The sequence below is a fragment of the Thermanaeromonas toyohensis ToBE genome, assembly GCF_900176005.1.
Lineage (GTDB): Bacteria > Bacillota > DSM-521 > Neomoorellales > Neomoorellaceae > Thermanaeromonas > Thermanaeromonas toyohensis.
Genome location: NZ_LT838272.1, coordinates 1,310,426 through 1,423,364 on the forward strand (window position 1 = coordinate 1,310,426; position 112,939 = coordinate 1,423,364).

Genomic DNA, 112,939 nt, shown 5'->3' on the forward strand with positions numbered 1-112,939 from the left:
CATAGCCAGAACGGGGCTATAATTCAGCTTCATCCGACAGCCGCCACTACCCAGGCTTTACCAGGTATTATTAATGGATTAAAAAAGCGTGGATACGCCCTGGTTACGGTATCCGAGATCTTATAAAGTGGACGTTATTAATACTAAAGTTCCTCCTCGAACATAATAGAAGGTGATAAAATTGTTCGAGGAGGAAAAGGAATGAATTTCTGGGGGAAGATTTTAACCGTCTTTTTTTTGTGTATAAGTTTTACCTTAGTAGGAGAGGCAGCAGAAGCACCTTGGGTTAGTGCTCCGGGAGCTATTCTTTTAGAAGCTAGTACAGGTCAAGTCCTTTATGCTAAGAATGCTCACCAGGAGCGCCCCCCAGCCAGCACCACCAAGATATTGACAGCTGTTTTGGGCTTGGAATTGGGGCGCCTGGATGACTATGTTAAAGTGAGTAAATATGCAGCTAGTACTCCAGGAGCTAGTATTGATCTAGTACCAGGGGTGGTACTACGTCTGGAAGATCTTATTAAAGGGGCCCTGTTAAATTCTGGCAATGATGCGACAGTAGCTATAGCCGAACATCTGGCGGGTTCAGAAGAAATCTTCGCCTGGCTTATGAACCGAAAGGCTGTTTTACTCGGAGCCTTCCAGAGCCATTTCGTAAATCCCAACGGCCTGCCTGCCGAAGGCCACTATAGTACAGCTTACGATTTAGCGGTTATTACTCGCTATGCCCTAACCATTCCCCTCTTCCGCCAAATGGTAAAGACCCGCCAGGCTAAGATTATGACTTCTGATGGGCCCCGCTATCTATACAATACCAATCGCCTTCTGGAGAGTTATAAAGGAGCTGATGGTGTAAAGACAGGTACTACCAATGCAGCAGGGCAATGCTTGGTGGCCTCAGCTACAAGGGAGGGTCGGCAGCTCATAGCCGTGGTCTTGAGGAGCGAGGATAGATATGAAGATGCTAGGGTTTTATTGGATTACGGATTTAGTAATTTTTACTTGGAGAAGGTACCAGGTGGACAAAGGGTTGCCATGATTTACGTACCTTGTGGCCAGAAAAAGGAAATAGGGGTTGTAACTGCCCAGGAGGTAGCCTGGGCGGTTCCCACGGAAAAGATGGATCAATTGGAAAAGCGGGTGATTCTTTTCCCCCAAGTAAAAGCACCGGTCCAGAAGGGACAAGTTCTAGGTCGGATTGTCCTCTTATATCAGGGGAAGGAAGTTTCTTCCGCTGACTTGGTGGCTGAAGAGGGGGTGCCCGCAGAGAGAGGATTAATTCCCTTCTGGAAGTGGTGAAAGGATGTATCGAAAAATAACTTTAGACAATGGCATAAGGGTGGTAAGTGAAGAGATCCCTTTTGTTCATTCTGTAGCCTTAGGAGTTTGGGTACGGGCGGGTTCGCGAAATGAGACCGAGGAAAATCACGGGGTTTCCCACTTTATAGAGCATCTGCTTTTTAAAGGAACTGAAAAAAGGAGCGCTAGGGAAATTGCCGAGGCCCTAGAATCCGTTGGCGGAGTGCTTAATGCCTTTACTACCAAAGAATACACCTGTTTTTATACCCGAGTGCTAGCAGAACATCTGGACTTAGCCATCGATGTCTTAAGCGATATGCTTTTTAATCCCCGCTTCAACTTAGAGGACATTGAAAAAGAAAAGAAGGTTATCCTAGAGGAAATAAAAATGTATGAGGATTCTCCAGATGAATTAGTTCACGACTTGTTTGCCCAAACTGTCTGGCCCGGTCATCCCTTAGGAAGGGCCATCTTAGGCACCTTCCAATCCATAGAAGGGCTGAATAGAGAACGCATTTGTAATTATTATCATGAGCATTATAATGCCCGCAACATCGTCCTAGCTGCAGCCGGCAATTTTAAGACCCAGGAGCTGGAAGAGAAACTGGCCAAGGCTTTTGGACAGCGGGAACTCCCCGGGGAGCCGGCTGTTTATTATCCACCCCATGACAGACCCGGGATAAGTATAAATATTAAAGATACCGAGCAAGTTCAGATCTGCCTGGGTACCCCTGGCCTTGCCCAAGATGATGAAGATATTTATGCTTTGCAGGCTTTAAACAATATTTTGGGCGGGGGTATAAGTTCACGTTTATTCCAGCTTATACGCGAGGATAATGCCCTAGCTTATTCGGTTTATTCTTATCATGCAGGGTATGTTGATAGTGGGCTGTTTACTGTATATGCTGGTACTAGCCCTTCTAACTTTCGGCAAGTAGTGGAACTTATTTTAAAGCAACTTGCTATCTTAAAAAACGAGGGAGTTACGGAGAAGGAGCTTAAGCGCACTAAGGACCAGATTCGTGGCAACTTGCTCCTTAATCAAGAGAACGTAAGCCATCGGATGAGCCGCTTGGGAAAAACTGAGCTTTCCTTTGGAAGGGTAATCACAACAGAAGAGGTGATAGAAAATCTCACTAAAGTAACAGTGGAAGATGTACAAAGGGTAGCCAAGAACTTGTTTTCTGCCCAAAGCCTGTCCTTGACCACTTTAGGACCGCCCCTGGAGGAATTAGATCTTAAGATGCTAGCTAGGCAAGTAGGATTATAAAGTCTTTAAAGGAGGATAAGGCTAGTGGACCGCCTCCAACATATTTTCGAACTTCAAGCAAAGCTAGATGCTGAGATTGAAAAGAACCATCAGCTTCCCGAACAGGACTTGTCTACTTGGGTACAAAAGGAAACTATGGCTATAATAGTAGAGTTAGCCGAACTTCTTGAAGAGGTTAATTTCAAATGGTGGAAGATCCCGCATCCCTTAAACCGGGAGGCTCTCAAGGAAGAGCTAGCGGATATTTTACACTTCTTTGTTAGCATGTGCCTAAAAATTGGGGTAAGCGCTGAGGAGTTATACCAGACTTATGTAGCCAAAAATGCAGAAAATTTCCGAAGGCAAAGGGGGCTATCTTCGCGAAAAGGTTATGTCCGGCTGGAGGGAGAAGCCAAGTGAATAAGGCTAATATCCTAGCCCAAGAGATAGAAAAGTTACGCCGTCAGCTAGAGGATGTTTTAAGCCGAGGGAGCCGTGTAGATAGCCAGGAAGTAGCTAATTTAAGCCGGCAAATAGATGCCATGGTAGTGGAATACACTAGGCTCCAAAGGAAATATTCCAAGTAATAGAAATGCTGGTGTTACCATATCTTTTAGCAGGAGGTGGCATTAATGTGGGGATCTATAAGTATGCTCAGCCTCCTGCTCTTACTTTTTTATGGGGCACTAAAGGTTAAAATGCGGACATACCAGATTTCTGGTAGTGGAGAGAATCTGCCTAGTCCAGCTTCCCGAGCACTGGCTGAACTAGTAGGTATCGCTGGAGGGATATACCTCTCCCTGGTCATGATGGTTAGCTTTCTTAAACTTACAGTACCAGAGAGCATCTCCTTTGGGGGATGGTCCCTAGATCCCTTGGCTCTAGTAGCCATTTTAGTAGCCCTTATCCAGCCGTTAATTCTAGCCTGGTGGCCACGCCATAGAAAACGGTAGGTGATGCAATAGATGCGCCTTATGGAGTTGAAGGGGAAAGAAATTATTAACATATATGATGGTTCCCGGCTGGGGACCTTAGGAGAAGGTGATCTTATAATTAATGTAGAAACAGGCGAAATAGAGGCCCTGGTTTTGCCGGGCTCTAGAGGCCTCCTATCCATATGGGGAAGAAGGCAAGAACTGGTGATACCTTGGGAGGCCGTGCATAAAGTAGGGAGCGAAGTGATCACTATAGATTTGGGACCACCTTGAAAGGGGAGCTCGAGGGCAAGAAGTTGCGGCCAGCTAAAGTAGAAGCCTAGTCGGGCTTAAAGCAAAACAACTAAACCCAAGCGGCAGCAGCCGAGCAAAGCTCTATCCGCGAAAGACTTTGGGGCAAGCGAAGACCAAGCAGGCCAGGAACTGAAACTGGGGATTAATCCAGGGTCGGAGGCGTTGACAGGGTTATCTTCTTATGTTAGCATAATTAACGAAATAGGAAAAGGAGAAACTTAACCTCATCTCGTGCGGAGCGGGGTAGAGGCGCGGCGTAGCAAGAGTACTGTACCGGAGTTGGGAAGCGAGGAGGGTACGGGAAAGGGCTAGCCGCCGAAGTAGGTAGGCTACCCAGGCTTACCTGCTGGGCTGGTGCTGAATAAGCACTAGACTGTCACTATCCCGGGGATAGTGGAGCGCTCCTCGCACGATGGCCTCGAGATGAGTATTCTTTGTTTATCCGGGGGAAGCCGGAGCAAGAATGCTCATGGTTTCCCCTGTTTTTTTAAATGAAGAAGAGAGGTGGAACAAATTTGACAGAAAAGATTAAGGTTGTAATTACTGGTGCGGCTGGGAAGATGGGGCGAGAAATGACTAAAGGGTTGCTAAAGTCCCCTAAGACAGAGGTGGTAGGAGCTGTTGATCTGGTCCAGGTGGGTACTGATATAGGTGTCCTGAATGGTTTTCCCCCCGTAGGAGTTACTATAAGTAAAGATTTAGCAGGAGTTTTAGACCGGACTAGACCACAGGTCCTCGTTGATTTTACTGTGGCATCGGCAGCTTTAGAAAACGCTAAGCAGGCGGTCCTCCGTGGTGTATGCCCGGTAATTGGGACTACTGGCCTAGCCGGGGGGGATTTAGAGGAGTTACATATCCTATGTGAAGAAAGAGGTATCGGTGCAGTAGTAGCTCCTAATTTTTCCCTTGGCGCTGTATTAATGATGCATTTTGCACGTCAGGCGGCGCGCTATTTTCCCCATGTAGAAATAATTGAAATACACCATGAACAGAAGTTGGATGCCCCTTCAGGGACAGCTCTAAAAACTGCTGAACTTATGGCGGAGGTGAGGGCCGAGCTCGAATCTACCTTCGCTAAAGATACAAGGCCGGATCACGGGCAAGGGAAAAAAGAAGAAAAAATTAAGGGGGTACGAGGGGGTGAATACCAGGGCTTTCCCATCCATAGCCTTAGGTTACCGGGGGCGATAGCCCACCAGGAAGTCATTTTTGGGGGACAGGGCCAGCTGTTAACCATCCGACATGATACCACTAGCCGGGAGGCTTTCCTCCCTGGTCTGTTACTAGCTATCGAGAAGGTCTTAAAGTTAAGGGGGGTGGTCTATGGCTTAGACAAACTTCTGGAGCTGTAAGTATCTTCAAGCACCTCCGATCCCGCCAGCACATATATTACAGTAGCGAGAAGGCAATTAGAGCAGGAGGTCGTTCCAGCGTGGACCAAAAGCTGGCGGGGGTCCGGGTAGGACTTATCGGTGGGGATGCCCGGGAGCTAGTGCTCATCAGGGAGCTAGTCCGCTTAGGTGCGGAAGTCAAGGTAGCGGGTTTCCCGCCATCCCCAGAGACGCACGGCTGTATTTTGACTAAGGATCCTGCTGAGGTTGTCCGGGGAACGCACGTTCTTATACTTCCTGTACCAGGGGCTGATACCCAAGGGAATATACACGCTGTTTTAACGGGCCAGACCTTCCATTTAGAAGAGAAATGGGTGAAGGAGGTGGCCGCCGGTACCCCGGTATTGGTGGGAGTAGCCCGGCCAATCCTTAAGCAAGTGGCCACACGATACGGCTGGCGGTTAATAGAAACAGCCGAAATGGACGAAATGGCCATTTTGAACTCAGTTCCTACGGCCGAGGGCGCTATTATGCTGGCTATGCAGGAGATGCCTATTACCTTACATGGGAGCCAGGCCTTTGTCCTCGGTTTAGGGCGTACCGGTTTGACCCTAGCTTATATGTTAGCCGGGATAGGGGCCAGGGTAACGGTGGTAGACCGGGGGGCGGCCGACCGGGCTCGAGCTATGGCCCTGGGCTGGCGAGCCATTTCGTTTGAAGAGCTAGCTCATTATATAAGCCAGGCTCAGGTCATTTTCAATACAGTGCCCGCCTTAGTCCTTACAGCTACAGTTTTAAGCCATACCTCACCGGAATGCTTAATTATAGATCTCGCTGCTGCACCTGGTGGTACTGACTTCGTAGCAGCACAGAAACTAGGCAGGAAAGCCATGCTAGCCCCGGGACTACCAGGTAAAGTAGCCCCTAGAACAGCCGGTGAAATCCTTGCCCGCTTATATCCCCGCCTGATATTGGAGAGCCTGGAACGACCGTAAACCCTATCCGGAGGTGCTTAAAACATGAGGCTTAAAGATAAAAAGATAGGGTTTGCTGTGACAGGCTCCCATTGTACTATATCTAAGGTTTTGCCCCAGATTAAAAAACTTATGGATGAGGGGGCTGAAGTTTATCCCATTCTCTCACCGGCGGTTAAGGACACCGATACACGTTTCGGCCCTGGAGCTTCTTGGCAGGCCCAGTTAGAAACCCTCACCGGTCACCAAGCGATAACTACCATCGTGGAGGCCGAACCCATCGGTCCCCAGAAGCTTTTAGATGCCCTAATTATTGCACCTTGTAGCGGGAACACCTTGGCTAAATTGGCCAACGGGATAACTGATACGCCGGTTCTTATGGCTGCTAAAGCTGTGTTACGTAACCAGCGGCCTGTAATCATTGCCATCTCTACCAATGACGGCTTAGGAGCGAATGCTAAAAACTTAGGATTACTTTTAAACGCTAAAAATATATATTTGGTTCCCTTCGGGCAGGATGACCCTTATAACAAAGCTAATTCTTTAATAGCTGATATGAATCTTATTTTAGAGACCACCTTAGCTGCCCTGGGTGGGAGGCAACTCCAGCCAGTTCTTCTGGGCCCGGGGGGAGGTAGTGGATAGATATAGGAGGGATACCTAAAAAATATGCGCCAGTTAAATGTGGCTGTAGTGGGGACAGGAGCAGTAGGCCAAACAATGTTACAGGTGCTAGCAGAAAGGAATTTCCCTGTAGGCAAACTCAAGGTATTGGCCACCAGCCGTTCAGCTGGTAAAACAGTGAAGTTTAAAGGAGAGGATCATGTTATTGAGGAAACTACCCCGGAATCCTTTAAAGATATTCATTTAGCCCTTTTTGCCGGAGGTGAAGCGAGCAAACTTTTCGCCCGGGAGGCGGTAGCCCGGGGCGCAGTAGTCATCGATAACAGTAGCACCTTCCGTATGGATCCCGATGTTCCCTTGGTAGTCCCGGAAGTCAACCCCCAGGATGTGCGCTGGCATAAGGGCATCATAGCTAATCCCAATTGTTCCACCATCCAGATGGTGGTTGCTTTAAAACCTTTACATGATGTAGCCCGTATCAAGAGGGTGGTAGTAGCTACCTACCAGGCAGTATCGGGGGCCGGACAAGAAGCTATCGAGGAGTTACGGGAACAATCAATACGAATACTTAGCGGAGAAGAAGCAGGGGAGGGGAAGGTCTTCCCCCACCAGATCGCCTTTAACTGCTTGCCTCATATAGACGTTTTTTTAGATAATGGGTATACCAAGGAAGAAATGAAGATGGTTAACGAGACTAAGAAAATAATGGGTGATGAGACTATACGAGTTACGGCTACTACAGTGCGGGTCCCGGTCTTTAATGGCCATTCGGAAGCAGTGAACATCGAAACGGAAAGAAAATTAACAGCCGATGAAGCACGGGAGATCTTGCGTCGGGCGCCCGGAGTGATAGTAGTAGATGATCCCCAAGAAAAAGTTTACCCTCTACCTATTATGGCTTCGGGGCGGGATGAAGTTTTTGTGGGCCGCATCCGGGAAGACATTTCCTTGGAGCATGGGTTGAACTTATGGATTGTGGCTGATAATCTCCGAAAAGGGGCAGCCACCAACGCGGTACAGATTGCTGAACTGTTGCTCAAGGAAGGATTGCTATAGGAGAGACGACCAGCCGGTCGACCGGAGACCATTAGATCCTCCCAAGGAGACATTGTGGAAAACTAAAGAGAGCTAGGACATGGGGAGGAAAAGGAGGTGAGCCTCCTTGAAGGTTCTGGTCCAGAAATTTGGCGGGTCTTCAGTGGCTCGGGCCGAAGACCGCCGTCTGGTAGTACGGCATATTCTTAAGGCCCGGGAGGGGGGCTATCGGGTAGTGGTAGTGGTTTCGGCTATGGGGAGACGTGGAGCCCCTTATGCCACGGATACCCTTCTGGACCTGGTGGCCGGTCAAGATATAAGTCCCAGGGATAAAGATCTCCTCCTTTCCTGCGGGGAGATTATAGCTACAGTGGTACTAGCTGGTGCCTTACGGGAGGCTGGTGTACCAGTTGTCTGCTTAACAGGTGCCCAAGCGGGTATCATAACTGATGATAACTTTGGAGACGCCAGAATCATACGGGTGGAGCCCCGGCGGATACGTCAGGAGTTAGAGCGGGACCAGGTAGTTGTGGTAGCTGGGTTTCAAGGGGTGACAGAAAGCGGGGAAATAACCACTTTAGGCCGAGGAGGGAGCGACACTACCGCTGCTGCCCTTGGAGTAGCCTTGGAAGCTGAGGCAGTAGAGATTTTTACAGATGTAGATGGGCTGAAGACAGCGGATCCCCGGATTGTATCTGAAGCTCGGACTTTAGAAACGGTTACTTACAACGAATTATGCCAGCTCGCCTACGAGGGGGCCAAAGTAATCCACCCCCGGGCGGTAGAGATAGCCCGGGAAAAGAATATACCACTTAAGATCCGCTCGACCTTCAGTGATGGCCCCGGAACCCTGGTGGTACCCTGGCAGCCGGGAGCAACCGGTATAACTATTAGCCGCGACCGTATTATCACGGGCATAACTAATGTAGCAGGGCTCACTCAATTGCGCGTTAAACTAGACGGCGAAAGGGAGGCCCGGGAAGTTTTTTCTACCCTAGCCGAAGCCAACATCAGTGTAGACTTTATCAACCTTTTCCCCGAGGAAGCTATTTTTACAGTGAATAACGGTGTAGCCGAACGGGCCGTTTCTTTGCTGCAGAAGAAAGGGTTTAAAGTACACGCGCGGCCAGGGTGCGCTAAGGTAGCGGCTGTGGGTGCCGGGATGCGTGGTGTTCCTGGCGTAATGGCTAGCATCGTTAATGCCTTAACTCAAGAAAATATTACCATATTACAATCGGCAGATTCTTATACCTCTATTTGGTGCTTAGTAGAGGAAGAGAATATGGAAAAGGCCGTACGGGCCCTGCATCGACAGTTTAAATTGAGCGCTTAAATACTTTTTAAAGGGTTAGAAACTTAACGGGGGTGATAGCCTTGGCAGTAAAATGGGGACGGATTTTAACAGCTATGGTGACACCTTTTACTCCTTCGGGAGAACTGGACCTAGAAGGAGCAAAGAAGCTGGCCAGATACCTGGTAGAACACGGGAGCGACGGCTTGGTGGTGGCAGGGACCACCGGGGAATCACCGACTTTGACCCATGATGAGAAATTAGCCCTTTTTGCTGCAGTAAAGGAGGCGGTGGGGGAACAGGCTCAGGTAATCGCAGGTACAGGAGGAAATTCTACAGCAGCCAGCGTTGAGCTTTCTAAGGAAGCGGAGAGGTTAGGAGTGGATGGGCTCCTCCTGGTAGTACCTTACTATAACCGTCCCTCCCAAGAAGGCCTATACCAGCACTTTAAGGCGATAGCCCAAGCTACTTCCCTGCCCATAATGCTTTATAACATACCTTCCCGGACTGGTCGCAATATGGAAGCAGATACCACCCTTAAGCTAGCGCAAATTGATAACATTGTGGCTGTAAAAGAGTCGAGTGGGGATCTAGATCAGGTTACTGCTATCCTACGCGGGGCACCAGAGGGTTTCCTTGTGTATAGCGGGGACGATTCTGCCACCTTGCCTATACTGGCTGTAGGAGGTTATGGTGTGGTTAGTGTGGCTGCCCATGTGGTAGGGGAGAAAATGCAAACCATGGTTCAGGCTTATGTCCAGGGGGATACAGCTCGGGCCGCGGCTATTCATCAGGAACTATTCCCTGTTTTTAAGGCCTTATTTTTAACCACCAACCCCGTGCCGGTTAAGGCAGCCCTGAACATGATGAACCTGCCTGCAGGGCCAGTACGGCTTCCTTTGGTAGAAGCTACAGAAGCTGAAAAGGAAAAAATTGCGGCTGCATTAAGGGCAGTAGGTGTGTTATAACTTGACGGGAAGCCCTCTACAGGGGTGGCCGTTGCTGACTGACGTTAAATAAGCTATAATACTAATGGCTGGTTGTAAACGGTGAATACAAAACCGGGCCGGCGGTAGACGCCCGGTTTTTTATTGATATTTAGGGACCAGGGGTAGGGGCGTTGGTTTTACTAGGTCGGCTTTTTTATCTAGCTTAGTTTTTCTAAGTTACTGACCAAGTGGAGGTGGATTAATGGTAGAAAACGGGCAAAGGGTATCTATTATTCCATTAGGTGGCTTGGGAGAAATAGGCCGTAACATGATGCTTATACGGTACGGTGCTCATATCTTAGTAATCGACTGTGGCCTAATTTTCCCGGAAGACGAAATGTTCGGCGTGGATGTTGTGATTCCTGATGTTAGTTACCTTTTAGAAAACCGGCATATGGTTAAGGGTATTATCGTTACCCATGGGCATGAAGACCATATCGGGGCTTTACCATACGTTTTGAAGGATCTCAATGTCCCGGTTTACGGAACGAAACTCACCTTGGCTTTGCTCCAGGCCAAACTTAAGGAGTACGGTGTGAACGGATTTAGGTTACAACAGGTCAAACCTAGAGATATTTTAAAATTGGGCCCTTTCAAGGTGGAATTCATCCGGGTCAGCCACTCAATAGCAGATTCTGTGGGTCTGGCTATTCATACGCCGGTGGGAACTATTGTTCATACGGGTGATTTTAAAATTGATCATACTCCTATAGACGGCGAGGTTTTTGATTTTTATAAGTTTGCCCAGCTCGGCGAGGAAGGAGTATTGGTACTTCTATCAGATAGTACAAATGTGGAACGTCCGGGTTTTACCATGTCCGAACGTGCGGTGGGCCAGACCTTTGATGAGGTATTCAGGAAGGCGAAAGAACGGATCATTGTTGCCAGTTTTGCTTCCAATATTCATCGTATTCAACAGGTGATCTCCATTGCGCACAAGTATAATCGTAAGGTGGCTATCGCTGGACGGAGTATGTTGAATGTGGTAAATATCGCCTGCGAGCTAGGTTATTTAACTATACCCCCAGGCATCCTGGTGGAACTAGATGAAATAGTACACCTCCCCAAAAACAAAACCGTGATTATTTCCACCGGCAGCCAGGGAGAACCCATGTCGGCCTTAACGCGTATGGCCATGGCTGAGCATCGTCAGGTAGAGATTATGCCAGGGGATACGGTGATCATTTCTGCCCTCCCCATTCCCGGTAATGAAAAGCTAGTGGCGCGGATAGTAGACCAGCTCTTTAAACAAGGAGCTGATGTTTATCATGAAGCAGTAGATGGAGTCCATGTTTCTGGACATGCTAGCCAGGAAGAGCTAAAGCTTATGATAAGCTTAGTGAAACCTAAATTTTTCGTACCCATCCATGGCGAGTATAGGATGCTCATTAAGCACGCTAACCTGGCCCAGGAACTCGGTATCCCTCCAGAAAATATTTTTGTTATCGAGAACGGGCAGGTGTTGGAGTTTACGCGGGAAAGGGGCTATATTGCTGGACGCGTACCGGCTGGCCGGGTATTGGTGGATGGCCTAGGTGTAGGGGATGTAGGTAACATTGTCCTTAGGGACCGAAAACAGCTGGCCCAGGATGGCATTTTAATCGTTGTTCTTACCTTAAATAAAGACACAGGTGCCATTATGGCGGGTCCGGATATTGTTTCCCGTGGTTTTGTCTACGTCCGGGAGGCGGAGGAGCTTATAGAGGAAGCTAAAGCTAAAGTCCGGCAGGCTTTGGATAAGTGCGAGGAGAGGAAAATTACTGATTGGTCTACGATAAAGGCTAATGTGCGGGATACTTTGAGCAAATTCCTTTATGAGAAAACCCGCAGGCGGCCTATGATTTTACCGATAATAATGGAGGTGTAAGAAGTTTTTACTTTAAGGAGGAGGGTTATGAGCAACTAGGCCCTATGGAGGGGGGAAACTTATGGAGATAGAGAGTCTTTGGACCGCCTCTTCTACGTGGATGGAGTTTCCAGTCCGGCAACGGGCCAGCAAGGGGTGCAGTAGGCTGCTATTTAATCTGCTTTTTTTACGGGTATTAGCTAGGCTAATATCTTCCCAGGGTAAGGGCCAATCTGTTTCACTCCTACCTGAGGGGAACCCCTCTCTTTCACCTTTTCACTCTAAAAGAGGAGCCTCAACTTCTTCCATGAGGACTGAGGTACCCGGAGAGCTCCGTAAACTCCTTGAGGAGGTGGCCCGCCAATACCAGCTACCCTTAAACCTGTTGCAAGGTGTAGTTAAGGCCGAGTCTAATTTTAATCCACAGGCCGTATCACCCAGCGGGGCCTTAGGCTTAATGCAGCTTATGCCGGAAACTGCTCGTGCTTTGGGAGTTAAAAACCCCTTTGATCCCCGGGAAAACCTGGAGGCCGGAGCACGTTATCTAAGGCAAATGTTAGATCTTTTCCAGGGAAATATAGACCTGGCCTTGGCCGCTTATAACGCAGGTCCGGGCACAGTCCAGCGTTACGGAGGTATCCCACCCTACCGGGAGACGCAAGAATATATTAAAAAAGTTAAGGGAATAGCCCAGGGGTTTGAGACCTGGAGCTAAAATTCTAGCCCCCACAAAGTTGTTCCCGGATTTACTAAACCGATGGAATAGCTTGGCTGTAATTGGACGCTAAAACAGAGTAAGTTGCTCAACTTTATCCCCGTTCGCACTTTCCACTCCCGTGTTACAGGATTCCCAGGGTAAGTCGGGATTTTTGCAACCACAGATATGACAGGCGAGCCCGTAGCGGGCGGATATTTCCTTTATCATCTGGTAGCGGACTATACGTGCTGAAGCTGGAAGCAGCTTGGTCCTAGCCGAGGTGATAACTTTTTGCCAAGGCTGGCCTTGGTAATACTTTAAGATGCTCCTGGACAAGGAAAGAGGGAGCTCTTCAGCGAGTTGCATGGCCACGGAAGGCCTTAGGATTAGTGCACTTATAGACAACTCTTTAACCTTTAATACCTTGAGACGTTTGACTAGGCTTTCTATCTCTCCCTCTGAATCAGCTACCCCTGGGATGAGGGGGTCCATCCTAACGCTAACTTTGACCCCGGCGGCTGTCAGGTTGCGGATGTTAGCTAGCCTTAGGAAGGGAGGTGCGGCAAAAGGTTCGAAAAGCTTTTGATACTCATCATTCAGGGAAACCAAGCCCACCCGTGCCCGGACCAGCTCACAGTGTCTGGCAAAGAGCTCCACGAAATCGGGGGGTATCACTCCCTTGGTGAGAAAGGAGATGCCGATGCCCCGCCTTAGGAGGAATTCCATTACTTGGTAGCTTACCTTTAGTACTTCGTCAATGGGCGGGAAAGGATCGGAGGCTGTACTAAAGGAGACCCACCGGGGTAATCTCTTCCTCCTCCCAAGTTCCTTCTCCAGGAGTTCAGGAAGGTTCACATACAGGTGTATTTCCCCCCGGAGCGGCGCTTCGGGGAATCCTCGGGCATAGCAGTACACGCAGGAATGGGGGCATCCCCTTGTTACGTTTATGACCGGGATTCCTTTAAGGCACCCGAAGGATGGCGCCTTAAGTACAGGCGTCTTGCGCTGTTGTCTAATTAAGCGGAGTACCATGGAGAAGCCCTCGCTTGTTGTTTTTGGTTGATTTCGACCAAGCAGCTTAAACCTCCTGCTTGCCCAGCTACCATGTCTCGGATGGTCCTGCACACTCCACTTTTTTTCTTCTAACTGGTCCCCCTTTTGATAATTTATACGTGCCTCAAATCCCCCGCCGCCTTAATCCTTATGCGCGTCGCGTTACCGGGAAGGTAAGCTAGCGGCACATCCTCTACTTCCACAATTTGCACTGTAGAGGGCTCGGCCCCGGCCTTTACCGCTTCTTCATAGGCCATGGCTTTGGCTTGTTTTAGAGCCTCTTCGCGGCTTATTTCACTTAAGGCAAATATCCGCTCCACCTGACCGCTCACCTGGGCGATGGCCGCTCCCAGGGCATTGGCTACCTCGTAGTGGGCGGGACGAATTATCTCCGATACTCCCTCTACTTCATCTGTAACCAGGATGCTCCCGCCCCCAACAAGTATGAGGGGTAAGGGCTCGGCTGAAAGTTTCATTTTATCGATTGCCTCATTGACAAGCTGCATCATCTTGTGCAGGCAACGCCGGGCAAAGTTTTTGTCTATATGGCTTACCAGGGAAGGGTCGCCAATCTCTGCCAGGCCCAATCTCACGGCGATGTCCGTAGCTGTCAGTACGTTACCACCAAAAACGAGGGCTTCCTCCGTTAACCGGTAACCCACGCTCTGGGGACCGACCTGTATCTCTCCATTTACTTCTTGTATAATCGTTCCCCCGCCTAGCCCAATGGAAATCAAATCAGGCATGCGGAAGTTGGTGCGCACACCTCCTATCTCTACGGCTACTGAGGATTCCCTGGGGAAACCGTTGACGATTACCCCAATATCGCTGGTGGTGCCTCCCACGTCTAAAACAATGGCTGTCTTTTGCCCGCTCAAAAAGGAGGCTCCACGGATGCTGTTGGTAGGCCCGCAGGCAATAGTAAGAATGGGGTAACGCATAGCGTAGTCGATGGACATGAGCGTGCCGTCATTTTGACACAGGTAAACGCGAGCGTTTTTAACTCCCTCCTGCTCCAGAGCGGTCTTAAAACCGCGGGCTGTAGTCCGGGCCACCTCCGCTAGCGCTGCATTCAGAATTGTGGCGTTTTCCCTTTCGAGAAGCCCAATGGAACCTATTTCATGGGACAAAGAAATAGGTATGTCGCCCAGTTCGTTCCTTATAATCTCGGCTGCCCGTTTTTCATGGTCGGCGGATATGGGGGAAAAGACCGAGGTTATGGCTACAGCATCAACCTTACCCTTGAAGGCGCGGGCCGCGGATCTTACTTCCTCCGGGTCAAAGGCCGCGATTTCGCGGCCATCAAACTCATGGCCGCCGCTTACCAGGTAATACTCTTCGCCAATAGCTTTAACTAAATCAGGTGGCCAGGCAGCCATGGGAGCTATAGCCCTAGTAGCTGGTTTCCCAATGCGCAAGATTCCCACGCGGCAGAGGCGTTTGCGCTCGACTATCGCATTGGTGCAGTGGGTTGTTCCCAGCATGGCGTAAGCGATTTCATCTTTATTGATACCTGCTTCGCTTAAAACTCTGCTCAATGCTGTATAAATTCCTGTAGTTACGTCTTTAGTGGTGGGGGTTTTAACTTTGGCTATGAGGTTAAGCTTCTCATCGATAATTACCGCGTCCGTGTTGGTACCGCCTACGTCTATACCAAGCCGGTAACTCATCGGTTTTCTCCTCCTTGCGCCAGCACTTCCACGGGCACATAATCTAGGTCATACCCGAAATAGCGGGGCCCTACTGTTTCCAGGCCTTTAGGTGTGCGCCATTTTTCATCGCAGGGTATGCCCAGGACAAAAACGCGATGGCCATATTTCAGCCCTTCCGTAGTGATGGGTATGGCCGTTTCCAGGTTGACAATACATATCAGGTCGGGCACGCTGGCCACAATCCTGTCTCCCCTTATGGCGACCAGGTTTTCATTTTGAAACTTTACCTTAAGCACCTCGCCTTTATATTCCTCTAGTCCCTCTATTTTAGCTTCGCCCCGGACAAAGCCCCCTTCCGTGCGCCGCAAAACATCAACTACTTTACCTTTGAACAGCTCGAAACCGCCGGTGGCTTCAAGGAGGGCTTTAACAGGGCTTTCCCCGCGCTGGCGGGCCTCTCTAATCACCCTGCCTATTTTCGCAGAATAAGACACAATGTTCTTTATGCCGGCCTCTTTAAGGATTTTTCCCGTCATGGGATAAATGCTTAACATTACCGAGCCGCCCATAACCACGGTGGCGTTCCTGGCCAGGCTTTCGGTCCAGAAATTGTTGATGGTTTCCAGAATAATGGTATTTCCTTTTTCGTCGGCCATTACCATGGGAGTAGCCGGTACCCCGTAGAGGTGAAAGGTAACCATCTGCAGTTCGGGGAAGGCACGTCCCATACCGTCGCAATCTACCAGGGGTATTCCCAAACGGGCGGCCACAGCAATAGGGATCATGGAATTTACCCCGCCTGCTTCGATGGGCATGGTGGCAAAAATATCTTTGCCCAGGTAGCTTTTCAGCCCATTAAAGGCCCGGATAATCTCTTCACCGTTGGGTATTTTTTCAATCAAAACAGTAGGGGCCCCCATCATAGCGGTGGGCACTACTACTGTCTCATCCGGCACCTCGTCGGGGCTTATAAGGCTCACCGGGCCGCATTCCTTTACGGCCTGCAGGGCCATAAGTTTTCCCAGGTAGGGGTCGCCGCCCCCACCCGTCCCCAGGAGGGCGGCGCCTATGGCGATGTCTTCAATGGTCTGGGCGTCGATCTTAGTCATTTGGAGCTCCCCCTTACGCTTTCGAATCTATGAAACGAACAGTTTCCCGGCCGCTGAACGCAGCATATAATTTCATCCCTATCCAGTACACTATTCCAGCACCGATTAAGGAATTTAGAGACGGAATACCGCTTTTTATGAAATAGCCTACCAAGAAGCCTATCAGCCAGGCCAGTAACGCTACAGGATTCAAACGTTCGGAAACTGCTGGCAAACTGTTTTCCAGGCGGCTTTCCTCCAATTCTTTCCTGAATCGCTTAAGAATAAAATAGTCCACTACCATAATTCCCCCCACGGGGGGCACGGCCACTCCTAATAAAACCAGAAAGCTCATAAACCTGTCTAGAATTCCTAAGATAGAAAGGACTGTGCCTAAAGCTCCGATCACCAGAGTTGCTGTTCCGCGGTTGACTTTTAAACCGAAGGCGGCATCGAGGAAGTTAGTTATCCCAAGGGAGGCGGCATAAAGGTTAAGGTCGTTGATTTTAATCGTGGAAAAAATGACCAGAATGGCGGCCAGCCATCCCCCTAGATCATACATGATAGTAACTATATCGCTGCTTTTTACCGCGTGGGACATGGCGGCGCCTAAGAAGTTTATTAAAACTTCACCTAATAGCAGGCTGAGTAAAGTCATCCAGAAAACATCTTTGGTGTTCCGGTTATACCTGCTGAGATCGGGTGTTACTATCGCACCGACCATGAAGCCGCCCGCTACTATGGTGGCCGCGACGCCTATGCTTAAAGGCGGTCCCGGCGGGCTGGAAGACAGAATTTCTGCCATGTTAAAATTCCCTATCATTTTATAAGTAGCGTACAATAGGGCCAGCAAAAAGGCCGGGACAGCGATGTTGGCAGTGTAGCTAAGCATACGGTAGCCATAAACTACAATAATAGTAATGCCCAGGCCGGTTATGAGCGCCATTAGCTGGAAATTGATTTTACTGCCCAGGGCTGCAATGAGTCCCTTGGCGAAGATGGAATTTTGAATACCAAACCATCCTATACAAGAAATGGCGATAATAAAGCCGATGAGGCTGGATCCAAGCTGCCCAAAGCCTGTCCACCTCGCAAGAAAGCTAGTGGACATTCCCTCCAGGGCCCCGGCTACACCCACTAGGAAACTTACAATTTCCAATATTACAACACCTAGTATGGTGGCCAGAATGGCGTCCCTTACCGTCATGCCGTAACCCAGAACGGCTCCGGTCATGAGGAGGGGTAAGCAGACCACTCCGCCGAAACGAATCATAAAAACTTCCCACATGGGGCGCCGCGCAGTTAAAGGTATGCGGCTTAAAGCGAAATCGTCAGTACTTTGTTTGAGCACTTCCGTCCTACCTCCCTAAAAAGAATCTAGACACCGTAAATATCGTAGCAAGAATCGTGCCAGACTATTTTATCTACGGAAAAGGAGGTGGATAACGGATTCCGGGCGACAGGTTGAGTTGAGAATAAGAAATTTAGAGGTTAAAAATGCGATATATTTCGCTATACCTAGGAAGTTTATCACTAATTTCTCACTTATTATCTTGCTTTATCAACATTACACAGATAGAATAGTAATACGAAATACTGCGAACCATGGTGTTGAACGTTGGAAGGGAGATTTAAATTAGACTTTTTCTTGCACAACATTGCCTCGTTATTCAATTGCCAGGTGGTCTGGTGGGACGCGAAAGAAATTCGCGGGGTTTTCACGCCCTTAAATGTCCCAGTTCCTTCTCTGGACCACCTTAAGAGACTCCTTCCTTTTTCTCATCCTGTAGCCATTACCAGGGGCCGGCACTCCCTTTGTACTGGCTGTCCTGACGAGCGGCTTTGTACCTGGCATTGTGAATTCTTTGTCCCCTTTCGACTTTGGAATGAGGAAATGGGTATTGGGTGGCAATTTGCGGCACCCACACCCTTTGTTGATAATCCTTCCTGGCTTAAGTTCGCGGTGGATATAACCAGCCTACTGATTTCTGCCTTGGAACAGGAAAAGAGCTGGTCCTGGGGAGAGCTTTTCCGTCAAACGGTGGAGTTATGTGGCCAAATGCTGGGGGAAGGGCTCATACTTTTTGATGAGCGGTGGGAAGTGGTTTATCAGAATGAAATTGCTAATGAACTAAATCTTTACAGGCAGTTCAGGGAAGGGACCGGCATAAACAAACTGTTCCAGAATAAGAAAGAAACGGAGCTGGTTTTGAATAATTCTTTACCTCTCCGCTTTCGGCCGTTTTATTATGGTCGCGATTACCTCGGGGGAGCGGTATTTACCCGGCGGGAAAAGCGGGAGTTTAAAAGCGGCGTTTTCCAGTCACGCGAGCCCATCGGATTGCCGAAGATAATTGGTAAGAACCCCAAACTCGTCAAGGCTATATCTATCGCCCAGCAGGTGGCACTTACTGACTCCACCATTCTGCTGCGGGGAGAAAGTGGCACGGGGAAAGAGATGTTTGCCCGGGCTATTCACGAGAACAGTCCGAGGAAAAAGGGCCCCTTTATAGCTATTAACTGTGCGGCCATTCCTGAGAACCTGTTAGAAAGCGAGCTTTTCGGTTATGAAGAGGGCTCCTTTACTGGCGCGCGCCGGGGAGGCAAGCCGGGCAAGATAGAGCTGGCGCACAAGGGTACACTCTTTTTGGACGAGATTGGCGACATGCCACCAGCCCTCCAGGCTAAACTGTTGAGGGTCCTTCAGGAGAAAAAGATTGAAAGGGTAGGAGGAACGAGGCCTGTTCCCATTGATGTCCGGATTATTGCTGCCACCCATCGCAATTTAGAGGAAATGATTGCCACCGGACAGTTCCGGGAGGACCTGTACTACCGGTTAAGCGTTATTCCCATATATATTCCCCCGCTGCGGGAAAGACCGGAGGATATCGAGCTATTGCTTTACTATTATGTAAAAAAATATTGCGTCCTTCTTAACAAAGAGTTTAAAACCTTCACCTACGATGCCCTTCAGCTTTTGAAGGCTTACCCCTGGCCGGGGAATATAAGGGAATTAGAAAACACCGTGGAATATATTGTAACAGTAGAGGATAAAGAAGAAATTGGAGTGGAAAGTTTGCCCTTGGCCATCCGGAGGTTTTACCAGCCTCAATCTTCGCCTGAAAGGAAAGATATACGTACTGGCAGGGTCAAACGCGAGGAGTTGGCCGAGCTTTTGGAACGCTTCGGGTATTCTGTAGAAGGAAAGAAAGAGTTGGCCAGGCATTTGGGTATTAGCCTGGCGACCCTTTACCGGTGGCTAAAAAAATACAAGCTGTAAGAGGTGCCCAGAATGGAAACCATAGACGAAAAATGGATACAACCCCTTCTGTATGGAGGTATTTTTCTTGGATCCGGCGGAGGGGGAAGAACTAAGGTTATGGCTCTTCTTTTGCAGGAGCTATTAGCTGCCAAAGGCGCAGTGAGGCTAATTCAGCTCGAAGACTTGGAACCGGAAGGTATGTACGCTGCTGTGGCTATAATGGGCTCGCCAGAACTGGCAGAAGAGAACCTTCCTACCGGGCACGAAGGCGTTAGGGCTTTAGACCAGCTTAAAAGCTTAACAGGAGAAGAATTTTTGGCCCTGGTAACGGTGGAAGGGGCAGGTGTGAACATCTTGTACCCCCTTTTGGTTGCCAGGCGCACGGGGCTACCCCTGGTGGATGCCGATGCCATGGGCCGGGCCTTTCCTGAATTGCAAATGACGACTTTTCACTTTGCCCAGCTTACGGGTACCCCGCTGGTCCTTATTGATAGTCGCGGTCAAGATCATATTTTTTCTGAAGAAGACAATTTCTTGTTGGAGTTGAACACGCGCCAGGTGGTAGGAGAGGGAGGCGGGGTTGGTTTTTTCGCTGGCTTCCCGACCAAAGGTAGCGTACTCAGGCGGATTCTCATTCCTGGGACTATCTCCTTTGCTGCTGAACTGGGCCGGGTCTTTATTAGTCCCGGTTCTTATTCTCAGCTATTGGAAAATCTGATTTTAGTTACCAAAAACTCCCTTTACGGTAGCGCAATTGAGCTTTTTATTGGATTTGTTCAAGATATAGGCAAAATAGAAACTCTCAAGTGGCGTACCATCACCTTAAGGGGGAGCGGTACTTATGCTGACGAGGAGTTTAAAATCTTAATCCAGAACGAAAACCTTATTGCTTACCGCAACAACCGGGTGGCGGCGATGGTACCGGATTTGATTTCACTTATAGACATGGAGACTCTAAAGCCCATAAATAATAACGATGTAACTCTGGGTATGGAAGTAGCGGTAATTGGTATGCCGGCGCCTGTGCATCTTAAAACCAAAAAAGCCCTTAATGTAGTGGGTCCCCAGTGTTTTGGCTATAAATCTGGATACGAGCCGTTAGAAAAGCTGTATTTCTCGTATTACTATTAATCTACTCCTAGACCAGGCGTGGTGTTAAATAGTGCAAGGAAATCTTGTCCTGATTTTTGAAGAGAAAGAATCAACCCTGCTTTTTGGGCAGGAAGGGATTGTGCTGGCAGAAGAAAAATGTCCCAGTGCGGTCTATCCCCAAAACCTTAAGAATTTCCTCTGCCATAACGGGATAATTCCTGCGGATGTCAAAAGGGTGCTTGTTGCAGCCGACCTGACGAGTTTGCTCTTCAAGACAGAAAACGCTTTAGGGTATTTCCGGCTAACTTCTGCTCCCCTCGAACTGGTGCCAGTAAGTGAGTTGCTCAAGAGAAAAAATTTAAAACTCTACACCTTTCAGTTGCCTTTACCTGGCCAGCCTGGATATCGCTCTCAGCTGGAAAGAGCCCTGGCGTATCTAGCGGAGCTACCGGTTAAAAGCATTGCTGTGAACTCCGCTTTTTCTCCCATAGACCCCAGCCCCGAGCAGGAACTAATAGAGGCAGCGGAAAAACTTTTTCCGGGCAGGTTTTCCTTTTATCCTTCCTACCTTTACAATGCTTTAAACTTTCTCTTGAGGGAAAATGCGCTCTTGATTAATACCTTTCTTTTGGAAAGTGTAAAATCTTTCTGGTCCTGGCTACAAAATTTGCTCGCTTCTTCTGGCATATCAGCTCCTGTTTATTTTTTAAAAGGCGATGGTACTTTAACTAGCTGTCGCGTGGCAACTACTTATCCCTTACTGACCTGGCAGGCTGTCCTTTCATCTTACTTGCTGGGGAGCAGTTGGTGGCTCCGCCAGGGGGAAACCTTTGTTGTCCTTCCCGGTACAAAGGGGATAAGATTGAGTATTACAGAACGTTATTTACCCAAATTAGCGACGGGCCTTACCAGTTTTTACGGAGTAGAACTTGCCGGTAGCTATCCTTACGTAATTTATTGTAAAGAAAACCTGAGCCCCTACAAATGGGAAGAAACCCTTGACGCTCTGAATCCCTTCCCAGGTCCCCTTCCTATAGTGTGCTTTGCACCGCCTAACGAGATCCCCCGGGTATTCCGGTACCCAGTTTTGCTGCCACCTGCAGGCCCTGCTTTACAGGGAGCGGGGGTGCTTGTTGCTCTTTACGGAGCGGAAATAGAGAAGGTTTGCTTTTTTTCCGATTACCGTCAAATCCAGGTGGAAAAGCAAGAGCTTTGGGATATGGCCTTTTGCCAACTGAGGCAGGATGGCGTGGAACTTAAGGAAATCAGCCATCAATTTGAAGAAATACCTCTTAGGTACCTACCACAAAATGCTTGCAGGCTAAGGCTAAAAGTTTGGGGGAAGTTTTAAGTTTAAAAAGTCCTAAAAAATAGGTGGCAGGGGTATTCCGGTTGGCCAAGCTCAAAATCTTTAAAGCTTAAGCGCGGCCTGAGTTTTCTTTTACTTGAGGCTAAACTGGTAGCCCCAGTCTTACCCTTACTTAGTTAAATTTAACTTTATATTACAATTGTTCAAAAACCGGAGTAAAAGCGGCGATGGAGCGGAGTAGCTCTGGGTCCTTTTTGTTAAACATAATTTCGCGGTTAACCTTTTGGGATAACGGCTAAGTTTTTCACAGCCGCTATGACAGGGCTAGCTGGAGTTTCCCACTTGGAGTTGACACTAACCGTGAACTTGTACATGTTCCCTTGCCCTTTGTCCCCATACTAATAAAAGTAAAGGAAACCTGGGAAAATAGGAGGGCGCAGCGATGGATAATGGGTATTTTAAATCCGGACACGGTGACCCCCAAGCGGCTTCTGGAGAACCTGTTCCTGCAAGGCGCCAAGTCATGGCCAAGTCGGCCGGGAAGCGACTAGAGAATATTAAAGAGCTGGGGCAGATGAGCGTACCGGAAACCAAAAGCGAGATACACTGCCTGCCTATCGTAGGCCAAATTGAGGGACATTTGGTTTTACCACCGCAAAATAAAACTACTAAATATGAACACATTATTCCCCAGTTGGTGGCCGTAGAGCAAGATAAAGATATAAAGGGGTTGTTGGTGGTGCTAAATACGGTGGGCGGGGATGTAGAGGCAGGCCTGGCCATTGCTGAAATGCTCGTAAGCATGTCTAAGCCTGTAGTCTCGTTAGTTTTGGGCGGGGGCCATTCCATAGGGGTGCCGATTGCACCCAAGTAGCAACTAACATTATTTTGTACTGCCCGATACTGGCTCCAAGCTTATTTTATCACAACATAGCTCACACTGAGCGAGCCATCGAAGCGCGGTCTTACCTGCGCTTTTTTATTTTAGGGCGTGCCAGGGAAGGAGGTAGGTGGTGCAACATGGGTTTTATAAGAAAGCTGGTGAACTTTTTACGCGACCAGCGGGGTTCAGCTTTTATTGAGAACGGGTTGTGGATTATAGTCGTGGTACTGCTCGTAGCTGGTGCAGGCTATGCCCTGGCCAGCCAGGGCGTAAAGCCCAAATTAGAAGCTATCCAGAATGCCATTTCCTCGGTAGTAGTTCCCAATATAGGGCAGTAAAGGCGTGAGGCTGATGAAAAAAATCTTACGTGACCAGCGCGGCTCCACTTTCATTGAGAATGCCTTGTGGATCATACTTTTTGTCCTCGCCATCTCGCCTTTTCTCGTCACCCTGGCTACGGCCATAGGTACCAAATTCACTGAGATGGCATCCCGGATAAATTCTATCGGCACGCCCTGATTCTAGGAGGTCGCTGGGAGATACCCTGGCGGCCTTATCTTTTGAGGTGGTGCTAGTGGTTTTGCGGTTTCTTAAAGACGAGCGCGGGAACAGCCTTATAGAAGCCCTCCTGGTGCTGCCACTTTTCTTAATACTGTTTTTCCTCCTTATCGAGATGGGCTTTGTGGTGTACGACTGGGCGGTGGTGAACTATGCTACTGCTTCCGCTGCAGCGAAGGCCTCCTCTGAGGGGAGGTTTTCGGAAACCATCAGGCAGGAGACGGCAGCTTATCTTAAGCAGTGGACGGTAAACGGCAAGGACCTGGGTGTAGATTTCCTGGCCGGGGCACCCTACTATTCCAGTGATACCATGGTGATCTGGGGGACACCGGCCGGTATGAACGTGCAGCGGGGGCAGGAAATAGTCGTAGGCGTGGTATATCCTGTGAGGTTTAAGACTTTCCTAGTGGGAGCCCTGGGGCAATGGCTTATCCAGGAGGAGCAACTTACCCTTAAGACCAGGGCGGTGACCACTAGCGAGGCGTTTTTTGAATAAGTGAATTCTCTTTCTTGCACTTAGCAGTTTCCTGATTTTAAACTTAACAGTTTCCTGATTTTAATATGACAGCAAATTTAATGTAATCTTTGAGGGGGTACTCTGGTATAATAATGAGTTATAATATAAACGGCAAGCAGCATTTTACCGGAACGGAGAAGGCCGTTATGGCAACTAGCGACAGAGAAATCAGGCGAGAGATTTGTAATAGTCTCATAAAGAAATATGGTAAAGACCCAGGCACGTTGATCGTACACGAGCTGAAGGTTTGCCAAGGTGAAGCTCGAATTGATATTGCTTTAGTTAATGGTGCTTTGCATGGCTATGAGATAAAGAGCGACCGAGACACCCTGGAGAGACTACCAGGACAAATTAAAATATATAACCGGGTATTTGATACTATTACTATCGTTACTGGCGCCAGTCATTTAAAGGAAGTTGCTACCTTAATACCCCCTTGGTGGGGAATTAAGGTAGCAACCCGGATGAATTCAGGTGAGATTGCTATAACAGATATGCGTCAACCTGAAAGCAATACCAATGTTGATGCCTTTTCCTTGGCCCAGTTTCTCTGGCGAGATGAGCTCCTGGATTTGCTTATGCGCCACAATGTGGGTAAAGAAATAAAGAGACTAACACGTTCTAAGCTTTGGGCCTATGTGGCAGAAAATATTTCTCTGGAAGAACTCAAAGCCCATGTTAGAGATTGCCTTAAGAAGAGACAAGCATGGAGACCTGATGTGTTACGTACGTGAGGTGATGGTTGGTATTAATCGGTACCCAGCTTCTCATATTCCCATGGTTACAATTGCTGGAGCCAGTACATACCCGGTTAGCACATTCATAAATCTTCATGTCGCCCCAACTAAAATCTTTACCACAGAAGATCTCGGTCATTTTAATTAGTGTTTGTGATAGGCCGTGAAATTGTGTATAGTCATAGGGGTTTCTGGGATCTCGAATGCCTCGGACAATATGCCAGGAATCTCCATAAGTGTATCTAATAGTTGGTATTATAGTAATGCCGTGTTCGTATTCCTGATCCTCGGGGTCGTCGGGCCCATAATCCCCGAAGATAGCATATGAATGTTTGTCATAAACCTCTTTCCATAGTATCCATTCTTTTCTTGGCAGTATTGACACTTTGTTTTGGGGGACATTTAAGCTTTCGGGGAAAGAAGCCCCCGCCACTATTACATTTCTAAATTCAGAGGCCCTTACTTGTGTAAGTACGAAGCATATAAAGGCAGCCAGCGATTTAATAACCTCTTGAGGTAATCGTACTATTCCTCCTAAATCCACAATTAAATCTATAGACTGTTTATCCATCCCTGCCTCTTTACATAACCCTTCCTCAAAAGCATGTGTGTTCTCGAGGTCCTGAATACCTACCCTTAAAGCAATTCCATTGTTAAATACATGGGTGTTTTCACGGATTAATTGAAAATACTCTGGTGGTTTGCTTGCGGATATAACAGGTATTATAGCTAGCTTTGAGCTTTCAGGTTCGGCTAATACTGCTTCTATAAAATCATTCAACTCGCCTGGAAATGTCGGATGAAAATCAAGGTAAAACTCCCGTCCTTCGCCCCAGTTTTTTATAACCTCACTGGCGAAACTATTTGGTTTAGTATCTTTCATAACATTTATTACAGGACATATATTATTTTTAACCTCTTCTGACAACCAACGCAACGCCACCTGTTCTCCTTCTTTCCACTTAAGAATGGGAACATAAAGTTTTGACATAGAATGTACCCCCCTGCTTGTCTTATTTTACCAAAATGTCTATACACTAAAGCCACCATTCCCCGGGGCTTTAGGCCACTTTAGGAAAGATACGCTTAACGAGCTTAATGTTTCCGTTATGGACGGGATACACCGGAACCCAAGAGCATTGCTAACTCAAGAATAGTATAACTCCAGAGAAACGCGAAAGGAGTCGAAGGATGTTGTTCGCTTTACAGGAACGAGGTAAGAATAGACTTTACCAGGCGATAAAAGATAGCAGGGGTTCGGCGGGCATATTTACACTCTTCTTTACTCTGGTAGCCCTGGCACTTACAGCTTTAGTTTTGGATATAGGCTACCTTTTCGCCGTGAAGATCAATGCCAGGCACGCCTTGAATCTTGCCCTTAAGGCCGCAGCCGCCCAGGTGGATATGGCCGCCCTTTCCAATGCCGAAAACCCCAGGGTGGTTATTTTGACCCAGGAAGCGGGAGAGGTGTTTTACTCCTGCTTGAGGGAAAATTTGCGGCTGGATGCCTGGAATAATCCCCTGCCTGGTTCCATTGCCGACGGTCCGGTGAGAGTAGAGTATTTCCGTGTGGTCAACGAGGTACCTTTTAGTTACCAGTACGGCGATTTCAGGGAGACAATTGTGAGGCCCTCAGTTACAGCCATCATCAGTTTCCCGGTAAAAATAGGGCCGTGGATAAGGATGGTGCGGCCGGATTACGGGGAGGTGGTGACCATATATGTCCATTCTACGGTAGCGCCGAGGATAATTCCCCAAAGGTGATAACAACCTCAGAGATTGATTGTATGGAAAACGCTGGCTAAAATGGTAAGAAGGATGATTAACAAATCGATCATCCGCGATAGTTTTAAGTAGAAGGAGGGTATTACTATGCAGCGCAAGCTATCTATTCCAGCCTTTTGGTTTGCCGTCTTTTTTCTTATTTTTGCCGGGGCAACTACAGCCCGGGCCGCCGAGACCAAATGCGCCGCCTTCATGGTGGGCAAGGCAGAGTACATGATTGATAACGTAATGCCCGTGAAAACCGATGCGGCACCATTCACCGAGCAGGGCCGGGCGTTTATACCCGTGCGCTACCTGGCCAGGGCCTTGGGCGTGCCGGACGATAAAGTATCCTGGAGCCCTTCAGCCAATACCGTCACCCTGATCACCGATAAAGCAACTATCACCCTGGCTGTTGGCGGTACGGTCATGTACGTGGGCGAGCAACCCCGGGAAATGGATGTTACCCCGGTACTAAGAGACGGCCGAGTCTACCTGCCCGCCCGCTACGTGGCGGAGGCCCTGGGTTATGAAGTGGGCTGGGATGACGGGAACCAGGTAATTTATCTCTGGCCAAAAGGTGACCCCAAGCCCGACGTGGGTAAGGCGGTGGAACTGTTTAAGGATTGGGTGTGGATTGATAGGGGATATAAGATACCGGACCCAGATGGGAGACTGGCTTATAGGGATTCTGTGATGCCGAAGTATTTGTTTAAGACACATGCTGGAATAAGTATAGTTCCGCGCTATGGTGGCAAGCTCGAATTAGAAATTCGTATATTGCCGTTAAACGACGGCGGCACCGAGGAAGGGTACAAGCAGGCGGAGACAATCTTGGCCAGTAAGTTTGGAAAGGATTTTGCCAGGCAGGTAGCGGAGTATTTCGAGCAGAAGAAAAATAGAAATTATGACCTGGAGGGTAAGGACTTCTATACCACAGAGAATTATTATCGTGTATATGTAGATGGTGCGCCATACGATCGGATAAACATAATTATCTCCCAAAGATAAAGGGAGAACTTTGTAGCCCCGGCCGTGCCGGGGTTTTTCTTTTTTGGAGGTGATGTTTTATAGATTAATGGTCCAGATCAACTCTTGAAAGGAGGGCCTGTTGTGAAAAGAAAACATTTCTCGCGTGGCTGGGTGTTTCTTCTGCTGCTGTTTACAGTTATCACTGTATCCCTTGCCAGGCCAGGTCCGGCTCTGGCCCTTGTGCCTGATGATAGGAGCGACCTCAACATCAATGAGGAAACCTATGTTCAGTTCTTTGACCCTGGCCCCTATCTGGCCCAGTTCTTGGGGTTTGATCCTAGCTTCAAGTTTTTCGTATACTGGCAATTGGCCACTATTAAAGACCCAACTGGCCGAATTTTGGGTCGGGGCATGTACTTCGAGTATCTCCTTGGCCAGCCCCAGGGAGATTATATATTGCCCACCCAGAGGGGTGCCGTCATGGTCAAGACCGACCTTCTCGGGTCTTGGGCCAACGAGCTGGGCGGTAACCCTGATTTCGTCCAGGATCCGGCCAACTGGCAGCTTTTCAAGGCCAGGATTGAAGGATGGGGTGCTAACCAGGGCTGGAGCACTACCAGGGTGCACATCCGGGGTGTGGCCGATATGTGCGGTACGGATGATGTTTCCTGGGATGAAACTAGTAAGACGGTGACCATACGGCCTACGCCCAAACCCTTTGCTTATATCGGCGCCCCTACCCAGGCTACCCAGGGCCAGACGGTGACGATCAATATAAGCGGTACTTCTTTCGTTTCCTCCAGGGTTCCTGTGTGGAAGAATAAGATTTACTACAACCTCTATGCCGACGGCCAGTGGATAGCTGGCGGGGAAGAAAACAAGCAGCAGTTTGTGAGAAGTGTACAGTACACGGTAAATAAAAACCCTGGCGAGAAGGTAAAGCTCGAAATCAGGGTGAGCGATGGGGTCTTGAGGCGTACAGTGGTGGAGAAATATATTGAGGTGCCAGCTTCGGGCATGGGGCCGCTACCTCCGGGACCGCCTACACCCCCGCCTCCACCTCCTGCAGAACCTCCGCCGCCTCCACCCCCACTGCTACCGCCGCCCGATATGAGCCCGGTGGCTGATTTTACGGTGTCCAATCCCAACCCGGCGGAAAACGAAATCGTGACCCTAAGTGACACTTCGACTCATCCTGGCAGCCAGTACGGGGAGAGGATAGTGTCGTGGACCTGGGACATCCAGGGGGTTGGCACCAGAACCGGCAGGACGGTGAGCATGAGCTGGCCGGTGGCAGGGACGTATAAGATCACTCTTGCGGTAACGGATCAGGATGGGGATAGCAGCAGCAAGACCAAATCGGTGGTGGTAGCTGCGGCTCCCCCGGTGGCAAACATATCGGTCAGCCCCAAGCGCATCCTGGCAGGCCGGGAGGTTATTATCAGCGGTGACGGCAGCATTACTGGTGGTGGGAGGACGGTGCTGCTGGACCAGAATGAGTGGCAGATCTACCGGCCCGATGGCGGCTTAAAGTGGTCGGGAGTACAGAGGTACCCGAAGAACGACCCGCCGCCCAACCAGATGTTCAACTCGCCGGGCACGTGGAAGGTGAGGCTCCGGGTGACGGACTCCGGCGGCAACAAGTCGGAATGGGCCGAGGAGACGGTAGAGGTGCTGCCGGATAAACCTCCGGTGGCGGATTTCTGGGTGGCTAATACTGCTGCGAGAAATGTAGTTGGCGGGTATTCCTTAACCGTACAGGACAGGAGCTCCGTTCCGCAGCCGGACGCCTCTATGGGTAATGAAATATTTAAGCGTGAGTGGACGCTGTATTACGATAAGAACAACAACGGGGTTTACGGCGATGCTGGTGATGAGGTGATACGGCCTGGAGATACGGGAAAAAGCGCAAGGATAATCCAGGCCTCGGATAATGACCCGCAGCCCAGGCTGGAGTTCTACCAGACGGGGCGGTATAAGTTGGAGCTCAGGGTTACCGAGAGATGGTACGGCTGGGGGACTTGGTGGAGCGGGTTGAGCGGGGATACGGCTTCTAAGCCACTTAATGAAAAGATAATAACGGTTGTAAATTTAGCCCCGGCAGGGAGCTTTTCTTCCAACCCGAAACCGGCAACACCTTTTGCCTTGCCGCCTGAGCTCAGCGGCTGGCGGTATGCAAAAGAGATAGTAGTAACTAACAGCAGCTCCCGGAACCTGACCGATTTTCAGGTCCGGGTTATTGTGGATACTGCGGCGGAGATCTCGGCCGGGCGGATGCGCCCTGACTGCGGCGATGTCAGGTTCGTGGTGGTTGATGATGCGGGCCGGGTGTCTGCTATACCTTATTTTATGGACGGCGGGGCTAATACTGCAACCACGCCTTTCTGGGTTAAAGTACCGTCGGTACCTCCTAACAGTTCGGTAAAAGTATACATGCTTTATGGTAAACCTGATGCTCCCCCTGCAAGCAATGGCCTGGCTACCTTCGAGGCCTTCCGCTATGGGGATCTCGATACCTACATTACTTCCGTTTACTACCCGTACCAAAACTTCGCTAATGGCTCATACTTGTACGTCGGAGGTTGGGCGGATTACTACTACTCTCTCCTTAAGATACCCAGCGAGATGGTTCCTGGGTATGTGAACGCAGGGAACCTGGAGCAAGTGGAGCTTAGAATGATCTGGTGGGGTATGAATCCCTCTGGTTATACACAGACCCAGAGAGCACGCCTCCACAGGGTTACGAGCCCCTGGGAACCGTCTACAGTTACATGGAACAGCCGCCCGGGCTTCGACAGTACCGATCTGGTCGTGTTTTCTCAGACAATCCCTTCACCAGGCTGGATGGTCTGGACGCCAGCCACACCCTTAAGCTGGGTTTCCTTCGATATTACAAATTGGGTTAGGGGATGGCTTTCTGGTACCTATCAGAACTATGGGCTGGTGTGGGTACCAGATAATACGGGTGGAGTATGGATCAACTTCGCTTCGGAAAACAACGGCGTGTTTATTGATTACCACAGCCATGGCTCTGTCGTAATCGGTCTCCAGCCGTGGTACGTAGTACTCCGGTATGGCGGAGGCAATGAACTCATGCTAGAACGGAGCATGTCGTTGCCCCTGGCGTGGTGGACGAGGAAGAATATTTCACCTTATCCCACCGTGGCCGTCATGCCTGGATACGTAAGTTTAGAAGTGGAAACCAACTCGTTGCCAAACGTCCTTCTCATATACCAGCAGGCAGACTTTCCTACTTTGTATGTCGATCCTGAATCCGACCCCAAAATCACCGAACAGTGGTACTACGAGCATGACCCCAACCACCTCATGGGCTACGACCTCAGCAACTCCTGGGGCCTCAACACCGATGTGCACCAGAAGACGTTCACTCAGCCGGTTACTTCCTTTTCCAAGCCCGGCACCTACACGGTAAAATACCGGGTTCAGGACCAGCCGCCGAACTCGCCTTACTGGAACGACCCCGATGCCGGGCGCAAGTGGTCCCAGTGGGCGGAGATGAAAGTGCATGTTCACAGGAGGCCTGTGGCGGGATTTACTGTTACGCCGTCTAACCCTTTACCCGGCCAGCAGGTGGCGTACCAGGATCTTTCCTACGACCCCGATCTGCAGTTTACAGACCCTGAGGGTAAGAAGGGTATCCGGTCCTGGCAGTGGCAGTACCGGGTGGACGGCGGGGAGTGGATAACTTCTTCGGAACCCCCGGCGTATTTTACCCAGCCTGGCAGCGTGGAGGTGCGGCTCAGGGTCCAGGACTTCCTGGGTGCCTGGAGCGACTGGGCTTATGGGAGCATCACTGTTCAGAACAGGAAGCCCGTGGCCTACTTCCAGGCCTGGCCCAACCCGGCGGGCAGGACGGAAGAGGTAAAGCTGCTGGATGCTAGCTATGACCCGGACGGGGACGCCATCATAGCCTGGGAGTGGACGGTACAGGGTATAGGGACGCGTACCTCCCAGAATGTGACGGGGATTTCCTGGGCTAACCCAGGTATTTACCCTGTCACCTTGCGGGTGATGGACCAGCACGGGCTGTGGTCCGACCCGTATACAGGCTACGTGACCGTGGAGGACTGCTGGCCCAACCGGCCGCCGGTGGCTGCCATAAGCTTTAACCCTAACCCCGGGTATACGGGTGAACCCCTCACTGCCTTGGGCACTGGTTCTTACGATCCCGACCCGGGAGACTATATTAAAGCCTGCCTCTGGCGGTACAGGCCGCCCGGCGGAGACTGGATAGGTCCTATCAGCCAGTACCGGGGCGAGGCGGGGTTCTTGCGGCTAGGGGTGGTGCCGGCGGATGACCAGGCGGGCACCTGGACCTTTGAGCTTACGGTAATCGACAGCCACGATGCCATGGTCACCACCACGGCTACGGTGAGGGTGGAGCCGGGCTTTGCGGTCCGGGTGGAAGGTGTCATACCCCAGCCCGCAGAGCGCGGCCGGAACATGATCGTCCGCGCCAGCGCCTGCCGGCCTAGTGACGGGCAGCTGGTGGCCATCGACGCCATGAAGGTGATCATACCCACCGGCAATTTACCTTCCGGCTGGCAGCCCTTTGAAGCATGGATGACCTATAACCCTTCCCGCGGCATGTGGGAATACACGTACCTCATCCCCAACCGGGTGCAGGAGGGCCGCTGGCCGGATGACGGCTGGTATACGGTTAAGGTTATCGGCTACCGGAATGGGGTGGCCAAGGAGGCGTATTACAATTTCGAGGTGCGCGGGCACATCTTGAAGAGGCTGATAATACAGACCGAAAGCTGGTAACATCTTGCCTCCCGGGCTGGGTCTCCTGGCCCGGGATTCTTCTTTTCAGGAGGGGGTGACTAGCAATGGACCCGCCAGCGATTTTTTATTTACTGGGGTTTATCGTCCCCGTAAATATAGCCGGTTTCTGTGACTGGTGCTGGAATCTCGTCCCCAATGCGATTACTCTCCCTCTTATGCTAGCGGGCATGGTTCATCAGACGATTTATGGCGGGCTGGAAGGTTTGCGAGAAGCCTTCCCCGGGGGTTTTGCCTTTTTTATCTTCGGGTGCTTCCTGTACCGGCTGGGTGGAATAGGAGGCGGGGATGATAAGCTGATGATTGCCATAGGCTGCTGGCTGGGAGCGGGGAAAGCAGCGGTGATAGTCTTGGCCGCGGCAATAATAGGGATAGTATGGGGGTTGTACAAGTATGCCCGGATGGGGATCCTCCGGGAGCGCTTGCAGGCGTTCTTGGGCGCCTTGTATTTAAGGCTGGTGTACGGCACAAAGCCCGGCTGGAGCTGGCCCAGGCTCCCTGAGGATGTTAATGCTCCCGTACCCCGGGAGGCAGTGCCCTTCGGCACCTGCCTGGCCGTGGCCGCCACACTGCTGATTATAGTTTGGGGAGGTAGGTAATCATGCTCAAATCTTCTTTTAAAAAGATACCAGGAGGATCCTTACTACTGACTGCCCTCTTGACGGGCATTCTGGCTGCTACCGGGGTTTATGCTGCTTTTGCTAGTGTATACCAGCCAGCCCAGGTGGTAGTGGCCGCAAGGAACGTGGAGCCGCTAAAAAAGATAGGGCCTGGGGATGTTAAGGTGATTACCATTTCCAGAAGGGATCTCCATCCCCGCGCTTTGACACAGCTAGGCCAGGCTATAGGTGCTTATACCAGGATGCCTTTGGTGGAAGGGGAGATGCTTTTCCCGGAGAAGCTGGTACGCGATCCCGGCCAGGCTGTTGAGGCCTACGGCACCATGAAGCCGGACGAGACCCTTATAACCCTTAAATCCAGCCAGGTAAACTGGCCGGATGTATTGCGTGATGGTGACTTCGTTTCCGCCCTGGCGGTGTATCCAGACAGGGTGGAGGAAGTAGCTACTCATGCCAGGGTAGTCCACAATAGCAAGCCCTTGCCCATCCTGGGCGAGCTCCAGAGTGCCCGGGAGGCGGAGGCCAGGCCCACTTCGGAGATCACCCTTCTCTTAAATAGAGAGGAAGCCAAGAAGATCCTGATGGCTACCATCTCTGCTAAACTTGTGTATCTCTTGCCTCAAAGTCCGGAGAAGGTTGCTGCCCGGTGAAGGCGGGCGGGTGCCTGCCGGGAGTAGGGTATTTATCTGCGAAAGGACGGTGAGAGAGTTGAATATCCAGAATCAGGAGTGGGATAAGGTCCTGGAGGCCACCAGGAGAGTCCTGGTGGAAAAGTACGGGGAATCCCTGCTTTCGGCCAACGGCAATATGGTGGAGCTGGTGAGGGAAGAGGCCAGGAAGGTGCTGGGCCGGGAGGATAAGGAAGTCGAGGATTACGTGGTGAGCTGGATCGCAGGCCTTGGCCCTGTGGACCAGCTTTTAAAGGATCCGCTGGTGAGCGAGATAATGATTAATGGCCCGCATGATATCTTTATAGAAAGGGAGGGCCGCATTGAAAGAACGGAGTTAAGTTACCGGGATAACGAGGAAGTGATGAACGTCCTGTACCGCCTGGTGCAGAGGTGCGGGCGGAGGATTAACTTCTCCTCGCCATTAGTGGATGCCAGGCTCCCCGACGGTTCCCGGGTGAACGCCGTGGTACCGCCTGCGGCTCCTTACCCGTGCGTTACCATCCGGCGTTTTGTAAAGCGCTCCTTCTCCACCGCAGAACTCCTGGATATGGGGTTTTTATCTCCGGAGATGGTTACTTTTTTGCAGGCTGCTGTAGAAGGGAAGGCCAATATCGTGGTGGCCGGGGCCACCGGGTCAGGCAAGACTACCCTGATCCGGTGGCTCTGTAGCTTCATCCCGCCCGGGGAAAGGGTTGTTACTATCGAGGATACCCTGGAGCTGGGGCTGGAGCGGGAGCACGTGGTGCCTTTAGAGGCTTCGGATAAGGCGGGGATTTATGAGCTAATGATTAACGCCTTGAGGATGCGGCCGGACAGGATTATCTTGGGCGAGATCAGGGGCAAGGAAGCCTTTGAGCTTTTGCAGGCTATGGGTACCGGCCATGATGGTTCCATAACTTCTGTGCACACCAACTACAACAAGCGGGCGGCTATACAGCGCATAGTGCGGGCGGCCTTGAGGGCTGGCGGGGTGACGGCCTCAGAACTGGAGGAGATGATTGTGGAGGTCATCGACCTCCTTATTTTTGTGGAGCGCTTGCGGGACGGCTCCCGCAAGGTGGTGAGCATAAGCCAGGTGATTCCAGGGGAGGGCAAGCCAGCCTTCAGGGATATTTACCGCTATCGCTACAGCCAGGGGATCCACGAGTGCGTGGGCGAGGTAACGGAGGAGTTGAAAGAGAAGCTCAAGAAGAACCTGGCCGGGTGCCTGCCTCCTATCCGGCCCTTTGGGGGTGGGGGATGTGACTGACGTAAAGCTTATTTCTTTTCTGGTCTTCCTTTTTGCGGCCAGTACCTGCTTCTACTTGGGGCGGGGGAGGGTTGTGAGCCTGCTGGAAGCTTACAGGCGGCAGCAGCTCTTTTCTTCACCCCCGCCCCGGGGCTCGACCCGGTACTTATTAGACCGGATGGGGCGCTCAAGACAGGGGTTTATTCTCCTTACAGCAGTCCTGGCCGCCGCTGGGATTGTGGTCGGGCTCTTGCTTGACAACCTGGCCGCCAGCGTCCTTTCAGCGGTTTTTGCGGTCATTTTTAGCTTTAAGAAGCTAGAAGTGGATTACCGCCAGTACAAGGCCCGGGTAGATGAGCAGGCGCAGGCGGCCCTTCAGATGATAGCTTCCCTGTACGATACCACCGGCGACCTGGTCCGGGCCATCGAGGGGGCAGCAAGCTGCACGGCATCGCCTATGCGGGACGAGCTGGTGAAGACCCTGGTGGAATACAAGACCGGAGCTTCTCTGGCGGAGGCACTGCAGTCTTTTGCGGAGAGGGCTGACAACCGGGATATAGACATATTCGTGAAAGCCGTCGTCTTATCCGAAAAGTACGGGACGGATACGGCCGAGGTGGTGGCGGAGATCGCCCGGGTGATCCGGGACCGGATAATGTTGCGCGAGGAGTTGAGAAGCGAGGTGCGCGGGCAAAAGCTTACGGTTAATCTTTTCTTGCTCTTCCTGCCTTTGACCGCCTTGCTCCTTTATTTCTCCAGCGAGGCCCGGTACATTATCACCGGCACTTTCTTCGGCAAGGCAGTAATATGCTTTATTATCCTGGTGGAGTTCGGGGCCTGGTATTTCAGCCGCCATGCGGGGGTGGTGGAGGAGCTATGATTTCCACGGTGTTACCGGTATGCATCCTGGTAGCGGCCGCGGTTTTCCTGTTAATTGTAGCCTGGAAAGCACCTCCTGACCTGGTCAGGCGCGCGGGCAGGAGGTTTTCTTCTGCCGCCACCAGGGAGAGGTACAGGCTTTATCTGTGGCGCTTGGGCCGGGAACAGGAGGTGGACCCGGAGGTTATCTTAGGTTTCCGGGCCATAGCCGGTGCCGCTGCGGTCCTGGCAGGCGTTATGGCCTGGCCCGCAAGCTTACCCCTGGCCGTATTGTTCCTGGGCGCTGGGGCCTTGCTCTATATATTCCCGGAAAAGTACCTGGAAAGAAAAGAGAAGCTTCAAAGTTTGCGCCGGGAATTTCCCCTGATGGTGACTCTTCTTAAAGTGTTTGCGCGGGCGAGCGATCTCTACCAGGCCATGCGGGTGGTGAGGGGGGCTGTAAGGGGTGAACTTAAGAGGCAGCTCGATATCCTGGCTGCGGAGCTCGAGGTCTTCCCCTTGCCCGAAGCCCTGGACAACCTGGCCAAAAGGGCCGGGTACGGGCCCCTGGCAAGTCTAATAGGCGTGGTCATGATGGCCATCCAGACGGGAGCCAACGTGGAGGAGGTGCTGGACACCTTCGCCCGGCACGCCTATGAAGAGAGGGTAAACGACATAAGGCGGAAGATCAAGGTACAGCCCATTTTAATGGCCGTGATACCGGCGGTCATGTTTTTATCCCTTTTACTGCTTTTTGTTTTCCCCATGTACGCCAGTATAATCGATAAAACTCCGGGTTTATTAGTTCAGGAGGGAGAAAAATATGCTCGTTGCTATTGACCAGGGTTACGGCTATACCAAAGCCGTGGCAGGGGAAAAGAAGGCCGTTTTCCCCTCGGTGGTCTCGCCTGCCAGTGAAACTGATCTGGGGTTAGGCCGGGTTTCCTGGGGACACTGCGTTACGGTAAGACCCCAGGGTTCTATGGTTAAGCGCCAGTATTTTGCTGGCGAACTGGCGGTGAGGTGCGGGCTTGCCGCCCATCTGACCCTGGCGCGGGACAAGCTTTCAAGGGACATTTCTGTCCTTCTCATGCTGACTGCGGCCTACCTGGCAGGTACCGAGGGCCAGGTGACCCTGGCTTATGGCCTGCCGATAGCTTATTTTCGCCACCAGCGAGACGAAGCCCGGCGGTCCCTCCAGGGAACGGCTGCTTATGTGAGCGTTGACAATGGGCCGGAAAAGTATATTAGCTTCAACCATGTTGCGGTGTTCCCGCAGGGGGTTGGCGCGCTGTTCAGTGTGGACAGGCTACCGCAGGAAGGACTGGTGGGATTGCTCGACATAGGCTTTTATACCACGGACTACCTGCTGGTAGATGTAAGGAAAGATAGGGTAGAGCCCCTGCCGAACTATTTCGGCTCTATGGAGATAGGTGTGAGTTCGGCCATGAAGGCCTTTGGGGACCGGTTCCTGCGGTTAACCGGCAGGCCTTTGAGCCTGGTGGAGACCCAAGAGCTCTGGGGTAAGTCCCGCCTGACCTTTGAGGGACAGAAACTAGATCTGGAACCGCTCCAGGAAGAAAGCCGCGTTGTGGTGGCGCAGGCAATAGTTGAGGGCATAACTGCTGCCTGGGCCCAGAAACTTAGCTATGTTGATGTAATATATCTGGCCGGTGGTGGCGGCCTGGAGTTTTTATCTACACTAAGGCAGTCCCTGCGCAGGGATGTAGTTCTGGTACCCGAACCGCAATACGCTAATGCCCTGGGCTTTTACCGCATGGCCTTAAAGCATCTGGGCGCCGGGAGTAAAAGCGCCGGGTCTATGTAGAAGTGCGGGTGAACACACCCGGGACGCTTTGAGCATCAAGGGTGGAGCGATATTTTTAAAGGCCGGGTGAACACACCCTTCCCGGGTCACTGGCGGGTGTGTTCACCTGGTTTATTTTTGAGGCCTTTATGCCTTAAAAGACAAAGGCTTCAGGGTGAACACACCCCTTTAAAATGGAGTGATACTGGGTGGCCAGCCATAAACGGAAGGGGAATCCGCAATTACAGGTGCGCTTGCCGCGCGGGCACTGGATCTGGGAGATAGACCCTAAAATGAGGTCCTTGGAGGTGCAGAAGGCCCTTGACTTTTACCGGAGGTACCATGACGCATGGGAAGAAGTGCGGGCGAACTTAGAAGAGATCAAGCAGCTCATCGCTTGCGGCGCAGTAGGAAGCATTAAGGAGAAAGATGAGACTGACAATAGGCTTTTTGAGACCCTGGATAAATTTTTGAACTTTTAGGGGGAGATAAGATGGATGACCAAAAGGTGGTGCGGCCATGAGGGAACCCTGGCAAAGGCTGGCCCAGGCCATAATCGTTAGGGCAGTTCTTGATTTTTACGGTTCCCTTTACGCAGCAGGCCGAAAGGGAAGAGGCGCGCCGCGATGATGGTGAATTTTTGCTGGCTGCGGCCAGCGGTGAAGCATACGCGGCTGGTATTTTCGAGCTGGCAGGTGTCAACCCGGCAATGGCCAGACTGCTTCTGGAGTGGAAATGTTTCGTACACCTCTCAAGGCATGTACGGACGGCGTCATCCCCCGCCAGCAAGAGACTGAGCATTCTCAAGATACCACAGATAAACCCAGATATGTTCCTCGAGCTTTAGAAAGGTGGTGTGGAGGTGGGTGAGAAAAACCCTTTTGTACCAATTCGTGTCAAGTGCGAGCTTCCCCCGCTCATTCCAGAAGGCGAGATAAGGATAATTCATTACCCGGGGCAGCCCCCGGTTATTGCTTACCGTGTTAGCCAGGCCCAGATAGAAGCGCTGTTAGAATGGTACGAGGCAAGGCGAAAGGTTTATAGCCCGTGGGCCAGGAAACGCCGGGAAAGGGGTTTTGATGCGCTTGAAGAGGAAGGATATAGAGGCGATTATAAGAAACCCTACGAGGATACAGGTCTATTACCAGCCCATAGTAGATCTTCTGTCCGGGCGGCTGTGGGGGTATGAGGCCCTGGTCAGAGGGAAAGGCGTACTCTCCAACCCGGGCAGGCTTTTCCGTGCTGCATATGCAGTAGATTTATTGAAGGAGCTAGATATAGCCTGCTTTAAGTTAATCCTGGCCAAGGGGTTACCACCAGATAGCAAGCTTTGCGTCAATGTTACAGGTGAGGGGCTGGCAGGGCTGGATATCTCTTTTGCTGGCCCGCGCCTTGTGCTGGAGTTAACGGAGTATGGCACATACGACCTTAGACAGTTGCTGCCCATACTGGATAAATGGCGCGAGAAGGGAACGTCATTGGCTATCGATGATGTGGGGGGCGAGGTTACACAGATCCGGGCCTCCCTGTACTTCCAGCCTGATCTAATCAAGATTAATCGCTCCCTGGTCAGCTACTGTGATATACAGGGGAGCAAAAGGCTTTTTCTCGAGCAAATTCTCGAGGTATGCCGCTATGTAGGCGCGGAAACCGTGGCTGAAGGTATTGAACGGGTGGAGGAACTGGAAGTGCTGCGGGGTTTGGGAATAAAGTACGGGCAGGGCTACTTGTTAGGTAAACCGCAGCCTTGCTGGGCATCGTACCGGGCTGTGGTGCGCTGAAAAGATGATTTTTAGGGAAGCCTGGCCGCCGCCACGCTTTGGCCTTTACAGGCCAGCGTCGCGGCGGCCTTTTAATGCAGCGGTAAGCAGCAGGAATGCTTTCGCCCTCCTGCTGCTTTGATTCAGGGAGGCTTCGGCCTTCTGGCTGCCTCGTTATTTTACGTTTCAGGGCTGATGGGTCTACTCTTATGGGTTTTAGGTGGATCATTTTTATGTTCTTCTATTATTTTCCGGAGCACTTCTAGATTAAAAGAATCCATCGTATTACTTGCTTGACCATCAGAAATAGTGAATTTTCCTTGGAACATGCCCCTGGTAATATAGTAATTCCGTACGCGAGATTTGTTGTAAGGCGAATCGTCATATGTTAAAAACAATAGTACTCTTTCATGTAAAGAAAACTTAGGTTCCCCTTCTGATTGACGAGCCTTTATCGTTTTACCATCAGGTACGTTGCCTTCATATACTCGTACCCGTAATGGTTTTTCAGTCAGTGAACCTTTCAGTATTTCATTAACGTCAATTAGAACATCATGATATATAATGTCTCCTTCACTAATTGTATTTGGTTCCTTACCATCTGAGGTATTCCATTGTGCTGGTAAAATCGAGGATACAGTACCTTCTATAATAAGAGGTGAGCTTGCTGCTAATTCTTCTGGGGTTATTCTAGCTATTGCTCCGCTTACACGTATAGCGTCCGGTCTAACTTTAGCTACAGTAAACCTCCAAAAACCAAAGCCCATACCAAATCCTAAAATGGCTACGATAAGAAAACCCCATATCGTTCGATTCTTAATAAACACGTTATTTACCCCCTAACATTTAGACGATAGCCAAATTAATTACCACGGAATAGCATTATAACCATTTATATCATCTTGATCGAGAGTATACCTGACTTCTTGGTCAGCAAAAGTGGGATACATTACAGCGCTTCGAACATCGCTATGACCTAATCCAACTACATGCCCCATTTCATGTGTCATAACTGATTTTACATCATAAAATCCAGGCGGAGGTACGGGATCATTTGACCAAGAATAATCCATATTTAAAACAATATCGGCCTCTGATTCGAGTCCTGTTAAAGTATTGTACCATGACGTTGTTTGGGCCAAATAGCTATTTGATCCGCGATTAGCTTTAAAAATTTCGTTTATGCCATCCCTGGTTTCCGTAGTAATATTATTTGTTGTTCCGCTGTTTGCTAAATATACTTGTCGATTACTTATGTTATTCCATTGGTTGTCGGCTACGGTAATAGAGTAGACCCCATCTGAGGTAAAATTGCTACCAACAGAATACCACCATGTGGTACCTTTAGGCCAATGATACGGTTCTAAGCTATAGGCTAAAACAAATCCTGAAATGGCAGAAGTTATAAATACAATTAAGATTATTGCTGCCCATTTTAGCTTTCGAATAAACATAAGACATTCCTTCCTCTCCTTAGAAGTAAAAGGTACATTCTCGTTATGTCCTTTAAACCAATCAGAGGTGTGACTTTCCCGCGACTAGTTTTTACAGCATCGTGTTAAAAATCAAGCTTGCATAGAATATAGCATCAAATCGCCCCCTTTACTTTTCTGGTTCTATTTTACAACCTCTGCTTCTATTTTACAACCATTTTCTGTAAGGGGAGAGTTAAAATATTGTACTTGTACCAACTTTCTTTAGTCCACTTATACCATGACAATATCACAGTCCAGTGACACTTCATTGGGAATGAGAAAATGTCAGCCCAAAAGGGTAAAAATTAGGTTTCAGTGTAAAGTTTCTGCAGCTCAATTTGCAGTTCTTCATCCTTTTCAGAGCTGTAGTGGCTCAAAGGGGGATTGTGGTAAATCCTGGGTCACCGCCATGCTTAAGGCCCTTCGGCCTAGCGTCGCGGCGGGCTTAGCAAGGTGGTAAGCAGCAGGAAGGCTTTCGCCCTCCTGCTGCTTTTATGTGCGCCCGGCATGGGCGTTAACTTGGTGGTGAGAGTCCACTGCAGGCGAGGCAGCACGAGCCTGCTAGCCGAAGGCAAGGGTGTCCATCGTGAGGTGGAATCCGAAGGAAGCCGGAGGCAAAGCCACGGCCCGATGAACAAGAACCCCATAAGAGGCTAAGCCGTCCGGATGAGCTGGCATAACACAGCGAAATCCCAGGCAGACATAAGGACGGCGGAGTATATGGGGCGGGCGCGGGGTAGGCCTGTGCTCTTACCCGGGGAGGCCTGCCGGATAAGCCAGGTAGAGCTGGTAACCCGTGCCGGAAGGCACGGCTGAACTGGCAGGAGGAAGCTTTGGGCATAGTACCCTGGGGGTCATGAACTCCAGGGGAAGGCCCGAACATCAAGTCAGAGGTGGGACTGGTGCGTTCGCGAGAAGGGCGAAGAAAGCAGAAAACCCCGGAAGGGGCCTGCCCACAGGAGGAAGTGGTGAAGCCACGGGGGACTGGGGGAGGGCCGAGTTCTTCTCCGGCACAAGGCGGGACGTCACCTCGCGGAGGCCAAGGTAGCGGCCTGATGGAGCAGGTGGTGGAAAGAAGCAACATGCTGGCCGCTTTGAGGCGGGTAGAGCGGAACGGAGGCGCGCCCGGCGTAGATGGCATCCCGACCGAACGGCTTCGGGACCAAATTCGTGCCGGATGGCCGTGCATCCGGGAGGAATTGCTTGCAGGTACCTATAGGCCTAAGCCCGTGCGCCGGGTCGAAATCCCGAAACCCGGGGGAGGCAAGCGGCTATTAGGGATACCTACCGCAATGGACCGCCTGATCCAGCAGGCTCTCCTGCAAGTATTGACGCCCATTTTCGACCCGCAGTTTTCGGAGGCCAGTTACGGGTTTCGGCCTGGGAGGAGAGCCCATGATGCGGTAAGGAGAGCGCGTCAATACGTGGAAGAAGGATACGAATGGGTCGTGGACCTGGACATAGAGAAATTCTTTGACCGGGTCAACCACGACATACTCATGGCCCGAGTGGCCCGAAAAGTGACAGATAAGAGAGTGCTTACCCTTATCCGTCGCTATCTCCAGGCAGGTGTCATGGTAAACGGGGTGGTCGTAGAGACGGTGGAAGGGACGCCGCAGGGCGGGCCTTTAAGTCCACTTTTGGCCAACATACTCCTGGACGACCTGGACAAAGAACTGGAGAAGAGGGGCCACAAGTTTGTCCGCTATGCTGATGACTGCAACATTTACGTCAAGAGCAAGCGGGCGGGGGAGAGGGTCATGGCAAGTATCCGTAAGTTCCTGCAGGAACGGTTGAAGCTCAAAATTAACGAGCAGAAAAGTGCGGTAGACCGGCCGTGGAAACTGAAATTCCTGGGGTTTAGCATGCACAAGCGCAAGACAGGAGAAATTCTTATCCGCCTGGCGCCTCAGACCATCGAGCGGGTGAAAGGGAAAATTCGGGAGATAACTGCCCGGAATAAACCCGTGAGTATGGCCGAACGCATAGAGCGTCTCAACGCCTATTTGGGCGGGTGGATAGGATACTTTGCCCTGGCCGAAACGCCCAGCGTCTTTGAGGAGATAGAAGGCTGGATGCGGAGGAGGCTGCGCATGTGCCTCTGGAAGCAGTGGAAGCGAGTACGGACCAGATATCGGGAGCTACGCGCATTGGGACTGCCGGAATGGGTGGTACATCAATTTGCTAATGCTCGCAAAGGGCCATGGCGGATGGCCCACAGGCCAATGAATAGAGCCCTGGGCAATGCCTATTGGCAGTCCCAGGGCCTCATGAGCTTAACCGAACGCTATTCTTGTCTTCGTCAAGCTTGGTGAACCGCCGGATGCGGACCCGCATGTCCGGTGGTGTGAGAGGACGGGGGCTAGCCGTCCCCTCCTACTCGATAATCACTTTAAGCCTCCTGGCCTTCCGGCTGCCTTTCTATTTTACTGCCGCCCAGGGCCGGGGCCGGCAAGGGTAAGGGCCTGCGGCATATGCTCCCGGGCTAGCGCCCGGTCCGCTATTCCTCGGCCCGGCCCTGCGGGCCGCCCTTGCCGCCCGGCCGGGCGGCTGTATTTTGCCCTCAAGGCCGGAAGGCCAAAGGGCGAAGGCCCAAAAAAGAAGGAGGCGGTCGTGATGCTTAAGAGGAACATCCAAAAGGGTTACAAGATGCGCGTAGGGGTGGATATAGACAATACGGTGGCCAACCTGAATGAGGAGCTGGTGAAGAGATATAATGTGTCCCTGGAGGTCTATCCTTCTCCTGATCTGCCGGGCGGCTTTTTCAGCACCGAGGAAGGGTTGGAGCTCCTGGCCCAGGCGAAACCTCTTCCGGGGGCGGCAGAAGTGTTAAGAGCTCTTTCAAGGGCTGGGCATGAAGTTCTGTACATAACAAGCAGGCCGGTATTAGCTATCAACTTCACCCGGGAGTGGCTTAAAGCTTGGGGCTTTCCTCGCGGCGGTATTGTTTTCGTGCCCAGAGGGTTTAAGAAAGTGTTCGCGGCCTGCTATGGGAGTGATATATTTTTCGAAGATGATCCCGGAGAGGCTCTAGGGCTTCAGGAAGTAGGCACATGGGTATATATGCTGGAGTGGCCTTATAATTCAAATGTGGAAGGTGTCCGTATTCAGAGATTTAGTTCTTGGGAAGAGATTGAGGAGTCCTTAGATTGTTTTTCCCAATACCGTATGGTACTATAAACATAGAAGAGGTGGAAAATGCTGTATGTCCCTTTCTACCCCCGAAGCCTGGTTGGAAATCGCATACGAAGACCTGGACACCGCTAAATATATGCTTGAGGGCAAACGGTATTTATAGACTGTGTTCCTGTGCCAGCAGGCTTTGGAAAAGGCTTTCAAGGCGGTATATCTCAAGAAATTCGGGAGGGTTCCACCGCGCAAGCACGATCTTGTAGTATTAGCCAAGCTTACTGGTCTTCTTGAGGAACTTGACGAAACGGAGCGTGACTTTCTCCGGAGGCTGACGGTGTATTACATTGAGTGCCGTTACCCTGAAGATAAGGCAAAACTAGCTGCAAAGTGCACGGAAAAGTATACCAGGCAAATTGTTGAAGAAACCGAAAGGGTGGTTCCGATGGCTGGCAGACAAGTTGAGATGACTGTACGTGAGTATATAAATCTATTGCGGAAGAACAATATCCGAGTATACCGAGCTATTCTTTTTGGTTCCCATGCTACAGGTCATGCCCGTGAGGATAGCGACATTGATGTGGCCATTATAAGTCTGGACCTGGGCAAAGACCGTATTGAGGAGGCAGTGCTGCTGAAGAAGATAGCTGAGGAGGTAGATTTCGATATCTCCCCGAGGCCATATTCGGTGGAGCAATATCTTAATGCTCACAATGGCGAGTTCTTGCATGATGAAATAATTGAAAAAGGCAAGGTCATTTTATAAGCATTGTGGCTTCCCGGCCGGTAGTGAGGGTAACACCGGCCGTTTTCTAAAGTGCTGTTCGAGATAGGGAGAAAGGAGCGATTTCCTTGGCTATAGATTTAGGCGGGGGTAATAGGCAATATCTCAAAGAAGAGCTAAAACGGATAAGTGGTATTATTATTGAAAACTGCCGCCCGGAGAAAATTATTCTTTTCGGTTCTCTCGCAGGAGGCAGGGCGCAGGAACATAGTGATCTTGACCTTCTGGTAGTCATGAAAACAGACATGCGATTTATAGACAGGCTATTGTTTTTGGCCACACTAACCAAGCCGCAGGTAGGAGTAGATTTTCTCGTATATACGCCAGAGGAGTTCAGACAGATGATGGAAGACGAGAATCTGTTCTTGAAGGAAGAGGTGGTAAAAAAGGGGGTTGTGCTTTATGATAGCGGGGGAGCAAGAATACATGGCCTGGGTTAGGTATGCTGATGATGATCTGAAGGCCGCTGAAGAACTCATCAAAGCAGGGTTATATAATTTAGCCTGTTTTCACTCTCACCAGGCTGCCGAAAAGTACCTGAAAGCATTCCTCGTAAAACATAGAATAAATCCACCCAGGATACATAAGCTACCTGTCCTCGTAGGTCTATGCCAGCAGGCAGGCGCTGAAATTGAAGAACTAAAAGAGGATGCTCTGATACTGGATATGTATTACATTCCGACTCGGTACCCAACCGCCCCTGTGGGAAGCCTGCCTGAAGGCCTACCTAATGAAGACGATGCAAAGAAAGCCTTGGATATTGCTAAACGGGTGAGAGACTTTGTTAAAGTAAGGGAAAGAAGCGACTAAGCAATTATGGCCGGTGGTGCTTTCGCCACCGGCTTTTTTATTTAAAAGCACAGCAAAGGGGGTTCAACCTTGATAACCATTAACAAGAGCGGGAATGAACAGCTGAGGATCCAGTCCGGCACCTACAAAGGTATCGAGTATATCGATATCCGGGTGTACTACTACAACGCTGCCCAGCAGGAGTGGAAACCCTCGCGGAAAGGTGTGGCCTTTAAACGGGAGCTCCTGCTGGAAGTGGTAAGAGCCCTGGAACAAGTGGCCGGGGAACACAAACAGCAAGCTTCTTAAAGTTCTTCTTCCGGGCCTAGCCGGTGGTAATAGCGCCACCGGCTATTTTTTTGACAGTCCCAATACCCGGAGGCGATCTTTATGCTAGTATCCGATACCCCAATTATCTTGCAGGATGGCAGGAGGAAGAACTGGTTCTGGGAGAGCAATTCTATCTTCGACTGTAACCTTTCCTGTTATGCCCTGGTGGTAAGGTTATATCTTGCAAGATGTGCAGGGGAAAACCGGGTAGCTTTCCCCTCTATTTCCAATATTGCTGCACATTGTGGCATTAGTCGCGCCACTGTGAAAAGGGCACTGGCTGAACTGGAAGAAAAAGGTCTACTACTAAAAGAGATTCGTCAAAATGAAAGTGGTGAATATACCAGCAACGTTTACATATTACTCGACCCTAAGGTTCCTGCTTCAGAGGGAAGCGAGATACCTACCCAGGGTAGTAGGTTCTCACAGAACCTACCCTGTCGCTACATGACAGGGGTAGGTTCTACAGGAACCTACTACCCCCCGGGGGTAGTAGGTTCTGACAGAACCGACCTAGGTTCTGACAGAGCCACTGAAGAAGACTCACTTAAGAATAATAATGTTGTTGTTGTAAATAAGGCCCCCATCGCTGAGACTCCGAAAATTCCCTTGACCGGAACTAGTTGTAAGGTCGAGGCCATCCCTGAAACTCTCAATTCGGTAGGTACCAATCCGGATCCGCATGATTTGCAAGAGAACTTAATGCCGGGCTCACAGACTAATGCGATTTCTAGTCTAGGTGCTAGTGTACAAGATGAAACTTTAGTTAATCACCAGCCTAACTGGACCAACGGGGGAATTTATTTGGGAGAAAAATCGTCCCGGATTAGCTTTAATGATAACACTCATGAAATAATCCAAGACCATATCTCCGCTGGCCCAGCCCGCGAAATCCAGGAAGCGTTCATAAAAGCAACGGGCCAACCTCTAACAGGTAGAGCCTTGGAGGAGTTAATGAACTACTCCTTGGAGTATGTGCTGACAAAGATCGCAATGGTAGAGGTGGGTAAAGAGAAAATTAACGCACCAGGATGGTTACTCGAGGCCTGCCGGGAGGATTATCAGCACTTGCCAGTGAAGGCGAGAAAGAGGCGAACGAACCCCAAAAGCCCTCCGGCTCTAAAGCTCCCAGACGCCAGCAAGGACGATAAGTATAGAGACCTATACCGGCTGGTCTAGCCGACAAGCCTTGTGCCGCCGCCACGCCTGTCCCTTCGGTCCGGCGTCGCGGCGGGCTGTATCAAAGCGGTAAGCAGCAGGAAGACTTTCGCCCTCCTGCTGCTTTTATCATCATAATTACTTTAAGCCTCCTGGCCTTCCGGCTGCCTTTCTATTTTACTGCCGCCCTGGGCCGGGGCCGGCAAGGGCAAGGGCCTGCGGCATAAACAGCCTCCTCCCCGCCCTTCGGGCGGGTCCCCTCCATTTATTCCTCGGCCTCGCCTCCGGCGACCCTTGCCGCCCGGCCGGGCGGCTGTGTTTTGCTCTCAAGGCCGGAAGGCCAAAGGCCGAAGGCCGAAAAAAGAAGGAGGCGGTGGGGATGCCGGTGGCCAGGCGGGATTACGAGCGGTTCATAAAGGCTTCAAGACATCACCCGTGCCCTGTTTGCGGCAAGCCTGATTGGTGCGGTTTCAACAGCTATATTTGCAGCTGCATGAGAATTAGCGAAGGAGCGTTTAAGCATGTTATCTTGAGCAATGGCCAGGTAGCCCACCTCCACTGGCTAGAGCCTGGCAGGGTTACTTTTGAGAGAAATCGGGAAGAGATAATACCCGTAGCAAGCGCAAAGCTGGCTCCCATAGAGGTACGGGACCGGGTATACCGGAGTTTCTTGCGGCTTTTATACCTTTATCCCCGCCACCAAGAGGATCTGCACAGGCGAGGCCTAGACGATAAAGAGATTAAGAGAAACGGCTACAAATCGGTACCGGAAAATGAACCTCCCTGGGTAATATGTAGGAGGCTTATAAATAATGGCCATAACTTGGAAGGAATCCCTGGGTTCTACCTGGCTAAGAGTCAACATGGCGGGTATTACTGGACCTTTGACCCTTCTCCAGGATATTTCATCCCCATCCGGGACCGCCAGGGCCGGATCCAGGCCCTGCAACGGAGGATGGACGATACTTCTAACGGTCAAATACAAGCTTTTCAGTGGCCACGTAAACAAGGGCGGTTGTTCTTGTAGTACTCCTGCCCATGTGGCCAGGCCGGAAGAGATAAAGGACCCACGGGTATGGATCACTGAAGGTCCCCTTAAGGCCGATATTGCCGCGGCCTATCTAGGCGCTCTGGTCATAGGTGTCGCGGGTGCCACTTCCTGGAAACCGGCGGTTCAGGTGGTCCAGGAGCTGTCGGCGAAGGAGGTGGTAATAGCCTATGATATGGACCAGAAGACGAACAGGACGGTAGCTACCGCCAAGAGAATGCTGGCAGCAGAATTGAGCAAAATGGGCATAACAGTCCGGGAGGCAGTTTGGGAAGCCAGGTGCAAAAACGAAAAAGGGATAGACGATACCTTGGTAGCTGGGTTGGAGATAAGCCTCCTTTGATTGATCTTGCTTATCCCATATGATACGATAAATTTGAAAGGTGGAAAAAGCTGTATGCGCCCGGAAGCGGGAGAATGGCTGAAACAGGCTGAATATGACCTGGAAACTGCGGAAGCCATGTGGAAAGCCGGCAGGTATCTCTATACTGTATTCATGTGCCACCTGGCAGTAGAGAAAGGCCTTAAAGCAATTATTGCGGAGCGTACAGGAACAGTCCCACCCAAAATTCACAATCTTGTAAGGCTAGCCAAATTTGCCCAGGTTAACCTGGACGACGATAAAAAAGAATTCATTTCAATTTTGAATACGGCTGCGATTGGGGCCAGGTATCCAGAATTCCTGGACCAGGCCATAAAAAAGTATTCCAAGAAAGTTGCCCAAGAATACTTGAACAAATCCAGGGAAGTGGTGCAATGCCTCAAGAAAGAATTGCAGTAGAAAAAATAATACGGGACTTCCTGGAGGCTATGAAAGAGCAAGGCGTTAAGGTAGACAAGGTGTTTCTTTATGGATCTCATGCAAGGGGCGAAGCGAACGAGAACAGCGACATAGACCTTGTAGTAATCTCCAGGGACTTTTCTAAAATGCCGGCCTGGCGCAGGTGGGAGGTCCTTGGTAAGGCTATTTCCCGTATCATGGAGCCGGTAGAACCATTAGCCTATACTCCTGAAGAGATTGAAGCCTTAATGAAGCGAGAAGGAAGCTTCCTCCGGCATATCTTGACCCAACCGGAAACAAAAGAGTACCAGTTTTGATTGTTTTTATCCTTTGACAGGGGTTGAACGTCCCTCAGAGGATCGTTAAACAGTAAACAATGCCTTTCCTGACCGCAATTTTAGAATCGACAAAGACTAGAGGGCTGAGAATATGAAATTCCACTACTATGCCGATACTGACAGCCTGTATATAGACCTTGTGGCAAAAGAAAGCGCCGACTCGGTTGAAGTAGCTCCCGGCGTTGTCCTGGATTTTGACGCCGAAGGAAACCTTGTCGGCCTAGATATTGACCAAGCGAGCAAGCGAATAGATTTATCGCGTCTAGAGGCCGATGGCTTGCCCCTCGGTCGCATTATGGTTACCGGCCCAGGCTATAACCTAAGAACACCCCAAACAGGCTGAGGTGATCCTATGTCACCTAATCAGAAGGCGATAAACATAGCTAGATTGTACGTAGAAACCTTGAGGAAGAAAAACCTCCCCATTAAGTCGGTAATTCTCTTCGGGTCCCAGGCAAGGGGAGACTACGAGCCGGATTCCGACATTGATGTTCTTGTGGTTACTGAGAGGCTTGATACGGAAATACGCGAGGCTATCTTAGACGAAGCCTTTGAGATTAGTCTTAGTGAGGATGTAATGCTAATACCTCTTATATACGACCTTGAGAAGTTTGAGTCTCCTCTATTTCGGTCTGGGCCCCTTTATCAGAGTATAACCCAGGAAGGGATTATTATCCAATGAGCGACACCGAGTTTAAGAACCTGTTCGCCCGGGCCAAGATAGAGAAGGCATGGCAAACCTGGGATGAGGCCGAATGGGCCTTCCAGGGAGGGAAATACCCTAGCACTATCAACAGGATGTATTATGCCTTCTACAGGGCATGTTTGGCTCTACTCGCTTTCCAGCCGAAAATCCCGACCAAGCACTCGGCGGTCATAGGTGAAGTTAATCGGATTTTTGTGAAAGGAGGCCTGCTCCCAAGAGAAGTCGGGAGGTTCCTTCATGCCTTGCAGACGGCTAGGACAGAGGCAGACTACGACGATAAAGATTTTTCCCGTGAAGAGGTCCAAAAGTATTTAGAACAAGGAAGGACATACTTACGGCAGCTTGCCGATTTAGCTGCGAGATTAATAGAGCAGCAAGAGTAGCCCGGGAAAACCCACCCGGGCGCTTTGTTTATGCGGGGATCACTTTGGAAGGCCTGCCTATGCAGGCCTTCCTGATTCCAGGGACCAGGCAAACTGGACGGGAGGAGCGCCACGCTATGGCTGATGTCGGCGTGCTTCTTTCTGAAGGCAGGTTAAGGGAGCTATCGCTCCCGCTTACACACGCCTGGCAGAGCCAGGCGGTAACTACATTTTAAGCGATAGCTTTTTGTTATACAACTTAATGTTTTGTATAGTTTTACGTATTACATTTTCCAGTTTTACCTTGGCATTGCTATGCCAATTTGTATACCACTTTGCATATCATTATCAACTTGTATCGCGGGAGGCAATACCATGGGAAATTCGAGCCGTCTTTCCAAACGCCTCGATCTCAGGGTAGATGAAAAGCTATATAACATGCTACAGGCCGAAGCCAAACGACGGTGCTGTCCTTCGGTGGCTGCTCTGGCCAGAAAAATTCTCGAGCAGTATTTTGCACAGCAAGAAGAGGAAGCTGAGAACTAGGCCCGTTTTGAAGCCTTGATCGAAGAAGCTATCGCAGAGGATGAAGAATGGGACAAAGAAATTTTACAAGACTTTCTCAAAGAGCTTGAAAACAGAAAGGGGATGGCTACAGGTGGCAAAGAACAGTAAGTTTAATAGACAGCTTTTAGTACGTTTAACGGAAGAGTTAGAAAGGCGGCTCCGGGCCGAAGCGGCCAGGCGGGGCCTTTCGGTAGCGAATCTGGTCCGGGACATGCTGGAACAGGCGCTGAGCGAGGAAGCCGCCGGGCTGGCAGCCAGGGAAGGCAAGGAGGCCCTGGAAAAGGTTATCAAGAAGGCAATAAAACCCGAGATGGACCGCTTGGCAAAGCTCATATATAGGGCTGGCCATGCCGCCGCGGCAGCCATGTACCTCAACACCCAGGCCATAGCCGACATGGGCAAGCACGATGCCGTAGAGATGTACCACATGGCCCGGAAGAAAGCGGCAACCTACTTCAGGGTAGATGACCAGGATGAGTAAGAGCGTGGTAATCGTCAACATAGCCTATTACCAGCCCGGCACCAGAAAAATGTCCCACAACTACAACCACATACGCTACATTGCCACCAAGCCCGAGGCCGACCGGGGAGATCCAGAGTCCTACCGGGTAGGCGACCATGATTATCCCATAGCTATGGACACCGCCGCCGGCCACGTCAAATACGCAGCCGAGAGGCCTGGCAGCTCCGGCCTCTTCGGGCCCCAGGAAGAGCCGGTCCCCCAGTGGCAAGAAGTGGGCAAGAAATTGGCTAAACACAACCTCCCCGTGTGGAGGGTGATAGTGTCCTTGCGGCAGGACGATGCTGAGCAACTGGGCCTGGTGGACAGGGAGAAGTGGCAGGCCGTCATTGAGAACGGGGTAAACAGGGCCATAAAGGCCATGCACCTGGACCCGGACCATGCCAGGTGGGTGGCCGCCTTCCACCGTAAGGAGGGCCACCCCCACTGCCACGTAGTCATCTGGGAAGAAGAGCACGGCGCAGCGAGGAGACAGGGCCGCTTGGAGCAGGGGGAAAGGAAAGGCGTCTTCCGCGCCTTTGCCCGTGAGGTCTTCAGGGATGAGAGAGACCGCCTTGCAGCCGAGAAGACCATTATCAGGGACATGATCAGGGAGGTTGCCCGCGATAACATAGCCAGGGCGGCGGGGCTTATGCGGGAGATAGAAATGGCTGGGCTGGAAGCTAGAACTCTAACCGGGGACAGGCCCCGTATGCTGCCTGTACTCCAGCCAGAACAGGAGGATATATTAGCGAAGAAGCTACAGGAGCTGGCGGAAATAATGCCCGGCCACGGCAGGATAGCCCTGGCTTACATGCACCAGGAAGTAAAAGCCCAGGCTAGAGAGATAGCCGACTGGATACTCTGGCAGCCGGGCTTCAACCAGTCCACGGAACGTTACAAGGAACTGGCTAAACAGATCGCCAGCCACTACACTATGAAGCCGGAGGCCCTGGAAGAAGCAGCACGGAAGGCCTACGAAGACGTCCGGGACCGGGTGGCCCAGGAGGTACTTAAAGGCGCAGCAGCCATAAACCGCTTTCAGCACGACGAGGCTTCCAGGGAGGGAGGAAATGTTATCCGTACGGAAGCCAGCCGTATAGCCCACAGCGTATGGAAGGCCGCCTGGAGGGCTCTGGAAAGAGAGCGCACCCGTGCCGAGGCCCAGGCCCTGCTCCTGGCGCAAAAGGAAATGGAGAGGCGCAAGAAGAGAGAAAGAGAGGAGGCCAGGGAGAGGGCATGAAGATAAGACCCCGCCATGTAATGCTGTTTCTCCTGCTGCTCTTAGACCTGTTCCTCATACCCAGGCTTTTAACCTTACCCCCTAGTCTAAAGGCCTACGGCTTTAAGCCCGGCATGGAGGTCTGGAAAAAGGAGCTCCTGGCCCACCCCCTAACGGGTCCGGCAATACTTATGCGGGACACAAGGGCCCGCATAGCCTGGCTCTGGCTGCAATCGGCAATAGGAGCTGCCGTTCTTGCTATCCTGTGGCCTCCCGGGCGGCTAAGGGGTAAAGCAAAGGATCTGGGAGGCCCCGAGGCCGCAGGCCGCGGGCAGTTCGGCACGGCCAGGTGGAGGACCAGTAAAGAGATAGTTAAGACCTTGACTGAATGGCGCTGTCCAGAGAGGCCCCCTATTGGGGGCTTTGTTGTTGGCGCAGGAAATGATAGATACTTTGCTGCCTGGCTCGATGCCTCTGAGACACATTGCTTAGTTATCGGGGCCACCCGCAGCGGCAAGTCCAGGCGCATAATCTTACCCACCATTTGGGTCCTGGCTCAAACAGGAGAGAGTATGATAATCACCGCCCCCAAGGGTGAACTCTACCACATGACCAGCGGATATTTGAAGCGCCAGGGCTACGAGGTAGTACTTATAGACCTCCGCCAGCCCTTGAGGGGAAATAGATGGAACCCACTCTTGCCCGTAGTGGAGGCCTTCAAACGTAACGACATGGTAGAAGCCAGCCAGGCTGCCTGGGACATAGCGCACATAATAACCCACCAGTACCCGCACTATGGAGACCCTATCTGGCCGCAGGCACAGGAGAGCCTTACCGCAGCTTTGACCCTGGCAGTGGCAGACCAAGCACCTGAAAAAGCCAGGCATTTGGCGAGCGCCTACAGGATGCTGGCCGAGCTCGGAGCAGGCGGGGGCGAGGAACTGGACGGGTACTTCAGAAGGCTCCCTCAGGACCACCCTGCACGCTCTGCCTACGGTGTGGCGGCCCTATCCGAAGACAGGTTGAGGAGCAGCATATTTACAGGGACGGCAGCGCAGCTAAGGCTCTGGGCGGACCCGGAGGTAATTTGCCTCACCGCGGCCCAGGACCACGATATGGCCCTGGCAGGGAAAACAAAAGCTGCAGTGTTCATCGTCATCCCGGACGAAAGGCAGACCAGGGACGTGCTGGCTACCCTCTACATCTCCCAGGCCTACCAGGCTTTGACCGATGAGGCCAAAAAAGCCGACAAGCTCCCGGTAAGGGTGAACTTCCTCCTGGACGAGTTCGGCAACCTCCCGGCCATTCCGGCCTTCGACAAGAAGCTCACCGTAGCGGCCGGCCGGGGTATGCGGTTCCTTCTGGCCGTGCAGGATTTAGCCCAGATTAAGGCCAGGTACAGGGAGGCCTCCCAGACCATCACTGCCAACTGCGCCACCTGGGTTTATCTTGCTACGTCGGATATAGAGACGGCAAAGGTTATAAGCGCCAAGACCGGACAGTACACGGTAGCCACCGAAAGTTACTCTTCCCAGGTTAGGTACACGGACCACAGCCAGGGAACAACCGAAGCATTGACTGGCAGGCCCCTGCTCCTGCCGGATGAGGTCTTAAGGTGGCCCAGGGGAGAAGCCCTAATACTGCAAATAGGCCAGAACCCGGCTAGGCTGCCCCTGGTGGACCTTTCCGAGTGGTCGGTAGCAGGGGAGCTAAAACCTTCACCTGACATAGACCAGGATAAAGAGGGGGTGAGAGAGATCCCGCCGGTATGGGTGCCCGGGAAGGCGGGCGGCGAGGGAGACGCCGGGGAGCCCGGACAAGCATCAACTATTCTACTCGATCTCTAACATCTAAATCTTGTAAGGGGGAAGGAAAATTATGTTTAAAAGGATTACTGCTCTTTTTAAGAAAGCCATGCCTTATGTACCTTTTATTGTGCTTACCTTCACCAGGGTAGCACTGGCCGCGCCTGGTGGGCAGCCCGAATTCGTATCGGGCGCTATAAACCTTCTCAACGATGCTACTACCTGGCTTTTGGGCATTATCCCCGCGGCTTCCGGTGCGGCTATCGGGTACCACGCTCTTATGAAGCAGATGAGCGACGGTGACCCGGCCACGGCTGCCGCCCACAACCGGGCTATGCGGAATGTCTTGATCGGCGGAGCAATTGGTGAGAGCGCTGTAGGCATCACTAAGGCCTTCCTGGCCTATTTTCAATAATCCTCGGGGAATATCCTTTTTACGGCAGGCCCGGGCTTTTACGGGCCTGCTCTTCTAAGGAGGAAAAGATATGGAGGTCCTGTTTAACCTCATCATCGGTGCCATCAACAAATTCCTGGCTACTATCTTTGAAAATGCCCTTACCACCTTTGCCCAGTTCGCCGGGAACGAGATGGCCCTGGCCACACAGATCCTCGATTCGGTTTACGTGCAGAACGCTATAAGGCTCGCCCAGACTTTGGCGGGGAGCCTTTTAGCTCTGAAAGTGGGTGTAGAGGCCACACGCTCCTACGTGCTCTATCTTGGCGGCGACCCGGGAGCTGACCCCGGAGGCCTCCTTAAGCGTACCGCCTTTGCCGTGGGGGCCATAGCAGCCGGGCCCTGGATGGTGAAAAATGTTTATCTCTGGGGTTCTGCCTTGGCCGACAGTGTAGCCCATCTGGGGTCTGTGGGCCAGCCCCTATTTCCCCTGGACACCATCATAACTTTTACTGCGACAGCACCTTTCTTGATAATAATTACCTCTTTGATAGCCATTGTTATCTGGGCCTTAATCCTTATCCAGATGGGTATACGTAGCGTGGAGGTGGCCCTCTTGGCGGCTGTCGGACCGGTCATGGCCGTGGGCTTGACCCGGGCGGATGAAGGAGTGGCCGCAGTGTGGTGGAGGGAACTCGTGGTGCTCTCAGCCTCCCAGGCCGTACAGGTCTTTCTCATTAAGGGGTTCCTAGCTACGGTGATGACCATAACCTTCGGTGCAGATATCCTGAAGCTTTTTCTCCTTATCGGCTGGCTGTGGGTGGCCTTTAAGACTCCTGCGGTTTTGCGGCAGTTCGCCTATCATTCCGGCCTTGGTGCTGCTATTGGGCATACGGCCCAGACCGCGGGCACCTGGTACATCATGCGGAGGATGTTCACAAGGGTTTAGGAGGCGATAAGGAGTGTATCTCATACCCAGGAACGTTAAAGCCAGGTTTGAGTTTTTCCCCGGCTTTGGCTGGTTCGAGCTTATGAGCGTGGTGGCAGGGGCTATAACAGGGCTTTTGCTCTATTTCGCAGCAGGCTTATTCACTCATTCCTTTTTCCGGGCTGTCCTCTTCATTATTCCCCCCGGCCTGGTCTACTTCGTCACCAGGCCGGGACCTGACGGCCAGAGCCTTTACACCCTCATCAGGCTCTGGCGCGGCTGGATTAAGAGCCAGAAGCGATACCTCTACATCACCAAGGGAGGGTGATACTGTGCTGCTCAAATTTCCAGGTAAAAAGGAGGCCTCCAAGAAGAAGCAGGCAAGCCAGGAAGAGGCCAGGAAGGCCGTCCAGGACTGGCTGCCTTTTAAAGATATTACCGCAGGAGTCCTGGTAAGGAAGGATGGTCAGGTGGCAGCAGTTCTAAAAGTGGAGCCCTTTAACCTTTCTCTGAAGAGCGAGACGGAGAAGAAGCGCATCATCACCGCGGTGTTTGAGGCCTTAAACGGGTTGAAGGAGCCTTTTCAGATATTCTCCCTGGGCAGGCCGGTGGACCTGGACGCTTACTTAAGGGAGCTCCAGGAGAAAGCGAGGGAGGCGGTCAGTCCCGCCAGGAAAAAGCTCCTCCAGGAGTACATCAGGTACGTGGGTACTCTAGTATCCAGCGGGGAGGCCATGGAGAGAAGGTACTATATCCTCCTTCCCGGCAAGGAGCGGGAAGAAATCGTGCAGAAGGCCCACGAGCTGGCCTCCAACCTGGAGCGCTCGGGGCTAAAGGTGAAGATATGCGAGGACCAGGAGATCATCGACTTGCTTTTTGTTTTCCTCCACCCGGCCCAGGCCGCCTTCGAGAGGCCTCCTTTATTCGCAGGGCCCTACCTGCCGCCGGTGGTCAATGGGTGAGGACAACCAGCTCTTCCATTGGGTAATGCCTTTCATTGGCCGTCACCAGGACCAAGTTGTTACGGACGGCTACGGCTGCTATGAGGGAATCCGTGAGGCTAAGAGTAATGCCTTTCCGGGCGTAGGTATAGCGCCAGCGGCCAGCCAGGCGGGAGGCCTCGTAATCTATGGGATAAAACTTCAGGCTCGATAAAAACTGCTCTATTGCGGGCAGCTCCTTTTCCCTGGCTCCGGAAAATACCTCGGCCACAGTTATAGGACAGGCAGCCAGAGGAGCTTTCTCCTTGAGCACTTCTAACAGCGCTATGACGTGCTTGTTCCCGCGGAAAAAGTCAATTAAGGCCGTGGTGTCCAAGAGAAAGCCTTTGACCGGAGCTTTATCCTTCATTCCTGGACCACCTGGCCAGCCTCTCCTCTGCTTCCCGGCGCAAATTTCTTACCCAGGCTTCTATGCTCTCCCGGTCCTTAAATTCCGGGTATTCGTCAGGGGAGAATATTCCCGCGCATTCTTTGAGGGCTTTTGCCTGCTTGAGCCGCAGGAGAGCTTCTTCCGTAGCCCTAATGATAAAGTCGCTCTGTTTGCCTCTCCGTACATGCTTGTTCAACTCGCGGATGAGGTGCTCGGGAAATCTTATGGCTTTGAGGCGTGTCTTCTCTGCCATATCAGGACCTCCCAGAGATTTGCTATACATTAAGTATAACACGAGGGAGTGAGCTAGTAAATGAGCAAACCCAAGGTGCAGCCCCAACAAGTACACCCCCTTTCCGGCCTGCTCGATATTTTATCCCCCCAGGCCTTGGACTTTGGAGCAAGGCAGATCACCTTCGGCGACCAGCTTGCAAGAGTATTGGTAGTGACGAACTATCCTCCCAGGGTGGGTCCAGCCTGGCTGGCCAGGGCGGCTGCCATACCCGGCGTGGTGTGTTCCGTGCATGTAACACCCACTGATCCTACCGAGTTACTCTTGAGTATAAACAAGGCTATAGGGAGTACACGGCCAGGTTGGAATTAGGCGGCAACGCCCTGGTCATGCAAAGGACGGAGCAGGCTTTAAAGGACGCCCAGGAGCTTTTAAGGAAAATAGATCAGGAGCAGCAGCAGGTGTTCTACGTTACGGTAGTGCTCCTGGTGCTGGCCCCTGACCAGGAGACCCTGGAACGCAGGACCCGGCAGGTAGAGGCCACTCTGGCCGCAGCAGGAATGCGAGCCAGGACCGCCACCTTCCGCCAGGAGCAGGGCCTTAAGACCGCAGGGCCCTGGGCCGTACTCCTAAAGGATACCGAGGAGGCTGGAGCCAGAAACATGCCTGCGGAGACGGTAGCTGCCTCCTTCCCCTTCACGGCCAGCGGCATAAATGACGGCAGCGGTGTGGTGCTAGGGAGAGACAGGGACGGAGGCCTGGTCCTGGTGGACATATGGAAGAGGGGAGGCGACCGCACGAACTCTAACTGGACCGTCCTGGCCAAGCCCGGTGCAGGCAAGTCCTTCGCTGTAAAGCTCTTAGCCCTTCGCAACCTGGCCCAGGGCTCCAAGGTGATAATAATCGACCCCGAGCGCGAGTACCGGGAGATGTGCCGCCTCCTTGTAGTATAGAGGTAGCAGGATATTACAGTTAATAACCGAAATTTCATCCCGTTGGTGGGGTCAAATCGACCCGCCCCCTTGGGCAGAAAAGCCCGGCCTTCAGATTGAGGCCCCACCTCTACGGGATGATCACGATTAAGTAGGTTGGGACAAGCCATGCTTGTAACCCGTCTAACCCACAAGGCTGTGACCCGTAGAGGTCGTGGGATCCCCACCACGAACCCATTGGGAGGTGATCCCGTGTCCGTTATCTACGTGGGTATCGACGTGGGCAAACGCAAGCATGAAGCCTCCATCCTTGATGAAACTGGTAAACAGATAGGTGGTTCGCTGGTCTTTAACAATTCGCATCAGGGCGTAGAAAAATTGTTGCACTGGGTTGCTTCCTTGGGAGCGAGTGAAGTTATTTACGGCCTTGAGGCCACCGGCCATTATTGGCTACCCTTGTACACTTTCTTGACAGCGGCTAGCTGTACAGTCAAGGTTATTAACCCCATCCAGTCCGATAGCTTGCGCAACCTTTATATCCGCGTGACTAAGAACGACCGCAAAGACTCGTTCCTGGTCGCCGAGGTATTGCGTTTCGGACGCTTTACAGAAACCAAAATTCCCGATGAGCCTCTGGTGCAGTTGCGCGAACTCTCCCGCCTGCGGGTTGAGTTCATGCAAACCGTAGGCGATATTAAACGCCGCATCCTGGGTATCCTCGACCGCATTTTCCCCGAGTTCCCGGGTTGCTTTGGTAACGCATTCGGGCAGGCGGCCCTCCAGGTCCTCAAGACTTACCCTGACCCGGAACAACTGGCCAATGCTGACCTGAGTGAGCTTGCCGCATTGCTGAAGAAATACAGCAACGGGCGTCTCTCCCTAGATAAAGCCCAGCAACTTAAGGAGCGAGCCGCCAATTCCTTCGGTGTCCGCTACGGCTTCGACGCCTTCACCCTGGAGCTACGGCTTCTCCTGGAGCAACTAGAGTTCATTACAGGCCAGGTCAAGCAGCTGGATGAAGCCATTATCAACCTAATGCAAGAGCACCAATTGATTCTCTCCGTTCCAGGCGTTGGTCCGGTTCTCGGGGCGGCTATCCTTGGCGAAATTGGTGACATCAGCCGGTTTGAGAACGCTAAAAAGCTCCGGGCATATGCCGGGTTGGATGCTACCGTCTATCAGAGCGGAACCTTTGAGGGCTCGCGTGCCCATCTGTCCAAGCGGGGCTCGCCCTACCTGCGGCGGGCGTTGTGGATTGCCGCAGGCACAGCCCGCCTGCGCGACCCGGCGCTAAAGGCTTACTAGGAGAGGTTAATCGCCAGAGGAAAGCACCCCAAGCAGGCTCAGGCCGCTGTAGCCTCCAAGCTTTGCAGCATCATCTTTGCCGTGTTGTCAAAGAACCAACCCTATAACCCTGAATACTTAAATAAAAACCCAAAACATACCCCTTGACATCTGTTAGTAGGTCTGAATGGTGCCTGGATAAACTGCGCCGGAGGCAAGGGAAGGATCAACCCCCTCCAGGTAAGGCCCGTGCCCGTCGATGAGGAGGAACAAGGCGGCGAAAGGTCCGGCCAGGGGCCTTTGGCTTTGCACCTCCAGACTCTCCGGACCTTCTTCTCCCTTTATAGCCGGGACCTTACCGACCTGGAGAAGGCCGCCCTGGAAGACGCCCTAGTAGAAGTCTACCGGCAGGCGGGCATAACCTGGAATACGGACCCCGGGTCTATACCCGCAGAAAAGTGGCCCACCGTGAGGGAGCTACACGCCTATATAGCCGGCCAAGCGGAAAAGCAGCCTGAGACCTATTCCAGGCTGGCGGTGCTACTTAAACGGGCGGCCCTGGGCGCGGACGCCTCCTTATGGGCCGGGCCCACCACCGCCAGTGCCGATAATGATTTAATCGTGCTCGATGTGCACGACTTACAAAATGCCGACGACGCAGTGAGGAGGGCGCAATATTTCAACGTCCTCTCCTTTGCCTGGGACCTGATAGAGAGGGACCGGCAGGAGAGGACCCTGCTGGTAGTGGATGAAGCTTGGCTCTTGGTGGACCCCCAGACGCCCCAGGCCCTGGCTTTCTTGAGAGATACCAGCAAGAGGATCCGCAAATACATGGGGGGCCTGGTGGTCATAACCCAGAACGTGATAGACTTCCTGGCCCCGGAAGTACAGCGTCACGGCCAGGCCCTCCTTGATAATCCGACCTACAAGCTCCTTTTGGCCCAGGGTGAGAAGGACCTGGAGGCAATTTCGTACTTAATGAACCTCTCGGAAGCCGAGAGGGACCTGCTGGCTACTGCGAAACGTGGGGAAGGGTTGCTGGTGGCCGGGACACAACGGGTACACGTGAAGATTGAGGCTGCGCCCTACGAGATGCCATATTTAACCGGAGGTGGCCATTAGTGGCCACTCCAATAACTAAAATAACTTGGGCCCTTCTACCTGAGCCGGAGAAAGTGCTCCTCTGGGCCGTGATAATACTCATTCTCCCTGTTGCTCTTCTGACCCTGCTATTTGCAGGGCCGATTGTCATCTGGGAGCGAGTCCCTATAGTTACCCCTTCTCAGGCTCAGATCTACGTAGACGCAGCCAAAGAGGTGAGCGAAAGCACGAAATCACCCTGCGACCCGGGTGTTACCGTGGACTGGCAGCCTTTACTTGCTATTGAGGCGGTAAGGCTGGAACAGGACTTCCGGAAGGCCACCCCGGACAGGGCCAGGGAGCTAGCCGGGATGTTCATAGAGAGAAAGGGCACCTGCACCCACTGCATCGGTGACGACCCGCCCACCTGAGAGAGTTACCCGGTCTACCGGCTCAGGGACCTCGGTGAGGTCCTTAATGACTTAGGATTTACCGAAGCGCAGAAGGAAAAAGTGAGGAACATCCTCACCGTGGACCTGTCCTTCCTCCTGGATGTGGGCCCTGGAGTGCCGCCAGATTGGATACCAGTGGAGAAGACCCTGAAGTGGCCGGTGCCGGGTGTCTACACCGTAACATCCGGCTTCGGTCCCCGTATTGACCCCGTAGAGGGTATTGACGGTTTCCATACGGGAATAGACATTGGCGCTCCTCAGGGTACACCGGTGGTGGCCGTTGCTCCCGGTATTGTGGCTCACGCTGGCCGGGCGGGGAACTACGGCCTGGCCATATTCATCCAGCACGGGGGAGGGATGGAGACCATCTATGCTCACCTGTCGGGCGTTGCAGTCAAAAGAGGCCAGGTGATCCAGGCCGGTGAGGTTATCGGGTATGTGGGCTCCACAGGGAAATCTACCGGGCCGCACTTGCATTTCGAGGTGAGGTTTCACCACCAGCCGGTAAACCCGATTGATTACTTCAAATAAAGAGGAGGAACCCCTAATGGTAGAAGTAAAACATTATGACCAAGCCATTGAGCTTTATGCCGCCCACCTGCAAGCGGCGGAAATCGCCAGGGAAAATGCCAGGGCTGCCAGGGAAGCCCTGGCCCTGGCCGATCCAGGTAACCCGGCCTTGAAGATGTCCATGAGGGAGTATGCCATGCTGAAGTCGCACCCCATCTTACTTCTTGTAGAAATACTCTTCGGTGGAAGCCGTAATGAGGGCCGCCAGCCGGTCTCTCTCCAGCTTGCTTTACTGCTAGGCTCGGTGGCGCTAGGGCAGGGTTATAGCCTGGAGAGGGTAATGGTGGTCCTGAGAAGGTTGCTGGAGAAGGGAAGAAGAGAGTTGTAGGAAAACATACATGAATTATGGCGATTATGGTAACATATAAACTATAAACCAAGAAGCTCTAAGGAGGAAAAAGATGCGCAAGTCGTATTTGGTGTTGCTTTCTGTTTTACTGGCAATTTTTCTCTTTGGATGTACTCGCGACAGGATCTCGGAACTAGAAAAACAAGTTGCCGAACTACAGAGCCAGCTCGCAGCCGCCCAGCAAAAGCTCCAAGCTACAGCTGAGAGGACTGTCGCCCTTTATTTTATTAAGGAAACTCCTAACGACTTCTACCTTGCTCCAGAGTTACGCCGCCTAGACGCTACCCAGTGTACCCCGGAAAGGGTTTTACAAGAATTGATAGCCGGTCCTAAGGATCCCTCCCTTAAGCCTGTACTCCCCCAGAATGTAAGGGTGTTGGGGGTTAAAGTGGAAAAAGGTTTAGCTACGGTAGATTTTAGCCAGGAGATCACTCGCCTTAGTGTAGGATCTCGAGGAGAAGTCCTGGTTCTGGCGGCTATTGCCAACACCCTTACTAAGCTCCCGGAAATTGAGAGAGTCCAGATTCTGGTGGAAGGTAGGAAGGTAGAGTCTCTGGCAGGTCATGTGGATACTACTCAGCCGTTAGGGAGAAACGAAGAAGTTTTGAAGTTGGACTGAGAAAAAAGAGATAAGGGGGGGTGGCGCATTCTTTACCAGATCCGGCCGAGGGGCGACGGTTATAAGCTCTAAACCTGCAGTAGTGTACAAAGCGAATGGATATGTTAAATCCACGGACTTCCAGGGGGTTTCCTGGGTTTTTTTATTTTGGGAAAGGAGCGGTCTTACATGATGTTTGTTTTGATACTTACCCCTGTACGGGCTGATAGAGTAAGGGAGGTCATCCAACCATACGGCAACATCGTATTCGACCATGCTGGATTGATAGATTCCCTGGGTATCCGAGATGTCCTGCAGTCTGCCGCCAGGGTGGCAGCAGATGCTCTAATTCTCGACTTGGACGTTGCCCCGGGACCGGACCTGCTACACGCCGTTCAGGGCTACCGCATAGCCAGGCCCCATACCAGAATAATTGTTCTAGCTCCAGGAAGAGAGCCAGGTGACCCTACGGTGGCCGGGCTGGTAGGCCTGGGTATTTATGATATATTATCCGCATCTCCTGATACCGATTGGGGAGCTCTAGTTGGCCAGGCCCTCGCTGGTCCCCCGGCAACTTACGCTCAGGCCGCCAGGTGGCATGTTATTCCCGGATTAGCTGGAGGTGAGCAGGTAAAAGAGAAGGTCGTAATCCAGGAACGTCCAGCAGGAGCAGTTACTATTGCGGTAATCGGAGCTGCCCCCGGCCTGGGTTGTACTCATACGGCCCTGGCTATAAGTGCTTTCCTGGCCAGGCAAGGCCACAAAGTGGCCCTGGTGGAAGATAGCCAGAGGTATGCGTTTGACCAGTATTTGCGTACTGTTAAGGCTGCTGAGGGGAATATAAAAGGGTCCAAAGAGTTAACGGGATTGATATTTTTGCTTATTTTTTGACCCAGGACGGTTTCTTTAGCGAGTTCATTGACCCTAAACCTACGGGTCTCTTGTTCGACCGTGTCCTACCAGATTTGAGGCTTGGGCAATATGACTATATCATCCGCGACCTCGGCTATTGGGAGAAAGATAGGGACAGGGAAGCATTGAGGGCCACTCTCCCCATACTTGTGGCCAGCGCCGCCAGGTGGAGGATAAGGGACTTTGAGATGGTGGAGTCTATCGACTCATACCGTATAGCCTTGATAGATCCGCCGGAAGAAATGCTCGGGTGGTTGAAGGGAGCGATACCGGCCACCTATAAGCTTCCCCACGCTCCTGATCCCTTCAAAATGCCCGATGAACCGTTAATTGCGCTTCTTGAACCAGTATTGCCGCGGGCTAAAGATTTTCCTAAGAGAAGTTTGTGGCCCTGGAGGAGGAAATAAAAATGTTTAAAGGGTGGTACATCACCTCACATTGTAATGTCCTTCCGGATGCCGCTTTATTGTACTGTCACCCTGGGCCGGGGGTGACAAGGGTAAGGGTCTGCCGTAGATAGGTTCACGCTTTACCTAAGCTGTTATTTCACGGGCAGAATCTCCGGATTGCCTTTACCAGCTGGGCGGCTGGATTTTGCATATCTGCCGCACAAGGTAATGTGGGTTAAAAAAGGATTGGCATCCGAAGGCCTACTTATTATCAGTCTCCACTGAACTTTTAAAGAAGAATTAGACCCTGCTGCAGGATATTTTAAGGAAACCGTAGAACTGATTATGTAAAAACGCATAATAACTTGTACTTAGAAACCTATCGCTGCAATATTACGGTTGAGCATGTACTGCCCAGGAACCCTGCCCCCAATAGTTGTGGGAGTGGAAAATTTTGTGTAAACCCCTCTGGATAAATGCTAAACTTAAGCCAGGGGGTAAGACCAATGGTACCTACCTTTACCAAAGAACAGCTACGAGCTTTTATCAGAGAGAACAACCTGGTAACCGCCCGGCAGCGGAGATACTGAACTATTTTGCACCTGAGGTAAGCGCCATGACTGTATGGCAAGCTCTTCTAAACGTACCTAGGCCGTGTAAAATTTCAGTAGGTAGCAGCAGGAGAATAGGGATGTAATAAAGAAAAAAGAGACCTCACCAGGGAAAAACACTGAAAGCAAAAGGAGCGTGAGGTCTCATGATAGATATTCGCCAAATAGTAGGGGGAGTCCTTCTATTTGCGAGTGGACTTGAGAAACTAATTGGGGAATGCAAGGATTTTTATGAGCTGGAGAAAGGGATACACGAACTAACGCAGAAGGTTTGTAGCCAGATGTTAACCTGGGCACTAGAACAGATAGATACACGGCTGATGAATGAACGTGACCGGAGCCTTTGGGAAGTGGTAGGATTTCGGGCCAAGACAGCTTTAAGCACCTTTGGGGAATTTATTTACAGGAGGCGCTTGTACAGGAACAAAGAGACTGGGGAGACCAAATTTTTCCTAGACGAAGTTTTAGGCTGGCCTTCTCGGGCGAAGGTTACTCCAAGGCTAAAGGAGCTATTTCTGAAACTGGGTAGTGAACTATCCTTTGGCCGGGCGGCGGAGATACTAGGGTATTTAGCACCTGGGGTAAGCGCCATGAAAGTATGGCAAGCCCTTCAAGAAGTGGGGGAGGCTTTAAAGCAGGAAGGGGAAGAGAAGAGGGCAATAGTTTTTGAGAATGGTGAAGTACCTGGAGGGGAAGAAGTGGCGCCGGAGCTATACATAGAAGCCGACGGGGTGATAATACGCCTGCAGAGGGAAAAGGAGAAGCGAGGGGAAATCAAGCATATAGTAGCCTATGAAGGGAAGGAAGAAGTAAGACGGGGACGCTTTAGTTTAAAGAACAAGCTGGTGATAAGCAGCTTAAGGGATGGGGAAGGAGCCTGGGAAGAAAGCTATGCTTTAATAGGGGAAAAATGGGACTTAAGCCAGACCAAGAAGATTTACATAGGCGGAGACGGGGCGGAGTGGCCTAAACAGGGGGTAGAATACTTTCCGGGTGCTGAATATCGCTTAGACCCTTATCACCTAAGCAAGCATTTAACCGAGGCTCTCTGGCATGATGAAGAAACCTTTAGTAAAGTAGGTTTAGCGATATCCCAGGGCAACTGGGAGGAAACCCGAAGAGTACTTGAGGAAGCGGAGAAGAAGAGCCGGGGTGACAGGAAGAAAAGGATCACCAAGCTATTACAATACCTCAAAGAGAACTGGGCAGGGGTAATTAATTCACCTGGAGCGCAGCGACTAGGTGCTATAGAGGGGCAGATACAACACAACATAGCCCGGCGGACGAAACGTCTGGGGGCCAGGTGGACGACCTCAGGTGCAGACCGCATGGCTCGTGTATTAGCCGCCAAGGCCAACGGAGAGCTAGAACAGTACATATGGCGCTGGCCAGTGGAACAACAGAAACTGAAAGAGATAGTAAAGGCTAAAGCGAAAGAAGTAGATAGGCCCAAGGTGGAGGATATAGAGAAATGGTTACGGGTATCCTTACCGGCTCTAAGGGGTCCATATGCCGACCGGATATGGGTAAAGCACGTTTTACGGGAACTTACCCGGCCAAGTCTTTGGGCTCTTGTGGGGTAGTCGGATGTTTTTGAGCTTTAGAGGGCGAAAAGGTAGAACTAAAGCTAGTATAGCCTTTCAGAGGGAAGGGCTAGGAGGGGTGTCTTATTACCTTCTCTTACAGCTTTGCCAAACCAATATCCAAGGTTTGCCATGGGTAAGATAGCCGCCATGACCTGTACGGCAAAGCTATATTATCGAACGGTGAGGTCTCATCCGGAGAAATTCTTTCTGAACGCACCTACTATATCTTGACACGGACACGTACCTATTAACCCTTGACACGGACCCGGGTGGTGGCAAGTGACATGTCAGGGTTACAAGATTATAATCTTCTTAGAGAGAAAAAGAGAGGGGTGAGGGAGTGTTGGCTCAGGGTATGGTAGCAGGAAACCAGTCCCTGGCACTAGGTCCTGCACCTGAGCTTGCAGTAGAAGTACCGTTGCTTTCTTTCTTCACAGGTGCTGGTTTTCTTGATCTTGGCTTTATGCAGGCGGGATTTAAAATAATTTGGTGTAACGAGTATAATCGGTCTTTTGTAAAGGGTTATGAGTATGGTGTGGCTTCCTTGACGGGTCGCGAACCTTGCAAAGTAAATACAGAATCTATAGTTAACTTGGGTGCGAGGCAGATAGCAAAAGAAGCTTTCGGGAACACGCCACGCCCCGGGCTTTTCGGGATTATAGGTGGCCCCCCCTGCCCTGACTTTTCCGTTGGCGGAAAAAACAGGGGAGAGAATGGCGAGCAAGGTCGGCTTTCTAAAGTGTTCGTTGATAAGATACTGGATTTGCAACCCGTGTTTTTCCTTTATGAAAATGTGCCGGGGCTAATCCGCACAGCAAAACACAGGGAGTTTCTCAGGAGGCTCCTCACACAACTCGAAACGCACTACACGTTGGATTACAAAGTCCTAAATGCCCTGGAATACGGTGTGCCGCAAGACAGGGAGCGCCTTTTTGTGGTTGGTTTCCATAAAAAGTGGTTAAAAAGGTATTTCGGGCAATTACCTGTTTTGGGAGGCTGGTTTCCTTGGCCTGAGCCTTTATACCCGGATGCTAAGAACAAGTACCCGTGGCCTGATTTGTCACCGTTCGGTGGCGAGCCTGAAAAGCCGGAGGGCATTCCGGATGAGCTGGTTGTGGGGCCGCTGATTTGTAATACTGAGGAGATTGCCCGACTCCCTAACGGGTTAGAGGGTTTCAGGCCGTATAGTAGAAAATTCTTGACAATCCCGGAGGGTGACGTTTCCAGAAAAAGCTTTAAGCGCTTGCACAGGTGGCGGTATAGTCCCACGGCAGCTTACGGGAATAACGAAGTACACCTTCACCCGACTCTGCCCCGGAGGTTAACGGTGAGGGAAGCAATGCGGATACAAACAGTTCCTGACGGGTACGCCTTACCGCCCGACTTGCCCCTTTCGGATAAGTTTAAAATGATAGGGAATGGTGTACCCGTCAGGCTGGCTTATGCCGTGGCGCTGTCATTTATAAAAGTTCTTAGGGGGGAGCTAAATGGATACGTTTGACCTGACTCCTGACCCGAAAGTGCTAATTGCTCTTACTCATACTCCTATGCAGCCACTTGATGCTCTGTGTGAGCTTATCGATAACGCTATTGACTCGTTCCAGACCGCAAAATTGCAAGGAATTCCGGTCGAGCACCCCCTTGTTGTTATAGATTTACCGCGCCCTTCGGACATAAAGCATGGTGGGGGAAGTATAAGGGTGCGCGATAACGGACCTGGCCTGACCCGCGACATGGCAGAAAAAGCTTTGCGGGCGGGTTTTTCTGGAAATAACCCGTTTGATAGCCTGGGCCTGTTCGGAATGGGTTTTAATATATCAACCGGCAAGCTGGGGAGGGTGACCAGGTTTTTGACAGCGCGCAAGGAAGAGGACACTGCCATAGAAGTGGTAATAGATTTGGAACAAATAAGGCAATCAGGGAGTTACAGGGTACCGTTTAGCCGCAAACAGAAAGAATTTGAGCACGGTACTCTAGTCGAAATATCAGGCTGGTGGCCAGAGGGAAACCCTAATAGCGGGTTTGTACGGAAGCTGGTACAATACGGGATACCTAAAGTGCGGGAAGAAATCGGGAGGCGGTACGCCACAATCTTGCGGGAGCGTGGGGTTCGCATAATTATTAACGGGGACCCTTGCGAGCCGTTCGAGCACTGCGTGTGGAGTGATTCGAGGTATGTTGAGCGGAAGGGTTACGGTAAAATCCCGGCTGTGTTCCGCTTTAATGAGGTTGTTGGCACCCAGATACGTTGTTGCTCTTGTACTGCTCTTGTTCCCGCGGGCCACAAGCAATGCCCCGCTTGTGGGTCCAGTAATCTGAGGACCATTGAGGAGAGGATTCGGGGCTGGGTAGGTATCCAGCGCTTTGACCACCCTACCGATTTCGGGATAGATTTGATCCGGAACGGTAGGGCTATCCGGATTGGCGAAAAAGCAGCTTTCTTTGAATATGTTGATGAGTTTAAGAGGACAATCAAAGATTACCCGATAGACCAGCCTTACGGCCGGATAGTTGGTGAGGTGCACCTTGACCACGTACCAGTAGATTTCTTGAAACAAGATTTCCAGCGCACCAGCCCTGAATGGCAGAGGGCAATGTCTTTTCTGAGAGGTGATAGCTCCCTCCAGCCAAACCAGCCGGGTGCCGACCAAAACAACAGCCCCCTGTTCAAGCTATACCAGGGTTACAGGCGTGTGAGAGTTCCCGGGAAAACAGATTTGTACATGGGGTACTGGGATCCGGAAAAGAAAAGACCTGTCCGTGTAAGCCGCGATGTTGAAAGGGAATTCTATGAAAGATTTAAGAGGAGAGAGCCAGGCTACTACGATGACACCGAATGGTGGAAGCTAGTCGAAGAAGCTGACAAGCCACCACTGGAGGAACTTGTTGAGTGTCCGGAATGTGCGGCACAGAACCTCAAAACCAGCGAAGTATGCACTGTATGTGAAAGAGTTTTAATCGGGAAAACGTGTTTGAATCCAGAATGCAGGCAGTTTATCCCGAAGTCAGCGCCTTCGTGCCCGCACTGCGGGACCTTGCAGGAACCCCAAGTGCAAGAACCGTGGAAATGCCTTGTGTGCGGGAGGCGTAACAGCCCGGACGAAAAAACTTGCAGCAGCTGTGGCATGCAACGTGGCACTGAAAATACTTTATCTAAGGAGTACCTGCTGAAGCATTCGTACAAGTCAGACGAACTTTCTATTCCGGGGTGCACGGTGCTGCTGGCGGATGGAAGCCGTAGCGCCCCGGTAGATGTAGATACTTACATAACGAAGGTCCCTATATCGCCCCCGGACCAGCCGGACAAGCAGGTCCCCCTCATAGCGTTTAAGGGGGAGAAGATAGAGGTTTTTGTAGACAAAAACCACAGATTGTTCAAGACGTTCCGGGTGCGCCCGGAACAAATGATTGCGGCGGAAGTGGCCCTTTTCTTGTATGACTATAACCGCAGGTTGTGTGCCCAGCAACAATACCAGGGCCTGCACACACTTTCTAACTTGCAGTGGGAAATTCTGGACATGAGGTGGTCCGATGCACTAGAGGATAGCGCCGAGCGGCTCCGGGAAGATATCCTGGCTTTCTTCGACGCTCTAAGGCAGCGGTTGCCCCACCTCCTTGGCGAAAGGGCGAAAGATATATTTAATGATTTGAGCGATGATCAAAAGAAGCACTTGGTTAATAATTTGCTTGGCCGGAACATTGATATAAGCAATTTGGGTGACATGAAGCAATCGGGAGAATACCTGTACTACATAGACGAGCAGACAGTTGTTGACATATTCCATAAGTACCCGGAAGAGTTCTTTGATGGCAAGTTCTGGCAAGTTACTTATGCAGGGATTAGTGGGCTCCCTGATGTGGCGGTTGAGCAAGCCCGGAAAAGTATCGTAGCCACCTACCTCAACTGCCTGGAAGATGTTTCAAGTTTTTTGAGGTACAGGGCACCTGAAGCTATTATCACGCAGAGGGCACGGATGTCACTGGAATTTTTGCAACAAAAGGTGGTCTGAGCACCTTGTTTATCAGCGAAAAAACTCTCATGTCCTGTACGTGGCAGGGGTTCGTGCGTGCTGTGGCGAGGCTGCTGGTATATGAGGGGTTTACCGGTATTCGTGTTGTTGACCAGCCAGGCGACCGCGGTGCGGATCTGATAGCGCACCGCAATGGTAAGCGCTGGCTTTTCCAGATCAAGCACTGGCGTAAGAGAGCAGGGGTAGAGCTGGCCGATCAGGTGCTGAAGGCAATGACTGTTTACAGGGCCCAGGTCCCGGTAATAGTCGCGCTCAACGGGTTTGACAGGAACCTCCGCGAGCACCAGCAGGTTCTCCTCAGCCGGGGCGTGCCGCTGCAGCTGTGGGATTCCGGGGCGCTCGTGAGCCGGGCCCGGAGGCTTGCTGATGGCTGCCAGTTACCAGAGCCCCGCGAGTACCAGGAAGAAGCTATCAGGGCTATAGTGCGGGCTTACACAGAGGGGTACACGCGGAGGGCCATGATCGTGATGGCCACGGGCCTGGGTAAAACTTTTGTCGCGTGCGAGTCTATCAGGCGGCTGAACGCTTTGTCCCCTGTGAGGGTGCTTGCGATTGCCCACACGAACGAGCTAGTTTACCAGCTTGAGCGGGCGTTCTGGCCATTTTTGAGGAAGGACCAAGAGACACTTGTTTGGAACCAGTACGAGCAACCCGGGCCTGACGACCTTAAAAGGGCGCCTTTCGTGTTTGCCTGTTTGAACACGGTGGCTGCGTATGTTAAAAATGGGGGCGACCTGCCATATTTTGACATTATCCTGGTTGACGAGTGCCACCACGTTGGCGCGGAAATGTACCGCACTATTCTGGACGGAACCCGCGCCGGGAAGCCCTCCGGACCGTTCCTTATCGGCTTGACGGCTACGCCGTGGCGCCCTGATGAGGTGGACCTGAGGGAGTACTTTGGCGAGCCGCTAGTATGTATTGATATAGTGACAGGGTTGAAAAAGGGATTCCTTTCAAATGTGGATTACCGCATGTATACTGATAATATTAACTGGGATGCCCTGAGAAACCTCCACGGCTCAAAGTTTTCACCGAGGCAAATTAACCGGACGCTTTTTATAAATGAGTGGGATGACGCTGTTGTTCACGAGCTGAAGCGGGCGTGGGAAGAGCAGACGAACCCCAGGGCAATAATCTTTTGCGGTACGGTAGACCACGCTATTACTATGCGTGACAGGATAAACGCCCTGGGATTTTGCAATGCGGCAGCTATTTACTCTGCGACGGCTACGGGGAGGAGTATGCCATCTTACGAGCGTAACCGGATCCTTTCCGACTTTCACGACGGGGTTATTGGTGCGGTATGTGCGGTTGATATATTTAATGAAGGGATTGACGTACCAGAGGTTAACATTATCGTGTTCCAGCGCGTGACGCACAGCAGGCGTATTTTCGTCCAGCAATTGGGGCGCGGCCTCCGTATCGCTCCGGGGAAGGAAAAAGTGATTGTGCTAGACTTCGTCTCTGACATCAGGAGGTTTGCTGCGGGGCTTGAATTGAAGGACAGCCTTAATGAGGGGTATGGTCCGTCCCCGGGGAACCCCGTGCGGATCAGCCTCCCGCACAAAGTGACATTCAGGCGGGTCGGTGGTGAGGATCCTGAGACAGAGTCCTTTTTGCGCCAGTGGCTGGAGGATATAGCGGCTGTAGAAAGCGCAGGAGAGGATGCAAGTATACTCAAGTTTCCGCCGGTGCTTCCGGGTGGTCGCAGGTGAAGTTCAGCCAGGTAATTGATGATATCAAGTGCCTTGTGGGCATGAAGCTTAACAGCATCAGGCCGGGTGCCGAAATAACTATCATTGAGGTTGATGAAGAACACGGCAGGATACTGGTACAGGCAAAATCTGGCGAAGTAAAGTCACGCCCGTTCCAAGAAATAAGGCGCATATGGGATGAGCTATGCAAGAAGCCAGCCGTACATGTTGAATCGGTCCTTTACGGTTCCGGCTCCAGCCGCAACCAGCCAGAGACAATCCTGGCAAACCTCCCGTATATCGAGTGGTTCAGGTACAACAAGAAAAAGCACATCGCCTTTGTGGGGCAGGCAACACACCCTCCGGGTACGCTAAAAGAAATGGACCCTGTTCAAGCTGAAAAAATCAAAGCAAAATTGAGGGGAGCTGCGTCACCAGTGGTAACATCAGAGGTAGTGGTCGTGACCAGCGACGTGCGTGGTGTGTCGCAAGCGCTCGAGAGTGTTGCTGGCACACGCGCAGAGCCACTGGCCCCGGGGGTATACAAGCATGAGTGTGGTGGCACGCGGGTTTTCCTGGTGGCTGGCAGTTCCCTGCCGGGAGTAAAGGAGGGAACTTATGCTGTTATCAGAAGTCCCCACAAGCCGGAGGGGGGCGTAGTTGTCCAGCTAGGCGGGCGTACGTTCCATGTGGTTTGCGCCGGAGGCCTCTACCTGATGGTAGAGGCGGGTAAGATGAGACTGGAGTAATGGAATAGGGGGGTAGGGGGTGAATTGTAAGAACTGCACTACTCCCAGGTGTCTAAGTGTTGAAAAAGGTAAAGATGGCAAGCAGAGAGTAAAATTGTCCAGTATTGAGAGTTCAAAGTGCCTCTTGAAATACCTGTCACAAAAACCCCTTAGCGAATTGGTTGGTAAGGTGACCTCTGATTTATTGGACGAATTACAGAACGGGATTAAAAAGGCTTCCCAAAAACACTACGGTATAGAGCCGAGAGACCAGTCCTTTAATAACGTCAGGGGTGCTTGGTTTGAGAAAGTTGTGAGTTTTTGGCTGTGGTCCAGGTGGTATGAATACTGCAAAAATATCGGGGGTATACCCTACTTTGTACTAAAGTTACCAGATGCCGCTAAGTTTAATTTTGTAAAGATTTTTTGCTCTGAAGAAGAAGAGAAGGTAATTGGAAGCCTGAAAAAACACTTAGATAATCACGGGGTTGCTCTGGAGACATCTAACCCTGACTTTGTCGTTGTTACATTAAAAGCCGGAGAACATAAAAGCTGTCCGGTAAAGCATAAGGATTTTTCTCTTGAGAACCTTGGGCGCCTAGAGGACTTATATAGGAATTTTGAGTACCTGGAGAATTTATACAGGGGCTTTAGAAACAAGTGCAAGTATACAGATGTAATATGCGCAATTGGTGTTAAAGATAGTTTGCGGCCGGACAGGCGGCTGCAGCTCGTTTACGAGGGTAATATCTTTAAAGCTGTAATGCTCCATTTCAAAACACGCTTCTGGGATTATAGCTATGAGATACCACCATTTTATGCTATTGTTAATGGCAAAAAAGCCCCTGGCAAGAAGGACGCAAGAGCCCTTATTACAGCAACAACCAGCACCCTGGTAGACATAAGGCTCAGGCCGGAGCGCGCGGTGGATGAGACATTTTACGCGGGCAGGCTTGGAGATATAGATCAGGTTTTCTCGAAGATTAAAGAAAGGCTAGAATCACTGCAAAAAAACAGGGTGTGAGAGCATGACGGAAGTTGAATTTCAGTACCTAGTAATCCGGTGGTTCGAGTCAAACGGGCGAGCGTTCCCGTGGCGGCGAGGAGGCATTGAGCCAGCAGTTGGCCTGCTTACGGAGTTATTGCTACGGAAAACAACGGCTGAGCAAGTCAGTAAAGCCTATACTGAGATAATCGCTTATGTGAAGGAGTTTTTATCTTCAGGGCAGAACCGTGAAGAGCTTTACAGGGCACTAAAGCCCCTTGGCCTGCAGCACCAGCGGATGGTTGCTATAGATGAAATCGCAAAGTATTTGCGTACCAATTATAGTGGCAAATTACCGCAGGACCTGGGCCAGCTGTTAGAAATCCCTCATATAGGGCCATACATAGCTAACGCGACGCGGTGTTTTTACCTTGGTCAGCCAGCACCTATTGTTGATGCTAATATAGCCAGGTTACTGGGCAGGTTTTTCGGAGTTCCAGGTAATACCTCAAACCCGGTGAGGACAAGGGCTTACTGGTTGATAGCTTCTGCTTTGCTGCCAAAACAATGCGTGAAAGAGTACAACTGGGGCTTGCTGGATTTGGGGGCTCTTATGTGTACCCCGCAGCAACCGGATTGTGTTGCTTGCCCTCTAAATGCAGGCTGCTCTTATGCAGGTCACTCTTCCGTGTGGCAAGGCTTAAGTGCTATGCAGAGGTTGGAGCTGTGTAAATTACAGTGGGACTTGGCACAAGTCCCCTTACGGCTTGCTGAATTAGTAGGGTTAGGTAGCGTCCCCAAAGCCAAAAGTATTTTGGGGTTAATCGCGAAATATACCCGGGCCCCTATAACTAGTGGGGCTATTTCTGAGTTGGATATGAGGCGGTTTTCAGTACAACATTACTGTGGCGCTAGCTTGGAAGGCAAGATAGCCTGGGTGTACGGAGATTGAGCAGTAACTGGATTATACGCGGTTGTTTCATTAAAGGAATATCCTTTACCGTCGCACCTGCAGCCTGAAGCAAGGGTTGTTACCCTGCTCCTCCGAGAGGGTGCTAGTTTGCTGGAATAGCGCCCCAAGGCCCTCCTACCGCCTGGCTGGATAGGAGGTGAAGGAAGGCCCCTACCACTGCCCGGCGGCCTATAGGGAGTAGCGTGCGGGCATCATGGCTGCTACGTATTGCATGAGTGTGGCTCCGGGTATCTTGGCTTTACCGCGACCGCGTGTACCGCCCCGCTGCGGGGCCGGGCGTGCTGGTTGTGCTCCCGGCCGCCAGGGCGTGTTATTTTGTTAAGCCGTTACTGAACATGCTTCTTCCCATAAGGTAGTGAGCAATCTGGTGGCAAGACACCTTTAAACACACAGAAGACTTCCCAGAGAGAACCTTTTGCTCGCTTGAGCACGCCCGTCCCGAACCCCGGGATTTAGTACCAGCCAGGCTGAACCGGGCATTGCACGGTATGAACCCTATAGTCACCTTGCTGCCCTCCACGCTCTTGTAAAACGGCTCGGGAGCGAGAGCCCGGGGCTATCGTCCTCTTTATGCAGGATTACCTCATCACACCTGATATTATTATTGCCCGTGAACTGTGGCCGGACGAATAAGATCAATCAGCCCGGGATAATTGTTGGGGTGACCTCTACGCTATTTATACACCGTTCCGGAAACGGAAAAATAAGATCTCCCCCGGCCGCTCATCCTTCATGCTAGCGTGTCCAGCAAGTGGCCCCTCCGGAGCGACCAGGTCCAGAATGCCCGTACTGAATCCCTTAAACTTGATTAGAAGGAGCAGGTATAAGGATTAGCATGGACGGGAGAGGTCGGGCTACCGCCAATATCTTTATCGAACGCCTCTGGCGCAGTCTCAAATACGAAGAAGTTTATCGCACCATCTCTCCTCTCAAATTCTGACTTGATTTTCCACTAACACTGCTAGTATAAATCCTTTCTGTTTCTTGCTGGCATAAATCGTGAAATTATTCAATAGCCAGGCCTTCTCCTGGCCTGGCTTCATGTTATGGAATAACTCTCCTAAGCACTCGTGAATTGTCTCCCACGAAAGGTAAAAATCTGGGGTTTCATAAGCAAAAACAACCTGTCCATCCCGTAACAAGATGCAGGCTGAGTTCTTATAAATTTCAAGCTCGATTATACGCCTGGCCGCAGCTTCCAGGCTTACGCCGAATTTTAATTGCATGGCCTGTAGCAGCTTCAAGGGATTCTTAACCTGACTCGCCAGTTCTATCACATGGAAAACAGGCATTAGCACTTCTGTAGCAAAGATATCAGCCTCGTTATGCTCTACCGGGTCTTCATGGCACCAATTGCCCGGAGAGTAGAAGTGAAGTCTTCCCTTATGTTCCAGGTAAAGATGGGCTAGCTCATGGACACATCTGAAACGCTGCCGGGTAATGGGGTGGTTGGCGTTGCTCAGAATATGTATGCTTCCATACCAGTCCTTGTCAATCACCAGAGCGCTGACTTCATCTGGCAATCCGCGGCGTTTATGGAATTCCACCGGCTTGGCCAGACCAAGGAGGTTGGCAAATTGCACTATATCCAGCGGGTATTTGGGCATCAGGGATCTTACAAGTTCCCTGGCCTTCTGGCGGGCTCGGCTCATGAAATCTCTCCTTGTGTCGATTTTTGTCGAAACAAAAAACGCTACCTTTTTCCGGGCAGCTATTCCTCGTCCAGTGCTTGCTTTTTCTTTTTGTCTCTTTCCAGCAGCCGCTTTCGCTCTAGCTGTTCTATCCATTCTAGCTCCCGCAAGACTTTTTCCCGGCCCTCGGGAGTGAGCCGGCTGAGCCGGGCAAAAAGCCGGATAGCTTCCTCGTGTTGGCTTTCTTTCTTGTTAGTGTTATTAATATAGCCTGCTGCTGCCATGAGCTCTTCCGGTGTCATCTCCATGGCCTTGGCGAGAAGGTCTATGGTACGCAATGTAGGGGTGACTTTCCTGTTACGGGATCGACCCCGTTTTCCAGCTTATCTATATAGGCATGGCTTAGTTTTACCTTTTGTGCAAATTCACGAAGGGATAGCCCGTGTTTCTCCCGGTATTCCCTGATCACTTCACCAATAGATGCCATTTATTTAAGCCTCCCTGTCTATTATAGCATACAAAACCATTAGCCATAGTATGCCCGCGGGAAATGTCAAAAACCCTGGTGGGCGGCCTGTGATAATAAATATCGATAAGCTAAAAGAGCTTCACAGCGCTGGCTTGAACGATGGGGAAATAGCCGATCAACTTGGGGTTAAACGCACTACCGTGAGCATGGCCCGCAAGCGCCTGGGCCTGCCCGCCAACAGGAAAGTGGGGCAGCATGGCTCGGTGGGTACCCGGTCTGGCGAGGAGGAAGAAGCTATAGCCTTCTCCCTGCGGGAACAGCACGTGCTAGCTGTTAGAGAGCTTTCTGGTCCCCGCGTCCGGGTTGGCAACGGTGACCTGCTCAAGTGGGCCAGTAATGCTTATGCGCTAGATATAAGCCACATAGAGTACATATACTCCTTGGACGAAAAATCGAGGCCGGCCGACATACCGGAGAAGATACCGGCAGTTATCTCAACAATAGAGGCTGTATCTTACGGGTTCAAGAAAGGGAAAGGCGGGGGTAAAAGAGCGTTGGTGTATAACGTGGATACGGAATAATATACCGGGATTTGCCTGGTTTTTTATTGTGGTCTCAGTTTTACTTCCAGCTTTACATCTAGAGCTTTTGCCACCCTTTTTAGAAATCGGAGAGAGGGATTATACCTGCCGCTTTCGAGCCTGGCTATGGCCGACTGGCTCGTATTCCGGTTCGAGTTCTTCGTATTCTTTCCAGAAAGCAGGATTTTTCATTAGTTGTTCCTTAAAGTTCTCCCCACATACCTCCCTTTAAATGCTTTGTATACGGCTGCCACAACGGCAGAAAAGTAAAATGGGACTAGGTTTAACTAGTCCCATAACACGTGGGATCAGGTGGGGCTACACTCCCACATCTCCTAATACCTTTTGGTGGGCGACGGCTGCCTCTTCCGTCCTCTGATCCCCGTTAATTAATTGTCTTTTTGACAATTCTATTATACTAACTACCTGTAGCACTTTTGAAGATACCATTGTTTCTTAAAGCCAACACGAGATATTCACCCCCCCAGAAATACTTACATTAGTATCGTGTCGCATTGGCCACAGGGGGCCGGGCTTTTTATGGCCCGGTTTCTTGTTTTTGCATATTTTGATTCGTATTAGGCAGGCTATAAACAGAGGGGGTGGCGTTGTGGGCGATCTCCAGGCAAAGTATAATATAAAGGAAGAAAAAGATCATGTTGTTTATACCCGTAAATATGGTGATATTACGGTAGAAAATAAATTTCCCCGCGATGCTCAAGATGCGGATAAAAGGCTAGAAGCATTTCGCTACCTCGCTGCACAAATGATCTGGGCCAGACTGGAGGAATGAGCCTTGCGGGCAGCAGCTCTATACCGGGTGAGCACTAAAAAGCAAGTTAAGGCCGAGGAAGACAGTATCCCTGTCCAGCAACATTTACTGCGGGAGTACGCGGCCGAGCGTGGCTGGGAACTGGTCGCTGAATATATAGAGCCAGGGGTATCGGCTTATAAGTTGTCTTCCATAGACAGGGATATTTTACAGGATGCCCTCCGCGATGCTGAAGCTGGTAAGTATGACGTGCTCCTTGTCTTCAAGGCCGACCGCCTTAGCCGCAACAGCTTTGAGTACCCGATGGTACTGTGGCGGCTTTACCGCGCAGGGGTGGAAGTAATTGCCGTGGCCGATGCGCCCGGCGGTAGGAAGCTTAATGTTGATGACCAGATGGAAAAGCTCCTCCGCTTTATCGAGGGGTGGCAGGCGGAAACTGAAAGTAAAAATACGTCCATCCGCGTTTCCCAGGCGATGCTCGACCTGGCCCGCCAGGGCAAGTGGACCGGCGGCAGGCCACCTTACGGCTTCCGGTTGTCTTCCAGTAAAAACGGGCTACCCCTGGAAATAGACCCCGGTGAAGCGGAAGTCTTGAAGGAGATGGTCCGTCTCTACCTGGAAGAAGGGGTGGGGAGCAAGAAGATAGCGGAGATACTCAATAGCCGTGGCATAAGGACAAGGGAAGGGAAGCTGTGGCGGGATGTCCGGGTAAGAGATGTGCTGCAGAACCCTATTATAGCCGGGTTGCCGGCTTATAACCGTACCAGGCCCGGCAATACTCCTACCTCCCGGTGTAAAGTAAGAGACAGGTATGACCTTAATAATCCGGAGATAATTATTCCCAGGGACGAACATGGCAACCCCAAGCCAGTTGAGGAGTATGTTATAATTCCCCTCGAGACCTGGCTTAAAGTGATGCAGAAAATGAAAGCCTCAGCCCAGAATCAGGAGCCTGATGCCAGGGCCTTGGATAGCCCGGCGCTGCTTACCGGCTTCCTTAAGTGCGGTTACTGCGGGCGGGGGTTCATTTCAAGCAGGAGTACCAGGGCAAAAGTAACTAGGCCTAATGGTAAGACTTACATCTATGAGCGCGCTTCCTACCGCTGTGTAACTCACGCCAGGATAGGCAAGGAGTTTTGTCCTGGCCAGGGGAGTTACTCTCAGAGAAAGATAGATGCTATTTTTTTGAATGAGCTCAAGATGTTTCTATCCAACCTTGACCTCGGCAACCTGGAGAAATATATCGATAGCCGCCAGCAATTTACGGTTATGAGGCTCCAGAAGCAGATAAAGCAACTCGAAGCCGAACTGGAAAAGGCTAACCGTCGGCTTAAGAACTGGGTGGAACGGCTGAATCAATATTTTGCTGATCCAGCCAGAAGCCTTTACAGCGAGGAGCTAATGGCAGCCGAGATAAAAAGGGCCCAGGAAGAGATTGCACTACTGGAAAGGCAAATAGCCGGGGCTAAGGCTGAACTTAGCGCCTGTACTTATGAGCGTGAAAAGCTACAGCAGTTCGCCAGGATGGCTCCACGGTGGTTTGAGATTTTTGTTGAGGCTCCTGTTGCGGTTCAGAAAAGGATGCTGGCGCAGATAATTGATAAAGTTACACTATGGAAGGATAGGCTGGAGATAAGCTACAGAGTGGACCTGACTCAATTTGCCCGGACGACTGGAGAAGAAGGCCACGGTACAGTTGAACTCCGTGTGGCAGTATCTTTATAGTCTTATTCTCTCAAGATAAGGTAGAATATAAAGGGGAGAAGATAGAAGATAAACGAGGGAAGCCCCATGGCCCCCAATTTAGTTGAGGAGTTGTACAATGCATAAGGTTACCCCCGGATCTAAAGAAGGAACTCTATGCAAGATTAAGTGTTATTGAACCCGAGAAGGCAATTATGGTGTTAGACAAGCTTATTGGGATTGCGGGCGGGCCCCAAGGAAAAGGTTCTCGGACCTTAAGGAGGACTTTGTATGGTGGCTTGCGACCGCTCTAGGATATTTATCGATAGTGGGGGATTTATTGCTTTGATATATCTACTTCAGCTAGCCTTTGGCGCCTAGGCTTTTTGCTAATGAGCTCTAACCCCTCTAGTTCCGTTATATCGGTTTGATCAAAAAAATCTGCCAGGGCCTGGAGATCTTCTGTATCCGGTGGGTATTCCTCCATTCTGTTCTTCTCCTTCCACAGTTAACTAAAATATTCCCCAAAATAATTACACCAACTCCTAAAGGTTTGTAGCTACTTGGGTGCGATAGGAGTGCCGATTGCACCCAAGTAGCGACTAACATTCTTATACTGCCCGATACTGGCTCCAAGCTTATTTTATCATAGCATAGCTAGTTGCGCTAAGAAAGCTGGTGAAGCTTTTGCGCGACCAGCTCGGCACGCTCTGATTCGAGGACGCCGCTGGGGAATACCCTGGCGGCCTTAGTCTTTTGAGGTGGTGCTAGTGGCTTTGCGGTTTCTTAAATACGAGCGCGGGAACAGCCTTATAGAAGCCCTCCTGGTTCTGCCACTTTTCTTAATGCTGTTTTTCCTCCTTATCGAGATAGATTTTGTGGTGTGCGACTGGGCGGCGGTGAACTATGCTACGGCCTCGGCGGCAGCGAAGGCTTCTTCTGAGGGGAGGTTTTCCGAAAGTATCAGGCAGGAGACGTCGTCATATCTCAAGCAGTGGACGGCAAACGGCAAGGACCCGGGTGTAGATTTCCTGGCCGGGGCACCCTATTATTCCAGTGATACCCTTGTGATCTGGGGGACACCGGCTGGTATGAACGAGTAGCGGCGCCAGGAAAGAATTGTAAGCGTGGTATATCCTGTGAGGTTTAAGACCTTCCTAGCGAGAGCCCTCGGGCAATCGCTTATCCAGGAGAAGCAGCTTACCCTTATAAGACCGGGGCGGTGGCCATAAGCGAGGCGTTTTTTGAAAATAGTCGTATGCACTTGTGGTCATAGTGTATAATGGTGGCAGGGGCGATTAGTAACGTGGCCGTTGAGGACAGGAACAACTTGACAAGTTACCGAGTTATTCACCACTACCTTCAAAGCCGGGGCCTCCAGCGCCGCTTAATTGGTGAGAACCTGGAGCAAATAAGGGGTGCGGTTCGAGATGCAGTATGCTGTCATTTTCAAAACAAAGATATGCCTCGGACCATCCGCTTGCGGATCGTGAAAGATGAAGTTATGACAGTGTAAAGGCAAGACTTGAGTTTAGGGTGGAGGTGAAACCCGTGAACCTGCCGCTTGAAGGGTATTCCGCCAGTGGCAGAGAAACTTGCACCTACGAGGATTACCGCCAGCTCCCCGAGGGAGCGCCTTATCAACTCATCGGGGGTGAGCTTGTGTTGACGCCTGTACCTTCACCGTACCATCAGATTATTGCCTTTAACCTGGGACTTGCGTTGGGAAATTTTGTGGTATCAAGGCAACTGGGGAGGGTCTTATTCGCCCCCCTAGACGTTTACCTCACGGAAACTGAGACGTACCAACCGGACATCATCTTCATCTCCCGTGATCGAATGGATATCATCGAAGCCGAACGTATAAATGGCGCTCCTGACCTTGTAGTGGAGATCCTTTCTCCCACTACGGCCTACTACGACCTACGGAAGAAATTCAAGGTCTATGAACGGTCTGGCGTCAAGGAATATTGGATAGTGGATCCTGGGGAGAAATCGGTACAGATCTTCGTCCTTAAGGAAGGCAGGTTCGTCCTCAACCAGGAGGTGGAGGGAATGGGAGAAGTATCTTCTTGCCTCCTTACGGGTTTCACGGTCGCCTTAAGTAACATATTCGAAAGTTAGATTTCTCATACGCTTGCCCTTAAAAGAGGTTGCCTGTACTTGACCGGGAGTGTGTCAGCCGGGTAGAATGGAAGCGAATGGCAGGCAACGAAAAGAAGGGTGTTACCGACAGCCTGCATATACACCTTTTGGAAAGAGAAAGCGCCGACTCGGTAAAAGTAGCCCATGGCCTTGTTCTGGATTTTGACACTGGAGGAAACCTTGTCAGCCTAGACATTGACCAAGCGAGCAAGCGGATAGATTTATCAGGTCTAGAGGCCGATGGCTTGCCTGTCGGTCGCATTATGGTTACCGGCCCAAGGCTATAACCTAAGAACAGCTCAAAGAAGGCTGGAGTGATCCTGTGTCACCTAATCAGAAGGCGATAAGCATAGCTAGATTATACGTAGAAACCTTGAGGAAGAAGAACCTACCCATTAAGGCGGTAATCCTCTTCGGGTCCCAGGCGAGGGGAGACTACGAGGCGGATTCGGACATTGATGTTCTTGTCGTTACTGAGAGGCTTGATACGGAAATACGCGAGGCTATCTTGGAAGCAGCCTTTGAGATTAGTCTTAGTGAGGATGTAATGCTGATACCTCTTATATACGACCTTGAGAAGTTTGAGTCTGCTCTATTCCGGTCTGGGCCCCTTTATCAGAATATAAGCCAGGAGGGGATTATTATCCAATGAGCAAAACCGGATACATAAGGAGATGTTTGCCTCGACCCAAGGGAGGAGCAAATTAGCAAAGCAATGAGTATTACTCGCTATTTTACTGAATTGGGAGCTGAGAGAATGTGAAGCCAATCCGCTTTTACAGCCATGCCGGGAGACAATGGGTTTTCGTGGCGCAGCCGAGAAGGAAGTAATCGAGGCCATTAAGACTTCCCCTTGGGAACCTGCGGAACGCGGTCGATTGGAATGCCGGAAAAACTTCGCTTATGGGTAGGAGTGGAATAGCAAATTTTATGCCACGAAGCAGGTACGGCCTATTTTCGTGGAAGAAGACACAGAAATCGTAGTGGTTACCGTGTACGTTTATTATTTCTAGAACGGAGGTGTAGCCTTATGAAAATAACCTATGACCCCGAGGTAGATGCCCTATATATTCGCTTCCTTGAGACTAGTGTTACCACGAAGCATGTTGACGAGGGCATTGCCGTGGATTATTCGGCAGACGGGCGGCTTGCCGGTATGGAAATCTTGGATGCCCGCAAGCGCTTCGGCAGCCTAGAGGTATTCCAGGAGATAGCCTTTAAAGGCCTTGGGGTTGTTCCCCTGGCTGCCAAGCACCTTTAATCTTTCTAGACGAACTATGTTTCTTTTCGCATATAGCCTGGCAGACCCCAGCCGGGCGATATATTCATACAGGGATCACTTTGGAAGGCCTGCCTACGCAGGCCTTCCTGATTCCAGGGGCCAGGCAAACTGGATGGAAGAAGCGCCACGCTATGGGCGATGCGGCGCGCTTCTTTTTGAAGGCAGGATAAGGCGCGGTGCTCTGCGCGCTTCCCAGACGCCAGGCAAAGCCTGGCGCTGTTGAATTCATAAGAGATGCTCAAGGAGGTGCTACACACGGATAGGAGATGCCAAAGCGATGCTTAATCTTTATTGACGCTTTGATACTACTTGACTTTATAGAGCGGCTTTCGAGACTTTTCCATAAATTGGAGGGATGATCGCGTATGAAACGCTTGACCGTGAGGTTACCAGAAGACGTATAGAATGCGCTGGCAGCGGTGCCAATCTTTCCTAATCCTCTCCGGGTGGGAGCCCGGCAGGCGGGCGTTCGCACCACTTCGCCGTTTGGAAGGCACGTGTTCACTGGGGAGGACGGTGGCCTTTTGGCTGCCGTGCGATGCCCCTGGGGGCACGTGTGCGACTGTTTCGGGCGGGGCTCCAGAAGCCGCGGTCCACCTGTGCTGCCAGCCGTACAGGTGGGGGTATAACCCGGCCTCTCGGAGAGCGTGAACTTCGAGCCTGCTTTGCTGCCAGGTTGCTGTCTTTTGATAGAACCTGGTAGCAAAAATGAAACAGATCATCGCCCTGCTCTTCGTTTTCCTACACCCGGCCCAGGCCGCCTTCGAGCGGCCTCCTTTATTTGCCGGGCCGTACCTGCCGCCAGTAGTCAATGGGTGAGGATAATCAGCTCTTCTATTGGGTAATGCCTTTCATTGGCCGTCACTAGGATCAAGTTGTTACGGACGGCTACGGCTGCTATGAGGGAATCAGTAAGGCTAAGGGTAATGCCTTTCCGAGCGTAGGTATAGCGCCAGCGGCCAGCCAGGCGGGAGGCCTCGTAATCTATGGGATAAAACTTCAGGCTAGATAAAAACAGCTCTATTGCGGGCAGCTCCTTTTCCCTGGCTCCGGAAAATACCTCGGCCACAGTTATAGGACAGGCAGCCAGAGGAGCTTTCTCCTTGAGCACTTCTAATAGCGCTATGGTGTGTTTGTTCCCGCGGAAGAAGTCAATTAAGGCTGTGGTATCCAGCAGAAAGCCTTTGACCGGAGCCTTATCTTTCATCCCTAGACCACCTGGCCAGCCTCTCCTCTGCTTCCAGGCGCAAATTTCTTACCCAGGCTTCTATGTTTTCCCGGTCCTTAAATTCCGGGTATTGGTCAGGGGAAAATATCCCCGCGCATTCTTTGAGGGCTTTCGCCTGCTTGAGCCGCAGGAGAGCCTCTTCCGTAGCCTTGATAATGAAGTCGCTCTGTTTACCTTTCCGTACATGCTTATTCAAGTCCCGGATAAGGTACGCGGGAAATCTTATGGCCTTGAGGCGTGTCTTTTCTGCCATATCAAGACCTCCCAGAGAGTTGCTATAGATCAAGTATAACACGAGGGAGTGACCTACTCCCACCCTTAAAAGAGTGGGCTTTCCCCGCGGCCTCTCGTAAGTTCGGCAAAATCTCTATCGACGTAATGTATTTCTAGTCCGCACGAACAGACGCTCACTAGGCTCCGTTTGGTAGGGTAAAGGAGCGTGCCGCAGTGGGGACAGCTGACCGGTACGCGCGTACTCCTGTCAATGAACTCTACATAAGAGATTGGGATCGAAGGCTGGGCCATCAGTTTCTCAATTTTGGACTTAGGCATGAACTTCTCCAGAGCTATGGCCATGGACTCCTTTGAAACGTGGAATATTGCAGTCAGCTGGTGAATCGACTGGATGCGGTGCTTTTTCAGGACTGCGTGGAGGAAAGGCGTGGGGATGAGCAGCTCTTCGGCGAAGATGTCGGCCTCCCTTTCTTCCTCCGGGTCCCTCTCTACGTCGAAGCTGTCGATGGGGTGGAGGGAGTGACGCAGGACGGCATGACCCAGTTCGTGGGCGCCCGTCCATCGGCTTTTCACGTAGGACCGTGTGCTGTTGATGAAGACGGCATACCGCCGGTGCTTTGCCAGGTAGCCCGACCAGCCGTCAATGTCGACTCCGGCCACCCACTGAATGTCGACGGCATCGATGCCGTGTGAGCGGTAGTTCCTGAGAAGCCTGAAGGGATTTACCGGAAGACAAGTAATACCGGCCTCGACCAGCAGTCTCCTCGCGGCCATGCGGGCGTGCGCCCTGCCGTAATCCGCTTCCTTCCATATGTCCCAGGAAGAACCCATTTCTCTTCCCCGCCTTTTCTTTATTTTTTTCTCTCGAGCGCCCTCAGGTATGCCTCCATAGCTGCTACCATTGTCTTTTTCTCTTCGTCGGACAGCTGCCTCCTGGCGCGGCCTACCAGGCGGATAACCTCACGTACGTCGGGGTCTCTGAGGTCTTCTCTCGAGATGCCTATGTCATGGAAATCTTCAGCCGATGGGGGAACGCAGAAGTCCCTGTAAGCTCCGGTCCTGCTGATGACATAGACCACGCTGCCCGCGACCGCCTCGTCTGGGTTGACGGGGAGGTCTTCAATCAGGGGGTTCATGGTCCGGAGTACCCAGCCCCTGTGGTGCCGGACGAGGTACCGCACGAGGGCATTTTTTGTCGCTTCGGAGGGATACAGGACGACCAGCTCACCGTCCACCGGAGCACCCCTCCGGCATATCAAGATGTCGCCCTTTTTGAGGGCTGGCATCATCACGGCCGCATCGGCTTCGGGCACTTCCACGGCGAAGTCGGCCTCCCGGTACTCGGGCAGGTTGATATAGTCCACGACGTTTTCTATGGCGAACAGCGCGTCTCCTGGAACCACTTTTTCCACGAGGGGCACCCGCCTCCAGCGCAGGACTTCCGATAGGGGCCTTTTTAGCATGTCGTTAAGTATGTCGTCAATGTTCCTGGAGGGAGGGGCTTCCCCCGTAAGCGTAGAGATGTCCATTTCCAGGGCCCGGGCTATTCTGCTGATATCGTCGTACGTAGCCGCCTGGTAGCCGAGCTCGATCCGCTGTATCCTGTACGGGCTTAGCCCGGTCCGGTCAGCCAGTTCCTGCCTGGTGACCCCGCGGGACTCCCGCGCTTCCCGTATCCTCCTCCCTATACCTTCGTCTTCAGGCCTTTTTGTGCTCATAAGCCTTCCGGATGCTTCCCACCTTTCAGCAAAATTTCTGCGAAGTTTCCTTCGGCCCGCTTATCCAAACAATGCGCCTTCAAGTACAGAGCCCTGACTTCAGTGCCGTTTATGATTGTTTCCCTGCGTGGTAAAACCTAAACATTAGGTGCTTAGAAAAGTATTTCGGCATCCACTAGGTATTCACGTAGATACCTCATACCCGTTCTAAGCTTACCCTGCTGTCGCCAGCCTACTATTTCCTATCCCTAAAAGGGACTCGGCTTTACTTTTAAACCCGTAAATGAATTCATAGAGCGTAAACTTTAACGGGGTGCTCAACTTGTAAAGGAGGACTTTGAAGTTCAGCGGAACTTCGCGGAGCTGCGCTCCTACTTTTAAGATGTTTAGGGCACCGTTCAAATCGGCGTTGAAAACTTTATTCAGCGCATCATCCCGGTAAAGTCCGCGCTCGATTCTCTTACCGGAACACTTAATTGTTACGTTTTCCTGCTTTTCTTTAGCTTCAGCGTACTTTTTCTGGATCTCCAGGATGTCGTCTGATAAAGACGAAGCCTTACTGGTGTACGGTTCGTCCTTTTCTTCCGCTTGCACGCCCAGCTCCTCCAGCTTGTACTTCAAGATAGATATGAACCTGCGGAAGGGAATGCCCATAAGGTTCTGATTGGTAACCCTGCCCAGGTTTATCCCGTCCTTGCTTGTTGTGGCCCCGCTGCCGATGTAGACTTTCTTGTGCCCCGTCTCGTAGAGGAAGTCCGCCAAAATGCGGGCTATCCTGTGAAACTGGGTTTCTATCCACCGTCTGCGGTAGTTGCACAGGTTGTGGAAGTAAAGCCTTAACTCAGAAAGTTCTTCCAGCATAGATTTTTTCCGTGCTTCATCTTTCTCTTCTGCAACCTTGTTGTTTAAAGTGTCTATAGCTGAACGTAGTTCAGCCGCTTTTTTGTTGAACCAGCGGTTGAAAGACTTGATTTCCTTGCCAGAAACAATCAGGCTCCTCACCCGCGGGTTGGTCGAAATAAGCGAGACAAGGTTGTCCAGCCCCAGGTCTATCCCCGCTAAATAGCAGAGTTCGCCTTCTGGAGCCTCTAGCTCTCTTTCGTATACCACGTCTACCCAGGCGTCAGACAGGTGGTAAGTTAGCCTGACCGAAGAGACGTTTTCTATTCCCGCGGGAAGCTTTATTTTAATCTTTTCATCGCCTTTTACCCTCAACCGGAGGACCAGGGCCCTGCTAGTGGCTTCAAAAGCGTTGCTGTTAAACTCTGCGGTAACCTGGGCGATCGTTTTTAGTTTCTTCGGTCTGGGTGGCCGCGGTTGTTCTTTAAATTTCGCCGGGCTGGTGCGGTATTCGGTTATGGAGTTGAGGAAGCCCCTGTAGTCTTTGATGACCTGGCGGATGGCCGTCTGGAGGACGTAATTGTTATCCAACTTAGCTTTCTGTTCTTTCATCCTGCCGACAAGGGCTTTGAGTTCCGGGTCCTCCATGACCCTTACGGACACTTCCCGCAGTGCTTCCTCCTGTTCAGGGCTTTTGTTCTTGGTTTTATCGGCCAGAAGGGAATAAATGACGCTTTCGTTCAGTATAAACTGCCCGAAGAGTTTATGATACCTGTCCTGGAAGATCAGGAACAGGTTGCGGAACTGGGCCAAATCTAGAACGAATCTCTTAACCCTGGGTCTTCTCTTGGCGGAAATCCTGATCCGTAAAGTACGTTTAACTTTCATGGAGCGCTGCCTCCAAGCATTTTTTTATTTTCCTCCTTCTGGAGTAAAACTTCATGGAAAAACTGTGCAGTAAAGTGAAAATTTCTTACATCAATTCTTCCGGGTCGGATTTTTCGTTGGTGTAATTGTTAACGACGACTATTTCCGCACCGAAGGCCCTGAACAGGTTTTCGAAGAAGTTGAAGCCGGTCCGGGTCAGCCTGTCCTTGTATGTGATCACGACTTTTTCGATCCGATAATTAAGGACATCTTTAAGCAAAGCGTTAAAATCTTTCCGACTGTCGAAGTCTAGAGCAGAAGCGATATCTTTCTAGATTCCATCGATCGTCCAGCCATTGTTCAGGCAAAACTGCTTCAACAGTTCGATTTGGTTTTCCAGGTCCCTCCTTTGCTTGTTAGTAGACACCCTGCCATAGAGTACAATTTTGCTCTTCACAGGCTTCCCAGTGGTTTTAAGCAAATACTCGTAGACAGATTTTTCATCGTAATCGTAAAAGCCGTTAGGGAGTCTGTGTGCCTTTATTTTTGTTCTCCCACCGTAACCTGTTGAGAGTGCTACGGCTAATGCGCAAGAGTTCCATAACTTCTTTTGCTTTCATAGTAAATTTTAATATAGCCAGACGACTACACTATGTCAAGCATACAATCAAACTACATACTATATTCTCCAAAAAATCCGCGTTTCCTGCCATGTGGCATAAAAATGTATCTGCGATAATCGCTATGCTACCCACAATAAAAATCGCACCACAGTACCTTGCACGGAACGCATACCTCATGTTAAAATAGACACGTAACCGTAATGCATAATCTGCATGGAAGGAGACGGCGGATGGCGAATCTCACTGCCATGCAAGAAAGAGTACTGACCCTCAGGTCCCAGGGCCTCGGAGTTAAAAAAATTGCGGAGGTGCTGGGCCTGAGCGAGAGCACCGTTAAAACCCACCTGAAAAGGGCACAGGCCAAGCTCAGCAACCCCCGCGAAAGTGAACCTCCTCCGGACGACCTCCAGGAGATACTCAAAGAGCTGGAGCCCGAATCCAGCCTGACGGTAAAGATAGAAAAGCTCGCCCGGAGGGGCATCCCCAAGAAAATCATAGCACAGCTGACCGGAACCACACAAGCCACGGTGAGACAGATAGTCCACCGGCAGAAGAAAAAAGAAGAGGACGAAAACAACGGGCGAAGGCAGAGAGAAAGAGTAAGGACCTACAGGCTGGAAGGCGAAGAAAGAGAAAAATACAAGAGCCTGCCACCTGGGAATAAAGTGCCCGATGAGGCAGCCTTCCTTTACAAGATCTACGTTGAAATTGGCATCGAAAACCTGAAACCGGAAGCCCTAGCCCTTCTGGGGACCCAGGGGCTGGGGGGCTGGCGCGGCCGCCAGGCAGTGTTCCGGGCGCGTAAAGAGATGACCCACAGGTTGTCCTTCACCGGACGCATTGCGGCGAAGCAGTGGTCTTCACGAAAGGTGGCCGAAGAGATAAGAGAGCTGCACGCGGACGATGCAGCTGTGACCGGAACTCCCAGCCTCGAGCGGCCGTTCAAGGCCAGGTCGAGTGCCGGCACAATCAAGGAGCGCCGCGGCAACGTCTGGTGGGCCCTCTGCGAAGACCTGCTGGAAGACGCCAAGCGCACGGCAGGGCTGTATCGGCCCAGGAGCTGGAACGGGTTCATGGAAGAGCTGGCGGGCCGCGTGAGGGACGCCCTGACGGGACTCCTCATAGAACAGCTCGGGCACCGCGACGGATACGAAGTCTACAGGGTCTGCATAGAGAGGACGCCCGCGGTCGCCGTGAGGGCTTCCGACCAGGGCGGAGCGGTGGTCGAGCTGGTGTGGGAGGTAGAGGGTAAAAACCGGAGGAACGGCAGGAACGGCAAGAGCCCGAAGCTAAAGGGCACTGTGGTGCCGCTGGACAAGGGCAGGGTGGCGCTGGTGAACGGCAACGAAAGGATGGTAGTCGACGAACCCGCGGGCGTGAACTTCTCGGCCCGGGGCAAGGTGTGGGTGGCGGCCACCCTGGAGACCGGCACGACCAGACTGATCCGGAGGGGCGACGTAATAGAGATGGATGGCGGGATTGCCCGGATAGTGAAGTGGTCGGGTGAGCATAAACCCAAGGTAATGGAGTTCTCGGGGGCCGACCTGGCGTGGGCGATAGCAGCTTACGTAGTACGGAAGCCGTGCTGGCTCGTCGTTGAAAGGCCGGACGAAAAGGCCCGGATGTGGGACTTCACCGACCTGGACAGGAGGCTGGCGGCATAGAAAAACGGTGGCGGCATTAGGAAAGGAGCTGGGTGGGTGCGAAAGTCGGACGCGAGGAAGGTGTACCGTTTAGCAAAAGACCTGGCCGACGACGTGGTGTTGCTGGCCGAGAAAGCCAAAAACCTGCAGCTAACATCTTCTGAAGTTAGCAAGCAGGCGCAGGAAATCGTGGACAGGTACCGGCTGCGGGTGGAAAGGATAAAAAGAGGCTGTAACGGTGAGGCACTAAAAAGCATCAGGGATTGTACGGGGAAAATATCCGCAGCAGCCCGGGCGTTCGCAGCAAAGGACACTCCACCGGAGCAGGTGGCCGCGGTTTTGCGCAGTATAGCTGACAGTTTGATGCAGCAGGCCGCTTCGCTCTTGTCGGCAAAAAGGTAAACTTTTAGATTGTGCCGGTACGGGTACGTTCTGGAGAACCCGAAAGCGAGCATGCATTTGTTGTGGCATAGCCCTACCCGGTGACATGGCGTGTTAACAGGCCCACCGGGACGGTGGGCATTTGTTTTTTTTAGGGGGAAATAATCGCTGAAGACTGGGGGAAAGGGGAGCAAAGTCGTTGACGAAGGCCGTAGAAGGCGCGAGGTGGGAATGGGACTGCGGCGACCCAGTCCTCCTTGTGGACAGAAACGTCGCCCGGGACGTGAAGCTTACCCGGGTGCCTCCGAAGGGAAACGTGGTGGGGGCGACCGCTATGCATACGGGGGAGGAGGTCGACGCAATAGCGTGGAAGTGGCCGGACGACGGCAGGGTCTTTCTGGTCCCGAGAGAACTGCTGAGGCAGCTGAAGCCGACGATGCCCCTGGTAAGGGATGTTATTGTGGCCGCGGGGCACCTGTACCGGACCTCCGGGTACCCGGAAAACCGAGTCATTGAGACGAGCTACCGGCAGCTTGCGCAGACGCTGGCCCTCTCCTGGACCGGGAAGCTGGTGGCCGATAAGGAGAAGGTGATAGGTCCGCTGGAGATGGCCCTCACGCTGGCCCGGTGGCTAACGATCAAAGGGCAGCCGGTGATACGCCGTGTTGACCAGCACGGAAGGATAGAGGAAATCAGCTACGAGACGTTCGGGTTCATAGACCGCGTATCGCGCATAGCGGTCAGGAACGGCAGAGAGCTGCCGGTCAACAAACAGCCGCTGGAAATAGAGCTGTCCGCAATGTATACCCTTATGCTCGAGATGCTGCCGGCGGTCCCCTTTCCGGTCAAAGCACTGGAGGCCGCGCACAGGGCGCCGCGGAGGCTGAGGACGGCCACCAAAAACCTTGCGTATTACTTGGCAGGGAGGGTCCCGCTTGAGAAGATCACTCTTGCTGTAAGCACCCTGGCTGACATTACGGGCTTCAGAAATTCGCACAGGACTGAGCTGCGGCGGTCGGTGGAAAGAGTGGTCGGTATTTTGAACCCCATCATGATACGTGATTACTACGTAGAAGGTGATGTTTACGTATTTGAACTGGCAGGGAGACTATGCACGAAATCGGATGGGAGGTAATATCGAAGCCCCAATGGGAGGTAATATCGAAGCGGAACGGGAGGTAATATCGAAATCAACGGGAGGTAATATCGAAGAGGAATGGGAGGTAATATCGAAATCGGCAATCCCGTAAAGCTTAGGGATTCAACGCATAGCGGTTTTCGGGGAAATGCGTAGATCATGATTAGTAGATTCTGCGTAGATACGCATATATTAATAAAGGCGCGGCTTTTTAAAAGCCGCGCCTTTTCTTACCTACGTAATGGGAGGGACGTCCGCTAAGGCGCGGACAGCGTTGCGGTATATGGAACTACGGTCAACAGCGGGAAGGAATCATATACTGCCGGAGCAGTGCATAATAAATTCCACACGGAAGAGGGATTGACTGCGATGCGATGACGTCGTATAATATAATAACAAAAACAACCGAGAGGTGCGAGTGATAAACCCGGGGGTGACAAAAACGTTAACAGGAATCCCTGGGCAGTGAGTTTTTTGTCTTCGAAGAAAGAAAAATAAGAGGCCGCCCAATTTTGCGGGCGGTTTTCTTTTTCTTCGGGTAGAGTTCCCGGCTACAGCATGGTGTTACGCGCGTACCGTTCTTTGCTGAAAGTTCTATCTGACTCCAAGGGGGACAAGTGTTTAGAAGCCCGGAAGTTTTCTTCCGGGATTTTCTTTTTTGGAGGAGGGGCTTATTTTCTCCGCTTTCCCAGATAGTTTTTGCCGGACATTGGCCCAGTGGAGGTGAGAGACCATGAATGACCTTATAGATTGTTGCCCCGTGAGCTGTGATCTCATAAAGGCCATTTTCACAGAAGTCGATGCTTGCTGCCGCAGCTGCCCGGAACATCTCGAAGGGGATTGCCCGGAATACTGCTTGGCTTACCGGTTGCTGCGACTGGTACCGGCAGACTTTGACTTTGGGGTGGTCGAGAAGAATGAACCTTGAGCATGTACCAGTAGAAATAGTGCATCCACACCCTGACAACCCGCGGCTAAAGGTGCGCGAGGACGTAGTAGAAATTCTAGCTAGCCGCATAAGGGAGCAAGGTTTTCAAGAATGTTATGCTATTGTGGTGCGTCCGTGGAATGGAGGGTACCAGGTGGTATCCGGCCATCACCGTTTGGAAGCGGCAAAGCGGGCTGGCTTGAAAACAGTACCCTGCTGGGTGAGGGAGATGACCGATGAAGAGGCTTTTATGGAGCTCCTCCTGAGCAACCAGCAGGGCGAGCTGACTCCTTTGGAGCGCGGGAAGCACGCCTGGGAGGCGGTGCAGAAGTACAGCCGCAACGGGCTCTCCGTGACCGAGTACGCACGGAGGGTTGGAATGGCCCACAACACGGTCAGCGACCTGATGGCAGCCTATGAAGTTTACCAGGAATGTGTCGCGCGCGCGACAAATTTAGATTCGCTGACCGCGACCCACCTTCGCATCATCTCCCGTGCCGACCGTGAGGATTGGCCTTGGCTGTGCCAAATGGCCGCCGAAAAGGAGTTGTCCTCTCGTGTTCTTGAAGAGGCTGTGGCCGAAGCCAAGAAGGTAAGCGTTCCTCCCGAACTGGCCGGCTGGCTCGACCAGACCGAACTCAGGAAACAGGTCGCTGCCGACCTTCAGCGGAAGGCAGGCGACCGCTGGGCTGGCGTCATAGCCAAGGCATTTGAACTGTACCAATCCCTGCCTGAAGAAACTGAGATATGGGTTGTAGACGTAGAAAAGGACACGGCTGAAAAAATAACGGTAAAGCCGCGCAAAGAGTTTGTCAAACTGCTAAAGGAGAAGGAAGTGAACACACAGTCGGGATGCGAGAAGGCGAAGCTTGACGTTCTGGCCTGGCTGGAGGAGAATGCAAGGGCATATGCGGCATGGCAGGCCCGAAAGGCGGCAGAGGCCGAAGCCGAGCGGCGTAGGCTAGAAGAAGAGAGGCAACGCATGGAAGTTTTGCGGAAGTTGGAACCCAGGGTTTACTATAAGTCCTGCCTGAACATGGAGGAAGTGCCTGATGAGAGCGTGGATTTGATTTTCGCCGACCCTCCCTATGGAGTTTCAGACGGCGGGGTTACCGTGCGTTCTGGGGAGTTGGCACCGGTGGACAAGGGCGAGTGGGACAGGCCGGAGAACGTGCCGGACCCAGAGCTCTGGCTGAAGGAGTGCTGGCGGGTGCTGAAGCCTGGCGGCAGCATCTACGTATCCGGCACACTCCACAACATCTTTGACGTAGCGGTGGCAATGCGGAGGACCGGTTTCACCATCCAAAATGACATAATCTGGTACAAAAAGAACGCTCCCCCTCTTCTGGCACGCCAGGATATGTATGTCCCGAGCCACGAGACCATTCTTTTCGCAACAAAGGGACCCCGTCCCAGCTACTTTGACTACGAGGGCTTGAGAGCGGAAAACGATGGGAAGCAACTCAGGGATGTGTGGGAAATACCGGCACGCAGTGCAGCAGAGACCATCTGGCTGGCCGAGGGGGTCCCGGCGAACCCCGCCCAGAAGCCGGAAGCACTCCTGGAGAGGATAATACGTGCCAGTTGTCCCCAGGGCGGCACGGTGCTGGATCCGTTTGCCGGCACGGGCACGACACTGGCGGTGGCCAAAAGGCTGGGACGTTCGTCTATCGGGTATGAAACCGACGAGAGGATGCGGCCGGTGATAGAACAGCGGCTAGACGCAGTAAGAGTGGAGGTGCCCCTTGGTGCCCTATGATTTTGCCAGGCAGCTAAAGATAGGGAAAGCGGGAGAGCGGAAGCTGAACGGGCTGTGGAAGAACGTTCGGATAGTGGACGTTTCAGACGATCCCGGCTGGCGAGGGACCGGCATCGACAGGGTGCTGGAACTGGTGGACGGCCGAAAGGTTCCAGTAGAATATAAGACCGACTGCATCGCTCACCGGACCGGGAATTTGGTGTTTGAGATCATCAGCGACGATGTTACCGGCACTCCCGGATGGGGCCTCGCCAGTAAGGCCGAGTACCTGGTCTACCTCCTCGAAGGGACGGAAGAAGTTTACGTCATTAGGTTACCGGCACTGCGGCGGTGGGTTTTAAAGCGTGTCTCTTCGTTCCGAACGGTAGAAGCGGATAACGGGGTCTACCGCACGGTGTCTCTTCTGGTGCCGCTTTTGGAACTGGAAGGTCTACCATTTGTTAAAAAGCTGAAATTGTCAAAATGAAAGGGAGATGGAAACCATGATGGTAACAGAATATTCCGACTGCCTGGCCTTACGGTTCACGAACATCCCGGAGGCCGAGGTGGACAAGACCCGGGAAGACTTTGAACTCACACTGGTGCTACCTGGTAAACAAGAAATAACAATCACTGTAGTAGCACATAGAAAGAAAAGTGGAGTGCTTGTGGTTGCGGAACTGCTCTTGGATAAAAGCACATCAGAGCAGTGCATCCGGGAGATAGCTGAACTGGAATGGCACATTTTCCCAGCCAGTCGCCGCGGCAAGAAGCTGGGGCCGGTGGTGGCCTACTGGGAAGGGTGGGGGCACGTGGTGGCGGCCTGCCTGCCCGCAAAGTACGGCCTCGGGCGGCGCACGTTTGAGAAGGAGGCGCGGCCGGACGGCTTCCCCTACCCCCGGCAGGTGTGCTGGTGGCCGGACCCCGAGCTGTGGGACGAGCTGGAAGACGTCGGCGGGCTACCGGAGATAACTGAGAGAGCCGACGGAGCGGCAGTAATCCCCTTTCATACGTTCTCCAGCTGGGCGGCGGGGGGCACTGGTGCCGACCTTTCTGTGGAAGAGAGGCCGGCTGGTTACTCGGCGTATCTGAGAAGGCTGCGCACCGCACTGCTGTGGTACGTCCAGAAGGGGAGGGGGGTGGAACTGGAGGTGGTGGAGCTTTTGGCTCCGGGGCTCTATTCTGAGAAGGTACCCATGCAGGGGGTTTACGTCGAACGCAAGACGCCCTGTGTTCCATACAGGCCGGTCGGTGTAGTGGGGCCCCTGTGGGGTGTCGTGAACCTGTTCGGCCATTTGGGCGAGATGGCGCCCGTTGTGGACTGCATATCGCTTACGGTGATGGCAGGCAACACCCCTGTGGAGGAGATATTCGTGTGGATGAACCCCCTGGCGGGGGACAGCGCAACGGAGGAGGCATTGAGGTTTATAGTGGGTGAGACCAAGCGCATGGGCCTGCAGAATGTTATTTGGCCCGACACCATTTTTTGGTTCCGGGTGTGCAGGTTCTGTGGCGATATTACCACGGTGGTGCCGGACGCAAATTGAAGGAAGGAGCGTTGTTGAATGGTCTTACCGAAGTCGAGAATAGTAACTGTAATGTTGAGCAAGCCGGGGGCCCGGATTCCGTGGTGCTGGCGGGATTACGTACAGCCCTGGCTCTACGGGTTCATTGACGACGGTGGGAGAGTGCATACGGCGAAGTACAGCCTGTTTACTTTTTCTTTCCTGCCAGTCGGTCCAGTGTTTACGCCAGAAGGCCTGGGTTCACAGAATGGGGTGTGGGTTTTCCGGTTTGCATCCGCCCTTCCATGGGTGCTTGAGATGGTTTCGCGGGGCGTACAAAAAAGTCGTACTGTAAAGATAGGAAATGCTGTGCTGAAGCCAGCAGTGGTAACGGAGGAGCCGTTGTCGAGGCGGGCAACTTACCAAACAGGAGCACCAGTCTTGGCAGCAAAGCTAAAAGAAAGGGGGTTTTGGACGCCAAGGGAGCGAGAATTTGCGGATGCGGTAGCTAGGTCGCTGACTAACCGTTGGGCGTACCTGACGGGAAATGAAGTTTCTCCAGAAAGTATTCGGTTTGAGTTTCTCGGTTCCGTTCGGCAGAAACTGGTTCAATACCGGGGGCGCAATTTGCTGGCGTTCTCCGGGATTGTGCGGCTTGGCGCCCCCGATGAGATGCTGACTTTCGCGCAGTGTGTTGGGCTGGGGCAGAAGCCGAGTTGCGGATTCGGTTTTATTATTTGAGATGTGGCAGCCGTCGATCCCTTGGGGTTTTTCCCAAGAGCAGGGGTCGACGGCACGCAAATAGGTAGCAGGGGTTGATGCGATTGAGATTTACGCTCGGGTAGGGTTTCCACCTTTTAAGGGGTTGTAATTAATATGGCAGGTGGAGGAGTAATGCCAGACGTTTGCTTGGCATAGTTTTTACCTTTTAAGGGGTTGTAAGCCCATAGCTTTCGGTAGGTGGCTTTCCTGGATGGTTTCCGACCGCAAGGGATCGTAAACCTTGACTTCATTCATGGCGTTGAACTGAGACAGCTGAGTACGGTTTGTAATCTTTACCGGTTAAAACGCCAAAAAAGGCTTGGACGCGGAGGTTTTGATTCAGGGCTCGTTTTAACCCAACGAAGGATTGCGAGGAAAGAAGTTGCCAAAAAGTGTTGCGCGAACAAGGTGGGCTCTAATTTTCCTATAAGGGGTAACTCCCGGCTTTAGAGGAAACCGTCGACACGGTCCCGGCAAGGGTGAATTTTCTTTGGTCTTCGCGGTGATTTCCTATGAGGAGGTAGATAAATAGGCTATGTCAGAAGAACAAAATGAAAGGAACAGCACGAAACCCGTGGAAATTGCCTGGCCTGCCGAAGCAATTGCCAGGACAGTTAAGGACCTGCTAGGGGTTTTCGACTGGGCCTGGCCTTTACCAGTTTGTACCTCAGCTTACCTTTCGCCACTTTTTGCTTCGGCTTCCCTTTCAGCAGTGACGTTGCCTTTTAGGCAGGCGTCGCTGGCAACGGGCGGCGGGGCAGATGCCTTCTTGTGTTTCCGCAAGATGGCAGCTATCAGCCGGAATGAGATTGAAGAGCAGTATGCGCAGTGCAAATTTCAGGTGGACATCTCAGATATTTGGCCTAAGGTATTTGGGGGAGGAAGATTTTTCGACATTGTTGAGGCAGCAGGAAACTTTCTTCCAGTGGAACGCCTGTTTGGAGAATATGTTCCGCGGCAAAATATTGTAGTGCTGTACAGAAAATCGGTAATAGAATTTTCACGGACAGTTTGTGGCTTCCCGTGGGAAGCCTTGGAATTTGCCGTGGCAGTCCACGAGTCCACCCATGCCCTGATGCACCTTAGCACGCCTGCCAGCAGTAGGGTACCGGATGATGTTGGGGAGTTACTGGCAGATATTGTTTCCGGAGTGAGCTTACGGTTAATTTCTGCCTTCGGCGTGCCGGAGTTATGGGCAGCGTGGAGAGCGCTTGACCGGTTCCGGTTCGGGCTGGCGGACTGGATAGAAGAGTACGTTTTCAGTCCTGAAGCGGCAGCATTCCTTGTTGTGGAAAGCCTCCCTCATGGAGAAAGCGCTGGAAAGGTCGTAAGGCTACTGTCGGAGGTTTTAGCCGAACGACTCGCCCGGTGGAAGCCAAACTTTGTGGCCCAGGCTTTGGATGGCGAAAGGAGGTGATGGCGTGTGACGCAGTGGAAGGACTTGGGCCCCCTACACCCATGCGTGACTTTCACCCAGCTGGTCACGTTTGCTGATGAATTTTACGATTTTACCGCCTCAGGTAATGCTAGTGATGAGGCTATTGCTACCGCGAGCACCAAAAAGAACCGCCGGAAGAGAGCCAAAGCTAGGGAGGGCAACAAACTGAAGAGCCCTTCTCTTGAACAAGGCGAAAACGGTAAAAAGAAGGAGAGCTGGTTAGAAAAGGTCGGAGAGCGTGCTGAAGAAACTAAAGAAGAAGCCAAAAACAAAATAGGTGGTCACAGTGCAAAGATAACGCTCAGAGAGTTCCTGCCAAGAGCGGCCGACCAGGTTGTTGGGTGGTGCCGGGAATGCGGGGGCCCAGTAATTGCAAGGGATCCCTTACTGGTGCTGGCCAGGTCGAGGAGAGAATTTGTCGGTACTACGAAGTCTTCTGTATATAGATCTACCTGGGCAGATGAAGGCTGTATAAACTACAAGCAGTCGTTGTGGGTATGCGGGGGCTGCAGGAGGTTTAAGAAGGAATCTGACCGCAGCTGGTGTAACATGGGGAGGGGGGAAGCGCTACTGGCAGAACCGGGACGACTAACCAAAATCGGACTGGCTGACGCGATCCGCAGACTGAGTATCGGAGAAGTAGATATTCCGTTCTGCCTGGTTTTGGGCAATCCCAACGGTAAAAACCCGGACCATTATTACTTCGGCGTACCGGTGAACTGGTCGCTGGACGGGTGGGTGATGGCGCTCCGGAGCCAGGCAGGAGGGCATGCGGTGGTACAATTCAGGCCCGGGAGGGTGATGAGTGTACTAGATGCCTTGAGTCCTGAAGCTTCCAGCAAAGAGATCAAGCAGCTTTGCTCCGATGCGGGCTTGTTTCCCGCGGAAAAACTGGTGGTCTTTCTGGCCAAGACCAATTGAAGGTTAACAGTATTCAATATTCACCGAATAACTTAACAAATATTACGCAAGGAGGGTACTTTTATGAACAAGTTTGATGCTGCCAGCTTAAAGCCTGTTCGTGAGGTGTTTATTAAATACCGTACTTTAAGCCCTGTAATACAGACATATCCTTCCGATTCCCAGGGCGAACAGGGAACGGTTTACGGGAGGACTATGCCCGTATTTGTGAGGAAAGACGACGGTAACGGGTATGAGCGCGTAGATCTGCCAGTAGTGAGCGGGAGCGGGGTACGCTGCCCAGCGCGCAGTGCTTTCGTACGCGCCGTCCTCGCTAGGCTGGGGTATGTAAAGGATGGCCGGGTAGAGATCCCGGGCGAAAACGGCTTTGCCCTTGCCGAAACCTTGATCAAGGGAGGCAGAAACACGGCAGGAGAAAAACCTCTCGACTTGAGCCACGAGGACTTGCGGAAGGTCTATACCGAATTGCCGTTTTTCGGAATGTTCGGCAGCTTCCAGGTTCCGGGATGCCTCGGGGTCTCATTTGCAGTCCCGTTGGTGGAGAGGGGGTTGCTTGGACTGCCCAAGAACCATAGTTTTGCGGGAGACGCGATACCCGCTGACGGCCTGAAGGAGCACCGGGAGTTCAGTGGAGTTTACACGGAGGTAGAAGGCGTTGCCGGCGATGAAGGGGCAAGCATAGAGCGTTTTATAGCTTTCTGCTCGGAACTGAACAAAGGGCTCGGGGACGCGGTCGAGACTGACTTCAACGACACGCCGCCCGGTGAGCAAAAAGCGCGAACGGCGCAGTTCAAAGAATTCATGTACGGGCTTTCGCGTGTCAATCTATCGAGTTTTGATGACCTTGCCTCGAAGCTCGCTGCCAGGCTGAACGTAAAGTTCGATAAAGACACCGTTGATGCCAAGATCGGGGCCCTAGCGAACAAAATTTCTGGCCTTATGCGGAGACAGAACATATACAAGGTCGTCCACTTTATTCCTGCGGGAACACCGCTGCTATGTAAGATTTACCTGCTGCCGAACCCGGGTGAAGACCGGATGGAAGAGTGCTTTGACGCGTACGTAGAGTTTGTCCTTGCCCGGCCAACGCTCGGGGGGATGGCCGGCAGGGGGTTCGGTTTGGTCGAAGCGGAGGCAAGGTTCGCGGATAATACCACATTTGAAGAGCGTTCCAGAGCACAAAATTTCTGGACATGGGTCGACCAGAATGCCGAAAGCATTAGGACAAATCTGGAATGGCTTCGAGAGAAATTAGTAACTCCTGGCAGAACTAAGAAAAAATAACGAGCTAAATATCGTATCTCCACAGGCAGGGCAGTGCTGCTGGTTCCTCGCATTAGTCTTGTTTTGTAGCAATTTTTAAAAAGTGCTACCCATAGTGAGGAGCGGCACACTGCCCAAGCCCCGGGTCAAAGCTGACAGAGGGCAAGAACTGCAAGGAGGGCTTCCCAAATGAGACCCCTCGTTATAGATATGTACTTGGCTTCTCCCTTGGCGCTTCCCTATAAGAAGCCCGTGTACCCGCTCCATTTTGACTCACTGGTAGTAGCCGCGCTGGCGCTGGAGCAGCGTAGCTACTACCGGGCCTTTGCTGGGGACGGCTTCGATCCGGAAAATGACGTGTTTTCTCCCGGCCGCAACCCCGATGTACCCCTAGCCGTGCTGGAAAAGAACGGTATAAAGATTTACTGTGCCTCTGCTGCAATAGTGCCTGATGCCAGCAACGTTAGCGCGCTCCGTGTATCCTGGGTTAAAACCGCCCCAGAACGGGCGCTTATCGATGCTGCAAAAGGGATTTATGACAATGTGTGGAAGGAGCCGCGTCCAGGCAGTTACCTCTGTCTTTGCGTCCCAAGAGTGCGGTTTTTCTGCGTTGGGGACAGCAAGAGGTTAAAAGACCTCCTGTCGCTGATAAGGGGGGTGGGGGTCGGGAGGCAGGCGGGTTTCGGCCAGATTGAAGCCGTCCACATTCAGCCAGCACCGTCGGGCGCAGACCCCGAGGCGTGGGGGGTGTTGTGGCGCGGGACACCCGTGCGCTACATACCGGTTGGCATGTACCCGGACGGGGCCGCTAAGGGTTGGCGGAGGGTGTGTGCGGCAGCCAGGCCGCCTTACTGGCACCCGGCAATGCGCGAACTGTGCTGGGCACCGTCGGGGATTTTGCTGGCCCCGGAATGCGCGACCCTTTACCTTGAGAGATAGAAAACTCTGGTGGAGGTGAATCATGGTGTCGGCAGCTGAGACCCTGAGCGTGCGTGTTATTTCGGTTCCCAGAAGACTGGAGGCCGGGGCGGAAGACCCGGGGGCGTGGGGTAAGTTTTACATCTTTCACGGCCCGCGCAAAGGTGAAGAATACCTATTTACCGGGCCGGTGCTTGAAGTATGCAAGCTCATAAAGCCCAACATCCTGGCCGTAGTGAGAGGAGAATTTGTCCCGTGCAGTATTGACAGAACTACGGGACGGGGCTTTTACGTGCATAAGGCTGGGGACTTTGTAGTGGCACCGGACCCTGATGTCCTGGCTACAATGGCAGACATTACCGGTGTTCCTATTTCGTTTGAGGAGTTCAGCTCCTGCCTTGGATACCTTAAGGCGTGCAGCCTCCAGGAAGCGAGGTGCGTTCTGGAAGCGTCCCCGGACCGGATCGACGGCCTGATTTCCGCTGTGGGCGCGGAACTGGCAAACAAGTTCCTCAAGTGGATAGGTTGGGAGAGGAAGTGGGGGGCGGACCAGCTCGAGGGTTTATTCCAGGCATGCGGCCTTGAGAATGAGCTGGACTACAGCTACGTCTGGAGTGCTGCAAAAGCACTCCGCTTCCGCGCTTCTCGCAGGGGAGTAAACGTGGCGGACCTTGTCCGGGAACACCCGTATGTTCTTTCCCAGGTGTGGGACGACGACGGGCTCACACGGCAGGTGATAAAGGCTGTACTTCGCTCAACGGGGTGCTCCGATTGGGAAAGGGCGAAGGAAATGGCGGCCGTCGCCGCCGTGCAGTTAGTCAAGAGGGAAATGGATCGGGGGCACTCTTTCACCTGGAAGGAACGGGTCACTGGAGCCATGCTCAATGCGGCGGAGGATGAAATGCCCGGCCTCAAAAGAAATGACGCCGAGCGTCCCGAGCTGCTAAGGCAGGTGTGGGACGTACTGCACTCGAGCGATGCGAGCTTCCTGCATGGAGGCCTCAGGAGCGAGAAGGACGGTACTAACATATCCTTCCAGGAGATAGCACGGGAGACTGAAATCGTACCGAAAAACAACAAGTTCATTGCTGTATACGCGACGGGTGTGTACTTCGCAGAAAAGAAGGCGGCAGAGCGGCTGGCGGATGTGGTCTTTTCGGAAAGTAACATCGAAATCGACGAAGACGAATTGCTGGAGCAGTTCACGCGTGCTGCCACAGAGGAAGGGTGCAAACCGGACCAGGAGCAGCTGGACTTCGCCAGGTCCGTGGCGCGGAACAGGGTGACCGTGCTGGTGGGCGAAGCGGGCTCTGGTAAGACAAAGGCGGTGCGCTGGCTGGTGAATGCCCTTAACCGTGTGCTGCGGGGCTACCATGCACCGGTTCTCGCCCCGACGGCGCTGGCAGCGTACCGTGCTGCCCGGAAGACTACAGGGGATCCCTCGACGATACACCGCTTTGTTAGGTTCCTGACTGAGGACGCCGACGTCTTTATAGAAGACCCCTCTGGTTTTGAGGAGGGCAGCGGGGAATACGCACTTCCGCTGGTGGTGGTTGATGAGAGTTCGATGTTGGGTCCCGTGCTGCTGAGGAGGCTGCTCTGGTACTGCGGTACGGCGACACGGTATGTTTTTGCTGGGGATCCCGTCCAGCTGCCCCCTGTGGGGCCAGGCGGAACGTTTAATGCGCTGATCCGGCTCGCCCGTGAGGGCACGCCGGGGTTCAGCCTGGTGGAACTGACGCAGAACCACCGCGTTGCCCAGGGGTCGGAGATCTACGATGCCGCACGGCGCGTTAGGTCCGGATATCCACTGCCCGAAAGAGCGAAGGGCATCGATGTTATATATGCGAAGTCAGCCGCTGAGGCAGTGGAAAAGTGTGTTGAGGTGGTCCGGGGGATGTACGCAAAATGGCCCGACGCGCCGGGTGAGCTGCTTGTGCTGACGCCTCGCAGGCATCGCTCGGTGGGGCTCGTGGGCGCGGAAGACCTCAACGACGCCCTGGCTGCAGCCTTTGGGTTTTCGCAGGGTTTCGCCCCCGGGGTTCCGGTGGTGGCGGTGCGAAATGATTATGCCGACCGGCCGGACATCCACCCCAGGTGGGTGCGCGAGAAAAGGCATCCGAGGAGGAACGTCCACGTGTTCAACGGTACTCCCGGGGTAGTGCACAGGGTGCGCGGGGACGAGCTGTCGGTCGTGTACGATGTTGCGGGCGACTTCCAGGAGGTATGGTACACGAAGGAAGAGGCACCTTACTTTGTCGAGCGCGCGTTTGCGATGACGGTGCATAAGGCCCAGGGCGGGCAGGCCAGAAACGTAGTGCTCGTCCTCCTCAACAGGCTCGCAGACCGGTCGCTGCTGTACACCGCGGTATCGAGGTGCAATGACGAACCGGCGGGCATTGGGCGGGTTGTAATAATAACGAGGCCCGAATTTGCCGAGGCGCACTATGCCCGGCCTGAGTGGGCCGAGCTTGCTGAAACGGAGGATGCAGGAGACGAAGCAGCCCCTGTCCAACGGCCGGTGCTGGCTGCTCTCTACCACAGGGTAAAGAGGGAGATAGGGCGCAGGCCGGGCGCGGTGTTCATAGGGCGCCCTGATGAAGAGATACCGGTGTTCAGCGCATGAGCCGTAGCTGTTTGGCGTCGTTCTTCAGCAATCTGTTCGCAATCGGAGGTAGACGACAGGACGTATCCAGGACTGCTTGCAGCTAAGAGCTATCAAGCAGGAGTTTAGTTTCCACCTAGAAGGGGTTGTAACGCCAGTGCCCCTGCAAAGGCGCCGGCTGCGGCATGAGTGTTTAGTTTCCACCTAGAAGGGGTTGTAACATCATGCACTTGTTGGCGTGTACGCATAGAAATATAGTTTACTTTCCACCTAGAAGGGGTTGTAACCGGATCTCTATGCGGGACACGCGTTCAATGAAGGCGAGTTTAGTTTCCACCTGTAAGGGGTTGTAACGTTTACTACCGTGGGCTTGGTAGAACTCCATGAAGGCGTTTAGTTTCCACCTATAAGGGGTTGTAACGGTGCTTGGAAATAGCTAGCCAGTACGTCTACCGCGGTTTAGTTTCCACCTATAAGGGGTTGTAACAAGCGGACGGCAAACATTTCGTCCGGGCAGGAAGGGGTTTAGTTTCCACCTATGAGGGGTTGTAACTGGAGTGTAACAACGCGCCGACTGTCACCGGTATGGTAGTTTAGTTTCCACCTATAAGGGGTTGTAACATAAGTCTTACGGCTCTCCAAAAAGATAGCTAGCGTGTTTAGTCACCACCTATAAGGGGTTGTAAGCTGTTTTTAAGCTTCCCCGCAAAAATTTCACCCACAAGTTTAGTTTCCACCTATAAGGGGTTGTAACCCACTAGTTTCCGGCCATCCGGCGCCCGGAAGAGCTGTTTAATTTCCACCTATAAGGGGTTGTAATAAGGCTAACCTTCCGCAAAAAGCGAAAGTGTGGGAACGCGTCTGGTTTCCACCTATAAGGGGTTGTAACAGAGCGTCGCCAGCCAATGGCAGGGTATAGTTTAGTTTCCACCTATAAGGGGTTGTAACATATGAAGAGCAAATGCATGCGCTGATGTTGACTGAGTCGGGTTTCCACCTATAAGGGGTTGTAAAATATGGCAGGAAATATCACAGTGGGCCGAGAAGTTTGGTTTCCACCTATAAGCGGTTGTAACGAGTGGATTAGCGGGTAAGCCCTGTCTTCCTTTGCCGGTTTAGTTTCCACCTATAAGGGGTTGTAACCTGTCATAAACTAGTATGATTGCTTTCCCTTGCCAGTTTAGTTTCCATCCATAAGGGGTTGTAACTATGTCGCTATCACCCACTTAGCTAGCTGTGGAATAGTTTAGTTTCAACCTATATGGATTGTAACGCATATAAAAGCTCGGGTGCTGGTCGTTATGTGCCGGGTTTAGTTACCACCTATAAGGGGTTGTAACGGAGTAGGGAGGAAGTCACTTACCTCAGTTAACCTGGTTTAGTTACCACCTATAAGGGGTTGTAACGAACGTAAATTCGACCCAAACACCAAGCTTTGGTACGGTTTAGTTACCACCTATAGGGGTTGTAACACTAAAGCATGTTTTTCTTGATGCTCAGACTGATGGTTTAGTTACCACCTATAAGGGGTTGTAACGGATCCTTTACCCCTCGCCCAATCATGTCCACAACGGTTTAGTTTCCACCTATAAGGGGTTGTAACAACACTGGTCCATATTCTTGCGCTTCCCATTCTCCGGTTTAGTTTCCACCCATAAGGGGTTGTAAGAGATTTATGAACTCGCCTACTTTCCAAACATCAAACGCGTTTGGTTTGCGCCTATAAGGGGTTGTAACGCTATCATCAAAACCGGGTCGGCCAGAGGACCCCGAGTTTGGTTTGCGCCTATAAGGGGTTGTAACCCGCGCTCCCCAAAGGCCCTCAGGGCCACCAAAACAGGGTTTAGTCTCCACCTATAAGGGGTTGTAACGGAGCTATCCTGTACAGGCCAGGGAGGTGCTGGAGGGTTTACTTTCCACCTATACGGGGTTGTAACAAAGTAGTCCACAGCGCGTGGCGCAGGATGTTTTGTTTCCACCTATAAGGGGTTGTAATGTCTGTGCCCCAGCATCGCGCTGTATCTCCTGTTTGGTTTCCGCCTATAAGGGGTTGTAAGCCACTTCGGGGGTTCGGGCCTGCTTCCCGAGCGTGAGTTTTGTTTCCACCTATAAGGGGTTGTAAGGGTTTCTGTCTGATATAGCTGAGGTTGAACGGGTAGCGTTTAGTTCCCACCTATAAAGGGTTTTAACGGTTGCCAACGGGTTCCCGGTCCAGTCGGAAGGGTCGCGTTTGGTTTCCACTTATGAGGGGTTGTAAGAACGTACTCATACCCGACAAAGTGCGGGCTAGAGAAGTTTGGTTTCCACCTATAAGGGGTTGTAACTCGCATCATCGCCCGTTATACCCAAATGCTTTAGCGTTTTGGTTTCCACCTACAGGGAGTTGTAACCCTTTTTGCCCATTTTTCGTGTCCCCTGGCTGAGTTTAGTTTCCACCTATAAGGGGTTGTAACCAATAGGCATATTAAAAATTGTCAGGGCTTGGGCAAGGTTCAGTTTCCACCTATAAGAGGTTGTAACATAAGGGGTTGTAACGCGGTAATTTCGTCTGCTCCCAAGGCCTCCAGCAAGTTTAGTTTCCACCTAGAAGGGGTTGTAACTGGCTAGCAGGATGCCCTCTGCCACTTCTTCACGTTCGTTTAGTTTCCACCTAGAAGGGATTGTAATCCTGCTAATCAATACGTACGCAAGAAGTGCGTACCTGTTTAGTTTCCACCTAGAAGGGGTTGTAACGGGCACGTATGGAAAGGCCCTTGCTCTCCCTAATCCGTTTAGTTTCCACCTATAGGGGCCTGTAACGCAGCGAAAAGGCTCTCCGTGTCTATCGCGCCTTCCACGTTTAGTTTCCGCCTATAAGGGATTGTAACCGCTAAACGGTGGGCTTCAACAGCTCGGGCGTAACGTTTAGTTTCCACCTATAAGGGGTTGTAACAACCCTGGTCCATATTCTTGCGGTTCCCATTCTCCGGTTTGGTTTCCATCTATAAGGGGTTGTAAGGGAAAATCAGCACTATTGTGGGGGCAGCATTGGTTGTTTAGTTTCTGCCCATAAGGGGTTGTAACGGCCATGCTGGTAAGTCTTCCAGGAAACCGGATCCGCGTTTAGTTTTCACCTATAAGGGGTTGTAACGATTTAGAGCCAGATCGTGAAGGTTAAACCCGCGCGGGTTTAGTTTTAACCTATAAGGGGTTGTAACTCCAGGTATAGCCACCATACGCGGCAGTGCCAGAAGGTTTAGTTTCAACCTATAAGGGGTTGTAACGGTAGAAATTTTAGAGGCCACGGTAAACACCACAGGTTTAGTTTCAACCTATAAGGGGTTGTAACCCTTCCACGTTCTCTCTTTTTAGCAACGATTTTATTGTTTAGTTTCAACCTATAAGGGGTTGTAACATGACCTGTTCGTAGGTATGCCCCCAGGCAATTTGGTCTAGTTTCCACTTATAAGGGGTTGTAACGTAAGCCTCGTACTCGGGGCGGCAGGGTACCACGGGTTTAGTTTCCACCTATAAGGGGTTGTAAGATAAGTACATCCAGAAGGTTCTAAACCAGAAGTTGGGTTTAGTTTCCACCTATAAGGGGTTGTAAGGGCAGTCTCCACAAAATACTATAACACAAGAAACAAGTTTAGTTTCCACCCATAAGGGGTTGTAACTTCGAGCGGTCGCGGTTCCAATGCTTGGCGTCAGGGGTTTAGTTTCCACCTATAAGGGGTTGTAACTTGTAACAAGGTAAACCCCGCTGGCAGTCTGCAACAACCTTAGTTTCCACCTATAAGGGGGTGTAACGCTTTAATTGCTGCCGCCATTTCGCCTCGGACGTCGAAGTTTACTTTCCACCTATAACGAGCTGTAACTGGCGAAGAACGATACGGGCGCGACGTGGGTGGACCGTTTAGTTTCTACCAATAAGGGGTTGTAAGATAAGGAGTTGTAACAGGGTTTGATATCGTTGGAGGTTCATTTTAGGTTTGGTTTCTACCTTAAAGGGGTTGTAACCGGATGGCCTTTAGTCGGAGTTTATACTTGTACCAGGTTTGGTTTCTACCTTAAAGGGGTTGTAACAGCTATCGCCGCGGTGCTGGTGAAGGAACCTGCGGGTTTGGTTTCTACCTTAAAGGGGTTGTAACGCTCTTTACCCTTCGCCACGTCGTAAATCAACTTAAAAGTTTGGTTTCTACCTTAAAGGGGTTGTAACCCGTTTCCGCTTACTCTCATACAGGCCCAAGTACGCGTTGGGTTTCTACCTTAAAAGGGTTGTAACTAGTGTTGGAGTGATTCGTGTGTTACGAGAGCTCCAGTTTGATTTTTACGTTAAAGGGGTTGTAACAATTAGGTTTACTCCATGCTCAACTGAAATAACAAGTTGGGTTTCTCCCTTGAAGGGGTTGTAACATGGTAAGTCTGTATTTACCCAAGCCGCATCTTTTACCCTTGGTTTCTACCCTAAAGGGGTTGTAACTGACACCAGCACTCCTGCTCAGGTTTCGCGAGTCCGTAAAAGTTTGGTTTGCACCTTAGAGGGGTTGTAACCAACTCATGGTGCATTAGCGGCAGGACCTGGTACCGGGTTTGGTTTCTGTCTTAAAGCGGTCGTAACGCTATAGGGAGATGGCTATGAGATGTTGAAATTCGCATTTGGTTTCCACCTTAAAGAGGTTGTACCAGAGAGTTCTAATCGCACTTCCTCCGCTTCCCGCTCGGTTCGGTCTCTACCTTAAAGGAGTTGTAACGAAAGTCGGTTTCTCGGGGGCTGGCGACCTTGAAGGTTTTCTGCCTTAAAAGGGTTATAACCGTATGACCTGCCTTGCTTGTCCTGTGATCCATTTGGGGCTTGTTTCTACCGTTAAAGGGGGTATAACGGTTTTTATTCCAGGCGGCGGCACCTGGTGTTCAGTTTTGTTTCAATGTTAAACGGGTTTATAACTTACCCGGTTTGCGCTACCACGGCCTGGTGTTCCAGTCTGTTTTTGCTTCCGCGTTCAAGGAGTTATTAAGAAGGGATTATAGCAAAGATCTTGCTTCGCCAAGCGGGGGAAATTGGATTATTTTGTTTTTGCCTGAAAGGGATTTATTAGGCACGCTAGACACGAGAGAATTTTACGAATACAACCGGATTTCCCGAAAGTATTTGTGGGGCTGGCGCGGTTTGGAGAACGGGCCCGCAGGGGTTAGCGGGAGAAAGCGCCTCTAGATTTTAGAAGATATCTGCCAAATTTCGCGAACGGTAGATGGGCTAGGTTTGACAAAATTAACAAGAAAGTATACAATGTGAAACGGGTGGTGCCACTTGCTATGGGATGAAATTCTGCGCCGCAGTAAACATTTTAATGTGGAGGCCGAGGTCATCTTTCGTGAAGAAGTTCAAAAAACAGTTTTAACCTATTTGAGCCTTAAGAGGTTTTTCTCCGATGCAGTCCTTCAAGGAGGTACAGCACTCCGGCTTTTTTACGGTAGCCCACGGTTTTCAGAGGATCTTGATTTTGTGTTTACCGCCAGAGACAGTAAGGCATTTAGTACCGCAGAACACTGGCTTCATGGTGTCGAAACATTTGTCATGCAAAATTTCCCTTTTATCCAGGAGGCCAGTCTTAACGAGCAAAGAGAAAATGGTAGCCTTAGATGGTTTGTTCTTCGAGCAAAAACTGCCACGGTAAGGAGGAGTTTAAGGATAAATATAGAGCTGGCAAATGTTCTCTCCTACCATCACAATGTTGCCGTTCTTCAGCAGCCGCCCTTAAATCCTGCTGTAAGGGTTGAAAGTCCTTCGGAAATTATGGCTGATAAGGTAGTTGCGATTGCGTTGCGCGATTATATCAAAGGGAGGGACCTGTGGGATATCATTTTCTTATCCGAGAACAGAAACGTAGGTATTGACGTTTCTTTAACCGCTCAGAAAGCTACTGATTATGGGAGTAATCAGGACGAATTTTACGAAAAGCTTCTAGCGGCAGCAGAAAGAATTCGCAAGGGAGGAGTTGCTTCACTGGAGCGAGAAATGGTACGGTTTCTTCCCGGCTCTGTCGCACCCCTTTACGTTCCCAAGGTGGAAGAAATGGTCGAAAAGGTCACCGCTCTACTTGCAACTGTTGCGACGAATTTGAGACATATATTGGAGGCCCAAAACGATGCGGCTGACCGAGTGGCTAAACTTTTTTCGGCAAAACGACCGCAAAAAGGTTTTCGCCTTTAGCGACCTTGTGCAGATGACCGGTATACCCAAAGACACCTTGCGGGTAGAACTTTCGCGCCTTGTAGCCCGTGGGGTAGTCCGCCGGCTGGCACGCGAATGGTATGCAAATCCCTTTTCGCCGCCTTCAGTGGAAGAGGTTGCAATGGTATTGCGCTGGCCTTCTTATGTTTCTCTTGAATACGCTCTTTCGGTTGAGAGTATTCTCAGTCAGACAGCTTTCACGATCACGTGTGTTACCTTAAAACTTCCTGTTGTTATCCGCACGCCGTGGGGACCGATTTTTGAATACCACCGTATCTCGCGAAGGTTCTTCTGGGGGTGGCGCGATTTGGGGAACGGGGTTCGCGCGGCGTGGCCGGAGAAGGCGCTCCTGGACTTGATCTACATCCGGCATCTGAGGACACGAGAGCTCAACGAAGAAGACCTGGCTTCAATGCTGGAGGACATGTACCTGGAGGATTTAGATATGGGGCGGTTGCGTGAGTTCATTGGCGGCTTCGGGTCCCCTTACGGCGAGAAGATGGCTGCTGTCCTCATGGGAACAGGCCGGGTAAACCTGTAGCAAGCAAAATGCTATGTCATGCGTCTTTCTGAGAACCGAATATTGCGGAACAAAGTTTAGGTTGACCAGCAGTTTTGGCTTAAGTATAATATAGCTGACGGAAAATAAGAGCCGGGCCACCTGAACCCCGGGGGTGACAAAAACGTTAACAGGTTCCCCGGGAGAGTTGGTGTCTGGCTTTTTATTTTTTTTGTGGAGGGGCTAGCGGGCAGCCCTTTTTTAAAATCCTGCACGTTGGCAGTCAATTTTCCGGGGGATAAGCTATATTTCAACGTCCGGCGCAGGGGAGTAGCTCAGCAGGTAGAGCGGCCGGCTGTTAACCGGCATGTCGCAGGTTCGAGGCCTGCCTCCCCTGCCAGCGAAATGTATGTCTGCATCAGTGCAGGCTAAGATTGAGATGGCTGGCGGTGTTTTGAGCAGCCGGTACTATCAGGTTGCCTTTAGGTATTTGGGCGTTGAAATCCCCGGGACGCGGGTTCGGGCCTCGCCTTTCCCACACGCGGGATTGTAGTTCAATCGGCAGGAAACCCGCCCCGCAAGCGGAGGGTTGCCGATTCGAGTTCGGCCGATTCCGTCATTCCTGCAAATAAACGGGGTGGGCAGAGCAGAGGACCCTTGTTTACATTTAGCCCGCGGTGGAGTTGAGGGAAAGAAAAAAGGAATGATAACAGCGGGTTTATTCTTAACCTATGGTGGGATTGAAAGTACTGCAGGGGTGCTGGAAAGTGGGTGATGCCCTGCTACAGCGACCCGAGGGAGCAGTGGTACGCCGAGTGGGCGAGGACGGGCCGGAGGCCCGCCTGGCGGTACTGGTGAAGGGTATGGCCTGTCGTCTTCCCGCTTTTTAGGTGGGCTGGGTTGGCTTAATGCCCCGCGCCGTCGCGGGGCTAGACGGGACGGGAGGGGTAAAAGTTGACCAGAGTAGTACACCAACCGGAGCTTGACTTTCTCGAGGACAATTACCGGGACTTAGTGGTGAAGTTTAAAGATAAGTGGGTCGCAATCAGCGGATATTCCCTCGTTGGTGTGGGAGATTCAGCTGCCGAGGCCTTGCGGCAGGCCGTCGCCGCCGGGTGCCGCCGCCCCATGTTGGTTCGTTTGGCACCAGAAGCATGGGAGGAGCCTTTTTTCGGATGCTATCGTTAAGACGCAAGCTGAAGAGCAGCGGCACGGGGTTAGACGAAGGTGGAAGGCGGCGGGGTGGCCGGCGGGTCCGGCAGGGTTTAGGGGTTCCTGTGGTGGGATAGAAATAAGAGGAACTTGCAGCGGTCTCGCTAAATAAGTAGGACAAAAAAATCCCGCAAAGGTTGACCGCGCCCGCCGATCCAGCGGAGCGGGCCGTCCGCACCTATCCAGCACGGCGCGACGGCGAAAGGGGGGGTGCAGGCTTGTGAAGCCCCTTGGCATCAAGGCTTACGGTCACATACCGCATTTGATCGGCTCCCGGGTCGGCCCCGGCGATCACACTGTCTCCGAGGGGCAGCACCGCATCTGCACCGAAAAGGCCCGGGACAGGCATGACGAGATTTTCGTCGAGGAAAAGCTCGACGGGAGTTGCGTGGCCGTCGCCCTGGTGGGCGGTAAGATAATTCCCTTGGTGAGGGCGGGCTACGTGGCTTGGTCTTCCCCCTACGAGCAGCACCACCTGTTCGCCTGGTGGGTTCGGGAGAACGAGGAGAGGTTCCGCGCGGTGCTCAGGGAGGGCGAAAGGCTTGTGGGCGAGTGGCTGGCCCAGGCACACGGGACAAGGTACGTCCTGCCCCACGAACCCTTCGTGGTTTTCGACCTGATGCGTGGTCACGAGAGGGAGCCGCGTGAAGTCTTTTGGGAAAGGGTCAAGGGCCTGTTTGTGGTGCCGCGACTCATCCACCGCGGCGGGCCGATAAGCATCGGACGTGTGCTGGAGCTCTTGGAGCCTTCGGGGCACGGTGCCGTCGACCCGGTGGAGGGCGCGGTATGGCGGGTGGAACGCCGGGAAAAGGTGGACTTCCTCGCCAAGTACGTCAGGCCGGACAAGGTGGACGGCAGGTACCTGCCGGAGTACACCGGAACCGGACCGGTATGGAACTGGATGCCTGCGACGCAGTCACGATAGTTGGGGCAGGTATCGGTTTGTCACACGGAGGGGTGCCCGAGCGGCTAAAGGGGGCGGCCTCGAAAGCCGCTGGGCCTCTGGTCGGCCCCGTGGGTTCGAATCCCACCCCCTCCGCCACGCGCAGGTGAGTAGCTCAATGGTAGAGCGACCGGCTGTTAACCGGGCGGTTGCAGGTTCGAGTCCCGCCTCTCCTGCCAATTCGTAGGGGTGTGGCCAAGCGGTAAGGCAGCGCACTCTGGATCCGCGATGCGCTGGTTCGAAACCAGCCGCCCCTGCTAGCAAAACATACAACAATTACGCTGCCTACCAGGATGCGATTTGCTGGTACAGTTTTTGGGATCTGATATTGTGAGCTGGTTTTCGGGCAGCGTTTTATAGGGAGGGCTGGCCGAGCGGCGAAGGCACCCGCCTGCTAAGCGGGTGGGCGGCCCTGAGGTCGTCCCGGGGGTTCGAATCCCCCGCCCTCCGCCAGGTGAGTAATCA

The 112,939-nt window shown here is 51.9% G+C and carries 123 protein-coding genes, 6 tRNA genes, 5 pseudogenes, 1 CRISPR repeat array and 1 riboswitch (1 of these 136 only partly in view); of the genes and pseudogenes, 112 read left to right on the plus strand and 22 right to left on the minus strand.

Going from position 1 to position 112,939, the window contains the following annotated elements; all coding sequences use genetic code 11:
• The 15 genes from B9A14_RS06490 to B9A14_RS17540 all read left to right on the plus strand — a co-directional run.
• Positions 1–126, plus strand: the final stretch of a protein-coding gene (locus tag B9A14_RS06490) for a polysaccharide deacetylase family protein (RefSeq protein WP_157110051.1). Its footprint begins 627 nt before the window's first position; only the last 126 of its 753 coding nucleotides appear in the window; its start codon lies off the left edge, out of view; it ends in the stop codon at positions 124–126.
• A gap of 75 nt (positions 127–201) precedes the next feature.
• Positions 202–1,296, plus strand: coding sequence for a D-alanyl-D-alanine carboxypeptidase family protein (locus tag B9A14_RS06495; protein WP_084664923.1), 1,095 nt, complete (start codon positions 202–204; stop codon positions 1,294–1,296).
• 4 nt (positions 1,297–1,300) lie between these two features.
• On the plus strand, positions 1,301–2,566 hold the full coding sequence (locus B9A14_RS06500; RefSeq protein WP_084664924.1) for a M16 family metallopeptidase: 1,266 nt from the start codon (positions 1,301–1,303) through the stop codon (positions 2,564–2,566).
• Positions 2,567–2,590: 24 nt separating this feature from the next.
• Positions 2,591–2,965 carry a dUTPase gene (locus B9A14_RS06505; RefSeq protein ID WP_084664925.1) on the plus strand — a complete coding sequence of 125 codons (375 nt, stop codon included), beginning with the start codon at positions 2,591–2,593 and terminating at the stop codon, positions 2,963–2,965.
• Positions 2,962–3,132, plus strand: a complete 171-nt coding sequence (locus B9A14_RS16960; protein WP_157109794.1) for an aspartyl-phosphate phosphatase Spo0E family protein — start codon at positions 2,962–2,964, stop codon at positions 3,130–3,132. The genes B9A14_RS06505 and B9A14_RS16960 overlap by 4 nt, the downstream gene beginning before the upstream one ends.
• Before the next feature lie 45 nt (positions 3,133–3,177).
• The gene (locus tag B9A14_RS06515) at positions 3,178–3,498 is read left to right on the plus strand and encodes a hypothetical protein (RefSeq protein WP_084664927.1); all 321 of its coding nucleotides are present in this window, start codon (positions 3,178–3,180) and stop codon (positions 3,496–3,498) included.
• Positions 3,499–3,510: 12 nt separating this feature from the next.
• Positions 3,511–3,753, plus strand: a complete 243-nt coding sequence (locus tag B9A14_RS06520; RefSeq protein WP_084664928.1) for a YlmC/YmxH family sporulation protein — start codon at positions 3,511–3,513, stop codon at positions 3,751–3,753.
• A 257-nt stretch (positions 3,754–4,010) separates the two neighbouring features.
• Positions 4,011–4,186, plus strand: a riboswitch (Lysine riboswitch).
• 79 nt (positions 4,187–4,265) lie between these two features.
• Entirely contained in the window at positions 4,266–5,126 is an 861-nt protein-coding gene (gene dapB, locus B9A14_RS06525; RefSeq protein WP_084664929.1) for a 4-hydroxy-tetrahydrodipicolinate reductase, read from the plus strand.
• An 80-nt stretch (positions 5,127–5,206) separates the two neighbouring features.
• Positions 5,207–6,100 (plus strand): dipicolinate synthase subunit DpsA, encoded by an 894-nt coding sequence (dpsA, locus tag B9A14_RS06530; protein ID WP_084664930.1) that lies wholly within the window; start codon positions 5,207–5,209, stop codon positions 6,098–6,100.
• 24 nt (positions 6,101–6,124) lie between these two features.
• Complete coding sequence (locus B9A14_RS06535) at positions 6,125–6,724, plus strand: dipicolinate synthase subunit B (protein ID WP_084664931.1); 600 nt, start codon at positions 6,125–6,127, stop codon at positions 6,722–6,724.
• Positions 6,725–6,748: 24 nt separating this feature from the next.
• Entirely contained in the window at positions 6,749–7,759 is a 1,011-nt protein-coding gene (locus B9A14_RS06540) for an aspartate-semialdehyde dehydrogenase (RefSeq protein WP_084664932.1), read from the plus strand.
• 106 nt (positions 7,760–7,865) lie between these two features.
• On the plus strand, positions 7,866–9,071 hold the full coding sequence (gene dapG, locus B9A14_RS06545; RefSeq protein ID WP_084664933.1) for an aspartate kinase: 1,206 nt from the start codon (positions 7,866–7,868) through the stop codon (positions 9,069–9,071).
• Between the two features lie 41 nt (positions 9,072–9,112).
• Entirely contained in the window at positions 9,113–9,997 is an 885-nt protein-coding gene (gene dapA / locus B9A14_RS06550) for a 4-hydroxy-tetrahydrodipicolinate synthase (RefSeq protein ID WP_084664934.1), read from the plus strand.
• 223 nt (positions 9,998–10,220) lie between these two features.
• Positions 10,221–11,885: a ribonuclease J gene (locus tag B9A14_RS06555; protein WP_084664935.1), complete on the plus strand. Its 1,665-nt coding sequence runs from the start codon at positions 10,221–10,223 to the stop codon at positions 11,883–11,885.
• Positions 11,886–12,171: 286 nt separating this feature from the next.
• Positions 12,172–12,579 (plus strand): lytic transglycosylase domain-containing protein, encoded by a 408-nt coding sequence (locus B9A14_RS17540; RefSeq protein WP_157109796.1) that lies wholly within the window; start codon positions 12,172–12,174, stop codon positions 12,577–12,579.
• Between the two features lie 69 nt (positions 12,580–12,648).
• On the opposite strand, the gene B9A14_RS06565 is transcribed toward B9A14_RS17540, so the two are convergent.
• The 4 genes from B9A14_RS06565 to B9A14_RS06580 all read right to left on the minus strand — a co-directional run bounded on the left by B9A14_RS06565 (position 12,649) and on the right by B9A14_RS06580 (position 17,705).
• On the minus strand, positions 12,649–13,593 hold the full coding sequence (locus B9A14_RS06565; protein ID WP_084664937.1) for an SPL family radical SAM protein: 945 nt from the start codon (positions 13,591–13,593) through the stop codon (positions 12,649–12,651).
• Between the two features lie 134 nt (positions 13,594–13,727).
• On the minus strand, positions 13,728–15,284 hold the full coding sequence (locus B9A14_RS06570) for a hydantoinase/oxoprolinase N-terminal domain-containing protein (RefSeq protein ID WP_084664938.1): 1,557 nt from the start codon (positions 15,282–15,284) through the stop codon (positions 13,728–13,730).
• Complete coding sequence (locus tag B9A14_RS06575) at positions 15,281–16,375, minus strand: S-methyl thiohydantoin desulfurase family protein (protein WP_084664939.1); 1,095 nt, start codon at positions 16,373–16,375, stop codon at positions 15,281–15,283. Before B9A14_RS06575 ends, B9A14_RS06570 begins: the two co-directional genes overlap by 4 nt.
• A gap of 13 nt (positions 16,376–16,388) precedes the next feature.
• Positions 16,389–17,705, minus strand: a complete 1,317-nt coding sequence (locus B9A14_RS06580) for a purine-cytosine permease family protein (protein WP_157109797.1) — start codon at positions 17,703–17,705, stop codon at positions 16,389–16,391.
• 297 nt (positions 17,706–18,002) lie between these two features.
• Here B9A14_RS06580 and B9A14_RS06585 point away from each other — a divergent pair, with 297 nt between their 5' ends.
• From B9A14_RS06585 to B9A14_RS06615, 8 genes and pseudogenes are all read left to right on the plus strand, one after another.
• Complete coding sequence (locus B9A14_RS06585) at positions 18,003–19,634, plus strand: sigma-54 interaction domain-containing protein (RefSeq protein ID WP_197686573.1); 1,632 nt, start codon at positions 18,003–18,005, stop codon at positions 19,632–19,634.
• Positions 19,635–19,646: 12 nt separating this feature from the next.
• Positions 19,647–20,747 carry a DUF917 domain-containing protein gene (locus B9A14_RS06590; protein ID WP_084664940.1) on the plus strand — a complete coding sequence of 367 codons (1,101 nt, stop codon included), beginning with the start codon at positions 19,647–19,649 and terminating at the stop codon, positions 20,745–20,747.
• 31 nt (positions 20,748–20,778) lie between these two features.
• The gene (locus B9A14_RS06595; RefSeq protein ID WP_084664941.1) at positions 20,779–22,059 is read left to right on the plus strand and encodes a hypothetical protein; all 1,281 of its coding nucleotides are present in this window, start codon (positions 20,779–20,781) and stop codon (positions 22,057–22,059) included.
• 481 nt (positions 22,060–22,540) lie between these two features.
• A pseudogene (locus B9A14_RS06600) lies at positions 22,541–22,882 on the plus strand (ClpP family protease); the annotation flags it as partial.
• A 155-nt stretch (positions 22,883–23,037) separates the two neighbouring features.
• Positions 23,038–23,238, plus strand: coding sequence for a hypothetical protein (locus B9A14_RS06605; RefSeq protein WP_084664942.1), 201 nt, complete (start codon positions 23,038–23,040; stop codon positions 23,236–23,238).
• A gap of 13 nt (positions 23,239–23,251) precedes the next feature.
• Positions 23,252–23,419, plus strand: a complete 168-nt coding sequence (locus B9A14_RS16970) for a Flp family type IVb pilin (protein WP_157109798.1) — start codon at positions 23,252–23,254, stop codon at positions 23,417–23,419.
• 61 nt (positions 23,420–23,480) lie between these two features.
• Positions 23,481–23,954: a TadE/TadG family type IV pilus assembly protein gene (locus B9A14_RS06610; RefSeq protein WP_172839058.1), complete on the plus strand. Its 474-nt coding sequence runs from the start codon at positions 23,481–23,483 to the stop codon at positions 23,952–23,954.
• A gap of 113 nt (positions 23,955–24,067) precedes the next feature.
• Complete coding sequence (locus B9A14_RS06615) at positions 24,068–24,709, plus strand: sce7726 family protein (protein ID WP_084664944.1); 642 nt, start codon at positions 24,068–24,070, stop codon at positions 24,707–24,709.
• On the opposite strand, the gene B9A14_RS06620 is transcribed toward B9A14_RS06615, so the two are convergent.
• Positions 24,666–25,703: a beta family protein gene (locus B9A14_RS06620; RefSeq protein ID WP_084664945.1), complete on the minus strand. Its 1,038-nt coding sequence runs from the start codon at positions 25,701–25,703 to the stop codon at positions 24,666–24,668. The genes B9A14_RS06615 and B9A14_RS06620 overlap by 44 nt on opposite strands.
• A 200-nt stretch (positions 25,704–25,903) precedes the next feature.
• Between B9A14_RS06620 and B9A14_RS06625 the strand changes: the two genes are divergently transcribed.
• From B9A14_RS06625 to B9A14_RS06680, 10 genes are all read left to right on the plus strand, one after another.
• Positions 25,904–26,476, plus strand: coding sequence for a hypothetical protein (locus B9A14_RS06625; RefSeq protein ID WP_084664946.1), 573 nt, complete (start codon positions 25,904–25,906; stop codon positions 26,474–26,476).
• Positions 26,477–26,584: 108 nt separating this feature from the next.
• Positions 26,585–27,487 (plus strand): copper amine oxidase N-terminal domain-containing protein, encoded by a 903-nt coding sequence (locus B9A14_RS06630; RefSeq protein WP_084664947.1) that lies wholly within the window; start codon positions 26,585–26,587, stop codon positions 27,485–27,487.
• Between the two features lie 102 nt (positions 27,488–27,589).
• Positions 27,590–32,236 (plus strand): DUF2341 domain-containing protein, encoded by a 4,647-nt coding sequence (locus tag B9A14_RS06645; RefSeq protein WP_157109799.1) that lies wholly within the window; start codon positions 27,590–27,592, stop codon positions 32,234–32,236.
• A 65-nt stretch (positions 32,237–32,301) separates the two neighbouring features.
• Positions 32,302–32,853 carry a prepilin peptidase gene (locus B9A14_RS06650; protein ID WP_084664951.1) on the plus strand — a complete coding sequence of 184 codons (552 nt, stop codon included), beginning with the start codon at positions 32,302–32,304 and terminating at the stop codon, positions 32,851–32,853.
• 2 nt (positions 32,854–32,855) lie between these two features.
• A complete protein-coding gene (locus B9A14_RS06655; RefSeq protein WP_084664952.1) occupies positions 32,856–33,524 on the plus strand; it encodes an SAF domain-containing protein in 669 nt (222 codons plus the stop codon).
• Positions 33,525–33,573: 49 nt separating this feature from the next.
• Entirely contained in the window at positions 33,574–34,794 is a 1,221-nt protein-coding gene (locus tag B9A14_RS06660) for a TadA family conjugal transfer-associated ATPase (RefSeq protein ID WP_157109800.1), read from the plus strand.
• Positions 34,787–35,653, plus strand: a complete 867-nt coding sequence (locus tag B9A14_RS06665) for a type II secretion system F family protein (RefSeq protein ID WP_084664954.1) — start codon at positions 34,787–34,789, stop codon at positions 35,651–35,653. Before B9A14_RS06660 ends, B9A14_RS06665 begins: the two co-directional genes overlap by 8 nt.
• Complete coding sequence (locus B9A14_RS06670; protein WP_172839060.1) at positions 35,650–36,471, plus strand: type II secretion system F family protein; 822 nt, start codon at positions 35,650–35,652, stop codon at positions 36,469–36,471. Before B9A14_RS06665 ends, B9A14_RS06670 begins: the two co-directional genes overlap by 4 nt.
• Positions 36,455–37,459, plus strand: coding sequence for a ParM/StbA family protein (locus tag B9A14_RS06675; protein WP_084664956.1), 1,005 nt, complete (start codon positions 36,455–36,457; stop codon positions 37,457–37,459). Before B9A14_RS06670 ends, B9A14_RS06675 begins: the two co-directional genes overlap by 17 nt.
• A gap of 188 nt (positions 37,460–37,647) precedes the next feature.
• Positions 37,648–37,920: a hypothetical protein gene (locus B9A14_RS06680; RefSeq protein ID WP_084664957.1), complete on the plus strand. Its 273-nt coding sequence runs from the start codon at positions 37,648–37,650 to the stop codon at positions 37,918–37,920.
• 77 nt (positions 37,921–37,997) lie between these two features.
• On the opposite strand, the gene B9A14_RS17365 is transcribed toward B9A14_RS06680, so the two are convergent.
• Entirely contained in the window at positions 37,998–38,186 is a 189-nt protein-coding gene (locus B9A14_RS17365; RefSeq protein WP_172839061.1) for a hypothetical protein, read from the minus strand.
• A gap of 114 nt (positions 38,187–38,300) precedes the next feature.
• Between B9A14_RS17365 and B9A14_RS16980 the strand changes: the two genes are divergently transcribed.
• Together B9A14_RS16980 and B9A14_RS06685 are read left to right on the plus strand one after the other, a co-directional pair.
• Complete coding sequence (locus B9A14_RS16980; RefSeq protein ID WP_157109802.1) at positions 38,301–38,627, plus strand: hypothetical protein; 327 nt, start codon at positions 38,301–38,303, stop codon at positions 38,625–38,627.
• Positions 38,524–39,219: an EAL domain-containing protein gene (locus B9A14_RS06685; RefSeq protein ID WP_172839062.1), complete on the plus strand. Its 696-nt coding sequence runs from the start codon at positions 38,524–38,526 to the stop codon at positions 39,217–39,219. The genes B9A14_RS16980 and B9A14_RS06685 overlap by 104 nt, the downstream gene beginning before the upstream one ends.
• A 158-nt stretch (positions 39,220–39,377) precedes the next feature.
• On the opposite strand, the gene B9A14_RS06690 is transcribed toward B9A14_RS06685, so the two are convergent.
• On the minus strand, positions 39,378–40,025 hold the full coding sequence (locus B9A14_RS06690; RefSeq protein WP_084664959.1) for a hypothetical protein: 648 nt from the start codon (positions 40,023–40,025) through the stop codon (positions 39,378–39,380).
• 39 nt (positions 40,026–40,064) lie between these two features.
• A complete protein-coding gene (locus B9A14_RS06695) occupies positions 40,065–40,652 on the minus strand; it encodes a matrixin family metalloprotease (protein WP_084664960.1) in 588 nt (195 codons plus the stop codon).
• A 687-nt stretch (positions 40,653–41,339) separates the two neighbouring features.
• Here B9A14_RS06695 and B9A14_RS16985 point away from each other — a divergent pair.
• The 25 genes from B9A14_RS16985 to B9A14_RS06795 all read left to right on the plus strand — a co-directional run bounded on the left by B9A14_RS16985 (position 41,340) and on the right by B9A14_RS06795 (position 56,475).
• The gene (locus B9A14_RS16985; protein ID WP_157109803.1) at positions 41,340–41,489 is read left to right on the plus strand and encodes a hypothetical protein; all 150 of its coding nucleotides are present in this window, start codon (positions 41,340–41,342) and stop codon (positions 41,487–41,489) included.
• An 86-nt stretch (positions 41,490–41,575) separates the two neighbouring features.
• Positions 41,576–42,988, plus strand: coding sequence for a group II intron reverse transcriptase/maturase (gene ltrA, locus B9A14_RS06700; protein WP_084664961.1), 1,413 nt, complete (start codon positions 41,576–41,578; stop codon positions 42,986–42,988).
• A gap of 8 nt (positions 42,989–42,996) precedes the next feature.
• Entirely contained in the window at positions 42,997–43,134 is a 138-nt protein-coding gene (locus B9A14_RS16990; RefSeq protein WP_157109804.1) for a hypothetical protein, read from the plus strand.
• A 155-nt stretch (positions 43,135–43,289) separates the two neighbouring features.
• A complete protein-coding gene (locus B9A14_RS06705) occupies positions 43,290–43,853 on the plus strand; it encodes a 5' nucleotidase, NT5C type (protein WP_084664962.1) in 564 nt (187 codons plus the stop codon).
• Positions 43,854–43,974: 121 nt separating this feature from the next.
• Complete coding sequence (locus B9A14_RS06710; RefSeq protein ID WP_084664963.1) at positions 43,975–44,568, plus strand: HEPN domain-containing protein; 594 nt, start codon at positions 43,975–43,977, stop codon at positions 44,566–44,568.
• A gap of 92 nt (positions 44,569–44,660) precedes the next feature.
• A complete protein-coding gene (locus tag B9A14_RS06715) occupies positions 44,661–45,026 on the plus strand; it encodes a nucleotidyltransferase domain-containing protein (RefSeq protein WP_084667070.1) in 366 nt (121 codons plus the stop codon).
• Complete coding sequence (locus B9A14_RS06720; protein WP_084664964.1) at positions 44,989–45,396, plus strand: HEPN domain-containing protein; 408 nt, start codon at positions 44,989–44,991, stop codon at positions 45,394–45,396. The genes B9A14_RS06715 and B9A14_RS06720 overlap by 38 nt, the downstream gene beginning before the upstream one ends.
• Before the next feature lie 69 nt (positions 45,397–45,465).
• Positions 45,466–45,684, plus strand: coding sequence for a transcriptional coactivator p15/PC4 family protein (locus B9A14_RS06725; RefSeq protein ID WP_084664965.1), 219 nt, complete (start codon positions 45,466–45,468; stop codon positions 45,682–45,684).
• Positions 45,685–45,765: 81 nt separating this feature from the next.
• Complete coding sequence (locus tag B9A14_RS06730; protein ID WP_084664966.1) at positions 45,766–46,884, plus strand: helix-turn-helix domain-containing protein; 1,119 nt, start codon at positions 45,766–45,768, stop codon at positions 46,882–46,884.
• 358 nt (positions 46,885–47,242) lie between these two features.
• A complete protein-coding gene (locus tag B9A14_RS17545; protein WP_197686574.1) occupies positions 47,243–47,890 on the plus strand; it encodes a hypothetical protein in 648 nt (215 codons plus the stop codon).
• A 13-nt stretch (positions 47,891–47,903) separates the two neighbouring features.
• Positions 47,904–48,254: a DUF3854 domain-containing protein gene (locus B9A14_RS17550; protein ID WP_197686575.1), complete on the plus strand. Its 351-nt coding sequence runs from the start codon at positions 47,904–47,906 to the stop codon at positions 48,252–48,254.
• Between the two features lie 54 nt (positions 48,255–48,308).
• Positions 48,309–48,692, plus strand: coding sequence for a HEPN domain-containing protein (locus B9A14_RS06740; protein WP_084664967.1), 384 nt, complete (start codon positions 48,309–48,311; stop codon positions 48,690–48,692).
• Positions 48,668–49,009, plus strand: a complete 342-nt coding sequence (locus B9A14_RS06745) for a nucleotidyltransferase domain-containing protein (protein ID WP_084664968.1) — start codon at positions 48,668–48,670, stop codon at positions 49,007–49,009. Before B9A14_RS06740 ends, B9A14_RS06745 begins: the two co-directional genes overlap by 25 nt.
• Before the next feature lie 112 nt (positions 49,010–49,121).
• Positions 49,122–49,373 (plus strand): DUF2283 domain-containing protein, encoded by a 252-nt coding sequence (locus tag B9A14_RS06750; protein WP_084664969.1) that lies wholly within the window; start codon positions 49,122–49,124, stop codon positions 49,371–49,373.
• A 9-nt stretch (positions 49,374–49,382) separates the two neighbouring features.
• Positions 49,383–49,712 carry a nucleotidyltransferase domain-containing protein gene (locus B9A14_RS06755; RefSeq protein WP_084664970.1) on the plus strand — a complete coding sequence of 110 codons (330 nt, stop codon included), beginning with the start codon at positions 49,383–49,385 and terminating at the stop codon, positions 49,710–49,712.
• Positions 49,709–50,119 carry a HEPN domain-containing protein gene (locus B9A14_RS06760; RefSeq protein ID WP_084664971.1) on the plus strand — a complete coding sequence of 137 codons (411 nt, stop codon included), beginning with the start codon at positions 49,709–49,711 and terminating at the stop codon, positions 50,117–50,119. The genes B9A14_RS06755 and B9A14_RS06760 overlap by 4 nt, the downstream gene beginning before the upstream one ends.
• A 59-nt stretch (positions 50,120–50,178) precedes the next feature.
• Positions 50,179–50,334, plus strand: a complete 156-nt coding sequence (locus B9A14_RS17000; protein WP_157109805.1) for a hypothetical protein — start codon at positions 50,179–50,181, stop codon at positions 50,332–50,334.
• Between the two features lie 139 nt (positions 50,335–50,473).
• Positions 50,474–50,644: a hypothetical protein gene (locus B9A14_RS17005; protein ID WP_157109806.1), complete on the plus strand. Its 171-nt coding sequence runs from the start codon at positions 50,474–50,476 to the stop codon at positions 50,642–50,644.
• Between the two features lie 112 nt (positions 50,645–50,756).
• The gene (locus B9A14_RS06765; protein WP_084664972.1) at positions 50,757–51,146 is read left to right on the plus strand and encodes a ribbon-helix-helix protein, CopG family; all 390 of its coding nucleotides are present in this window, start codon (positions 50,757–50,759) and stop codon (positions 51,144–51,146) included.
• Positions 51,139–52,407: a MobP3 family relaxase gene (gene mobP3 / locus B9A14_RS06770; RefSeq protein WP_084664973.1), complete on the plus strand. Its 1,269-nt coding sequence runs from the start codon at positions 51,139–51,141 to the stop codon at positions 52,405–52,407. Before B9A14_RS06765 ends, mobP3 begins: the two co-directional genes overlap by 8 nt.
• 2 nt (positions 52,408–52,409) lie before the next feature.
• Positions 52,410–54,233, plus strand: coding sequence for a VirD4-like conjugal transfer protein, CD1115 family (locus B9A14_RS06775; RefSeq protein WP_084667071.1), 1,824 nt, complete (start codon positions 52,410–52,412; stop codon positions 54,231–54,233).
• A 31-nt stretch (positions 54,234–54,264) separates the two neighbouring features.
• Positions 54,265–54,606 carry a hypothetical protein gene (locus B9A14_RS06780; RefSeq protein ID WP_231967957.1) on the plus strand — a complete coding sequence of 114 codons (342 nt, stop codon included), beginning with the start codon at positions 54,265–54,267 and terminating at the stop codon, positions 54,604–54,606.
• A gap of 70 nt (positions 54,607–54,676) precedes the next feature.
• Positions 54,677–55,534, plus strand: coding sequence for a conjugal transfer protein TrbL family protein (locus B9A14_RS06785; protein ID WP_084664974.1), 858 nt, complete (start codon positions 54,677–54,679; stop codon positions 55,532–55,534).
• A 13-nt stretch (positions 55,535–55,547) separates the two neighbouring features.
• On the plus strand, positions 55,548–55,841 hold the full coding sequence (locus tag B9A14_RS06790) for a PrgI family protein (protein ID WP_084664975.1): 294 nt from the start codon (positions 55,548–55,550) through the stop codon (positions 55,839–55,841).
• 4 nt (positions 55,842–55,845) lie between these two features.
• The gene (locus tag B9A14_RS06795) at positions 55,846–56,475 is read left to right on the plus strand and encodes a TraC-like domain-containing protein (RefSeq protein WP_084664976.1); all 630 of its coding nucleotides are present in this window, start codon (positions 55,846–55,848) and stop codon (positions 56,473–56,475) included.
• Here the strand turns inward: B9A14_RS06795 and B9A14_RS06800 are convergent.
• The gene (locus B9A14_RS06800) at positions 56,465–56,863 is read right to left on the minus strand and encodes a type II toxin-antitoxin system VapC family toxin (RefSeq protein WP_084664977.1); all 399 of its coding nucleotides are present in this window, start codon (positions 56,861–56,863) and stop codon (positions 56,465–56,467) included. The two genes, B9A14_RS06795 and B9A14_RS06800, sit on opposite strands and share 11 nt — an antisense overlap.
• Positions 56,853–57,137 carry a hypothetical protein gene (locus tag B9A14_RS06805; protein ID WP_084664978.1) on the minus strand — a complete coding sequence of 95 codons (285 nt, stop codon included), beginning with the start codon at positions 57,135–57,137 and terminating at the stop codon, positions 56,853–56,855. The genes B9A14_RS06800 and B9A14_RS06805 overlap by 11 nt, the downstream gene beginning before the upstream one ends.
• A gap of 60 nt (positions 57,138–57,197) precedes the next feature.
• On the opposite strand from B9A14_RS06805, the pseudogene B9A14_RS18235 reads away from it, so the two are divergent.
• The 18 genes and pseudogenes from B9A14_RS18235 to B9A14_RS18240 all read left to right on the plus strand — a co-directional run.
• A pseudogene (locus B9A14_RS18235) lies at positions 57,198–58,060 on the plus strand (VirB4 family type IV secretion system protein); the annotation flags it as partial.
• Between the two features lie 240 nt (positions 58,061–58,300).
• A pseudogene (locus B9A14_RS06815) lies at positions 58,301–59,500 on the plus strand (IS110 family RNA-guided transposase).
• A gap of 15 nt (positions 59,501–59,515) precedes the next feature.
• Positions 59,516–60,454 (plus strand): annotated as a pseudogene (locus B9A14_RS06820) (VirB4 family type IV secretion system protein); the annotation flags it as partial.
• The gene (locus B9A14_RS18090) at positions 60,454–60,843 is read left to right on the plus strand and encodes a hypothetical protein (protein ID WP_277995845.1); all 390 of its coding nucleotides are present in this window, start codon (positions 60,454–60,456) and stop codon (positions 60,841–60,843) included. The pseudogene B9A14_RS06820 and the gene B9A14_RS18090, both read left to right, overlap by 1 nt.
• Positions 60,844–60,942: 99 nt before the next feature.
• Positions 60,943–61,395, plus strand: a complete 453-nt coding sequence (locus tag B9A14_RS18095; protein WP_277995846.1) for a M23 family metallopeptidase — start codon at positions 60,943–60,945, stop codon at positions 61,393–61,395.
• 16 nt (positions 61,396–61,411) lie between these two features.
• Positions 61,412–61,762 (plus strand): hypothetical protein, encoded by a 351-nt coding sequence (locus tag B9A14_RS06830; RefSeq protein ID WP_084664979.1) that lies wholly within the window; start codon positions 61,412–61,414, stop codon positions 61,760–61,762.
• Between the two features lie 73 nt (positions 61,763–61,835).
• Positions 61,836–62,402 (plus strand): GerMN domain-containing protein, encoded by a 567-nt coding sequence (locus tag B9A14_RS06835; RefSeq protein ID WP_084664980.1) that lies wholly within the window; start codon positions 61,836–61,838, stop codon positions 62,400–62,402.
• Positions 62,403–62,570: 168 nt separating this feature from the next.
• Entirely contained in the window at positions 62,571–63,272 is a 702-nt protein-coding gene (locus B9A14_RS17375; RefSeq protein WP_084664981.1) for a hypothetical protein, read from the plus strand.
• Positions 63,269–63,700 carry a hypothetical protein gene (locus tag B9A14_RS06845; protein ID WP_084664982.1) on the plus strand — a complete coding sequence of 144 codons (432 nt, stop codon included), beginning with the start codon at positions 63,269–63,271 and terminating at the stop codon, positions 63,698–63,700. The genes B9A14_RS17375 and B9A14_RS06845 overlap by 4 nt, the downstream gene beginning before the upstream one ends.
• A gap of 436 nt (positions 63,701–64,136) precedes the next feature.
• A complete protein-coding gene (locus B9A14_RS06850; protein WP_084664983.1) occupies positions 64,137–64,379 on the plus strand; it encodes a hypothetical protein in 243 nt (80 codons plus the stop codon).
• Positions 64,380–64,439: 60 nt separating this feature from the next.
• Positions 64,440–65,876, plus strand: coding sequence for an ISLre2 family transposase (locus B9A14_RS06855; protein ID WP_084664984.1), 1,437 nt, complete (start codon positions 64,440–64,442; stop codon positions 65,874–65,876).
• 346 nt (positions 65,877–66,222) lie between these two features.
• Positions 66,223–67,380 (plus strand): DNA cytosine methyltransferase, encoded by a 1,158-nt coding sequence (locus B9A14_RS06860; RefSeq protein WP_197686576.1) that lies wholly within the window; start codon positions 66,223–66,225, stop codon positions 67,378–67,380.
• Positions 67,367–69,889 carry an ATP-binding protein gene (locus B9A14_RS06865; protein ID WP_084664985.1) on the plus strand — a complete coding sequence of 841 codons (2,523 nt, stop codon included), beginning with the start codon at positions 67,367–67,369 and terminating at the stop codon, positions 69,887–69,889. The genes B9A14_RS06860 and B9A14_RS06865 overlap by 14 nt, the downstream gene beginning before the upstream one ends.
• Before the next feature lie 5 nt (positions 69,890–69,894).
• Positions 69,895–71,628 carry a DEAD/DEAH box helicase family protein gene (locus B9A14_RS06870; RefSeq protein ID WP_197686577.1) on the plus strand — a complete coding sequence of 578 codons (1,734 nt, stop codon included), beginning with the start codon at positions 69,895–69,897 and terminating at the stop codon, positions 71,626–71,628.
• On the plus strand, positions 71,625–72,356 hold the full coding sequence (locus B9A14_RS06875; RefSeq protein ID WP_084664986.1) for a hypothetical protein: 732 nt from the start codon (positions 71,625–71,627) through the stop codon (positions 72,354–72,356). The genes B9A14_RS06870 and B9A14_RS06875 overlap by 4 nt, the downstream gene beginning before the upstream one ends.
• Before the next feature lie 19 nt (positions 72,357–72,375).
• Positions 72,376–73,359 (plus strand): Cfr10I/Bse634I family restriction endonuclease, encoded by a 984-nt coding sequence (locus B9A14_RS06880; protein WP_084664987.1) that lies wholly within the window; start codon positions 72,376–72,378, stop codon positions 73,357–73,359.
• A 4-nt stretch (positions 73,360–73,363) separates the two neighbouring features.
• Positions 73,364–74,272 carry an HhH-GPD family protein gene (locus B9A14_RS06885; RefSeq protein WP_084664988.1) on the plus strand — a complete coding sequence of 303 codons (909 nt, stop codon included), beginning with the start codon at positions 73,364–73,366 and terminating at the stop codon, positions 74,270–74,272.
• Between the two features lie 746 nt (positions 74,273–75,018).
• Entirely contained in the window at positions 75,019–75,105 is an 87-nt protein-coding gene (locus tag B9A14_RS18240) for an NgoMIV family type II restriction endonuclease (protein ID WP_157110054.1), read from the plus strand.
• A gap of 117 nt (positions 75,106–75,222) precedes the next feature.
• On the opposite strand, the gene B9A14_RS06890 is transcribed toward B9A14_RS18240, so the two are convergent.
• The 3 genes from B9A14_RS06890 to B9A14_RS17560 are packed head-to-tail and all read right to left on the minus strand — an operon-like array spanning position 75,223 to position 76,411.
• Positions 75,223–75,945 carry an ImmA/IrrE family metallo-endopeptidase gene (locus tag B9A14_RS06890; protein ID WP_157109808.1) on the minus strand — a complete coding sequence of 241 codons (723 nt, stop codon included), beginning with the start codon at positions 75,943–75,945 and terminating at the stop codon, positions 75,223–75,225.
• Between the two features lie 59 nt (positions 75,946–76,004).
• Positions 76,005–76,262: a hypothetical protein gene (locus tag B9A14_RS17555; protein ID WP_084664990.1), complete on the minus strand. Its 258-nt coding sequence runs from the start codon at positions 76,260–76,262 to the stop codon at positions 76,005–76,007.
• The gene (locus B9A14_RS17560; RefSeq protein ID WP_084664991.1) at positions 76,250–76,411 is read right to left on the minus strand and encodes a helix-turn-helix domain-containing protein; all 162 of its coding nucleotides are present in this window, start codon (positions 76,409–76,411) and stop codon (positions 76,250–76,252) included. Before B9A14_RS17560 ends, B9A14_RS17555 begins: the two co-directional genes overlap by 13 nt.
• Positions 76,412–76,500: 89 nt before the next feature.
• Between B9A14_RS17560 and B9A14_RS06905 the strand changes: the two genes are divergently transcribed.
• A complete protein-coding gene (locus tag B9A14_RS06905; RefSeq protein ID WP_084664992.1) occupies positions 76,501–76,974 on the plus strand; it encodes a hypothetical protein in 474 nt (157 codons plus the stop codon).
• A 23-nt stretch (positions 76,975–76,997) separates the two neighbouring features.
• Here B9A14_RS06905 and B9A14_RS18245 read toward each other — a convergent pair whose 3' ends face one another.
• Entirely contained in the window at positions 76,998–77,102 is a 105-nt protein-coding gene (locus tag B9A14_RS18245) for a helix-turn-helix domain-containing protein (RefSeq protein ID WP_422938470.1), read from the minus strand.
• Between the two features lie 190 nt (positions 77,103–77,292).
• Entirely contained in the window at positions 77,293–77,424 is a 132-nt protein-coding gene (locus B9A14_RS17945; protein ID WP_269456764.1) for a hypothetical protein, read from the minus strand.
• 118 nt (positions 77,425–77,542) lie between these two features.
• On the opposite strand from B9A14_RS17945, the gene B9A14_RS06915 reads away from it, so the two are divergent.
• Together B9A14_RS06915 and B9A14_RS06920 are read left to right on the plus strand one after the other, a co-directional pair.
• On the plus strand, positions 77,543–77,767 hold the full coding sequence (locus B9A14_RS06915) for a hypothetical protein (RefSeq protein WP_172839064.1): 225 nt from the start codon (positions 77,543–77,545) through the stop codon (positions 77,765–77,767).
• 3 nt (positions 77,768–77,770) lie between these two features.
• Positions 77,771–79,471: a recombinase family protein gene (locus B9A14_RS06920; RefSeq protein WP_084664994.1), complete on the plus strand. Its 1,701-nt coding sequence runs from the start codon at positions 77,771–77,773 to the stop codon at positions 79,469–79,471.
• A gap of 295 nt (positions 79,472–79,766) precedes the next feature.
• Here B9A14_RS06920 and B9A14_RS17020 read toward each other — a convergent pair whose 3' ends face one another.
• Positions 79,767–79,916, minus strand: a complete 150-nt coding sequence (locus B9A14_RS17020; protein WP_157109809.1) for a hypothetical protein — start codon at positions 79,914–79,916, stop codon at positions 79,767–79,769.
• Positions 79,917–80,205: 289 nt separating this feature from the next.
• Between B9A14_RS17020 and B9A14_RS06925 the strand changes: the two genes are divergently transcribed.
• From B9A14_RS06925 to B9A14_RS06950, 6 genes are all read left to right on the plus strand, one after another.
• Positions 80,206–80,532 (plus strand): TadE/TadG family type IV pilus assembly protein, encoded by a 327-nt coding sequence (locus B9A14_RS06925; protein ID WP_172839065.1) that lies wholly within the window; start codon positions 80,206–80,208, stop codon positions 80,530–80,532.
• A gap of 179 nt (positions 80,533–80,711) precedes the next feature.
• Positions 80,712–80,945 carry a hypothetical protein gene (locus B9A14_RS17565; RefSeq protein ID WP_197686578.1) on the plus strand — a complete coding sequence of 78 codons (234 nt, stop codon included), beginning with the start codon at positions 80,712–80,714 and terminating at the stop codon, positions 80,943–80,945.
• 35 nt (positions 80,946–80,980) lie between these two features.
• Positions 80,981–81,553 carry a Uma2 family endonuclease gene (locus tag B9A14_RS06935; RefSeq protein ID WP_084664997.1) on the plus strand — a complete coding sequence of 191 codons (573 nt, stop codon included), beginning with the start codon at positions 80,981–80,983 and terminating at the stop codon, positions 81,551–81,553.
• A 29-nt stretch (positions 81,554–81,582) separates the two neighbouring features.
• Positions 81,583–81,861: a DUF2283 domain-containing protein gene (locus tag B9A14_RS06940; protein WP_197686579.1), complete on the plus strand. Its 279-nt coding sequence runs from the start codon at positions 81,583–81,585 to the stop codon at positions 81,859–81,861.
• A gap of 35 nt (positions 81,862–81,896) precedes the next feature.
• A complete protein-coding gene (locus B9A14_RS06945) occupies positions 81,897–82,226 on the plus strand; it encodes a nucleotidyltransferase domain-containing protein (RefSeq protein WP_084664998.1) in 330 nt (109 codons plus the stop codon).
• 378 nt (positions 82,227–82,604) lie between these two features.
• On the plus strand, positions 82,605–82,835 hold the full coding sequence (locus B9A14_RS06950) for a DUF2283 domain-containing protein (protein ID WP_084664999.1): 231 nt from the start codon (positions 82,605–82,607) through the stop codon (positions 82,833–82,835).
• Positions 82,836–83,664: 829 nt separating this feature from the next.
• On the opposite strand, the gene B9A14_RS06955 is transcribed toward B9A14_RS06950, so the two are convergent.
• The 6 genes and pseudogenes from B9A14_RS06955 to B9A14_RS06980 form a co-directional block, all read right to left on the minus strand.
• Positions 83,665–84,063: a type II toxin-antitoxin system VapC family toxin gene (locus B9A14_RS06955; protein WP_084665000.1), complete on the minus strand. Its 399-nt coding sequence runs from the start codon at positions 84,061–84,063 to the stop codon at positions 83,665–83,667.
• On the minus strand, positions 84,053–84,337 hold the full coding sequence (locus B9A14_RS06960; protein ID WP_084665001.1) for a hypothetical protein: 285 nt from the start codon (positions 84,335–84,337) through the stop codon (positions 84,053–84,055). The genes B9A14_RS06955 and B9A14_RS06960 overlap by 11 nt, the downstream gene beginning before the upstream one ends.
• Before the next feature lie 65 nt (positions 84,338–84,402).
• A complete protein-coding gene (locus B9A14_RS06965) occupies positions 84,403–85,149 on the minus strand; it encodes an ImmA/IrrE family metallo-endopeptidase (protein WP_084665002.1) in 747 nt (248 codons plus the stop codon).
• A gap of 20 nt (positions 85,150–85,169) precedes the next feature.
• The gene (locus B9A14_RS06970; RefSeq protein WP_084665003.1) at positions 85,170–86,036 is read right to left on the minus strand and encodes a LexA family protein; all 867 of its coding nucleotides are present in this window, start codon (positions 86,034–86,036) and stop codon (positions 85,170–85,172) included.
• A gap of 213 nt (positions 86,037–86,249) precedes the next feature.
• Positions 86,250–87,764: a zinc ribbon domain-containing protein gene (locus tag B9A14_RS06975; protein WP_084665004.1), complete on the minus strand. Its 1,515-nt coding sequence runs from the start codon at positions 87,762–87,764 to the stop codon at positions 86,250–86,252.
• Positions 87,754–88,363: pseudogene (locus B9A14_RS06980) on the minus strand (IS607 family transposase). The gene B9A14_RS06975 and the pseudogene B9A14_RS06980 overlap by 11 nt, the downstream one beginning before the upstream one ends.
• A gap of 233 nt (positions 88,364–88,596) precedes the next feature.
• Between B9A14_RS06980 and B9A14_RS06985 the strand changes: the two are divergent.
• The 25 genes from B9A14_RS06985 to B9A14_RS07095 all read left to right on the plus strand — a co-directional run bounded on the left by B9A14_RS06985 (position 88,597) and on the right by B9A14_RS07095 (position 112,927).
• Positions 88,597–90,030 (plus strand): sigma factor-like helix-turn-helix DNA-binding protein, encoded by a 1,434-nt coding sequence (locus B9A14_RS06985; RefSeq protein WP_172839066.1) that lies wholly within the window; start codon positions 88,597–88,599, stop codon positions 90,028–90,030.
• Positions 90,031–90,066: 36 nt separating this feature from the next.
• Entirely contained in the window at positions 90,067–90,411 is a 345-nt protein-coding gene (locus tag B9A14_RS06990; protein ID WP_084665006.1) for a hypothetical protein, read from the plus strand.
• A 178-nt stretch (positions 90,412–90,589) separates the two neighbouring features.
• Entirely contained in the window at positions 90,590–91,525 is a 936-nt protein-coding gene (locus B9A14_RS06995; protein ID WP_084665007.1) for a hypothetical protein, read from the plus strand.
• A gap of 736 nt (positions 91,526–92,261) precedes the next feature.
• Positions 92,262–92,456: a hypothetical protein gene (locus B9A14_RS17385; RefSeq protein ID WP_172839067.1), complete on the plus strand. Its 195-nt coding sequence runs from the start codon at positions 92,262–92,264 to the stop codon at positions 92,454–92,456.
• Complete coding sequence (locus tag B9A14_RS07000; protein ID WP_172839068.1) at positions 92,446–94,215, plus strand: DNA methyltransferase; 1,770 nt, start codon at positions 92,446–92,448, stop codon at positions 94,213–94,215. Before B9A14_RS17385 ends, B9A14_RS07000 begins: the two co-directional genes overlap by 11 nt.
• The gene (locus tag B9A14_RS07005) at positions 94,202–94,681 is read left to right on the plus strand and encodes a hypothetical protein (protein WP_157109812.1); all 480 of its coding nucleotides are present in this window, start codon (positions 94,202–94,204) and stop codon (positions 94,679–94,681) included. Before B9A14_RS07000 ends, B9A14_RS07005 begins: the two co-directional genes overlap by 14 nt.
• 16 nt (positions 94,682–94,697) lie before the next feature.
• Entirely contained in the window at positions 94,698–95,741 is a 1,044-nt protein-coding gene (locus B9A14_RS07010) for a hypothetical protein (protein ID WP_084665010.1), read from the plus strand.
• Between the two features lie 18 nt (positions 95,742–95,759).
• Positions 95,760–96,440 (plus strand): CRISPR-associated endoribonuclease Cas6, encoded by a 681-nt coding sequence (locus B9A14_RS07015; protein ID WP_084665011.1) that lies wholly within the window; start codon positions 95,760–95,762, stop codon positions 96,438–96,440.
• A 556-nt stretch (positions 96,441–96,996) separates the two neighbouring features.
• Entirely contained in the window at positions 96,997–97,878 is an 882-nt protein-coding gene (locus B9A14_RS07020) for a hypothetical protein (protein WP_084665012.1), read from the plus strand.
• 6 nt (positions 97,879–97,884) lie between these two features.
• Positions 97,885–98,820: a hypothetical protein gene (locus tag B9A14_RS07025; RefSeq protein ID WP_084665013.1), complete on the plus strand. Its 936-nt coding sequence runs from the start codon at positions 97,885–97,887 to the stop codon at positions 98,818–98,820.
• Positions 98,821–98,883: 63 nt separating this feature from the next.
• A complete protein-coding gene (locus tag B9A14_RS07030; RefSeq protein WP_084665014.1) occupies positions 98,884–100,104 on the plus strand; it encodes a hypothetical protein in 1,221 nt (406 codons plus the stop codon).
• A gap of 168 nt (positions 100,105–100,272) precedes the next feature.
• Positions 100,273–101,022, plus strand: coding sequence for a hypothetical protein (locus B9A14_RS07035; RefSeq protein WP_084665015.1), 750 nt, complete (start codon positions 100,273–100,275; stop codon positions 101,020–101,022).
• Positions 101,023–101,047: 25 nt separating this feature from the next.
• Entirely contained in the window at positions 101,048–103,627 is a 2,580-nt protein-coding gene (locus B9A14_RS07040) for an ATP-dependent DNA helicase (protein WP_172839069.1), read from the plus strand.
• A 108-nt stretch (positions 103,628–103,735) separates the two neighbouring features.
• A CRISPR array of direct repeats spans positions 103,736–104,814; the repeat unit is 23 nt; unit sequence TTTCCACCTATAAGGGGTTGTAA.
• A 2,735-nt stretch (positions 104,815–107,549) separates the two neighbouring features.
• On the plus strand, positions 107,550–107,735 hold the full coding sequence (locus B9A14_RS18250; protein ID WP_422938464.1) for a hypothetical protein: 186 nt from the start codon (positions 107,550–107,552) through the stop codon (positions 107,733–107,735).
• Positions 107,736–108,896: 1,161 nt separating this feature from the next.
• Positions 108,897–109,799, plus strand: a complete 903-nt coding sequence (locus B9A14_RS07050; protein ID WP_084665018.1) for a nucleotidyl transferase AbiEii/AbiGii toxin family protein — start codon at positions 108,897–108,899, stop codon at positions 109,797–109,799.
• The gene (locus B9A14_RS07055; protein WP_084665019.1) at positions 109,735–110,361 is read left to right on the plus strand and encodes a type IV toxin-antitoxin system AbiEi family antitoxin domain-containing protein; all 627 of its coding nucleotides are present in this window, start codon (positions 109,735–109,737) and stop codon (positions 110,359–110,361) included. Before B9A14_RS07050 ends, B9A14_RS07055 begins: the two co-directional genes overlap by 65 nt.
• Before the next feature lie 282 nt (positions 110,362–110,643).
• Positions 110,644–110,719: transfer RNA gene (locus tag B9A14_RS07060), tRNA-Asn, on the plus strand.
• 143 nt (positions 110,720–110,862) lie between these two features.
• A tRNA-Ala gene (locus B9A14_RS07065) sits at positions 110,863–110,935 on the plus strand.
• A gap of 124 nt (positions 110,936–111,059) precedes the next feature.
• Positions 111,060–111,209 carry a hypothetical protein gene (locus tag B9A14_RS17030; protein ID WP_172839070.1) on the plus strand — a complete coding sequence of 50 codons (150 nt, stop codon included), beginning with the start codon at positions 111,060–111,062 and terminating at the stop codon, positions 111,207–111,209.
• Between the two features lie 64 nt (positions 111,210–111,273).
• Positions 111,274–111,507 (plus strand): DUF5678 domain-containing protein, encoded by a 234-nt coding sequence (locus B9A14_RS07070; protein ID WP_084665020.1) that lies wholly within the window; start codon positions 111,274–111,276, stop codon positions 111,505–111,507.
• 244 nt (positions 111,508–111,751) lie between these two features.
• Positions 111,752–112,456, plus strand: a complete 705-nt coding sequence (locus B9A14_RS07075) for an RNA ligase family protein (RefSeq protein ID WP_084665021.1) — start codon at positions 111,752–111,754, stop codon at positions 112,454–112,456.
• A 26-nt stretch (positions 112,457–112,482) separates the two neighbouring features.
• A tRNA-Ser gene (locus B9A14_RS07080) sits at positions 112,483–112,573 on the plus strand.
• Between the two features lie 5 nt (positions 112,574–112,578).
• A tRNA-Asn gene (locus B9A14_RS07085) sits at positions 112,579–112,653 on the plus strand.
• A 6-nt stretch (positions 112,654–112,659) separates the two neighbouring features.
• Positions 112,660–112,731: transfer RNA gene (locus B9A14_RS07090), tRNA-Gln, on the plus strand.
• A 103-nt stretch (positions 112,732–112,834) separates the two neighbouring features.
• Positions 112,835–112,927, plus strand: a tRNA-Ser gene (locus tag B9A14_RS07095).
• Positions 112,928–112,939 lie beyond the last annotated feature (12 nt).

Excerpts from the sequence above, each read along its gene's own strand:
- B9A14_RS06495 (WP_084664923.1), top strand. The coding sequence starts at position 202 with ATGAATTTCTGGGGGAAGATTTTAACCGTCTTTTTTTTGTGTATAAGT.
- B9A14_RS06500 (WP_084664924.1), top strand. The coding sequence starts at position 1,301 with ATGTATCGAAAAATAACTTTAGACAATGGCATAAGGGTGGTAAGTGAA.
- B9A14_RS06515 (WP_084664927.1), top strand. The coding sequence starts at position 3,178 with ATGTGGGGATCTATAAGTATGCTCAGCCTCCTGCTCTTACTTTTTTAT.
- B9A14_RS06520 (WP_084664928.1), top strand. The coding sequence starts at position 3,511 with ATGCGCCTTATGGAGTTGAAGGGGAAAGAAATTATTAACATATATGAT.
- dapB (WP_084664929.1), top strand. The coding sequence starts at position 4,266 with ATGAAGAAGAGAGGTGGAACAAATTTGACAGAAAAGATTAAGGTTGTA.
- B9A14_RS06535 (WP_084664931.1), top strand. The coding sequence starts at position 6,125 with ATGAGGCTTAAAGATAAAAAGATAGGGTTTGCTGTGACAGGCTCCCAT.
- B9A14_RS06540 (WP_084664932.1), top strand. The coding sequence starts at position 6,749 with ATGCGCCAGTTAAATGTGGCTGTAGTGGGGACAGGAGCAGTAGGCCAA.
- B9A14_RS06555 (WP_084664935.1), top strand. The coding sequence starts at position 10,221 with ATGGTAGAAAACGGGCAAAGGGTATCTATTATTCCATTAGGTGGCTTG.
- B9A14_RS17540 (WP_157109796.1), top strand. The coding sequence starts at position 12,172 with ATGAGGACTGAGGTACCCGGAGAGCTCCGTAAACTCCTTGAGGAGGTG.
- B9A14_RS06565 (WP_084664937.1), bottom strand. The coding sequence starts at position 13,593 with ATGGTACTCCGCTTAATTAGACAACAGCGCAAGACGCCTGTACTTAAG.
- B9A14_RS06570 (WP_084664938.1), bottom strand. The coding sequence starts at position 15,284 with ATGAGTTACCGGCTTGGTATAGACGTAGGCGGTACCAACACGGACGCG.
- B9A14_RS06575 (WP_084664939.1), bottom strand. The coding sequence starts at position 16,375 with ATGACTAAGATCGACGCCCAGACCATTGAAGACATCGCCATAGGCGCC.
- B9A14_RS06590 (WP_084664940.1), top strand. The coding sequence starts at position 19,647 with ATGGAAACCATAGACGAAAAATGGATACAACCCCTTCTGTATGGAGGT.
- B9A14_RS06605 (WP_084664942.1), top strand. The coding sequence starts at position 23,038 with ATGGGTTTTATAAGAAAGCTGGTGAACTTTTTACGCGACCAGCGGGGT.
- B9A14_RS16970 (WP_157109798.1), top strand. The coding sequence starts at position 23,252 with ATGAAAAAAATCTTACGTGACCAGCGCGGCTCCACTTTCATTGAGAAT.
- B9A14_RS06615 (WP_084664944.1), top strand. The coding sequence starts at position 24,068 with ATGAGTTATAATATAAACGGCAAGCAGCATTTTACCGGAACGGAGAAG.
- B9A14_RS06620 (WP_084664945.1), bottom strand. The coding sequence starts at position 25,703 with ATGTCAAAACTTTATGTTCCCATTCTTAAGTGGAAAGAAGGAGAACAG.
- B9A14_RS06625 (WP_084664946.1), top strand. The coding sequence starts at position 25,904 with ATGTTGTTCGCTTTACAGGAACGAGGTAAGAATAGACTTTACCAGGCG.
- B9A14_RS06630 (WP_084664947.1), top strand. The coding sequence starts at position 26,585 with ATGCAGCGCAAGCTATCTATTCCAGCCTTTTGGTTTGCCGTCTTTTTT.
- B9A14_RS06650 (WP_084664951.1), top strand. The coding sequence starts at position 32,302 with ATGGACCCGCCAGCGATTTTTTATTTACTGGGGTTTATCGTCCCCGTA.
- B9A14_RS06655 (WP_084664952.1), top strand. The coding sequence starts at position 32,856 with ATGCTCAAATCTTCTTTTAAAAAGATACCAGGAGGATCCTTACTACTG.
- B9A14_RS06670 (WP_172839060.1), top strand. The coding sequence starts at position 35,650 with ATGATTTCCACGGTGTTACCGGTATGCATCCTGGTAGCGGCCGCGGTT.
- B9A14_RS06675 (WP_084664956.1), top strand. The coding sequence starts at position 36,455 with ATGCTCGTTGCTATTGACCAGGGTTACGGCTATACCAAAGCCGTGGCA.
- B9A14_RS06695 (WP_084664960.1), bottom strand. The coding sequence starts at position 40,652 with ATGTTTATTCGAAAGCTAAAATGGGCAGCAATAATCTTAATTGTATTT.
- B9A14_RS16985 (WP_157109803.1), top strand. The coding sequence starts at position 41,340 with ATGAGCTGGCATAACACAGCGAAATCCCAGGCAGACATAAGGACGGCG.
- B9A14_RS16990 (WP_157109804.1), top strand. The coding sequence starts at position 42,997 with ATGCGGACCCGCATGTCCGGTGGTGTGAGAGGACGGGGGCTAGCCGTC.
- B9A14_RS06705 (WP_084664962.1), top strand. The coding sequence starts at position 43,290 with ATGCTTAAGAGGAACATCCAAAAGGGTTACAAGATGCGCGTAGGGGTG.
- B9A14_RS06720 (WP_084664964.1), top strand. The coding sequence starts at position 44,989 with ATGATAGCGGGGGAGCAAGAATACATGGCCTGGGTTAGGTATGCTGAT.
- B9A14_RS06730 (WP_084664966.1), top strand. The coding sequence starts at position 45,766 with ATGCTAGTATCCGATACCCCAATTATCTTGCAGGATGGCAGGAGGAAG.
- B9A14_RS17545 (WP_197686574.1), top strand. The coding sequence starts at position 47,243 with ATGCCGGTGGCCAGGCGGGATTACGAGCGGTTCATAAAGGCTTCAAGA.
- B9A14_RS06740 (WP_084664967.1), top strand. The coding sequence starts at position 48,309 with ATGCGCCCGGAAGCGGGAGAATGGCTGAAACAGGCTGAATATGACCTG.
- B9A14_RS06745 (WP_084664968.1), top strand. The coding sequence starts at position 48,668 with ATGCCTCAAGAAAGAATTGCAGTAGAAAAAATAATACGGGACTTCCTG.
- B9A14_RS06750 (WP_084664969.1), top strand. The coding sequence starts at position 49,122 with ATGAAATTCCACTACTATGCCGATACTGACAGCCTGTATATAGACCTT.
- B9A14_RS06755 (WP_084664970.1), top strand. The coding sequence starts at position 49,383 with ATGTCACCTAATCAGAAGGCGATAAACATAGCTAGATTGTACGTAGAA.
- B9A14_RS06760 (WP_084664971.1), top strand. The coding sequence starts at position 49,709 with ATGAGCGACACCGAGTTTAAGAACCTGTTCGCCCGGGCCAAGATAGAG.
- B9A14_RS17000 (WP_157109805.1), top strand. The coding sequence starts at position 50,179 with ATGCAGGCCTTCCTGATTCCAGGGACCAGGCAAACTGGACGGGAGGAG.
- B9A14_RS17005 (WP_157109806.1), top strand. The coding sequence starts at position 50,474 with ATGGGAAATTCGAGCCGTCTTTCCAAACGCCTCGATCTCAGGGTAGAT.
- mobP3 (WP_084664973.1), top strand. The coding sequence starts at position 51,139 with ATGAGTAAGAGCGTGGTAATCGTCAACATAGCCTATTACCAGCCCGGC.
- B9A14_RS06780 (WP_231967957.1), top strand. The coding sequence starts at position 54,265 with ATGTTTAAAAGGATTACTGCTCTTTTTAAGAAAGCCATGCCTTATGTA.
- B9A14_RS06785 (WP_084664974.1), top strand. The coding sequence starts at position 54,677 with ATGGAGGTCCTGTTTAACCTCATCATCGGTGCCATCAACAAATTCCTG.
- B9A14_RS06800 (WP_084664977.1), bottom strand. The coding sequence starts at position 56,863 with ATGAAGGATAAAGCTCCGGTCAAAGGCTTTCTCTTGGACACCACGGCC.
- B9A14_RS06805 (WP_084664978.1), bottom strand. The coding sequence starts at position 57,137 with ATGGCAGAGAAGACACGCCTCAAAGCCATAAGATTTCCCGAGCACCTC.
- B9A14_RS06830 (WP_084664979.1), top strand. The coding sequence starts at position 61,412 with ATGGTAGAAGTAAAACATTATGACCAAGCCATTGAGCTTTATGCCGCC.
- B9A14_RS06835 (WP_084664980.1), top strand. The coding sequence starts at position 61,836 with ATGCGCAAGTCGTATTTGGTGTTGCTTTCTGTTTTACTGGCAATTTTT.
- B9A14_RS17375 (WP_084664981.1), top strand. The coding sequence starts at position 62,571 with ATGATGTTTGTTTTGATACTTACCCCTGTACGGGCTGATAGAGTAAGG.
- B9A14_RS06855 (WP_084664984.1), top strand. The coding sequence starts at position 64,440 with ATGATAGATATTCGCCAAATAGTAGGGGGAGTCCTTCTATTTGCGAGT.
- B9A14_RS06865 (WP_084664985.1), top strand. The coding sequence starts at position 67,367 with ATGGATACGTTTGACCTGACTCCTGACCCGAAAGTGCTAATTGCTCTT.
- B9A14_RS06885 (WP_084664988.1), top strand. The coding sequence starts at position 73,364 with ATGACGGAAGTTGAATTTCAGTACCTAGTAATCCGGTGGTTCGAGTCA.
- B9A14_RS06890 (WP_157109808.1), bottom strand. The coding sequence starts at position 75,945 with ATGAGCCGAGCCCGCCAGAAGGCCAGGGAACTTGTAAGATCCCTGATG.
- B9A14_RS17560 (WP_084664991.1), bottom strand. The coding sequence starts at position 76,411 with ATGGCATCTATTGGTGAAGTGATCAGGGAATACCGGGAGAAACACGGG.
- B9A14_RS17945 (WP_269456764.1), bottom strand. The coding sequence starts at position 77,424 with ATGGTATCTTCAAAAGTGCTACAGGTAGTTAGTATAATAGAATTGTCA.
- B9A14_RS17020 (WP_157109809.1), bottom strand. The coding sequence starts at position 79,916 with ATGGAGGAATACCCACCGGATACAGAAGATCTCCAGGCCCTGGCAGAT.
- B9A14_RS17565 (WP_197686578.1), top strand. The coding sequence starts at position 80,712 with ATGGTGGCAGGGGCGATTAGTAACGTGGCCGTTGAGGACAGGAACAAC.
- B9A14_RS06950 (WP_084664999.1), top strand. The coding sequence starts at position 82,605 with ATGAAAATAACCTATGACCCCGAGGTAGATGCCCTATATATTCGCTTC.
- B9A14_RS06955 (WP_084665000.1), bottom strand. The coding sequence starts at position 84,063 with ATGAAAGATAAGGCTCCGGTCAAAGGCTTTCTGCTGGATACCACAGCC.
- B9A14_RS06960 (WP_084665001.1), bottom strand. The coding sequence starts at position 84,337 with ATGGCAGAAAAGACACGCCTCAAGGCCATAAGATTTCCCGCGTACCTT.
- B9A14_RS06965 (WP_084665002.1), bottom strand. The coding sequence starts at position 85,149 with ATGGGTTCTTCCTGGGACATATGGAAGGAAGCGGATTACGGCAGGGCG.
- B9A14_RS06970 (WP_084665003.1), bottom strand. The coding sequence starts at position 86,036 with ATGAGCACAAAAAGGCCTGAAGACGAAGGTATAGGGAGGAGGATACGG.
- B9A14_RS06975 (WP_084665004.1), bottom strand. The coding sequence starts at position 87,764 with ATGAAAGTTAAACGTACTTTACGGATCAGGATTTCCGCCAAGAGAAGA.
- B9A14_RS06985 (WP_172839066.1), top strand. The coding sequence starts at position 88,597 with ATGGCGAATCTCACTGCCATGCAAGAAAGAGTACTGACCCTCAGGTCC.
- B9A14_RS17385 (WP_172839067.1), top strand. The coding sequence starts at position 92,262 with ATGAATGACCTTATAGATTGTTGCCCCGTGAGCTGTGATCTCATAAAG.
- B9A14_RS07000 (WP_172839068.1), top strand. The coding sequence starts at position 92,446 with ATGAACCTTGAGCATGTACCAGTAGAAATAGTGCATCCACACCCTGAC.
- B9A14_RS07010 (WP_084665010.1), top strand. The coding sequence starts at position 94,698 with ATGATGGTAACAGAATATTCCGACTGCCTGGCCTTACGGTTCACGAAC.
- B9A14_RS07015 (WP_084665011.1), top strand. The coding sequence starts at position 95,760 with ATGGTCTTACCGAAGTCGAGAATAGTAACTGTAATGTTGAGCAAGCCG.
- B9A14_RS07020 (WP_084665012.1), top strand. The coding sequence starts at position 96,997 with ATGTCAGAAGAACAAAATGAAAGGAACAGCACGAAACCCGTGGAAATT.
- B9A14_RS07030 (WP_084665014.1), top strand. The coding sequence starts at position 98,884 with ATGAACAAGTTTGATGCTGCCAGCTTAAAGCCTGTTCGTGAGGTGTTT.
- B9A14_RS07035 (WP_084665015.1), top strand. The coding sequence starts at position 100,273 with ATGAGACCCCTCGTTATAGATATGTACTTGGCTTCTCCCTTGGCGCTT.
- B9A14_RS07055 (WP_084665019.1), top strand. The coding sequence starts at position 109,735 with ATGCGGCTGACCGAGTGGCTAAACTTTTTTCGGCAAAACGACCGCAAA.